The 115343-nt window shown below is 39.6% G+C and carries 111 protein-coding genes, 4 tRNA genes, 2 pseudogenes and 1 riboswitch (2 of these 118 cut by a window edge); of the genes and pseudogenes, 61 read left to right on the top strand and 56 right to left on the bottom strand.

Annotation, left to right across the window (positions count from 1 at the left end; genetic code table 11):
* Positions 1-327, bottom strand: partial view of a chloride channel protein gene (locus tag AC559H_RS09590; protein WP_026789013.1) — the 5' end (the start) only. 1536 nt of this gene lie to the left of the window's left edge; 327 of the gene's 1863 nt are visible here — the first part of the coding sequence; it begins with the start codon at positions 325-327; the stop codon falls past the left edge of the window.
* Positions 328-671: 344 nt separating this feature from the next.
* Between AC559H_RS09590 and AC559H_RS09585 the strand changes: the two genes are divergently transcribed.
* From AC559H_RS09585 to AC559H_RS09575, 3 genes are all read left to right on the top strand, one after another.
* The gene (locus AC559H_RS09585; RefSeq protein WP_026789014.1) at positions 672-1106 is read left to right on the top strand and encodes an Hsp20/alpha crystallin family protein; all 435 of its coding nucleotides are present in this window, start codon (positions 672-674) and stop codon (positions 1104-1106) included.
* Positions 1107-1342: 236 nt separating this feature from the next.
* Positions 1343-2563 (top strand): HhoA/HhoB/HtrA family serine endopeptidase, encoded by a 1221-nt coding sequence (locus AC559H_RS09580; RefSeq protein ID WP_051319531.1) that lies wholly within the window; start codon positions 1343-1345, stop codon positions 2561-2563.
* A 295-nt stretch (positions 2564-2858) separates the two neighbouring features.
* Positions 2859-2947, top strand: a riboswitch (Glutamine riboswitch).
* A 37-nt stretch (positions 2948-2984) separates the two neighbouring features.
* Positions 2985-3164 carry a hypothetical protein gene (locus tag AC559H_RS09575; protein ID WP_026794419.1) on the top strand — a complete coding sequence of 60 codons (180 nt, stop codon included), beginning with the start codon at positions 2985-2987 and terminating at the stop codon, positions 3162-3164.
* 174 nt (positions 3165-3338) lie between these two features.
* Here AC559H_RS09575 and AC559H_RS09570 read toward each other — a convergent pair whose 3' ends face one another.
* The 4 genes from AC559H_RS09570 to AC559H_RS09555 form a co-directional block, all read right to left on the bottom strand.
* Positions 3339-4229 (bottom strand): alpha/beta hydrolase, encoded by an 891-nt coding sequence (locus AC559H_RS09570; RefSeq protein ID WP_330949268.1) that lies wholly within the window; start codon positions 4227-4229, stop codon positions 3339-3341.
* A gap of 297 nt (positions 4230-4526) precedes the next feature.
* A complete protein-coding gene (locus AC559H_RS09565; protein WP_026794417.1) occupies positions 4527-4763 on the bottom strand; it encodes a type II toxin-antitoxin system Phd/YefM family antitoxin in 237 nt (78 codons plus the stop codon).
* 302 nt (positions 4764-5065) lie between these two features.
* Positions 5066-7642 carry an AAA family ATPase gene (locus AC559H_RS09560; protein WP_026798488.1) on the bottom strand — a complete coding sequence of 859 codons (2577 nt, stop codon included), beginning with the start codon at positions 7640-7642 and terminating at the stop codon, positions 5066-5068.
* Positions 7639-8736: an AAA family ATPase gene (locus AC559H_RS09555; RefSeq protein ID WP_051319529.1), complete on the bottom strand. Its 1098-nt coding sequence runs from the start codon at positions 8734-8736 to the stop codon at positions 7639-7641. Before AC559H_RS09555 ends, AC559H_RS09560 begins: the two co-directional genes overlap by 4 nt.
* A gap of 293 nt (positions 8737-9029) precedes the next feature.
* Here AC559H_RS09555 and AC559H_RS09550 point away from each other — a divergent pair, with 293 nt between their 5' ends.
* The 4 genes from AC559H_RS09550 (at position 9030) to AC559H_RS09535 (ending at position 11033) form a co-directional block, all read left to right on the top strand.
* The gene (locus AC559H_RS09550; protein WP_026794416.1) at positions 9030-9485 is read left to right on the top strand and encodes a cupin domain-containing protein; all 456 of its coding nucleotides are present in this window, start codon (positions 9030-9032) and stop codon (positions 9483-9485) included.
* Positions 9486-9547: 62 nt separating this feature from the next.
* Positions 9548-9952 carry a hypothetical protein gene (locus AC559H_RS09545; RefSeq protein WP_026794415.1) on the top strand — a complete coding sequence of 135 codons (405 nt, stop codon included), beginning with the start codon at positions 9548-9550 and terminating at the stop codon, positions 9950-9952.
* 266 nt (positions 9953-10218) lie between these two features.
* On the top strand, positions 10219-10623 hold the full coding sequence (locus tag AC559H_RS09540; RefSeq protein ID WP_071782709.1) for a guanyl-specific ribonuclease: 405 nt from the start codon (positions 10219-10221) through the stop codon (positions 10621-10623).
* A complete protein-coding gene (locus AC559H_RS09535; protein WP_051319530.1) occupies positions 10620-11033 on the top strand; it encodes a barstar family protein in 414 nt (137 codons plus the stop codon). Before AC559H_RS09540 ends, AC559H_RS09535 begins: the two co-directional genes overlap by 4 nt.
* A gap of 230 nt (positions 11034-11263) precedes the next feature.
* Here AC559H_RS09535 and AC559H_RS09530 read toward each other — a convergent pair whose 3' ends face one another.
* Positions 11264-12100 carry an IS5 family transposase gene (locus tag AC559H_RS09530; RefSeq protein WP_036834550.1) on the bottom strand — a complete coding sequence of 279 codons (837 nt, stop codon included), beginning with the start codon at positions 12098-12100 and terminating at the stop codon, positions 11264-11266.
* A 134-nt stretch (positions 12101-12234) separates the two neighbouring features.
* Between AC559H_RS09530 and AC559H_RS09525 the strand changes: the two genes are divergently transcribed.
* Entirely contained in the window at positions 12235-12435 is a 201-nt protein-coding gene (locus AC559H_RS09525) for a type II toxin-antitoxin system HicB family antitoxin (protein ID WP_148292357.1), read from the top strand.
* A 257-nt stretch (positions 12436-12692) separates the two neighbouring features.
* Here AC559H_RS09525 and AC559H_RS09520 read toward each other — a convergent pair whose 3' ends face one another.
* Complete coding sequence (locus AC559H_RS09520) at positions 12693-13223, bottom strand: REP-associated tyrosine transposase (protein WP_026789026.1); 531 nt, start codon at positions 13221-13223, stop codon at positions 12693-12695.
* A gap of 346 nt (positions 13224-13569) precedes the next feature.
* Between AC559H_RS09520 and pruA the strand changes: the two genes are divergently transcribed.
* The 3 genes from pruA to AC559H_RS09505 all read left to right on the top strand — a co-directional run bounded on the left by pruA (position 13570) and on the right by AC559H_RS09505 (position 17328).
* On the top strand, positions 13570-16545 hold the full coding sequence (gene pruA / locus AC559H_RS09515; RefSeq protein ID WP_071782769.1) for an L-glutamate gamma-semialdehyde dehydrogenase: 2976 nt from the start codon (positions 13570-13572) through the stop codon (positions 16543-16545).
* A 149-nt stretch (positions 16546-16694) separates the two neighbouring features.
* Positions 16695-16994, top strand: coding sequence for a hypothetical protein (locus AC559H_RS09510; RefSeq protein WP_071782768.1), 300 nt, complete (start codon positions 16695-16697; stop codon positions 16992-16994).
* Positions 16987-17328: a type II toxin-antitoxin system PemK/MazF family toxin gene (locus AC559H_RS09505; RefSeq protein ID WP_026794412.1), complete on the top strand. Its 342-nt coding sequence runs from the start codon at positions 16987-16989 to the stop codon at positions 17326-17328. Before AC559H_RS09510 ends, AC559H_RS09505 begins: the two co-directional genes overlap by 8 nt.
* Before the next feature lie 150 nt (positions 17329-17478).
* Here AC559H_RS09505 and AC559H_RS09500 read toward each other — a convergent pair whose 3' ends face one another.
* Both AC559H_RS09500 and AC559H_RS09495 read right to left on the bottom strand, forming a co-directional pair.
* Entirely contained in the window at positions 17479-18048 is a 570-nt protein-coding gene (locus AC559H_RS09500; protein WP_026794411.1) for a PIN domain-containing protein, read from the bottom strand.
* Entirely contained in the window at positions 18048-18398 is a 351-nt protein-coding gene (locus AC559H_RS09495) for a helix-turn-helix domain-containing protein (protein WP_237745630.1), read from the bottom strand. Before AC559H_RS09495 ends, AC559H_RS09500 begins: the two co-directional genes overlap by 1 nt.
* Before the next feature lie 561 nt (positions 18399-18959).
* Between AC559H_RS09495 and AC559H_RS09490 the strand changes: the two genes are divergently transcribed.
* Positions 18960-19787, top strand: coding sequence for a DUF3054 domain-containing protein (locus tag AC559H_RS09490; RefSeq protein ID WP_026794409.1), 828 nt, complete (start codon positions 18960-18962; stop codon positions 19785-19787).
* A gap of 4 nt (positions 19788-19791) precedes the next feature.
* Entirely contained in the window at positions 19792-20748 is a 957-nt protein-coding gene (locus tag AC559H_RS09485) for a hypothetical protein (protein WP_026794408.1), read from the top strand.
* 219 nt (positions 20749-20967) lie between these two features.
* On the opposite strand, the gene AC559H_RS09480 is transcribed toward AC559H_RS09485, so the two are convergent.
* Positions 20968-22821, bottom strand: a complete 1854-nt coding sequence (locus AC559H_RS09480) for an APC family permease (RefSeq protein ID WP_026789033.1) — start codon at positions 22819-22821, stop codon at positions 20968-20970.
* A gap of 224 nt (positions 22822-23045) precedes the next feature.
* Here AC559H_RS09480 and AC559H_RS09475 point away from each other — a divergent pair, with 224 nt between their 5' ends.
* Positions 23046-23216, top strand: coding sequence for a helix-turn-helix domain-containing protein (locus AC559H_RS09475; RefSeq protein WP_081692358.1), 171 nt, complete (start codon positions 23046-23048; stop codon positions 23214-23216).
* Between the two features lie 24 nt (positions 23217-23240).
* On the opposite strand, the gene cutA is transcribed toward AC559H_RS09475, so the two are convergent.
* The 3 genes from cutA to glsA all read right to left on the bottom strand — a co-directional run bounded on the left by cutA (position 23241) and on the right by glsA (position 25596).
* Entirely contained in the window at positions 23241-23564 is a 324-nt protein-coding gene (gene cutA / locus AC559H_RS09470) for a divalent-cation tolerance protein CutA (RefSeq protein WP_026789034.1), read from the bottom strand.
* A gap of 27 nt (positions 23565-23591) precedes the next feature.
* The gene (locus tag AC559H_RS09465) at positions 23592-24500 is read right to left on the bottom strand and encodes a pentapeptide repeat-containing protein (protein ID WP_026794407.1); all 909 of its coding nucleotides are present in this window, start codon (positions 24498-24500) and stop codon (positions 23592-23594) included.
* A 175-nt stretch (positions 24501-24675) separates the two neighbouring features.
* Positions 24676-25596 carry a glutaminase A gene (gene glsA, locus AC559H_RS09460; RefSeq protein WP_026794406.1) on the bottom strand — a complete coding sequence of 307 codons (921 nt, stop codon included), beginning with the start codon at positions 25594-25596 and terminating at the stop codon, positions 24676-24678.
* 158 nt (positions 25597-25754) lie between these two features.
* On the opposite strand from glsA, the gene AC559H_RS09455 reads away from it, so the two are divergent.
* A tRNA-Asp gene (locus tag AC559H_RS09455) sits at positions 25755-25828 on the top strand.
* 54 nt (positions 25829-25882) lie between these two features.
* Here AC559H_RS09455 and AC559H_RS09450 read toward each other — a convergent pair.
* The 9 genes and pseudogenes from AC559H_RS09450 to lipA all read right to left on the bottom strand — a co-directional run bounded on the left by AC559H_RS09450 (position 25883) and on the right by lipA (position 31360).
* Positions 25883-26245 (bottom strand): hypothetical protein, encoded by a 363-nt coding sequence (locus tag AC559H_RS09450; protein WP_036833973.1) that lies wholly within the window; start codon positions 26243-26245, stop codon positions 25883-25885.
* Complete coding sequence (locus AC559H_RS09445) at positions 26232-26561, bottom strand: type II toxin-antitoxin system RelE/ParE family toxin (RefSeq protein ID WP_026794405.1); 330 nt, start codon at positions 26559-26561, stop codon at positions 26232-26234. The genes AC559H_RS09450 and AC559H_RS09445 overlap by 14 nt, the downstream gene beginning before the upstream one ends.
* 105 nt (positions 26562-26666) lie before the next feature.
* On the bottom strand, positions 26667-26888 hold the full coding sequence (locus AC559H_RS09440; protein WP_026789039.1) for a type II toxin-antitoxin system HicA family toxin: 222 nt from the start codon (positions 26886-26888) through the stop codon (positions 26667-26669).
* Positions 26885-27103, bottom strand: coding sequence for a type II toxin-antitoxin system HicB family antitoxin (locus tag AC559H_RS09435; RefSeq protein WP_199918700.1), 219 nt, complete (start codon positions 27101-27103; stop codon positions 26885-26887). Before AC559H_RS09435 ends, AC559H_RS09440 begins: the two co-directional genes overlap by 4 nt.
* Positions 27096-27278 (bottom strand): hypothetical protein, encoded by a 183-nt coding sequence (locus AC559H_RS09430; protein WP_081696192.1) that lies wholly within the window; start codon positions 27276-27278, stop codon positions 27096-27098. The genes AC559H_RS09435 and AC559H_RS09430 overlap by 8 nt, the downstream gene beginning before the upstream one ends.
* Before the next feature lie 46 nt (positions 27279-27324).
* Positions 27325-28989, bottom strand: coding sequence for a serine/threonine-protein kinase (locus AC559H_RS09425; RefSeq protein WP_026798487.1), 1665 nt, complete (start codon positions 28987-28989; stop codon positions 27325-27327).
* A gap of 192 nt (positions 28990-29181) precedes the next feature.
* A pseudogene (locus AC559H_RS09420) lies at positions 29182-29391 on the bottom strand (lipoyl synthase); the annotation flags it as partial.
* Between the two features lie 92 nt (positions 29392-29483).
* Entirely contained in the window at positions 29484-30329 is an 846-nt protein-coding gene (locus tag AC559H_RS09415) for a hypothetical protein (RefSeq protein ID WP_026794401.1), read from the bottom strand.
* Between the two features lie 161 nt (positions 30330-30490).
* A complete protein-coding gene (gene lipA / locus AC559H_RS09410; protein ID WP_026794400.1) occupies positions 30491-31360 on the bottom strand; it encodes a lipoyl synthase in 870 nt (289 codons plus the stop codon).
* An 87-nt stretch (positions 31361-31447) separates the two neighbouring features.
* Here lipA and AC559H_RS09405 point away from each other — a divergent pair.
* Positions 31448-31521 (top strand) — tRNA-Pro (locus AC559H_RS09405).
* Between the two features lie 66 nt (positions 31522-31587).
* Here AC559H_RS09405 and AC559H_RS09400 read toward each other — a convergent pair.
* Together AC559H_RS09400 and AC559H_RS09395 are read right to left on the bottom strand one after the other, a co-directional pair.
* Positions 31588-31788, bottom strand: coding sequence for a tetratricopeptide repeat protein (locus AC559H_RS09400; RefSeq protein ID WP_036834132.1), 201 nt, complete (start codon positions 31786-31788; stop codon positions 31588-31590).
* 23 nt (positions 31789-31811) lie between these two features.
* On the bottom strand, positions 31812-33404 hold the full coding sequence (locus tag AC559H_RS09395) for a tetratricopeptide repeat protein (protein WP_026794399.1): 1593 nt from the start codon (positions 33402-33404) through the stop codon (positions 31812-31814).
* Between the two features lie 329 nt (positions 33405-33733).
* On the opposite strand from AC559H_RS09395, the gene AC559H_RS09390 reads away from it, so the two are divergent.
* The 3 genes from AC559H_RS09390 to AC559H_RS09380 all read left to right on the top strand — a co-directional run bounded on the left by AC559H_RS09390 (position 33734) and on the right by AC559H_RS09380 (position 37680).
* Positions 33734-33895 carry a glycosyltransferase family 4 protein gene (locus tag AC559H_RS09390; RefSeq protein ID WP_141296287.1) on the top strand — a complete coding sequence of 54 codons (162 nt, stop codon included), beginning with the start codon at positions 33734-33736 and terminating at the stop codon, positions 33893-33895.
* A gap of 204 nt (positions 33896-34099) precedes the next feature.
* Complete coding sequence (locus AC559H_RS09385) at positions 34100-36343, top strand: sulfotransferase (protein ID WP_051319865.1); 2244 nt, start codon at positions 34100-34102, stop codon at positions 36341-36343.
* A 278-nt stretch (positions 36344-36621) separates the two neighbouring features.
* Complete coding sequence (locus AC559H_RS09380) at positions 36622-37680, top strand: glycosyltransferase family 4 protein (RefSeq protein WP_026789045.1); 1059 nt, start codon at positions 36622-36624, stop codon at positions 37678-37680.
* Between the two features lie 102 nt (positions 37681-37782).
* On the opposite strand, the gene AC559H_RS09375 is transcribed toward AC559H_RS09380, so the two are convergent.
* Positions 37783-39408, bottom strand: a complete 1626-nt coding sequence (locus AC559H_RS09375) for an adenylate/guanylate cyclase domain-containing protein (protein WP_026794398.1) — start codon at positions 39406-39408, stop codon at positions 37783-37785.
* A gap of 233 nt (positions 39409-39641) precedes the next feature.
* Between AC559H_RS09375 and recF the strand changes: the two genes are divergently transcribed.
* Entirely contained in the window at positions 39642-40799 is a 1158-nt protein-coding gene (gene recF / locus AC559H_RS09370) for a DNA replication/repair protein RecF (protein WP_026794397.1), read from the top strand.
* Positions 40800-40947: 148 nt separating this feature from the next.
* Here recF and AC559H_RS09365 read toward each other — a convergent pair whose 3' ends face one another.
* From AC559H_RS09365 to AC559H_RS09355, 3 genes are all read right to left on the bottom strand, one after another.
* The gene (locus AC559H_RS09365; RefSeq protein ID WP_026794396.1) at positions 40948-42324 is read right to left on the bottom strand and encodes a cation:proton antiporter; all 1377 of its coding nucleotides are present in this window, start codon (positions 42322-42324) and stop codon (positions 40948-40950) included.
* A 144-nt stretch (positions 42325-42468) separates the two neighbouring features.
* Positions 42469-43563 (bottom strand): sensor histidine kinase, encoded by a 1095-nt coding sequence (locus AC559H_RS09360; protein ID WP_026794395.1) that lies wholly within the window; start codon positions 43561-43563, stop codon positions 42469-42471.
* Positions 43564-43791: 228 nt separating this feature from the next.
* Positions 43792-45447, bottom strand: a complete 1656-nt coding sequence (locus AC559H_RS09355) for a DUF655 domain-containing protein (RefSeq protein ID WP_036834028.1) — start codon at positions 45445-45447, stop codon at positions 43792-43794.
* A 458-nt stretch (positions 45448-45905) separates the two neighbouring features.
* Here AC559H_RS09355 and AC559H_RS09350 point away from each other — a divergent pair, with 458 nt between their 5' ends.
* From AC559H_RS09350 to proX, 10 genes are all read left to right on the top strand, one after another.
* Complete coding sequence (locus AC559H_RS09350) at positions 45906-46307, top strand: DUF7682 family zinc-binding protein (RefSeq protein ID WP_026794393.1); 402 nt, start codon at positions 45906-45908, stop codon at positions 46305-46307.
* An 81-nt stretch (positions 46308-46388) separates the two neighbouring features.
* Positions 46389-47561, top strand: coding sequence for a cysteine desulfurase family protein (locus AC559H_RS09345; protein WP_026794392.1), 1173 nt, complete (start codon positions 46389-46391; stop codon positions 47559-47561).
* Between the two features lie 229 nt (positions 47562-47790).
* On the top strand, positions 47791-48534 hold the full coding sequence (locus tag AC559H_RS09340) for a DUF1995 family protein (RefSeq protein ID WP_026789053.1): 744 nt from the start codon (positions 47791-47793) through the stop codon (positions 48532-48534).
* A 45-nt stretch (positions 48535-48579) separates the two neighbouring features.
* Entirely contained in the window at positions 48580-49335 is a 756-nt protein-coding gene (locus tag AC559H_RS09335; protein ID WP_026789054.1) for a metallophosphoesterase family protein, read from the top strand.
* A 544-nt stretch (positions 49336-49879) separates the two neighbouring features.
* The gene (locus AC559H_RS09330; protein WP_141292963.1) at positions 49880-50041 is read left to right on the top strand and encodes a ribbon-helix-helix protein, CopG family; all 162 of its coding nucleotides are present in this window, start codon (positions 49880-49882) and stop codon (positions 50039-50041) included.
* A gap of 171 nt (positions 50042-50212) precedes the next feature.
* A complete protein-coding gene (locus AC559H_RS09325) occupies positions 50213-51337 on the top strand; it encodes a mechanosensitive ion channel family protein (RefSeq protein ID WP_026794391.1) in 1125 nt (374 codons plus the stop codon).
* A 45-nt stretch (positions 51338-51382) separates the two neighbouring features.
* Entirely contained in the window at positions 51383-52714 is a 1332-nt protein-coding gene (gene ovoA / locus AC559H_RS09320; protein WP_026794390.1) for a 5-histidylcysteine sulfoxide synthase, read from the top strand.
* 98 nt (positions 52715-52812) lie between these two features.
* A complete protein-coding gene (locus AC559H_RS09315) occupies positions 52813-54399 on the top strand; it encodes a mechanosensitive ion channel family protein (protein WP_026794389.1) in 1587 nt (528 codons plus the stop codon).
* Positions 54400-54635: 236 nt separating this feature from the next.
* The gene (locus AC559H_RS09310; protein ID WP_026794388.1) at positions 54636-55829 is read left to right on the top strand and encodes a quaternary amine ABC transporter ATP-binding protein; all 1194 of its coding nucleotides are present in this window, start codon (positions 54636-54638) and stop codon (positions 55827-55829) included.
* A 157-nt stretch (positions 55830-55986) separates the two neighbouring features.
* Positions 55987-57930: a glycine betaine/L-proline ABC transporter substrate-binding protein ProX gene (proX, locus tag AC559H_RS09305; RefSeq protein WP_081692355.1), complete on the top strand. Its 1944-nt coding sequence runs from the start codon at positions 55987-55989 to the stop codon at positions 57928-57930.
* Positions 57931-57950: 20 nt separating this feature from the next.
* Here the strand turns inward: proX and AC559H_RS09300 are convergent, their stop codons facing one another.
* Positions 57951-58742 carry an alpha/beta fold hydrolase gene (locus AC559H_RS09300; protein ID WP_026794387.1) on the bottom strand — a complete coding sequence of 264 codons (792 nt, stop codon included), beginning with the start codon at positions 58740-58742 and terminating at the stop codon, positions 57951-57953.
* A 298-nt stretch (positions 58743-59040) separates the two neighbouring features.
* Here AC559H_RS09300 and AC559H_RS09295 point away from each other — a divergent pair, with 298 nt between their 5' ends.
* The gene (locus tag AC559H_RS09295) at positions 59041-59166 is read left to right on the top strand and encodes a hypothetical protein (protein WP_269147405.1); all 126 of its coding nucleotides are present in this window, start codon (positions 59041-59043) and stop codon (positions 59164-59166) included.
* Here the strand turns inward: AC559H_RS09295 and fabD are convergent.
* From fabD to plsX, 3 genes are all read right to left on the bottom strand, one after another.
* Positions 59152-60009 (bottom strand): ACP S-malonyltransferase, encoded by an 858-nt coding sequence (gene fabD / locus AC559H_RS09290; RefSeq protein WP_026794386.1) that lies wholly within the window; start codon positions 60007-60009, stop codon positions 59152-59154. The two genes, AC559H_RS09295 and fabD, sit on opposite strands and share 15 nt — an antisense overlap.
* 73 nt (positions 60010-60082) lie before the next feature.
* Positions 60083-61075, bottom strand: a complete 993-nt coding sequence (locus AC559H_RS09285; RefSeq protein WP_026794385.1) for a beta-ketoacyl-ACP synthase III — start codon at positions 61073-61075, stop codon at positions 60083-60085.
* A gap of 61 nt (positions 61076-61136) precedes the next feature.
* The gene (plsX, locus tag AC559H_RS09280) at positions 61137-62180 is read right to left on the bottom strand and encodes a phosphate acyltransferase PlsX (RefSeq protein WP_026794384.1); all 1044 of its coding nucleotides are present in this window, start codon (positions 62178-62180) and stop codon (positions 61137-61139) included.
* Positions 62181-62418: 238 nt separating this feature from the next.
* Here plsX and AC559H_RS09275 point away from each other — a divergent pair, with 238 nt between their 5' ends.
* From AC559H_RS09275 to queG, 7 genes are all read left to right on the top strand, one after another.
* Complete coding sequence (locus AC559H_RS09275) at positions 62419-62907, top strand: hypothetical protein (protein ID WP_026794383.1); 489 nt, start codon at positions 62419-62421, stop codon at positions 62905-62907.
* 143 nt (positions 62908-63050) lie between these two features.
* A complete protein-coding gene (locus AC559H_RS09270) occupies positions 63051-63296 on the top strand; it encodes an HNH endonuclease (RefSeq protein WP_026794382.1) in 246 nt (81 codons plus the stop codon).
* A 75-nt stretch (positions 63297-63371) separates the two neighbouring features.
* Positions 63372-63638: a hypothetical protein gene (locus AC559H_RS09265; protein WP_042152946.1), complete on the top strand. Its 267-nt coding sequence runs from the start codon at positions 63372-63374 to the stop codon at positions 63636-63638.
* Positions 63639-63653: 15 nt separating this feature from the next.
* Positions 63654-63911: a hypothetical protein gene (locus tag AC559H_RS09260; protein ID WP_026789065.1), complete on the top strand. Its 258-nt coding sequence runs from the start codon at positions 63654-63656 to the stop codon at positions 63909-63911.
* Positions 63912-64002: 91 nt separating this feature from the next.
* Positions 64003-65694 (top strand): SpoIIE family protein phosphatase, encoded by a 1692-nt coding sequence (locus AC559H_RS09255; protein ID WP_026794381.1) that lies wholly within the window; start codon positions 64003-64005, stop codon positions 65692-65694.
* Positions 65684-66115, top strand: a complete 432-nt coding sequence (locus tag AC559H_RS09250; protein ID WP_026789067.1) for an ATP-binding protein — start codon at positions 65684-65686, stop codon at positions 66113-66115. Before AC559H_RS09255 ends, AC559H_RS09250 begins: the two co-directional genes overlap by 11 nt.
* A 614-nt stretch (positions 66116-66729) precedes the next feature.
* A complete protein-coding gene (gene queG, locus AC559H_RS09245; protein WP_026794380.1) occupies positions 66730-67659 on the top strand; it encodes a tRNA epoxyqueuosine(34) reductase QueG in 930 nt (309 codons plus the stop codon).
* Between the two features lie 106 nt (positions 67660-67765).
* Here queG and AC559H_RS09240 read toward each other — a convergent pair whose 3' ends face one another.
* Positions 67766-70036: a RelA/SpoT family protein gene (locus AC559H_RS09240; RefSeq protein WP_026794379.1), complete on the bottom strand. Its 2271-nt coding sequence runs from the start codon at positions 70034-70036 to the stop codon at positions 67766-67768.
* A gap of 334 nt (positions 70037-70370) precedes the next feature.
* Between AC559H_RS09240 and patD the strand changes: the two genes are divergently transcribed.
* A complete protein-coding gene (patD, locus tag AC559H_RS09235; RefSeq protein ID WP_026794378.1) occupies positions 70371-70748 on the top strand; it encodes a heterocyst frequency control protein PatD in 378 nt (125 codons plus the stop codon).
* A 4-nt stretch (positions 70749-70752) separates the two neighbouring features.
* Positions 70753-71235, top strand: coding sequence for a GNAT family N-acetyltransferase (locus AC559H_RS09230; protein WP_026789071.1), 483 nt, complete (start codon positions 70753-70755; stop codon positions 71233-71235).
* A gap of 23 nt (positions 71236-71258) precedes the next feature.
* Here the strand turns inward: AC559H_RS09230 and AC559H_RS09225 are convergent, their stop codons facing one another.
* Positions 71259-71684, bottom strand: a complete 426-nt coding sequence (locus AC559H_RS09225) for a Tery_1686 family protein (RefSeq protein WP_026794377.1) — start codon at positions 71682-71684, stop codon at positions 71259-71261.
* A 306-nt stretch (positions 71685-71990) separates the two neighbouring features.
* Between AC559H_RS09225 and AC559H_RS09220 the strand changes: the two genes are divergently transcribed.
* The 5 genes from AC559H_RS09220 to AC559H_RS09200 all read left to right on the top strand — a co-directional run bounded on the left by AC559H_RS09220 (position 71991) and on the right by AC559H_RS09200 (position 79680).
* Complete coding sequence (locus tag AC559H_RS09220; protein WP_081694778.1) at positions 71991-77579, top strand: PAS domain S-box protein; 5589 nt, start codon at positions 71991-71993, stop codon at positions 77577-77579.
* The gene (locus AC559H_RS09215; protein WP_026794376.1) at positions 77551-77931 is read left to right on the top strand and encodes a response regulator; all 381 of its coding nucleotides are present in this window, start codon (positions 77551-77553) and stop codon (positions 77929-77931) included. Before AC559H_RS09220 ends, AC559H_RS09215 begins: the two co-directional genes overlap by 29 nt.
* 277 nt (positions 77932-78208) lie before the next feature.
* Positions 78209-78655: a hypothetical protein gene (locus AC559H_RS09210; protein ID WP_237746355.1), complete on the top strand. Its 447-nt coding sequence runs from the start codon at positions 78209-78211 to the stop codon at positions 78653-78655.
* 101 nt (positions 78656-78756) lie between these two features.
* Positions 78757-79002, top strand: coding sequence for a hypothetical protein (locus tag AC559H_RS09205; protein ID WP_071782721.1), 246 nt, complete (start codon positions 78757-78759; stop codon positions 79000-79002).
* A 162-nt stretch (positions 79003-79164) separates the two neighbouring features.
* Positions 79165-79680, top strand: a complete 516-nt coding sequence (locus tag AC559H_RS09200; RefSeq protein WP_026789075.1) for a hypothetical protein — start codon at positions 79165-79167, stop codon at positions 79678-79680.
* A gap of 42 nt (positions 79681-79722) precedes the next feature.
* Here the strand turns inward: AC559H_RS09200 and AC559H_RS09195 are convergent, their stop codons facing one another.
* Together AC559H_RS09195 and AC559H_RS09190 are read right to left on the bottom strand one after the other, a co-directional pair.
* Positions 79723-80163: a type II toxin-antitoxin system VapC family toxin gene (locus AC559H_RS09195; RefSeq protein ID WP_026789076.1), complete on the bottom strand. Its 441-nt coding sequence runs from the start codon at positions 80161-80163 to the stop codon at positions 79723-79725.
* 17 nt (positions 80164-80180) lie between these two features.
* Entirely contained in the window at positions 80181-80393 is a 213-nt protein-coding gene (locus tag AC559H_RS09190; RefSeq protein WP_026789077.1) for a hypothetical protein, read from the bottom strand.
* A 379-nt stretch (positions 80394-80772) separates the two neighbouring features.
* On the opposite strand from AC559H_RS09190, the gene AC559H_RS09185 reads away from it, so the two are divergent.
* Genes AC559H_RS09185 through AC559H_RS09175 form a run of 3 tightly spaced genes read left to right on the top strand, consistent with a single transcriptional unit; the run spans position 80773 to position 81951 of the window.
* Positions 80773-80982: a hypothetical protein gene (locus tag AC559H_RS09185; protein ID WP_026789078.1), complete on the top strand. Its 210-nt coding sequence runs from the start codon at positions 80773-80775 to the stop codon at positions 80980-80982.
* Positions 80979-81377 (top strand): type II toxin-antitoxin system VapC family toxin, encoded by a 399-nt coding sequence (locus AC559H_RS09180; RefSeq protein ID WP_237157237.1) that lies wholly within the window; start codon positions 80979-80981, stop codon positions 81375-81377. Before AC559H_RS09185 ends, AC559H_RS09180 begins: the two co-directional genes overlap by 4 nt.
* Positions 81370-81951 carry a hypothetical protein gene (locus AC559H_RS09175; protein WP_026794374.1) on the top strand — a complete coding sequence of 194 codons (582 nt, stop codon included), beginning with the start codon at positions 81370-81372 and terminating at the stop codon, positions 81949-81951. Before AC559H_RS09180 ends, AC559H_RS09175 begins: the two co-directional genes overlap by 8 nt.
* Here the strand turns inward: AC559H_RS09175 and AC559H_RS09170 are convergent.
* A complete protein-coding gene (locus tag AC559H_RS09170; RefSeq protein WP_026789080.1) occupies positions 81921-83150 on the bottom strand; it encodes an RNA-guided endonuclease InsQ/TnpB family protein in 1230 nt (409 codons plus the stop codon). The genes AC559H_RS09175 and AC559H_RS09170 overlap by 31 nt on opposite strands.
* 348 nt (positions 83151-83498) lie before the next feature.
* On the opposite strand from AC559H_RS09170, the gene AC559H_RS09165 reads away from it, so the two are divergent.
* From AC559H_RS09165 to AC559H_RS09150, 4 genes are all read left to right on the top strand, one after another.
* Entirely contained in the window at positions 83499-84140 is a 642-nt protein-coding gene (locus tag AC559H_RS09165; RefSeq protein ID WP_051319585.1) for a hypothetical protein, read from the top strand.
* Positions 84140-85483 carry a hypothetical protein gene (locus tag AC559H_RS09160; protein ID WP_071782720.1) on the top strand — a complete coding sequence of 448 codons (1344 nt, stop codon included), beginning with the start codon at positions 84140-84142 and terminating at the stop codon, positions 85481-85483. Before AC559H_RS09165 ends, AC559H_RS09160 begins: the two co-directional genes overlap by 1 nt.
* A 74-nt stretch (positions 85484-85557) precedes the next feature.
* The gene (locus AC559H_RS09155) at positions 85558-85881 is read left to right on the top strand and encodes a nucleotidyltransferase domain-containing protein (protein ID WP_026794373.1); all 324 of its coding nucleotides are present in this window, start codon (positions 85558-85560) and stop codon (positions 85879-85881) included.
* Positions 85878-86255, top strand: a complete 378-nt coding sequence (locus AC559H_RS09150) for a HEPN domain-containing protein (RefSeq protein WP_026789083.1) — start codon at positions 85878-85880, stop codon at positions 86253-86255. The genes AC559H_RS09155 and AC559H_RS09150 overlap by 4 nt, the downstream gene beginning before the upstream one ends.
* A gap of 62 nt (positions 86256-86317) precedes the next feature.
* Here the strand turns inward: AC559H_RS09150 and AC559H_RS09145 are convergent, their stop codons facing one another.
* The 5 genes from AC559H_RS09145 to AC559H_RS09125 all read right to left on the bottom strand — a co-directional run bounded on the left by AC559H_RS09145 (position 86318) and on the right by AC559H_RS09125 (position 89348).
* Positions 86318-86791: a type IV pilin-like G/H family protein gene (locus AC559H_RS09145; RefSeq protein WP_026794371.1), complete on the bottom strand. Its 474-nt coding sequence runs from the start codon at positions 86789-86791 to the stop codon at positions 86318-86320.
* A gap of 94 nt (positions 86792-86885) precedes the next feature.
* Positions 86886-87374: a 6-carboxytetrahydropterin synthase gene (locus tag AC559H_RS09140; RefSeq protein WP_237745568.1), complete on the bottom strand. Its 489-nt coding sequence runs from the start codon at positions 87372-87374 to the stop codon at positions 86886-86888.
* Between the two features lie 111 nt (positions 87375-87485).
* Positions 87486-88100, bottom strand: coding sequence for a 7-carboxy-7-deazaguanine synthase QueE (locus tag AC559H_RS09135; protein ID WP_026794370.1), 615 nt, complete (start codon positions 88098-88100; stop codon positions 87486-87488).
* A gap of 15 nt (positions 88101-88115) precedes the next feature.
* Positions 88116-88493, bottom strand: a complete 378-nt coding sequence (locus AC559H_RS09130) for a translation initiation factor (RefSeq protein ID WP_026789087.1) — start codon at positions 88491-88493, stop codon at positions 88116-88118.
* Positions 88494-88616: 123 nt separating this feature from the next.
* The gene (locus AC559H_RS09125) at positions 88617-89348 is read right to left on the bottom strand and encodes a DUF3120 domain-containing protein (protein ID WP_036832284.1); all 732 of its coding nucleotides are present in this window, start codon (positions 89346-89348) and stop codon (positions 88617-88619) included.
* A 283-nt stretch (positions 89349-89631) separates the two neighbouring features.
* Between AC559H_RS09125 and AC559H_RS09120 the strand changes: the two genes are divergently transcribed.
* On the top strand, positions 89632-90384 hold the full coding sequence (locus tag AC559H_RS09120; RefSeq protein WP_026789089.1) for a phycobilisome rod-core linker polypeptide: 753 nt from the start codon (positions 89632-89634) through the stop codon (positions 90382-90384).
* A gap of 143 nt (positions 90385-90527) precedes the next feature.
* Here the strand turns inward: AC559H_RS09120 and AC559H_RS09115 are convergent, their stop codons facing one another.
* The 5 genes from AC559H_RS09115 to AC559H_RS09095 form a co-directional block, all read right to left on the bottom strand.
* Positions 90528-91124: a TerD family protein gene (locus AC559H_RS09115; protein WP_026794369.1), complete on the bottom strand. Its 597-nt coding sequence runs from the start codon at positions 91122-91124 to the stop codon at positions 90528-90530.
* 21 nt (positions 91125-91145) lie between these two features.
* Complete coding sequence (locus AC559H_RS09110) at positions 91146-91715, bottom strand: TerD family protein (RefSeq protein ID WP_026794368.1); 570 nt, start codon at positions 91713-91715, stop codon at positions 91146-91148.
* 61 nt (positions 91716-91776) lie between these two features.
* Complete coding sequence (locus AC559H_RS09105) at positions 91777-92346, bottom strand: TerD family protein (RefSeq protein WP_026794367.1); 570 nt, start codon at positions 92344-92346, stop codon at positions 91777-91779.
* A 118-nt stretch (positions 92347-92464) separates the two neighbouring features.
* On the bottom strand, positions 92465-93007 hold the full coding sequence (gene def / locus AC559H_RS09100; protein ID WP_026794366.1) for a peptide deformylase: 543 nt from the start codon (positions 93005-93007) through the stop codon (positions 92465-92467).
* A gap of 29 nt (positions 93008-93036) precedes the next feature.
* Positions 93037-94317: an HhoA/HhoB/HtrA family serine endopeptidase gene (locus AC559H_RS09095; RefSeq protein ID WP_026794365.1), complete on the bottom strand. Its 1281-nt coding sequence runs from the start codon at positions 94315-94317 to the stop codon at positions 93037-93039.
* 196 nt (positions 94318-94513) lie between these two features.
* Here AC559H_RS09095 and dnaN point away from each other — a divergent pair, with 196 nt between their 5' ends.
* Positions 94514-95689: a DNA polymerase III subunit beta gene (dnaN, locus tag AC559H_RS09090; RefSeq protein WP_026794364.1), complete on the top strand. Its 1176-nt coding sequence runs from the start codon at positions 94514-94516 to the stop codon at positions 95687-95689.
* Between the two features lie 47 nt (positions 95690-95736).
* Here dnaN and AC559H_RS09085 read toward each other — a convergent pair whose 3' ends face one another.
* Together AC559H_RS09085 and AC559H_RS09080 are read right to left on the bottom strand one after the other, a co-directional pair.
* Positions 95737-97080 carry an AAA-like domain-containing protein gene (locus tag AC559H_RS09085; protein ID WP_026798486.1) on the bottom strand — a complete coding sequence of 448 codons (1344 nt, stop codon included), beginning with the start codon at positions 97078-97080 and terminating at the stop codon, positions 95737-95739.
* A 190-nt stretch (positions 97081-97270) separates the two neighbouring features.
* Entirely contained in the window at positions 97271-97840 is a 570-nt protein-coding gene (locus tag AC559H_RS09080) for a hypothetical protein (RefSeq protein ID WP_026789097.1), read from the bottom strand.
* Between the two features lie 114 nt (positions 97841-97954).
* Here AC559H_RS09080 and AC559H_RS09075 point away from each other — a divergent pair, with 114 nt between their 5' ends.
* From AC559H_RS09075 to AC559H_RS09055, 5 genes are all read left to right on the top strand, one after another.
* Positions 97955-98545: a rhomboid family intramembrane serine protease gene (locus AC559H_RS09075; protein WP_026789098.1), complete on the top strand. Its 591-nt coding sequence runs from the start codon at positions 97955-97957 to the stop codon at positions 98543-98545.
* 120 nt (positions 98546-98665) lie between these two features.
* On the top strand, positions 98666-99430 hold the full coding sequence (locus AC559H_RS09070) for a DUF1350 family protein (protein WP_026794363.1): 765 nt from the start codon (positions 98666-98668) through the stop codon (positions 99428-99430).
* A gap of 710 nt (positions 99431-100140) precedes the next feature.
* Positions 100141-101157, top strand: a complete 1017-nt coding sequence (locus AC559H_RS09065) for a calcium-binding protein (RefSeq protein WP_051319583.1) — start codon at positions 100141-100143, stop codon at positions 101155-101157.
* A 37-nt stretch (positions 101158-101194) separates the two neighbouring features.
* Entirely contained in the window at positions 101195-104503 is a 3309-nt protein-coding gene (locus tag AC559H_RS09060) for a tetratricopeptide repeat protein (RefSeq protein WP_026794361.1), read from the top strand.
* The gene (locus AC559H_RS09055; RefSeq protein ID WP_026794360.1) at positions 104440-105375 is read left to right on the top strand and encodes a tetratricopeptide repeat protein; all 936 of its coding nucleotides are present in this window, start codon (positions 104440-104442) and stop codon (positions 105373-105375) included. Before AC559H_RS09060 ends, AC559H_RS09055 begins: the two co-directional genes overlap by 64 nt.
* Positions 105376-105689: 314 nt before the next feature.
* Here the strand turns inward: AC559H_RS09055 and AC559H_RS09050 are convergent.
* Positions 105690-105762: transfer RNA gene (locus tag AC559H_RS09050), tRNA-Arg, on the bottom strand.
* Positions 105763-105817: 55 nt separating this feature from the next.
* Here AC559H_RS09050 and folB point away from each other — a divergent pair.
* Positions 105818-106168, top strand: coding sequence for a dihydroneopterin aldolase (folB, locus tag AC559H_RS09045; protein WP_026794359.1), 351 nt, complete (start codon positions 105818-105820; stop codon positions 106166-106168).
* Positions 106169-106347: 179 nt separating this feature from the next.
* On the opposite strand, the pseudogene AC559H_RS09040 reads toward folB, so the two are convergent.
* From AC559H_RS09040 to AC559H_RS09030, 3 genes and pseudogenes are all read right to left on the bottom strand, one after another.
* A pseudogene (locus tag AC559H_RS09040) lies at positions 106348-108138 on the bottom strand (putative bifunctional diguanylate cyclase/phosphodiesterase).
* Entirely contained in the window at positions 108135-112694 is a 4560-nt protein-coding gene (locus tag AC559H_RS09035) for a response regulator (protein WP_026798485.1), read from the bottom strand. The pseudogene AC559H_RS09040 and the gene AC559H_RS09035 overlap by 4 nt, the downstream one beginning before the upstream one ends.
* A gap of 266 nt (positions 112695-112960) precedes the next feature.
* Positions 112961-113392, bottom strand: a complete 432-nt coding sequence (locus AC559H_RS09030) for a hypothetical protein (RefSeq protein ID WP_051319582.1) — start codon at positions 113390-113392, stop codon at positions 112961-112963.
* A gap of 339 nt (positions 113393-113731) precedes the next feature.
* On the opposite strand from AC559H_RS09030, the gene AC559H_RS09025 reads away from it, so the two are divergent.
* On the top strand, positions 113732-113998 hold the full coding sequence (locus AC559H_RS09025; RefSeq protein WP_026794358.1) for a hypothetical protein: 267 nt from the start codon (positions 113732-113734) through the stop codon (positions 113996-113998).
* Between the two features lie 6 nt (positions 113999-114004).
* On the opposite strand, the gene AC559H_RS09020 is transcribed toward AC559H_RS09025, so the two are convergent.
* From AC559H_RS09020 to lepB, 3 genes are all read right to left on the bottom strand, one after another.
* Complete coding sequence (locus AC559H_RS09020; RefSeq protein ID WP_026794357.1) at positions 114005-114784, bottom strand: TrmH family RNA methyltransferase; 780 nt, start codon at positions 114782-114784, stop codon at positions 114005-114007.
* A 57-nt stretch (positions 114785-114841) separates the two neighbouring features.
* Positions 114842-114925: transfer RNA gene (locus tag AC559H_RS09015), tRNA-Leu, on the bottom strand.
* 110 nt (positions 114926-115035) lie between these two features.
* Positions 115036-115343: the 3' portion of a signal peptidase I gene (lepB, locus tag AC559H_RS09010; protein ID WP_026794356.1), read on the bottom strand. The gene runs 295 nt beyond the window's last position; only the last 308 of its 603 coding nucleotides appear in the window; the start codon falls outside the window, past its right edge — the gene reads right to left on this strand; it ends in the stop codon at positions 115036-115038.

The following is a 115343-nucleotide window of genomic DNA, read 5'->3' as shown; positions in this document are numbered from 1 at the left end:
CTCACCAAAAAACTCTTGATAACGATAGCGAATTAACCCCACAATTAGACCCCCAATCGGTGGAATTAATGCCAATGTCCATAGACCAAATGGCATCATTAATCCCATGAAATCTTCCAGGGTTAACCGTTGTAATAGTTCCACTAATCCGTGAAACATTACCATTACTAATCCCGTCCCCCCGCCAATTACAAGGGCAAAGATTAAAATTAATATTTGTGGGGGCGGTTGTAAACGGTTTAATAAACTGGTTAGGCGGTCAGAAACTGAGGGGAGTTCAGGTTGCTGCGGCAGAATGCCCTGATTGTTGGGCAGAGTGGTTGTCATTAGGATTAATTCACGAATAATCTTTATAAAATTTAAAACAAGTTCTAACCTTGGGAAGCATTAAAACTTCAATAACGTACTCATTGATAAAGAACAGATACTTGAGGTTTATAGATTAAATTCCCAAGACTATACACAGAAAAAAATACACCACTGTATCCCGCCTGCTACTGATTACCCATCCTGGGTTTCTAATCTTTCTCTTAAGTACGGCTATTTCCCGTTTTTATTCGTTAAAACCGAATTGATTCCGGCGGCCGATTTACTATCCTTAGAATCATCAAGGCTGTGGTCAAGCCTATATAAATATTGTATCAAATAATTTGTCAATCGAGGTAACGATTATGCAGTTAGTAAGTTGGCAACCTTTCCAAGAAATTGATTCTCTACAACGAGAAATGAATCGTCTGTTTGATAGTTTGGCCTTTCCTTCGGAAAAACTGGCGATGTCCCTCTTTCCTCCGGCTGAACTCGAAGAAACCCCGGAAGCGATTATCCTGAAACTAGAAGTTCCTGGGATGAATCCAGAGGATTTGGATGTCCAAGTCAGTCTTGATGGTGTTGCGATTACTGGAGAACGTAAATCAACCAACCATACGGAAGAAAAAGGCGTCAGTCGCAGTGAATTCCGTTATGGAAAATTCCGCCGAGTGATTCCGCTTCCTAATCGGATTCAAAACACTCAAGTTCAGGCTGAATATAAAAACGGGATTTTCAGCTTAACCTTGCCCAAAGCGGAAGCAGAAAAAAATAAAGTCGTTAAAATAACCGTTGGTTAGGGATTAGCAATTGTATCAACCTTTGCTCAAGGTAGGCTAAACAAAAATAGTATTGATTATAGTCAAATTTTTAGGAAATTTCGACTATAATTAAAAAAGAGGAAGGCGGATTTATGACAATATTTCCGCTTTTCTTCTTATTGATTTTTATGTTAAAATTGAGGATAGTTGCTTTGAGTATTAACGAATCAGAATCTCAGCCTAATGATGAAAATGAGATAATTGAGGATGAATCTATGGAGAAAATACAGCCAAAAACCGTTGCTATTAATTCCATTATTAGTTATCTTTTAGTTGCAGTTTTGAGTGTAGTTTTAACCTTAATCAGTCTCCAGATTTTTCCGCATTTTTTGATAACTTCTGCCCAAGCTGAACCTATCCTAACCCAAACTCAACCTCCAACAGTTACCGCCATTTCTAACCCAAATTCCTTCGGAAATTTTGTTTCGGTTGCGGTGAATAAAGTCGGGCCAGCCGTAGTTAGAATTGACACAGAACGCACGGTTTCTGCTAATATTTCCGATCCTTTTTTTGATGACCCCTTTTTCCGCCGTTTCTTTGGGGAAGGAATGCCCCAAACTCCCCAAGAATATCAACAACGGGGACAAGGTTCGGGATTTATTGTTGATAGTAGTGGGATTATTTTAACTAATTCCCACGTTATTAAAGGAGTCGATAAAGTTACCGTTACCCTCAAAGATGGTCGTCAATTTCAAGGAGAAGTTAGAGGCAGTGATGACCCCTCAGATTTAGCCGTGATTAAAATTAATGGTAATAATTTACCCGTTGCTCCTTTAGGAAATTCTAGTGAAGTTCAAGTCGGAGATTGGGCGATTGCTGTAGGAAATCCTTTAGGATTAGATAATACCGTTACCCTGGGAATTGTTAGTACCTTAAATCGTCCCAGTTCTCAAGTTGGAATTCCTGATAAACGATTAGATTTTATTCAAACCGATGCCGCAATTAATCCAGGTAATTCTGGGGGGCCGTTATTAAATGCTCAGGGGGAAGTAATTGGAATTAATACCGCAATTCGGGCCGATGGTCAAGGGATTGGTTTTGCTATTCCTATTGATGCGGCTAAAACCGTTGAAGCCGCTTTAGTTAGAGGAGAAAAAATTGCCCATCCCTATATTGGCATTCGCATGGCAACCTTAACGGCGGATATGGCAAAACAACTGAATAATGATCCTAATTCCTTAATGTTAATTCCTGAATTTAATGGGGTATTAGTGGTACAAATTATTCCCAATAGTCCCTCTGCAAATGCGGGTTTACGCAGGGGTGATGTGATTACGGAAATTGATGGACAAGCAATTATTAGTGCTGACCAATTGCAGCGTTTAGTGGAAAAAAGCAAAATTGGTCAACCTCTAAAAATTACTGTCCATCGTGGACAAAAAACCGAACAAATTTCAGTGCGTCCGAGTCAACTGGATGAAGCCGCTTTGCGTTAAGCGTTGTGGTTTTTCTCTAACAAAAAAAATGCACTCTTTCTGAATGAAGTTGAAGGAAGGGTGCATTTATCAGGAGAAAACTTTAAAATATTTTTTAATCAGAAAATCCAGTGTCCCTATTATAATCAATTTAGGGAATATTTGGCAACAAAGATATCTCATCGGATAGATGTAAAAGCAAATATTGAGGTTATTAACAGAGACAAATCAAAAAATGTCTAATAATCATGTAAAATTAGCATAAGATAATTTGATATTAATTAGATTTAGCGCTACTCTTAAAAATAGTAGTGAAATCGTTCATCTCTTGGTAGTCTTTGATTCTCGCATACCAAAATGACTGCTAAAAGACGGAAGTAGGGACTTCTCCCGAAGGAACGCGCCTGTCTTCACTGCGAGTTGAAACAGGAGGCGAACAACCATGACTTTAAGTAAAGAAAGTGTCCGCGAAACTTCTTCTTCGGATATTCCGACTAGCGAAGCTTTCGATTTCGATTTGTGGGCGACAAAAGTGAAACGTCAGCTTGTGGCGGCATTAAATCACCAAGTAGCTCCCGAACTTTCTCAGAACGACGCTCAAACAACCCCCTCCGAATTATAAGGAAATTGGGTTTGAGGAAAACGGTTAATCTCAATTTATTGAGTTTTATACTATTTTCTATTCGATAATATTATTTGTGGGGGTGGCTAATTGGTCGCCCTTACCTGTTTTTATTCAGAAATTTGTTAGAAACCGGGTTTCTCAACACTACTGATTTTAGGCAAAAGATAACTGTTAGAAACCCGGTTTCTGAGATTCTAAAGTTAAAAATTGTTGTACTGTTTTCCAATATTCTTCGCCTCCAACCTGTCTAACATTATTATGACCTGCACCCGCAACAATTAAAAGCTGTTTCGGTTCTGTGGCGGCGTTAAATAGGTCTTCGCTCATGGTTTTAGGAATTAACTCATCTTCGGTTCCATGAGTCAATAATATTGGCATTTTCAAAGCAGGAATCTTAGCTATAGAATCGAATTTTTGAGTTAAAATTAAATTAATTGGAAACATCCAATATCTCTTTTTATAATCAATCATTTCTCGAATATTAGTAAAAGAACTTTCAATGATTAATCCAGCAATTTCAGGATGTTTGCAGGCTAAATCAATGGCGATCGCTCCTCCTAATGAATGTCCAAATATATAAATATTATTAGGATTAATTTGGCGTTCATTAACTAAATAATTCCAGGCATTTTCCACATCTTCATAGACTATTTTTTCCGAGGGAAAGCGATTTGTACTGCGTCCATAGCCCCGATATTCCACTAATAAAACCGATAAACCTATTTGATGAAATTGTTCAGCATAACCCACATTTGCTCCGATAGTATTGCGGTTTCCATGTAAATCAATAATCACTTTTTGATTAGGATGAGTTTCTGAAGGAATCCACCAACAATGTATCATTTCTATTTTTCCCGAAAGAGTAGGAATTTTCAACTCAATATCTTGATAGGATAAACCCACATCATCCGGGGTCATAGAAATTAAACGAGAGGGGAAAAAAATAAATCGAGTTTGTCTTAAAAACAGGAATAGACAAACACAGAAATAAGCGATCGCACCCACCACTAAAAGAGTTAGTCCCCCTTGAAACAGAATTATTAAAATTGAATGTAACATCATTTTAACCCCTCCCATTCTGAATAGAATCACCTTTTTTAATCTTTTTTTATCTCTTAAATAAGTTAAGTTAAAAAGAGAAAAAAGGGTCTTTGCACACAACCCTATTCTTTTCGGTGGAGATCAACCCATTTCCGCTTAATTTCGCAAGAATTTTGAACAACCCATTTCAACCTCGTCCGATGAAATTAGAGTGAGTCAATTATTAATAATCTAACGGTAAAATAGTTCCATAATAAAAAGTTAAGTGCGATCGCACTGATTACTACAATTAATCGCCGTAATGGGTCTTTGTTCTAATTATAATGTGAAAACTTTCCCCTGATGATATTCTTGACGAGAGGCTTCAATATCAGCAATTAAGGTTTTATCTTGAAGGAGTTCGGCGGTTTCTATCCAGCTTTCTAATTCTTCTTGACTGATGAGAATGAAACTTTTATTTTCCTGTACAATAACAACTCCTCCCGGTTCGGTACTGGCTTTTTCTAAAACTTCACTGAAGTTGTTTTTAGCATATTCTCCTGTAACATGATACATGGTTTAACCTCTTTGTTAAGTTCATAAATAACGGAAACCGATATTTAACAATATTATGACATACTTCAATTCTGTTGCATAAAACCCGCTTCTTCCAAAACAATGCTTAATGTTCCCATTATTTCGCATTCTTCAAAATTAGTTTAACACTATCTCCCTTATTTTTAGGAAAAACCTAGAAATCCTTAAAGGTTACTTTGCTACTAATAATAATAGAGGCGGAGCCTCAATAATAGCATTCCCAGGCTGGAGCCTGGGAACGAGAGATTCTTTCCCCCTTTTTTAAGGGGGGTTAGGGGGGATCAATTATTAATAACCCAACGGCGAAACAGTTCCACAATTATCCGCCAATGGTTATCGGTTTCTTGAATAACATCATGACGCGAAAGGGTATCAAGGGCATTTTGTAGCGAATTGGGATCTAAATTTGTAATAGTTTGTAGAGTATTAAAATCGAGTCCGGTGGGGTGAGGTGCGATCGCTTTTATAATCTGTTGTTGACCTGGAGAACCTTCGCCCGCTTGTTGCCAAACCCCGGTAAAATAATAGCGTCCATTCTGATAGAATTCCGGTTGATTAATAATCCCATCGACATCAGCAATAGTAAACATGGGATCTCGTTTATTTCCTAGTTCAAATACTTGATCATTATACCGACGAACTAATAGAAAACCGATCAGTTGCACTAAATAGGGTTGTCCGGCGGTTAAATCATAGATATAATCAAGAGCATCGGGTTTATAATCAAGGGGGAAATCTTCACCGGGGTTAGCGAGAAGATAGCGACAGGTTGCCCGTTCTAAAAAGCTAACCCGGATGGGAATAATACTGGCAAAAAACGGGTTAAAATAGTCTTCGGTCATTTCTTCCAGGGTGTGGAGTCCGGCTAAAGCAAAGGCTATTTTAGGACTCATTTGCACCATTCCCCGCAATACGCCCATAAAGTCTTTGGGAATACGATCTCTTTTTATTAATTCTTCAATTTGTTCAAATTCATCAAGGGCAATAATTAATCCAGTATCGCCTAATTGGGTTTCAATTTGTTTTAAATACCGTTCAAAAGTACGATAGGGAAGATTGATTAAGCTTTCATCATCGGGGGGTGGAATTTGCAGGGTATCTGAGAGGGAATCTGCGATCGCCATTAACACTTCACCGACTCCTTGAATACTATTACCAACCGTTAGTAAGTTAACATAAACGAGTTTAACTTTTTCATCTAAACGGGTTGAAATATTCCGCAAAATTGAAGTTTTTCCCATGCGTCGGTGTCCAAACAAAACTACTGATTGCAGTTGAGAGGTTGAAACCCATAATTCCTCTAATTGTTTAATAATATCTTCCCGTCCGATAAATTGTTTGCCGATAACCGGATCACCGATAATATAAGGATTTATTACTTTTTCAGTGATGGAAACTTTACCAACTTCTTCTGTAATGCCTAATAAAGCAGATTGCCAGTTTTTAGCAATATCAATAATTAAATCTCGTTCTGCTTCTGGTAAAGTTTCGGATTGATATAAAATCCCTTTAATTTCTCCTAATGCTCGATTCAATGCTAAGGAACGAGTAGAAAGAGACACACTATTTTTAATTAAATTAACATCTTCAACAACCTGATATAAAGTTGTTATAGCTGTCCAAGTTTGGGAGCGTAAATAGGGTTCTGGGGGAAGATAAGGTAATTCTAAAGTTGCAATATCATTGATAGTTATAGCCACATTAAAAATCGTTAAAATTTGGGCTAGAGTTAACATTTCCTGACCATACAACAGAGAAGACACAACAGAAAACGCTTCTGTTGCTTTTTCCGGTTCTTTTTCATGGAAATACCAAAAACCCGCAGCAGTAGCGTGAGCAGAAGTATCTAAACGAGATTTTTCTTTAAGTTTTAGATCATGCCACAAGAAAAAACCTTCAATTAATTGAAACTTAAATGCTTCGCCAAGAGAAGCGGAAGCAAACTTAACTAACTTCCAATCAAAGGGATGTTCTGCAAGCTGAGATACCTTAAAAATTAGATATTCTGGAGGCGTTTTTGCTAAAACCTGATTGACCGCATTGACTACAGGAATAAATTGATAGCTATACCTCAATAATTCATTAGCATTTTCCAGTCCCAATTGCCAATCTTGTGTTAACCAAGTTGTTAACCGAGAAGTCAAAAAAGGTAAGGGAATCGGTGTGATTCGAGGAAACAACCAACTCCTCTTTTGTAGTGAACCCAGATTAAATAGGGAACCTATCACCCAAACTTCAGGACGCCAAATCGCCACGCCGAACACCACGCCGGACACCACGCCCAACGCCACGCCCCAGCCCCACGCCACGCCCAACGCCACGCCGAACACCACGCCCAATCCCATGCCGAACACCACGCCCCACAACACCACGCCGAACACCACGCCGGACACCACGCCCAACACCACGCCCCACACCACGCCCAACGCCACGCCGAACACCACGCCTAACACCACGCCCAATGCCACGCCAGACAGCACGCCCAATGCCACGCCCAATGCCACGCCCCACACCACGCCGGACGCCACGCCGGACACCTCGCCCAATGCCGCGCCGAACACCACGCCGAACACCACGCCAGACAGCACGCCAGACAGCACGCCCCACCAATTAACTGAAAAACCAAATTCCTGTAGGATGAAACAGATTAAGAATGCAGTTAAGACAGCTAATAATAATCCTTGTATCCCTAATTTTTTTTTTTGCTTAAAGGTTTCCAGATACCACTCGATTGCTTGAGGAAAGAAAAACACCCAATATAATAACCGGAGATAATCTAAAGGATTGAATAGGGATAAGGGACGATTTAATTTTGGGGCTAAATCTAAACGGGGAATCGGTTTTTGTGTTGAACTCATGGCAATTGCTCCAAGTAACGGTTAAAGGTTTGATAAGATAACGCCATTAATTTTTGGGGATGTCCTTCACTGTTATTAATTAATTCGGTAATTTCATCTTCGGTAAAGATAATGGTTTGATATTCTGGTTTCAATAAAGGTGAATTGAGACGACTTTTAATAAAATCACAGATGGTTTGTTTATCCCATCGGTTTAACTTGTATTCAATACAAATTCCCGTAAAGGGAGAAGTCATCGCTCTATCTTGACTATCGGGAAAAAGTTGATCTAAAGATGTACAACCTGCAACAACTAACCGCAAAGGGGCGTTACTTCCTTCTGCTAACCCTCGCAATTGTCCCCGAATATTATTGGTAAAACCATCCCAGGTCATTTTTTCTACTTCATCAAGAATTAATAATAATCTATGATTTTGTATATTTCGGGTGAGGCGATAACCTTGACATAATTCTATTTCTGCATGATCACATAAAGCCTGATAAAAGTCCTGATCATTATGAATACTTTGTAAATTCAGATAAATCGGTTTACGGGGTTGGAATAATTGGGTTTGAGCTTGTCGGCGAATTTCCATTAATATGGAAGATTTGCCGATTTGTCTTTCTCCAATAATTGCCACACTGCTACCACTATTGAGGGTTTCAAATATTCTTTTAATTTCCTGTGTTCTTCCAAAAAATAGATGAGATTCATCAACAAATCCATTTAAAGGTTGAAAGGGATTATTAATAAACCCAGAAGTAGGTTGAATAACTGGCTCTAAGATTGCGGGTTTTATATTGATTTCAACAATAGGCAATTGTTCCTGATGTTCATTTATTTGATCAAATGTTTTTCCTAACAACAATTTACAAAAACCATCAATTAACCAGCGCTCACGCGGTTTATGTTTTTTTAAAAAATCATCTACGGTCTGGCGTTCAGGAGATGGAATATTTGGTATTTTTTCCACCCAATTGTCTAAAAATTGTTGAATATTACGCCTTGTGCCTGGTTTATACTTGTCGTCAAACGCTTGACGTAATTGTTGATACAGTTCAGGGGAGACTGTTATTGGGTGAGCATTTTTCCTCTTATCGTTGTCATAATTCATCGGGTGGGTACATACGAGGTAATCTTTTCTGTCTGTCCTAATATATAATAAAATTCAATAATTTGTCAAGATTGATCAACCCCATTTAGAGGGCATATTTTTACTTGGTTTATTTCTAATTGACTTCTAATTGACTTCTAATTGACTAGAGTTAAAATTGACTTCAAATTTACTTATAATATTGTTTCTAATTTACCAATCTCTACTTTGAAGATGTTAACTTAATTGTAGTAAACCTCTACCCAGTCTTGTAAACCGGGTAAAGGCATCTAGTTAAATAATCTATCTCTATTATGAACGAAACACTGACTCATCGCAATAAAGTTGCGATCGCGTTTGCTGGGTTGTCTAATTTCTTGAGTTCACTGATCACGATCTGGCGGTTATTAGTTCTCAATGATTATCGCCAGTTAGAAGGATTACGAAAACGGGGAAAATCCCATGAATTTGGATATATTTATACCCCGTTACTGGAAATTGGATTTTTAGAAATCTATGTGATGTTTTGGCCTGTTGGAAGCCGGAGTTTAGCCCATTACCATGGACGAGCTTGGGCATTTGTTCGGGTTCTTTTTAACTCGGTTTGTGAGAGTAAATTTGGTGTTTCCAGGGGTGAAATTCTGTTATTAACATCAACTATTGCACAAGCAAATTATTGGTTAGTAACAGCCCCATTTGAAGTGCATGAAATTGAAGCGACCGAGAAAGAAGGAATTACCTTTCACTGCTATTTAGGTAAACGAAACTAACGGAAGATCCCCCTAACCCCCCTTAAAAAAGGGGGAATTAGATAAAATTAGGAGATAAAATTATGCCAGAATGTAATGGGTTTAACTGTCGTTGGATTCAAGATCGCCATGATCAAGATCATTTAGTGTGTTTAACGTGTGGAAAAGAACATTTTTTCCGCAAAAATGATCCGGTTATAACGTTTATTGTTGGGGTTGCGATCGCTTTAAGTTTAACTTTAATTTTCGGTTTTCATTCCTCTAACCAAGAAGCTCCACCTCCTAGTTCAGAAACAACCACTAAACATCGGTTCATTCCTCAATCTACCGAAAATCTGGAAACGGTAATCAGTTTAGATCCAAAATTCCAAACTTCAACTCCCTCTAACTTCAATAATATTCCCCCAATTCCCAGTGATTTACTGATTTTTTGGTTCAGCTTCCTGTTTGTTCAGTTTTTAATGTTTTTCAACCAAAAAAGGAGATAAAAAATTTGTTTTGAGTGACAATACCGAAATATTGCTTAGTGGTATTGTTGATAATATCCCAATATAGCAATCCTATTTGAGTTGTCATATTTTTTCAAATTTAACCCTGACGGTAGGGGTAATTCATGAATTACCCCTACCGCGATTGATTTAGGATTGCTATATCTCGTAAGGGCGAGGTGCGCCTCGCCCCTACAGGGTTATGAGAGATGCCCAAAATCATGATATTATTAAAATAATATTCAGGAGGTATTGAATCAAAAATTATGTCTTTTTTAAGAAAAGGATTAATCTTTTTCCTGACTTTTTTAGTCTGTTTTACCGTTACAATTACCTATCATTTTAACTTTTCTCCGGTTTCCGCAACGGAAATAACCATCGTTGCTCAGGCTCCGACAGTTAATTTAAGTCAACTGCCACCGGAAGCCCGAAATACTTTAAAATTAATTGATCAGGGCGGCCCTTTTCCTTACCCAGAAAAAGATGGATTAACTTTCTTTAATCGAGAAAAATTATTACCCTATAAACCCAAGGGCTATTATCGGGAATATACCATACCAACTCCAGGGATAGGACATCGGGGAGCGAGGCGTTTTGTTGTCGGTATTCAGGGGGAAATTTATTACACCAGTGACCATTATCAAAGTTTTTTGAGGGTTTTAAGACAATGAATCAAATATTAGATATTATCCAGGGTAAAAGTCAGCCCAATATTTATCAGTTTCCCTTAGATATTTCGCCTAAAGACTTATCTCAACTTTGTCAAGAATATGACTGTCAGTTATTTTATTTTGACGGAACTGGAACCCCAATTAACAATAAATCTGATTTTCTGAAAACAGCCAGCACGGTAATCAATTTACCCGAATATTTTGGCTATAATTGGGATGCTTGGCAAGATTGTATTACCGATCTTAGTTGGTATAAAGCTTCATCCTATTTGCTCGTTTATGATCAATGGCAAAATTTCGCCCAGGATCATCCTAATGATTGGCAAATATTAAATGATGTTTTTTCAGAAGCGATCGCTTATTGGCTCAAGAGAAATAAACGGTTTTATGTATTATTAGTCAGTCCTTGATTCTCCTTGTTTCTAAACTAAGGTATAATCAAAATAGGACTGACACAAGTTGTTGTGCAATTGATTTTAATTCCAAATTAACCAGAATTAACCAAATTGGAATGCGTAAAACCATGACTTATCACTTATCTACTTTTCTGAGATTAACTCAGAAGTATCTTAGTTCAACAGGCATTTTACCAATGACCTCTTGCAAAAAAAATCTATGCTATAATAACAAATTTTCACTTTCAGACTAAGAGTGTCAACTCATAATTATAAATGGCCGACAACAAATTACAACGAAGACCATAACGGCGACGACGATTTCGATAACGACTCGATAAGATCCTGAAAATTTTGAGGCTCCGATTAACGTGTTCAATCACAATTCGTTGATGAGCCAAAGCTTGATTATAGTCTTTTTCTAAGACCGAAAGATTGCCATTTTTGGGTTTCTTTTTGGGTACATAGCTATTCAAGTGATAATCCTTAATCCCTTGATAGCCACTATCTTGTAAACTATCAGTTTGGGGGTGAAAATGAATTTTGCTTTTTTTGAATAAGCTAAAATCGTGGCAATGTCCTTCTCCAAAATCTGTACAAATAATCTGTTTAGTTTCTTGATTAATTACTAACTGAATTTTGAGTGTGTGATGTTTTTTCTTTCCTGAGTAATATTTTTTCTGTTTTTTTTTCGGTCTTTCAATAGCCGTTTCTGTGACATCCATCACTACGATTTCGGGGTAGCCAGAATCTTGAATTAATGCTTTTTTTCCCGGAATACGAAACTTTTCTGTTTTGATTAAAGTTGATTCAATATTAGCAACAATTCGGCAAATAGTTGATTCTGATACTCCCCAATTTGTCCCAATATGAAAATATGTTCTGTATTCTCGCCAATACTCCAAGGCTACTAAAACTTGCTCTTGGAGAGTCAGGTGGGTGTGACGTCCTCTCCTATCTTTAGGATGTTCTAACCTGAACTGCTCTATGGCATTAACCATTTCTTGAAAGGTTTGAATCTTGACACCAAATCTCCGTTTAAATTCATGAGGTTTCAAATTTAGATAAAATTGAGTGTTCATCGCAGAGTTATTGTCTAAATTCACTTTCAATTTTTACCATTTTATGGAGTTTTTAGCAAAAATTTGTGAAGAATGGTTAGTCTCTAGGATTTTATGAAATTGAGCAAAACTTACCATAATACCATAAAATTATTTTGCAAGAGTTCTTAATGGATTTTTATAGCGTTGTTCTTAAAAAAACTGCGGGCTATTGGGTCGCATTATGTTTAGAGAATGGGATTGTTGCTCAAGGGGACAATCCTGAACAATCCATGAGTAAACTTCAAGAAGCGATTGAATCTTTTTTTTCGTTCCCAGGTGGAACCAGGGAACCAGAGAAGTCCCCTCGTTGCTAGGTTCCACCTAGCAATGCTATCTTACAGGCTCCGCCTGCTATTTTAACTGGAGGCAGAGCCTCCTATTTTCGTTCCCAGGTGGAACCAGGGAACGAGGGTAAACGAGGGGGAAATCCTGTTTGCTAGGTTCCACCTAGCAATGCTATCTTACAGGCTCCGCCTGCTATTTTAACTGGAGGCAGAGCCTCCTATTTTCGTTCCCAGGTGGAACCAGGGAACGAGGGTAACGAGGGTAAACGAGGGGGAAATCCTGTTATTTATGAAATAATTTCTACAGGAATTAATCCTGGTAAATCTTGATAGTTTCGATAACTGGAATATCGCCAGTGTACGGGATCATCAATATAACCCCGTTTAACAGGATTGTTATGAATATAGTCTATTTTTTGAAATAACATTTCTTCGCTGAGGATGGCTTCAGGATGAAAGCCTTCTTGCCAAAGTTGATATTCTTGATCCGTTTTATGGGGGAGTTTAGCGAATTTAAGTTGAGTTAATAAATAATGACTTTGATTTAGTTTTAATTGATCAATAATAGAACGGGCAGTAAAGGATTTAAAAGTTCTGATTTCTTTGGATAAATTTTCGGCTGTTCCAATTAAATGAAGATGGTTTTCCATAATCACATAGCTATGTAAAGTTAAGCGGTGTTGATGGTGTAAAAAGTTTAAAGAATCCAGGATAATTTGAGCAAATTCAGGATGGCTAAAAATCGGAATCCAGTTGACAGTTGTACAGGTAATAAAATGGGGCTGGTTTCCTAAGACTCGATAGCGGCTACGTCCCATCTCAATTTAATATAGTTTTTGTTTTTAGGGTTAACTGAATCTAATTATCCCATAAATCTCACCCCTCGTACCCCTCGTTGCTAGGTTCCACATAGCAATGCTATCTTGCAGGCTCCGCCTGCTATTTTAATCGGAGGCAGAGCCTCCTATTTGTATTCCCAGGTGGAACCTGGGAACAAGGGTTAATAAAATAAAACCTCAACTTTAACCCCCTTTAATCTAGTCACCCCTTTAGACGTACAATAGAAGAAATGAACCGAAATACAATTGAGGGGAAATAATTGTTAGGATATCCTGACATTTCCCTTCTTTTGTCATGCTGTATCGTTATTGGAGACATTCAACAGTGGTTGCACAATACCCTGACACCTACGAAGCCAAAACCCTAGAAATTGCTAAACAATTACTAGCGGCGACCCAGGAGAAAAAACGCTCTTTGTTCGGTCAGTTACAAGACCAAATGCGTTTAGATGATAAACTCCTCGACTGGACAATGGCAAATCCAGGTTTACGGGTGCAGTTATTTCATTTTATTGACTGTTTACCTGCGTTGCGAAGTAAACCCGAAATAGCGGCACACTTACAGGAATATTTGACAACGGCAGAAGTTGAACTTCCCGATATGTTGAAAAAATTACTCAACTTTGCTAACCCCGACTCCGTAGCCGGACAACTGGCGGCGACCACCGTAGCCCCGGCGGTGGAAACCCTAGCTCAAAAATATATTGCTGGGGAAAATATTCCCAAAATAATTAGAACTTTAGAACAGTTACGCAAAGATAAAATGGCGTTTACTGTTGATTTATTAGGGGAAGCTGTTATTACGGAAACTGAGGCAGAATCCTATCTAAATAATTATTTAGAATTGATGGAAAAACTCAGTGAAGCGGCAAAAAAATGGTCAAATATTCCCCAAATTGATCAAGCCGATGGCAACCCGATTTCTAAAGTTCAAGTATCGGTTAAATTAACTGCTTTTTATTCCCAATTTGATCCTTTAGATGCTAAAGGAAGTGAAGAAAAAGTCGGTGAACGCATCCGTATTTTATTACGTCGGGCGCAGGAATTGGGGGCGGCTGTTCATTTTGATATGGAACAATACGCCTATAAAGATTTAACCTTCAGCATTTTAAAAAATCTGTTGATGGAATCAGAATTTCGTAGCCGGACGGATATTGGGATGACAGTACAAGCCTATTTACGGGAGTCTCAAAAGGATTTAGAAGGAATTATTGAATGGGTGAAATTGCGAGGATATCCGGTGAGTGTGCGACTGGTTAAAGGGGCTTATTGGGATCAAGAAACAATTAAATCCATGCAGAATGACTGGCCCCAACCTGTCTATAATGATAAAGCCGCAACGGATGCTAATTTTGAACGATTGACGCAATTGATGTTAGAAAATCATCAATATATTTATTCGGCTATTGGTAGCCATAATGTCCGTTCTCAAGCTAGGGCGATGGCGATTGCTGAAACCTTAAAAGTGCCTAGTCGTGCCTTTGAAATGCAGGTATTATATGGCATGGGCGACCAACTGGCTAAGGCGTTAGTTCAGAAAGGATATCGGGTAAGAATGTATTGCCCCTATGGGGATTTATTACCCGGAATGTCCTATTTAATTCGGCGGTTATTAGAGAATACGGCTAATAGTTCTTTTATCCGTCAAAGTTCGGAAAATCGCCCGGTTGACGAGTTATTATCTCCCCCCAAAGATAACCCGAATAGCAATATTTTTGATACCTGGAAACCCGTATTTCCTAATTCAGCCGATACCAATTTTTCTAATGCTGCCTTACGCGATAAAGGGGTGCGGGCTTTAGAAATTGTCTATAACCAATTGGGACAAACCTACAACCCATTAATTAATGGTCAATATGTTAATACCGCCCAAATGGTGGACTCAGTAAACCCTTCCAACCCCTCGGAAATTGTTGGAAAAGTCGGGTTAATTAGCATTGAACAGGCGGAAACAGCTATTCAAGCCGCCAAAACTGCGTTTCCAAAATGGCGGCATACTCCTGTGCGGGAACGGGCAGGTGTGCTACGGAAAGCAGCCGAACTGTTTGAACAACGACGGGCGGAGTTCAGTGCTTGGATGGTCTATGAAGTGGGCAAACCCCTGCATCAGTGTGATGCTGAGGTGTCAGAAGCGATTGATTTTTGTCGCTATTATGCCGACGAAATGGAACGGCTAGATCAGGGCTACCAGTATGATACTGCTGGCGAAACTAACCGTTATAACTATCAGCCGCGCGGCATTTCTCTGATTATTTCCCCCTGGAATTTCCCCCTGGCGATTCCCGTGGGCATGACGGTGGCATCTTTGGTAACGGGTAACTGCACGTTACTCAAGCCTGCGGAAGTGTCATCGGTGATCGGTGCTAAGATTACGGAAGTATTAGTCGATGCGGGTGTGCCACCTGGTGTGTTCCAATTTGTGCCAGGAAAAGGATCGACGGTGGGTTCCTATATGGTACAACACCCGGACGTTCACATGATTACCTTCACGGGTTCCCAGGAAGTCGGGTGCCGGATTTATGCTGAGGCGGCACTGCTGAAACCAGGACAGAAACACCTAAAACGGGTGGTTGCCGAAATGGGGGGCAAAAATGCCGTTATTGTCGATGAAAGTGCCGACCTCGACCAAGCGGTGGCGGGTGTGGTCTATTCTGCCTTTGGCTATACGGGGCAAAAATGTTCCGCCTGTTCTCGGGTGGTGGTGTTGGAACCCGTTTATCAGGCTTTTGTCAACCGTTTAACTGAGGCAGTACGGTCTTTAAATGTGGGAGATGCGGCGTTATTAAGTACGCAAGTCGGGCCAGTGATTGATGCCAATGCTCAACAGAAGATTAAGGAGTATATTGAGATGGGCAAACAAGAGGCCGAACTTGCCATCCAAGTGACTGCACCGGAAACGGGTTATTTTGTCGGGCCAACGGTTTTTATTAATGTTTTACCGACGGCAAAAATCGCCCAAGAGGAAATTTTTGGCCCGGTTTTAGCAGTGATTAAAGCTGATAATTTTGAGCAAGCTTTGGATATTGCTAATGGGACTAATTTCGCTTTAACCGGGGGTTTATATTCAAGAACTCCCTCCCATATTAGCAAGGCTAAAGCGGAATTTGAAGTGGGAAATTTGTATATTAACCGAGGAATTACGGGGGCAATTGTTTCCCGTCAACCCTTCGGTGGTTTCAAACTTTCCGGCGTCGGTTCTAAGGCGGGGGGCCCGGATTATTTATTACAATTCTTAGAACCCCGTCACATCACTGAAAATATTCAACGTCAGGGTTTTGCCCCGATTGAAGGGATGGAATAACCTCACCCTAACCCTCTCCCCTTATTAATGGGGGGAATAACCCCACCCTAACCCTCCCCTTATTAATGGGAGGGAAGAAGATGATCGCTCTTTTTAAAAGGGGCGATCGCGCTATAATTAATATACTATTATTCAGGAATTGAAAGAATATGAACCATAAACTCATTGATTCTTTAGTTCAAATCATTTCTTCATTAACACCGGAAGAAAGACAAAACCTAGAAAAAAAGTTAGCAATTCAGCAACTACCAATTCAACAGTCTTCTATTTCTATTAAAGATAATCTTTGCGTTGGAATGGGGAAAGATCGAGAAGATTTACAGAATTATAGTGAACCTAATCCTCAAGAATGGCTTCATGCAGTTGCTAACAATCCCGCCTTTGACTTTCTAAAAAACCCTGAAGAAGATATTTACACCATTACTGATGGAAAGCCGTTTTATGACTAAAGGTAAAGTTGTATTAGTGCCTTTTCCATTTGATGATTTATCTGCAACAAAAGTCCGTCCTGCGGTTTGTCTTACCAATCCAATTGGGCAGTATAATCATATTATTCTAGCATTAATTACCAGTACAATTCCAACTAATATAACAGAATCAGATGTTTTACTAAATACAGATCACCCTGATTTTAAAGCCTCTGGGTTACACAAACCTTCAACGATCAAGTTAGATTTTTTAGTCACACTTCGATCATCTATTATCTTGCGTGAACTCGGTAAATTATCCGAAGATACACAGGAACAAATTACCCTAAGACTGTGTAAGTTACTGTCTGAATAATACAGAATATATCTTGTAGATGCTTGTTGTTGCGCTTCAGCGCACTAACAATAACTTTTTTTAAAAGGGCGATCGCGCTATAATCATAAAAAAAAGGAGGAAACCCTAATGAGACAAGTGATCATTAAGTTTGGGAGAAAGGCGCGATCGCTAAATTCCATAAAACAACTCCCTTAACATACTCATGGACTGCGGAAGTCCTTGTTTTAGAAGCGTGTCCAGATATTCATCAGGTGTTTTAGGTGGATTTTTGAGTCTCATTCGTTGTATTTCGGCTGCGCTACAGACCATTGCTGGGTTCAAGTTGAGTAAGTGCAGAATAAACTCATCCGGGTGCTGCGCTTCAACACCATATTGTTGAAGTGCTTGGCTGGGAAAGTCATGAAGATTAAAAGTGACAATTACATCAGCATTACAGCGAATTGCAGCAGCAAGAACATGACGATCATCTGGATCAGGAAGTTGTAATCCTAATATTAGGTCTTCGTATCCTGTAACCAGGCAATCTCTAACATGAGAATTCATCAGAGTTTTAGTCCTGGTAAGCTGTTCAAGTGTAAGATCAGGACGATTCTTGAGAACATTTCTGATCCATTCATCGTGAATAGCATCTGTCCAACGTGCCTTAAATAAGTCAGTGATGGCAAGTTCCATTAAAAAATCACGAAGCGGTGCTGGATATAAAACACAAGCATCGTAGACAACGGAAAAATTAGCCACTACATGACTCCTTCGTATCCCATATTCAGTTCTTGAGCTTGAGTAGTAAGCTCATCAAGAGTTTTCCGTCGTGCTGCATCAACTCGATTTTTGTAGTCCATTAAATCTTGGTAACGCACCCTTCGGCGCGTACCCACTTTACGAAAAGGGATTTCTCCAGACTCCAGCAGTTGCACCAAATAGGGACGGGAAACATTCAAAATGTCAGCAGCTTCTTGGGTGGTAAGTTCTGCGTGAATTGGAAACAGCGTTACAGCATTTCCCTTCGCCATCTGTGCCAAAATCTCAAGCAGTAGACGAAAAGCTTCAGCAGGTATGACAACAACTTCATCTTGGCTGTCATCTTGCACAAGCTTGATGATACGGGTGCATCCCTCTTGGTTCTTCATGTATCGTGCCAAAGACGAGCTACTGGCTTGTGCAAGCGTAGTTTCTTCTTCCGTAGGTAGAACAGACCGCAAGTTTGGAGCCTCTGTAAGTGTCATTTATTCAGCCTCTCACTATCTAATATAAAGGTTGGCGTTTACTACAAAAGTGTCTCCAACTTCTGCAAACGAGAGTTCGGATAGAATTGATTATAACCTATGTTAGCAATTTTGCGAAACGAACGCAATCAACGAAATGAGCGAAATTAGTCTTGCTTTCGCTTTCGTCCCCATCCGTTTACCGCCAGTGGCGATATCTTAAATAAACTAGCTCTCCACCATTATAAATAGTTAAAATTACAGTTTTTCAAAAGGTTGCTTAGTTTGTAATACGGAAATTTTTATTCTGTTATCAATCCGTATAAATACATAGATTTGCTAATAAAGACTGTATTAAAAGTTAAATCTTAAATTTACTTGACGTTTAGATAGATTATAAATAAAATATAGATTGACCACCATTGATGATTAACCAGGGGTTTGATTATGAATGCTTTTATAAAATCTGATTTAGAGTCTCTAAAAGACGAACAACTAAAAAATATTTTTAACAACCTTAATCTGATCAATCTTAATATTTTTCCAACTGAGAGGCAGAAAATGATAGATACAATCTACAGTTTTCTGCAAAACCATACTAAGTCTGTAAAAGGTCTTAAAGAGATTGATGATAAAGATATTATTGATTGTTGGCAGGACTACATGATTCCTCTTTTCTGCAACATGAAAGTAAAAGATAATGATAATAATTTAAAACAACAAAAAAATCTGATTTTATCAGAAATTGCTAAAATTCATTCTGTAACCCAGGTAACTGAACAATTAGAAGCGATCGCACGTAATATTTTACTATTGGTCTTCCAATCTTTGGGAGAAAAGCAAAAAGATAAATTAATCAGAAAGATTAGACAAGAGACCGCACATAAATATCATTTTAAGTTAACAGATGAAATCCTAAATCAAGCTTTGATAGAAGCCATTTTAAATGGTGCTGCTCCAGTAGCTTTAGGTGCTGCACTACCGATAGTATCTGGTCTATTATTTAATTATTTATCAACGGGTTTTTTGGTTGGTTGGCTAATACCTGCATTGTTGGGTTGGTTCAGTATAAACGTAGCTGGGTTTAAAGGAATTTTAGCACTCATAGCAGGCCCGATTGGATGGGCAGTTACTGGTATGATAAGTATAATAATTATGTCATTAACAGGTTCTAAGTTTTTTAAGCAGAGAGATCAAATATTATTGATGATAACGATACTTTCTATTTATACTTGCACCTATCAAAACGGAATGCCCACATTACCAGGAAATTAATAATATGAATAATATGTATGACGAGCTTTTAAAACAATTGACTCAACTGAATCATTTAGGAGAGGTAACGATTAATTTTGCTAGTGGTATTGCTAGGAATACTGCTACTAAGGAAATTATTGCTCATGTTGAGCAAATCTTAGCTTGTAGTGATGTGGCGACCTATGCGGAAATTGTACTATCGTCTGCTGGGACTGTAATTGTTAATTCCATTGATATCAAAAAAACCTTGACTCTTGTTAAACAAATTCATAGTTTATCTGGGATTAATATTGCTCTATCAGGAATGAATTTAGGCGTTAATTTAGTCGGTTATTATCTGATTAGCTCCAAGTTAGAAAACCTTGATAAGCAATTATTTATTGTTCAAAATAAAATAGAAATCTTAATCAAACATGAACAGCGTCAACTTTTATCCGAGAGTAAATTCTTAATTAAACATTCATTAAGCTTAATTCAGCTTTTAGAAGATTATGGGCTGAGTGAAAATACAGCTATAGATATAGAAAAATTATTAAATAAACAGGAAACTCATCTAAGAGACTTAATTAGCCGTCACAATAATCGAGAGCAAATCAGCTTATCCTTAGATCGGATTTATATTATCTACTCAGCTTATATAAATTTATTCAAAGCTTATCTGACAGCGATTTACTTAAAACAGCAAAATCTAACTAGACAGAAAAATCGGATTCAAGAAGCTCGTGAAATTAATAATCTTTTATTGTCTAAAGCCATTTTATATTTTATTTATCAAGAATGTTTATTTAATCCTCGAAAGATTTTAACTGAATCAGAGATACAAGAGGTTATTACTTTGTATCAATTATATTGCCAGAGTTATACTGATAATCTCAAAAATCATTATGATTTTTTAATAAAAACTCCTTTAGATAAGTATCAAGATTTTCAGCAAAAGACCAATAATGCTTATCAGCCTATGATTTGGATTAAGCATTGAGTTATTGCACAAACACAATGATTTACCCAACCACCAAAAACATCGACCCAAAAATCTGTCTAAGAATGACAGAGAGATTCATAACTAAAAAAGTAATAGCAATTGCCGTTTCGGAAGTATGAGCTAGTTTATTCATACAGCAACCGGAAGATTAGGGGCGACCAGTTCCCCCGTTTTCAAGCAGGTTAGGGGGGATAAATTCCCCCATTTTTAACGGGGTTAGGGGGGATCAGTTATTGAAACATAGTATCGAACAGTTGTCACAATTCGACATTGATTACTCCGTAAAGCTTGGCGAATAAATAAAGCGGTTTGGTTGTGTAATAGTTCTTCCCACCAATAGCGGGTAACAATTACGGGAATAATAATCGTTGAAAAACTACTAGGACGTTCAGCTTCAAATTTTTTAACAAAATCCAGAATTGGTTGAACAACTGAACGGTAAGGAGAATCCAAAATCACCAGGGGAACATGAATTTCTAACTCATCCCATCGTCGTCGTAAAGCTTGATGATCCGTTGTTCCAATATCAACATGAATCGCTACAATTTCTTGAGCTACTAAACGAGCATAATCTAAGGCTTCTAAGGTGCCTCGATTTAACTGTCCGACTAAAACAACAGCAGAATGTTTAATCGCTGTGCCTGGCGGTGGTAAAGGACAACGATAGGGGGAAAGTTCCTGAGAGCGAAAATATTTAGCAATATTTTTATAGTGACTATGAATCTTTAAAAAAAACATCACTAATAAAGGAATTGCTAACACCACTAACCAGGCTCCCAATAAAAATTTAGTGGTGACAATTACCCCTAAAACAACAGCGGTTGTTAAAGCTCCTAAACCATTCATAACTGCACTTTGTCGCCAACCAGAGGTTTTTTCCTTAAACCAATGGATGACCATGCCCAATTGAGACAACGTAAAGGAGGTAAAAACTCCAACGGCATAAAGGGGAATTAAAGCGTTAACTTGCCCTTTAAAAATAATGATTAAAATGGCAGCACATAGACTTAATAAACGAATTCCATTAGAATAGACTAAGCGATCGCCTAATAAGGATAACTGACGAGGTAAAAATCCATCCCGTGCAACTAAATAAGACAGTCGCGGGAAATCTGCATAACTGGTATTAGCAGCTAACAATAAGATAAATAAGGTGGCAATTTGCAGAAAATAGTAGAAAAAACCATCCCCAAAAATTTGTCGTGCTAATAAAGAAATCGTTGTTTGTCCTGCTTCGGGAATAATATGATAAACCTGAGTTAAGTAGGTAATCCCAATAAACATTACCCCTAAAATTGTCCCCATCCACAATAATGTGGTGCGAGCATTTTTCCATTCCGGGGGTTTAAACACTAAAACCCCATCCGAAATCGCCTCAACTCCCGTTAAAGCGGTACATCCAGCCGAAAATGCGCGTAAAATCAAGAACAGACTTAAGGGTTGGGCTATCGGAAGTATGGGGACAGTAGCTACTACCTGACCCGTTGCATATTTATAGAAACCCAAACCCATTAAGATAAAGACACTAATCACAAAACTATAGGTCGGGAGCATAAAAATCCGCCCCGCTTCCCTTAACCCGCGTAAGTTCGCCACCATTAACAGTACAATCGCAGTTAAACACAGTTCAATAGTGTAGGAGTTAAGGGCAGGAATAGCAGAAGTCAGGGCAGCAATTCCGGCGGAAATACTGACGGTAACGGTCAGGACATAATCAATTAATAAAGAAGCCGCCGCCACCAACCCAGCGTGCAGTCCGAGGTTTTCCTTCGCTACTAAATAGGCACTTCCACCTTGAGGGTAAGCGCGAATCGTTTGACGATAGGATAAGGTAATTACAAACAACAGTAAAATGATTCCCCCGGCAATGGGCAGAGACAGTCCTAAAGCACTACTTCCGGCGGCCACTAAAACCAAGAGAATTTCTTCCGTTGCGTAGGCCACAGAAGACAACGCATCAGAGGCTAAAATTGCTAAGGCGGCAAAGTTTGTTAGTCTTTCCTGGGCGTAGGCACTGGTTGGTAAGGGTTTCCCCAGTAGAAAACGATTAATTTGAGATAGGGTTGGCATAAAGACCTAAAGGGATAAAAACTTAACTAACAGCAGGGAAGTCCCTCGGTGTATTTAGAGGGGATGTCTCGGAGCGCTGGCGCGGAGTACCCCGATTAAATCACCGCTCCCGATGAAATGCTCGTCGGACTCCGTACCTCCGTCCGACAATTATACTTCGGGTAACATATCATCTAAGTGTTGAAATAATCTATACTAGAAACAGGTCGAAAAGGAAGTTTTCAATGCAACTAACGTACAAATACCGCCTTAAACCCACAAAAGCCCAAGTTGTAACGATCACTGCTCACCTAGAACTCTGCCGGAGGCAGTACAACTACCGCTTAGGTGAAAGATTTAGATGGTGGGAATCCACAAGGACACCTATCAATGCTTGTCCTTATAAAAGTAAATAAAATTATTAAGAGAAAACAAATTTTTTAAAGGGTCTGAGTTTGTGCAGCAATCCAGTCTAAATAACCTACTAAACCATTAACAATAGGTAAAGCGATAACTTCAGGTACTTCATAGGAGTGAAGTTGTTTAACCCTTATGGTTAAAGGCTCAAATTTTCTGAGATCCGTTTTAATAATTAATTGCCATTCATCTGCTCGGCATAATTTTGATTCCCAGGTATAAATAGAATGAATTGGCATTAAACTTACGCAGGCTGCTAGTTTTTCTTCCACTAACACTTGAGCAATTTTTTCCGCTTCCAAACGAGAACTTGCCGTAACAAAAACCACAGTATAATCTGTTTCCATGAATGCGCCGTTAAATCTGAATTTTAATTATCCTAACTCAAGTTCACACTTCTGAGTATGAGCTTGATATAAATTAGAGCAGGTCATCGCTAAATCCAGATAAAGTTTTAAAGATTGCGGTAATTGCGCTCCTTGGAATTGAGTATTTTCAAGGTTAGCTCCCAATAATGACGCATCTCTTAAATCCGCATCTCTCAAGTCTGTTTGTGATAAATTTGCCCAGTTTAAATTTGCCCACATTAGACTAGCCTGTTCTAAATTAGCTCCGGTTAAATCAGCTTTAGTTAACCTAATACCTCGCATTTGAGCTTGACTTAGATTAGCATTTATCAGGTTTGCCTCCTCTAAATCAGCCCCATTCATTCTAGCTTCATGCAGATTAACACCCTCAAGATTAACGCAACTTAATTTAATCCCATTTAAGTAGGCTCTTTGTAAATTAACTCCCGTTAATTCCGCCCCAAATAAATTAGCCCCACTGAGTTTTGCCGCCACTAAATTTGCCCATTTTAAATTAACTCCGGTTAAGTTTGTTTCTCTTAAATTCGAGAATGGCAAGTTAGCCGAGCATAAATTAGCATTCGGTAAGCTGGCGCGTCTTAAATTAGCTCCGGCTAAAGTTGCACCGCTTAAATTAGCATTGGGAAGTTTAGCTTTAACCAAAAAAGCCCCCGTCAAATTGGCTTTAGTTAAGTTTGCATCCCCCCCTTGTGCCTCATTCATTTTGGCATAACTCAAATTCACTCGATGCAAACACGCCCCATTGAATTTAACCCGACTCAGGAAGGCTCGACTCAAGTTGGCTCCCGTTAGGTTAGCTCCCGAAAGGTTAACCCCAATCAAAATTACCCCGGATAGGTCTGCTCCTTCGAGGTCTACCCCTGTAAACTCTCTTTCCCCTTCTTCGTATTCCCTCAACAGTTGACTGACTTCCATGGGTGTCTCACTCCAGTTACTTCTGCTGCTATTTTCAATATAACCATAAAATCTTAATAAAGTTTTTATATTTTTGTGTTTAACATTTTTTAATAATTTAATTTTGGCAATCGGGTTCCATTATTTTTGATTTAGTTTAATAGGCTGTTAATCTTCTAAATAGGGTATAGAGAAACTAAGTGAACAGACTTAAATTTAGGGTTTTAACTATTTTTTCCAGAAAAAATAAACCTCCGATAGAATTTCCTTGGGGATCAAGGGGGGGACTGTAACAAGCGATCGCTCCCTGTCGGGGAATAATTGATAATACCGCCCCACTCACCCCCGATTTAGTTGGGATTCCCAGCTTCATCGCAAAGTGTCCCGATGTTTCGTATAACCCACAGGTGAGCATTAAGGTTTTGACGATGCGAATGGCGCTTTCCCATTCCGGGTTAGTGGGTTGTAGCAATAACCAACCCAATTTGGCTAAATCTGAAATTGTGGCCGATAAACAACAAATTTGGTTATAGGTATCTAAGGTGATATCGGGATGCTCCAGATAACCCGAAGCCGCCAGGGTGGAAACCAGGGCCAGGTTTTTGGGGTTGGGGGATGAACGCACGGACTCCAGAATATCCTGGTCTAAAACTAACTGACAATCGGCCAATTGATTTAACCAGGAGCAGAGATACTGACAGCGAGAATTAGCATCCTTTCCAGGTAGCAATCCAGCTAGGGCGATCGCCCCACTATTAATCATTGGATTACGCGGCCATCCGCCATCGGATTCTAGCTGTTCGAGGGAATTAAACGGTTGATCGGAAGGCTGATCCCCCACTTGCTGGAAGACCCGCTCCTCTCCCAATTCCAGCAGTCGATTTAATAATAGAAAGCACTTGATCACACTCATCACGGGAAATCGGAGGGTTTGATTCCCCGCCTGATAACATTGGCCTTGGAGCGTCAGGATTTTGACCCCGAATTCCTGGGGGTTCACCTGGGCTAACTGGGGAATATAGCTGGGTAACTGGCCGAATTGACTCCGTTGTTGTCCTTCCTGAACCCAAGTATTGACTTGCTCCTGAGTTAACTGGTCTAATGGCTTAAACTCCATATTCACTGAGAATCCCTCCGAATTTGTCTTTTTCAGTCTAGCTTTGCGGGGAAGACTCCGCCAAAAGCCCTGTCAAAAAAAAATTTTCCAGAAATGCTTGACAAATTAGAAAAAAGCAGTAATAATAAAAATTGTCGCAAAAAAAAGAACGACAGCAAGGGACTGTAGTTCAATTGGTTAGAGCACCGCCCTGTCACGGCGGAAGTTGCGGGTTCGAGCCCCGTCAGTCCCGTTCTAAAGTTAATAATCAAGAAACCGGGTTTCTAATTAAGTTAATTGCTACAAATCAAGATATCTTGAGAAACCCGGTTTCTGATTCCTCAACTTCTGTAATATATTCTTTAACATGAATTGAAATCTCAAATCCCAAACTATTCAATAACTCAATAAAACCATAAATTTCAGCACAACCTGATTTTGTTAACAGGTGATTAAGTTTTTCATAACATAATTTGGCTTCGTTTGATAAATCTTGATTTTGATATTTTGCTTCAATTACCTGGGCGATCGCATTTTTCAATAATTCAGGTTCGGGGTTTTCTTCCTCTAATATTGCGGTCAAAAAACCCGCAGCGTGTTCAGAATTTTTCAGCTTTTCAATGATAAAATCATGATAGGGTTTAGAAGTTGGTATTTTAATGTTTGTCATAATCTTTCCAATACTCCTGAGCTTGACGAATATCTTGTTTTTGGGTGCTTTTATCTCCCCCAAACAGCAATAACACAATTTTTAATCCGATTTGTCCAAAGTAAAGGCGATAACCAGGGCCATAATTAATTCTGAACTCATAAACCCCTGCTCCTACAAAACGGTAATCTCCTAAATTACCTAACGCAATTCGTTCTAACCTTGCATCTATTTTATATTGAGTTTTAGCGTCGCTTAGGGATTCGTACCACTGATCAAAGGGAATTTTACCATCTGGTGTCACATAACGTTGAATCTCCCTGGGTTGACTTTCCATAATATTATTTATAGCGATCGCACTTTCTCATATTATCAAATCCCCCAATGCGATCGCAAATTGCCAAAAGACCTGATAACTAGGGTTTATTGCCTTTAATATAGATTACAGTAATTGTAAAAAATCATCGACACTTAAGCCAGCACCTCTAATAATTGATCTTAAAGTTCCTTTATCCAGTTCGGAATGATTTGGAACAACCACTTGTGTTAAAGGTTCATTACGTCTGAGAATCAGATGGCTACCTTGTTGTCGTCTCAGATAAAAACCCACTTTCTCTAAAGCTTTAACACATTCCTTACCTGAAATTCTCGGCAATTTACTCATACCACTAACAGTAAATTTTCTAAAGTCTCAACATTTTCGAGGGGTACAGGTAAACCATCTTCTTCTAAAGCTAAAATATAGCCTTGAATTGCTTCTTTAATATTGATTAATGCTTCTTCTTGGGTTTTCCCCTGACTCACACAACCGGGTAAACTCGGACATTCAACCACCCAGTAACCATCCTCACCGGAATAAATTGTTACTCGTCTAATCATAATCACAGCAATTAATAATATTGTTTCCTGGTTTTAGAATAACAGAAATTTTTCTATATCGTAAGGGCGGGTTCGAGACAATCTCGATTAAATCACCCCCGAATGCTAAACCCGCCCCAAATGCGATCGCAAATACCGAAAGAAACCGGGTTTCTAATTCAGTTAATTGCAACAAATCAAGATATCTTGAGAAACCCGGTTTCTGCTACTCGAACCCACCCCTACGGTGCTCGCCACAATTTAATCCTGTTGTCATAACTCCCACTGGCTAACGTCCGACCATCGGGACTGAAAGCTACAGACAAGACATACCATGAATGTCCGGTGAGAGTGGCAATTTCCCGTTGGCTCTGCACATCCCACAATTTAATCTTCTTGTCATCACTCCCACTGGCTAACGTTCGACCATCGACACTGAAGGCTACAGACGTGACATCACTTGAATGTCCGGTGAGAGTGGCAATTTCCCGTTGGCTGTGCACATCCCACAATTTAATCGTGTTGTCATCACTCCCACTGGCTAACGTCCGACCATCGGGACTGAAGGCTACAGACATGACCCAATTTGAATGTCCGGTGAGCGTGGCAATTTCCCGTTGGCTCTGTACATCCCACAATTTGATCGTGGTGTCATAACTTCCACTAGCTAACGTCCGACCATCGGGACTGAAGGCTACAGACCAGACAACACCTAAATGTCCGGTCAGAGTGGCAATTTCCCGTTGGCTGTGCACATCCCACAATTTGATCGTGGTGTCAGAACCCCCACTCGCTAACGTCCAACCATCGGGACTGAAGGCTACAGAGATGACATCAGTTGAATGTCCGGTGAGAGTGGCAATTTCCCGTTGGCTCTGCACATCCCACAATTTAATCATCTTGTCCCAACTCCCACTGGCTAACATCCGACCATCGGGACTGAAGGCTACAGACTTGACATCAGTTGAATGTCCGGTGAGAGTGGCAATACAGATAGGGTTTTGCCAGGGCAGTTGGGGTGAGAGACTTTGTAAGTCCTGCAACACTTGATCAGCAGAGGAGTAACGATCTCCAATATCTTTTTTTAATAGCTGATCAAGAACTTGTTTGAATTGTGGACTCAGAGTTTGCTCCAAATATTGTTGCCAATTTTTCGTCCAACTGTACCCTTCATCTAACCATAATTCCAGAGGTGAAATTTCAGTTAATAGATAAAAACAAGTCACCCCTAAACTATATAAATCAATGGCGGCGTAGGCTTCTCCCCCTTGCATTTGTTCCCGACTTGCATATCCATCAGAACCAACACGGGTTCCGACTTGGGTATAGACTAGCGTTGCGGATAAATCTTTCGCTACCCCAAAATTAATTAACACATATTCCCCATTCCGACGACGCATAATATTATCGGGTTTGAGGTTACGGTGAATGACCTTTTGCTTGTGAATAAATTTGAGAACAGGTAACAAACTGATTAATAATTCCTTAACTTGCTGTTCTGTCCAAACCCCTTGTTTTTGTAAAATTTTATCTAAAGTTTCCCCTTCAATATATTGCTGAACTAAATAGAGTTGATTATTTTCGGAAAAATAAATCGATAATGCCGGAATTTGGGGATTTTGTCCCAGTTGTGCCAGTTGTCTCGCTTCCCGTTCAAATAATTGTAAAGCTTTTTCTAGCCCTGCCGTTCCTTGCCTCATGGGAACAAACTGTTTCACGACGCATTTTTCATACAGTCCATCATCTTCCGCTAAATAGGTGCGACCAAACCCCCCTTGACCTAATACTTTGATCAGGCGAAACCGTCCTCGCAATACGTCGGGTATTTGGACACCGCAAGCTCGACAGCAAACTGTACCATTTGGGTTGTTTGGGTTGGGACATTGGGGGTTGATGCAGCAAGTCATCGTTCTCAAGGGTTAGAATATCCTCTCTATTTTGTCTCAATTTTGGGAAACTGGAGTATCAACGCGGATATCGTTGTATTAAGGCTCGAACCTTGAGAGGGAGTCCTAAAGGACTCACTACGGTATTAACGCGGATATCGTTGCATTAAGGCTCGAACCTTGAGAGGGAGTCCTAAAGGACTCACTACGGTATTAACGCGGATATTGGTGCATTAAGGCTCGTACCTGTTCGGCGTGGTAGGAACTGCGGGTTAGGGGAGAAGCCACCACTTGTAAGAAACCGATAGACTCACCAAAATCCCGCCAAGTATCAAATTGTTCGGGTGTGATAAATCCCTCAACGGCTAAATGTTTAGGTGTGGGTTGTAGGTATTGACCCAAGGTTAAAATATCACAATCAACATAGCCGTTATTATCGTCGTGAGGCACACTGACTTCCTTGAAAGTGTACCTCACTTGATAGGGAACTGCTCTATCCCGCTTTTGTCACATTATTAATTAGCGCTCCAAATTGACCATTTAACGGTTTGAGTCCCACTGTTGTCGCCGTACACATTGGGTTGGTCGTTATTAATAAAAGATACGATTTCTCCCGGTTTCAGTTCCACCAGTTGTTCTTTTCCACTCGCCACCGCTTGGTCATTTTTGACGGCTACTAATGCTGCTGGTGCAATATTGGGAAAACGCACATAAGGCTCCCGTCCACTATTTTCAGAATTACCATTAGCATCTACTTTCTTAGCAAATATCTCGGTGTCGCCGTAATCCCACAACCCCTCAGCTTGCAATTTTAATGTAATGGTTTTATCCGATTCATTCGTCAATTGGGGAAGGTTTTGTTCTTCATTGGCAAAAACGGTAATTTCACCACTGGGAAGTGTGATCTCTGTATTTTTGTCGTTAGAAACACTGTTATTTGTTGTATCAGAACCGTCACTACTAATAGCAGCAATAGACCATTTCAGGGTGAGACTACCACTATTATCACCGTACACACCGGGCTGGTCGTTGTTAATGAAAGTTACAGATTCGGAGGGACGGAGTTCGACCGTTTGTTCTTTCCCACTAGCCACAGGTTGACCATTTTTTACCGCCACTAATGCTGATGGCGTGATGTCTGGAAAACGCATATATGGATTTCGTCCCGTCTGCGTGGTGTTACCATCACCACCTACCTGATTTGCAAAGGCATCTTTACCTCCGTAAGACCACTGACCCTCTGCTTCAAGTTTCAATTTTACTGTTTTGTTTGTGGTGTTAGTTAAGCTGGGAAGGTTGTTTTCTTCATTGGCAAAAACGGTAATTTCACCACTGGGTAGTTTGATACTGGATAGAGTCATAGTTTTTTGGCTTGTTTGCTGATAGGAGCAATTATACAATGATCCAATTTAACACCTATTAAATTTTATATAAATTTTGGGATTAAAAACCTAAGCTTCGACAAACTTAGGCTTTGACTCAAGACCTGATTTCTGGCTTTAGCGAATCATTGCAACTCCAACTAACGCGGATATTCTTCCATTAATCCTCGAACTTGTTCGGCGTGGTAGGAACTCCGAGTTAAGGGAGACGCAACAACTTGCAAAAACCCAATAGACTCGCCAAATTCTCGCCAAGTGTTAAATTGTTCTGGGGAAATAAACGCCACCAGGGGTAAATGTTTAGGACTGGGTTGCAGGTATTGACCCAAGGTTAAAATATCACAATCAACGGCCCGTAAGTCCTGCATGGCTTCCCGAACTTCGGCATCGGTTTCACCCAGTCCCACCATCAACCCAGATTTAGTATAAACTTCGGGTCTGAGTTGGCGCGATCGCTTTAATAACTCCAAACTGCGCTGATAGTCGCCTTGGGGACGAACCCGACGATACAGACGTTGGATGGTTTCGGTATTGTGGTTGAGAACTTCCGGTTTAGCCTGCAAAATTATTTCTAGGGCGTCCCAATTCCCACACAAATCGGGAATTAAGACCTCAATAGTGGTTTGGGGAGAGAGCGATCGCACCCCGTCAATACACCGAACAAACTGGGACGCACCGCCATCGGGTAGGTCATCCCTATTCACAGAAGTGATCACAACATGATTCAAGTTCAGGCGTCGTACCGCTTCCGCTAATCTTTCCGGTTCGGTTGGGTCTAGGGGTTGGGGTTTTTTCTCAAAATCAATATCACAGTAGGGACAAGCCCGGGTACAAGCTGGCCCCATAATTAAAAATGTAGCGGTTCCGGCGTTGAAGCACTCGCCAATATTGGGACAGGAGGCTTCCTCACAGACAGTATTTAGGCTTAAATCCCGTAAAATTCCTTTAACGTTGCCAACGCGCTCCCATTGAGGCGCTTTAACTCGTAACCAGTCCGGCTTGACTACCACGCTGACCTTTTCCTAATAAATTCACATCTTTTTGATCCTAACTGATCTTTTATGTGTTATACTGACAAAGATGTCTAATTTAGGCATCGGGATGTAGCGCAGCTTGGTAGCGCACCTCGTTCGGGACGAGGGGGTCGTAGGTTCAAATCCTATCATCCCGATTTTGACGGTTGTCGAGTGTCAAATTATTTGGAGGAAGAAGAAAGAAATTGTCCCAGAGTCCCCCTTCACTGATGACTGATAACTGATGACTGATAACTGATTAACGCTTCTCCCAAATTCCGATAAAACCATAAATGAATCGGTTCTCCTTGTAATTCTATCCCTTTTTGATAACAATTAATTGCTTCTTTTAAATAGCCTTGACGATGTAATTGTTGTCCTAGATCCTGATAAGTTTCAGGATCTGTAGGACGGTTTTTCTGCATTTCCCGATGGCGGGAAAGGGGATCTAAGTTAACTCCCTTTTTTTTGAAATCACACGACCCATGGCTTCATAAGCTAAATCAAAATCCGGTTTTAGGTTAATTGCTTTCTGCAAATAAGCCAGAGCCTCTTGATAGTTTTCTTTCTGTTCTAAGGCTTCTCCCCAATGTAAATGAATATCGGGAGAATGGGGATAAATCTCACAAGCCCGGCGATAACAACTAATGGCTTCATCCCACTTTTGTAAGATGGCAAAGGTATGACCTAAAAGGTGATAAGCTACTGGAGATCCGGGGTTGAGAACACAGGCGCGACGGAAAGCCACAATAGCATTTTCAATATTGCCTTGTTGTCGGAGAGTTTGTCCTAAATTTTGATAGGATTCAAAGGAATTAGGATTAAACTCTTGGGTACGACGATAGATGGCGATCGCTTCTTCAAATTGACGCTGTTTCTCTAAAATTTGTTGTAGGCGGGCTTGAATTTCACCCTGATTTTCAGGATTCAATTCTAAGGCTTGGCGATAGGTGGCGATCGCTTCTTCAAATTGATAAAACTGTGCTAAAGTTTGCCCTAATTGATCATATAACTCAGCCGAAGAAGATTCTAAATAACAAGTTTGACGATAAACTTTAATCGCTTCTTCCCAGTTATAAATTTGAACTAAGGCTTTGGCTAAACTCCATTGATATTCAACAGAATCAGGATTAAGTTGAACACAACGGCGATAAACTGTTACGGCTTCTTCCCACTCATTTTGTTGAGATAAAGCCTGTCCTAACTGTTGATAAGCCTCTACAAAATCAGGATTAAGTTCACAAGCTCGACGCAAAGCAATGATACCTTCTTCCGATTCCTGTTGGTGAATTAATCCTGTTCCTAAATCATAATAGGCTTCGGCGGAGTTAGAATTCACCTGACAACAACGACGGGAGAGTTTAATGAGTTCTTCCCATTGTTCCTGCTGTTCTAAGATAGTTCGCAAACTCTGGTAGGCTTCTATTAAATTAGGATTCAGTTGACAAGCTCGACGATAATTCTTAATAGCTTCATCGGTCTGACCTAAGTTATCTTGAATCTTGGCTAATTCTAAATAACATTCCGACCAATAGGGATTAATTTCTAAGGCTTGATGGTAAGCTGCGATCGCCTCTTGCTTTTGGTTTTGTTGTGTGAAAGCCTGTGCGAGATAGTAATAGGTTTCCCCATCCTTGGGTTTTAGGGCTAATGCCTTTTGGAAGGAAGAAATAGCTTCTGAAATATTACCTTGTTGAGTCAGCGCGATACCCAAATTCCTGTAGAATTCATAGAAACTGTCATCGAGATCAATAGCTTTTTGGAAGCAATCTATGGCTTGACTTAAATCTCCGGCTTCTAGTTCTACACTCCCTAATCGGTCATAAAACCAGGGGGAATTAGGATTGAGATCCACCGCTTTTTGGTAAGCTGCGATCGCTTCTTTAATACTTCCGGTATTGACCAGGGCTTCCCCTAAATTGTAGTAAGACCAAGCCGATTTTGGGTTTTCTTCAATCGCTTTTTGGTAGCTTTCAATGGCATTGTCAAACTGACTTTTTCTTAACAGTTGATTGGCGGTCTCAAAATAGCTAACACTCATACCAAAAATCTCAATAAGTTTTATGATTTAATTAAAGGTAGATTCTACCGGAGGACGAAAACTTTAGCCAAACACTTAGGAATTGAGAAGTTAATCACGACCTGATTGTTCCAACCGAATTTCCGCCCCATTGTACCTATTCTGAATTTTACACCGAATTGATGTCATTTTCTGTTTCCCAATTAAAAAAGATTGCAGCATTAAAAGAACCAGAAGTAGGACAGGAGTTAAAGCAGAAATTAGAAACAATCGGTCAAAAAGTAGAACTCTGAACCACTCAACTTTCGAGAAAAGACTATTTAGAGCAGCTAAATCGTGCTACAATAACAGTGTTTCTCCCCAACCAAAAAGAAGGAGAGGGTTTTTATCTTCCGGCTTTAGAGGGAATGGCAGTTGGAACACTGGTCATTTTTCCAGATTGTATTGGTAATCGTTCCTTTTGTCTGTCGGGGTATAATTGTTTCCGTCCCGACTATACCACAGAAAGTTGATTCCGAACGAGCTAACAAGCCTTACAATATTCTCAGACTCAAGTTCAGGAAATGTTAACCCATGGGAAACAAACCGCCAATGAACATAATCTACTAAAAGAGCGTCAGGCTTTTTGAGAGATTCTCGATAATATCCGAGAAATTTGGTAGGACAGGCAACCCATTTATACTAAAATTATTTAATTGACATAGTATTCAAAAATTATGCAAAAATCCCACAGCGAACAAACCGTTTTCATTATCACCGGAATGCACCGTTCAGGAACCTCCTTAACTGCATCAATTCTGCAAAGTGCAGGGGTTCATATTGGTCGTCGTTTGATGGAAGCGACCGAATTTAATGCCAAGGGATATTTTGAAAACCCAGATTTTTTTGAATTTCATTTGGATGCCTTTCGTGCCCTAGGGGTTAATATTGATGGATGGACACTTGAGGAAAATCTACAGATTAATGCACCCCTAATTGACCGAGCTAAATATATAGTAGAACAAAATGGGTTAAGTTCTGTTTGGGGATGGCAAGAACCTCGAACTACCTTATTTTTAGACTTTTGGGCAAAACTGTTACCCGAAGCCAGATTTTTATTAATATATCGTTCTCCTTGGGAAGTGGCTGACTCCTTGTATCGACGGGGGGATGAAATGTTTCAATCTCAACCCGAATTAGCGATCAAATATTGGCAGCATTATAATCAAAAAATTCTCAATTTTTATAATCGGGAGCAACATCGTTGTTTGTTAACTAATCTAAAAACAATTGTTCAATATCAAAACGCCTATATTGATACAATTAATCATAAGTTTAACGTTGATTTAAGTCATCCCGCCCCCACTGCTTATGATCCTTCGTTGTTGAGAACAGAAATTTCATCTAATAGTCAGCGACCCACATTAATTGACCATTACTTTCCCGAAGCCATTGAACTCTATCAAGAACTAGAAGGGAGAGGATGGCATCCTGAACAAACACCTGATTTTTCTTGGCAAGAATTATTAAAACCTTCCCTATACAAAACTTGGGCTTTTCAAGAATGGGTTAATTTACGTCAATTAGAAATAGAGAATAAATCCCTAAAATCTCAATTGCAGGAGGAACAAGTTGAATTAGAAGAAGCCAAAGTCATTCAAGCTGAATCAGAGCAAACAAAAACCCAACTAAAAACGGCGGAATCTCTATTAGACGAATCTCAATCTCAGTTACAAGAAGCCGAATCTGTTTTACAACAATTTCAAACTCAGTTAAGTAAAACCGAGTCTGTTTTACAACAATCTCATAATCAACTCCATCAAACTCGTACTGAATTAGAAACAGTTAAAACCCAATTAAGTCAAGCTCAATTTGATGTGATGCGGTATCAATCGCAATTACATCAAACTCAAGAAGAATTAGAAGACTATGAAATTAAGTATCCTCAAATTCAAGAGGATTTAAAACGCTCTCAATCTCAACTAGATGAAGCGGAAGCTCAACGGAATGAAGTTGAATCAATTTTAAGTCAATTAACAATACAGTTACAACAGGCGCAAAAACGGGAAGAACGTTTTCAAATTCAACTGCATCAAAGTTTAGAAGAATTAGAGAAAACTCAAATTAAACTCCAACAGGATCAAGATAAATTACAAGAAACGAGCAATCAAGTTAAACAACTCAAACGAGATTTAAAACGTTCCAATTCCCAACTATATCAAGTTGAAAGTGAGTTTGATCTGTCCCATTCTCAATTACAACAGTCCGAATCTCAACGGTCACAAGCTCAAACCGAATTAACAGAAATTAAATCTCAATTCCAGGAAACCAAACAGGAGTTAGAACAACAACAGACCTATATCAAAGAATTAGAAACATCAGTTTCTCAACTCCAACAAGCTGAAACCGAATTAACCGAAATTAAATCTCAATTTGAGCAAACCAAGCGAGAATTAAAACAAAAACAAGCCCAAGTTAATCAACTACAAACCGAATTAAAACGATCGCAATCTCAAATGTATCAACTTCAAATTGAATTAGCCCAATCTCAATTGCAAACCCAACAAATCCAAGAGCGCCAACAACTAGAACAAACCCTCAGCAATGATCCCAAAAAACACAATGAGATGGACTATAACCTCTTAATTTGGGATGCTTGGAACGCCTATCGTAACGGTAAACTGCCGCAAATGAAAGCCCACCTGCAAAAAGCCTTAAAGTTAACCACAGCTTCCCCTAGCGAAATCATTTTAACCTGGTTAGAAAGTTTCTCTAAATTGTCCTTAGCCCAGGGCATGGAACTAGATTCCGAAAGTTTAACAAATTCCGAGGAATGGCAACAGTTAGTCCGACAAATGACACTAAAAAAAGGTGTTACCCTGACCGAAAAATCTCATGACCCAAGCAAGACCCAAAAGGTTGAAGTTGAAGAAGCGGTTGAAACCGCAGCTACACAAGCAAAACCCGCCGATGCGGGTTGAAGATTTGGATGCTGTGGACGTTATTTGTCCGCGCAGGCGGACATCGTTTGTTTAGCTACGGTTTTTAATTACCCGGCGGTTGAAACCGCAGCTACACAAGCAAAACCCGCCGATGCGGGTTGAAGATTTGGATGCTGTGGACGTTATTTGTCCGCGCAGGCGGACATCGTTTGTTTAGCAGCGATTTCAATCGCCGAGATTTCTTTTTGTCAGAAAGGTTCCTAAATGTAGTAAACTCTGGCTGACACCCAAAGAACTTCTTGCACCTGTAACCTCAGATGCCCCACCATCTGTACCACCTACTCGCTTTTGTAATTTCGGCTCTAGTTGTGATCTGGAGTACGCCGATTGTTAAAAAAATCGCCATCCGTTCAGGACGGGTTGATTTACCCAATGATCGAAAAGTTCATCAACAACCGATGGTGCGCTTAGGTGGCGTTTCCATCTTTGCTGGCGCCTTAATTGCTCTGTTATTTGTTTGGGGGTCAGGTGGCTTTATTGATGCCACCGGGAAACCCCTAAGCCCCCAGGATGAATATGAAATTTGGGGCGTGACCCTTGGGGGTATTGCCTTTTTTCTGATTGGTCTGGCGGATGATTTATTTAACCTATCCCCTGTGACTCGCCTAATCCTACAAACCGGGGTCGCGAGTCTGGCTTGGTGGGTAGGTGTCCGAATTGACTTTTTAACGATTCCGAATTTGGGTCTAGTTCACATTGGATGGTTGAGTTTACCTATTACGGTTATTTGGTTAGTGGGGATGACCAATGCGATTAACTGGATTGATGGTTTAGACGGACTGGCGGCGGGGGTTTGTGGTATTGCCGCAGTGGTCATGTTGATTGTCAGTTTATTTATGAATCAACCCGCCGCGGCTTTAATTGCAGCAGCTTTAGCCGGAAGTGCCCTAGGATTTCTCAGGTATAACTTTAATCCCGCCCAGATTTTTATGGGGGATGGGGGTTCCTATTTCATGGGATTTACCCTAGCTGGGGTTGGGGTGATTGGTTTAGTCAAAGTAACGGTTGTAACCTCGGTGATTCTCCCCTATATGATTCTAGCGGTTCCGATTTTAGATATGTCGGCGGTCATTTTAGATCGAATTCGCCATGGTAAATCCCCCTTTACTGCGGATAAACGCCACCTGCATCATCGACTTTTAGACGCGGGTTTATCCCAACGGAGAACGGTATTATTTATCTATTCTTTAACCCTTTGGGTGGGAAGTTTAGCCCTGGCTTTTTCGGGAATACCCAGTGGTTTAGCCTATGCTATGGGTGCAACTGGATTATTAGGATACACCAGTTGGCAAGCCTTAAAACGAGCTAGATTATAACAACCGTAGTCACCCCTGAAGGGGTTTCTTAATTATTTATTTAATTATTGAATTCAAAAAGATAAAGTAGTAACCCCTTCAGGGGTTTCTTAATTATTTAATTCAAAAAGAAAGAGCAGTTGATTGAACTTCTTGCCAATGTAAACGATAAAGTTGCAGGGGTTCGGTTTTCCCTTTAACAATAACAGGAGGTATTGTTTCTAAAGGCAAACTCCGATCTTTTAACTGATCAAAAGTTGATTGAGAAATTAAAATTTCATTTTTATTAGCTGCTGAACAAATCCTACTAGCTACATTCATGGTATCACCAGTATGGGTATATTGAATCAGTTTTTCTGAACCAATATTTCCCGCAGCTACCTGTCCGGTATTCAGTCCAATATGAATATAAATTGGTTCTCCATAACGCTGTTTCCATTTTTGATTCATTCTATCTACCGTCCACTGCATTTCAATGGCGGCTCGCACCGCTCGATCCACATCATCATGGCGGGAATAGGGAGATCCCCAAACCGCAACTAAAGCATCCCCAATGTATTTTTCTAAGGTTCCTTCAAAGGGAAAAACAATTTCCTCCACCATCAGTTTAAAATATTCATTTAACATAGAAATAACTTGACGAGGCTGCATTCGAGAAGACATTTCTGTAAATCTAGTAATATCAGAAAATAGGGCGGTAACTTCACTTTCTACAATGGCATCAAATTTTCCTTCTTCCCGAAGTTTTCGACTCACTGCTGGAGGAAAAAACCGTTCTAATTTATTTCTAATTACGGCTTCTTCCTGCATTTTTTTATAGAGTTCGGCATTGTCAATCGCGATCGCGGCTTGATTGGCTAAGGCGGCTAAAAATTCTACATCTTCGGGAGAATAAAGATTAGATAAAGATAAATTATCCACATACAAAACCCCAATCACAATATCCCGTAACTTTAAGGGCGCACACATCGAGGCATGAATGGCTTGACACAGAATCGACTCAGACCCCTCAAATCGCTCATCGGCTTGAGCATTATCTATTAATACGGCATTTCCTGTTTCTCTAACAATATTGGTAATTTTTTTACTATAAAAATGTTCATCGGCGAGGGGTTCCTCCCGAAATTTAACGGCTTTATTTTCTAAGTTATTGGTTTTAGGATTAACTAACAAAATCGCCGCCCGATCCAGATTCATTATTTGAAATAATAGATCTAAAATTTTATCTAAGAGTTTATTGGGTTCATTCGGAGAAGATAACTCTTTACTAACTTCTAATAAAATTTTTAACTTATCAACAATTCTTAAATTAGCATCTTGTTGTCGAATATTTAAAACTGAATTTATGGCTTGAGAAGTTCCTAATAAATCTTGAATAATGGTATAACTATTATCGGTAGCAAATTCCTGAATAACCGAGGTTTGATGATTTTCAGCCTCCGATTTTAAAGAGGGTGTGAGGGAAACATTCATAAATTTAAACACTACACGACCACAACGAATTAAATCTCCAGATTTGAGATTCGCGTGTTCAATTATCACCTCATTCACAAAGGTATGATTACTACTCTGCATATCGGTAATCGTGTTTTTTCCCTCGCTGACATCAATGCGAGCGTGATGACGAGAAAGACTCACATCTGCTAAACAAATTGTGTTATCCCGCCCCCGTCCGATGGTATTTACACCGAACTGTAGGTTAAAGGTCATAGCCCCGGTTGTATCGGGATTATAAATTAAATATGGCACTGTCCTCTTATCAGTAATTAGTTATCAGTAGGGACGTGCGATGGCGCGTCCGTATCGGTGATTTCTACGGTTTCCATCCCTTCCCCCTTCCAGTGTAACCCCAATTCACCGATTTATCTAGTTTATAGCATCGTAGCACCGAATTAGCATTGGGTAACAACTCAAAACTTCATTAGATACTATGGTAAAGTAATTCGTAATTTGTAATTCGTAATTACCTATTCCCTCTTGCCATGTATTTGAAATTATTATATCTACGACAGTTTCGCAATTATGCCGATCAAAAAGTTATATTTGAAGCTCCTAAAACAATTTTATTAGGAAATAATGCCCAAGGGAAATCTAATTTATTAGAAGCAGTTGAATTACTTTCTACCCTCAAAAGTCATCGAGTTAGTCGAGATCGAGATTTGATTTTTGATACCCAACCTACCGCACAAATTACAGCTACTTTAAAACGGGATTTAGGGACGTTAGATTTAGGGATTACTTTGCGTTCCCAAGGAGGAAGAACGGTTTGTTTAAATGGGGAATCATTACGCCGACAGTTAGATTTTTTGAGTGTATTAAATGTGGTGCAGTTTTCTAGTTTAGATTTAGAATTAGTCCGGGGTAGTCCCGAATATCGGCGCAATTGGTTGGATCGTTTATTAGTGCAGTTAGAACCAATTTATGCTTATATTTTACAACAATATAATCAAGTTTTACGCCAAAGAAATGCTCTTTTAAAACAAATTAAACAAAATCCAGAAACATCAGAAATTCACCATAAACAAGAGGAATTAGAACTCTGGAATGTTCAATTAGCTGTAGCTGGAACTAGGGTTATCCGCCGTCGCGATCGCGTTTTAGAACGTTTAGTCCCTCTGGCTAAAATTTGGCATGAATCTATTAGTGGAAATACGGAATTATTGGATATTACCTATCAACCTAATGTTAATTTAGATTTACCAAATTACAGTTTATCAATAACTCCACCAGAAAAAATTCAACAGGCTTTTTTTGATAAAATTATCACCAGGGCGATCGCGGAAAAACAACAAGGAATTTCCTTAGTGGGGCCCCATCGAGATGATGTGATTTTTAGTATCAATCAAACTCCAGCCCGAAGTTATGGCTCATCAGGTCAACAACGGACTTTAGTTTTAGCCCTAAAATTAGCGGAATTACAACTAATTGAAGACGTAGTTAGGGAACCGCCTTTACTGCTTTTAGATGATGTTTTAGCTGAATTAGATCTAAACCGACAAAATCAACTATTAGATGCGATTCAAGACCGATTTCAAACTTTAATTACAACTACTCATTTAGGTGCTTTTGATGCTCAATGGTTAAAACATACTCAAATTTTAAATGTTAAAGCTGGGGAGATTAGTCCGTTTATATATTAGGGAATGATGAATTTATCCTGCTAATTATCCCAATTGTAGGGGCGGGTTTTTGTAGATTGTTTGTGGGTATCAAAGGTGAACTCGAACCCGCCCCTACGCGGTCAAATCTTTAATTCTTGACTACGGCATAAAACCATCTTTAATTACCTTAAGTTGTTTCGGATAATGGCGGCGGAGTGTCGGTTTTAAACACAATTCGCAGTAAAGGAGGCGCTAAGAAAGTTGTGATAATTACCATCAGAATAATTGCCACATCCAACGCGGGAGATAATGCACCACTAGCCGAACCAACAGCCGCGAATACTAATCCCACTTCTCCTCGCGGAATCATCCCGACGCCAATTCCAAGACGGTTGGGATTATCCAAACCAAATACCCCCCAACCAGCGGCAATTTTGCCCACAATAGCCACCACAATCAAAAAGGTAGCAATAATTAACCCTTCCCGATTTTCAGGGACTGCTGGGTTCAAAACCCCTAAATTTGTTTTTGCCCCCACCGCCACAAAAAATACCGGAACAATTACATCTGCAATGGGTTTAATTAGTTCTTCTAACTCCCTACCGGGTTCAGTTTCATCTAACACTAACCCGGCTGCAAATGCCCCTAAAATTGCTTCCAGGTGAATCGCGCCGCCAATATAGGCTAGAGTAAACGCTAAAATTAACGCCGGAACTACAACCCGACCCCTGGTTTTAAATTGTGAGGCCAGAGCCACAAAAGTCCCGTTAAAAAACTTACCTAAAACAATTGCACCGACAATAAAAACGGTGGCACTAATAATCAAATAGATAATATTAGCAACATCGACTTCACCTGTTTTTGCGAGACTGGCAACAACAGCTAAAATTAGAATTCCTAAGACATCATCAATTACCGCCGCACCCAAGATAATTTGACCTTCTTGGGTAGACAAACAACCAATTTCTGATAGCACCCTAGAGGTAATTCCGATACTGGTAGCGGTCAATGCTGCACCCGCGAAAACCGCCGGAATTACAGGAACATGGAAAACAATCATTAATCCTGCTGTTCCCGCCACAAAGGGAATCACAACCCCCAAAGAAGCGACAACAAAGGCTTGAATTCCGACAGCCAGCAGTTGTTGAATATTGGATTCCAGACCAATTTCAAACAATAGAATAATGACACCAAGTTCCGATAAAATCTCTAAAACTTCGCTTTGAGCTTTAAAAGTTGCTTCTGCCGTATCGGGAGTTAACCCGGCTGTTTTTTCCAGAATACTGATAATTACAGAGTGAGAACTATCAATACCGCCTTCTGGAAAAACCACTAAATTCAGGGCAGAAATCCCAATAATTACGCCTCCAAGCAGTTCTCCCAAAACTGGCGGAAATCCCAACCAGTTGGCCAACTCTCCCCCCGCTTTACTGGCTACAAAAATAGCGATTAAACTAAGTAAAACCCCCAGTAGTACCATCGCTGATTCTGCTTCAACGGGAGGATGGGCTTCCGTTGCTGTCCCCAAAATCGGCAAGAAATTTAATCCCCAGCTTGAAAACATAGAGTCTAGCGAGAAAAATCCTGTAACTAGATCCACAGTTAGCTCCAGATAACTCAACCCAATCACTTTACCGAAAATAGGGATATTAAGAAAGGGGGAGGGGAAAAATCAATATATACCCGTTTAAACTCTAAATATTAAGGATTATTTAGCCAAAGGAAGTGAAAATCTAAAAATACTACCTTGTCCTAAATGACTGGAAACCGTAATTTTTCCCCCTTGTAATTCCACTAACCGACGGGTGATAGCTAATCCAATTCCGGTTCCCCCGGAATGTCGAGAACGGGAACGGTCAGCCCGCCAAAACCGTTCAAAAACATGGGGTAAATCTTCGGGAGAAATGCCAATTCCGGTATCAATAACCCCAATCCACAAAAAGTTTAAGTCATAACCTATTTTAACAGTAATGGTTCCGGTTTCTGTATAACAAATTGCATTTCCTAATAAATTAACTAAAATCTGTTCGGTTCGATCTAAATCGGCTAAAACTAAAGGTAAATCCGGTGAGGATTCTAACTGAATAATCGGCCCATCTTCTAAGATTTGATCGGAAAACTTTTGTACTAATGATACTAATAAAGGATATAAATTAACGGGTTTTTGATGGATGGGTAAATAACCGGATTCGACTTTCGAGAGTTCCTGTAAGTTATTCACTAACCTTTCTAAACGTTTTGTTTCTTTAGCTAATTGGTGATAAATTTCTGGGGAAGGGGCAATATTTCCGTCGGCTATTTCTTCTAAATATCCTCTAACAATAGTTAAAGGAGTTCTTAATTCGTGGGTTAAATCACCAATCAATTCCCGTCTACCTTTTTCAACATTTTGTAAACTAGCCGCCATTTGATTGAAACTCATAGCTAATTGATTTAATTCGGGAATATCACTAGAAGACATTCGTTCTGACCATTCCCCTGAAGCAAATTTCTGGGTAATTTCTTCCATTTCCGTTAAGGGTTTAGTAATACGTTTAGTTAACCAATAACTGAGTCCGACGGCGGCGGTTGTTCCGGCTAAAACTGACCAAAAGGTGCTACGGTTCCAGGCTATTTCAAAACCTTTAACCAGACGAGTTCTAATATATTGTAACCGAAATCCTGGGCCTTCGAGTTGTTCTAAATTACTGACGAAAAACCTAGGAGAATATATTTTTCCAATAATTACTAAGGATGTTACCCCAATTAACATTACTAACAAATGGGATAAAAATAAACGCCCTCGCAAACCGATTTTATTCATATCAGTAGTAAGCCCTTCAGGGCTTTATTAAATATTTGTTAATCACCTCAATCACAAATAAACCCAGCTAGGGAACAGCCCCCAAACCCCCCGTGCACGGGGGGCTAGGGGGGGAGGGAACAGGGAACAAGCAAACAGTAGGTTATCCCTTTTTACAAGGTTTAGTATTGTCAAACATCTTAATTGGTAGCTGTACAGTAATAACTGTTGACTATTGCCCATTCTAGTTTACCAAATAACGCGATCGCTAATTTTTTCTAATAATTTTGGCCCAAAACCAGATACCTGATCTAAATCTTCTAGGGAAGTAAAGGGTTTTTTCTGTCTAGCTGCTATAATATTTTTAGCTAACTTTTCCCCGACTCCGGGTAAGGTTTGTAACTCCTCTTGAGTAGCAGTATTTAGATTAATTTTAGTAGTTAGATTTGCTTTTGCAGAAGGGGTTTGAGAGACAACAGAATCGCCACAGGCTTTTAAATCTTTTTCGATTTTTGTTAATAGCCAATTGGGAATCCCTAGGGCGGAATTTTGATATAAACGTTCAAATTCTCGCTGAAAATGAGACGCAACTGTTGGATTTTCTACTACAATTAGAGTTTCATCATTTTGGGTATTAGCGGCTTCTGTCCAATTATGGGAACCTGTAATTACAATTTTACCATCAATAATTCCAAATTTATGATGTAGGCGATCGCCCTCTGGTAAATTAGGAATTCCTACGGTTGAAATCGGCTGTTTCCAAGGATTATTTCCCGATTCATAACGACACTTATTAACTAAAGAAATTCCCATCATATCCAAACCTTCACTATAGAAACGATAGGCAAAACTCGGATCAATTAATCCCCGAATTGAGACGTTATTTTGATGTTTTCTTTCTAAAGTATTAACAATATCTTGGGCGGAAAAAACAAATAAAGCGAAATCAAAGGATTGATTAATTCTCAGTAATTTTTGATTAATTAAACCATTAGTGCTATTTTGCCAAGGTTGTTTTTGAGAAGTAGGAGAAAATTGAACTTTTACCGGAGTATTACCAACTGAAATATTCTGCACCCCGCGAAAAGTTTTTTCAATCCCAAATAGACTATCCTTTTTTTTGCCAACTCCATCCCCCCACATTAAGTTAAATTCTTCGGAAAATAATTTTGCTAATTTTGAACTTTCAATTTTTAATAAATTATTGGCATTTCCTAGACTTTCTATGGTCTGAAAATCTCCATGAACATCGCTGGTTGTCCAGTTAGCAGAAGTGACAATTAAAGTTTTTTTGTCTACTACCATAAATTTATGGTGCATTAACCCCGTACCTTTAGAACCATTTTCAGTATCATCAATAATCGGAATCCCAGCCTTTTCTAAGATAATTAAAGCATCCCGTTGTTGACTTTCCTCCGGGCTAATTTTTCCATCCTGGTTTAAATCAGCTAGTAAGATAAATTCTTGATATCGATTCTGTTCTTGTTCAGGTAACTGCTGAATTTCAGTAAGTGTAAATTGACCCCAGGGACGGCGATAATTATTTTCTAAAATCACTCGTACCTGCACCCCAGCTTGATGACGTTCAACTAATGCTTGAGCAATATTCGGTAGACGAAACTCTTGAACCGCGACATCAATTGTTGATGTAGATTGATTAATACTATCAATAATAATTTGTTCTAAATTATCTCCAAATCGAGATATATTCCGATAGGGTTCCGTATAAACTGATGCTTCAGAATGATTAAAATAAACCGCAATTAAAGGATCTTGAGGAAGGGGTTCTAAACGAGGTTTTAAGACCGATTGAGATGACGTTTTAACACAAGCATCCAGACCCAAAGTTAATAATAGAGTTAAACTGATCCGCAAAGATATCTTGACAAGTTGACGCACGACCATAAAAAAATCGGGGCTTTTCTGTTATATTAACTAATGATTGTAATAAGTACCTAAACAAAATTAATTACACATCCTCCACCCTGTTCTCTCCCCCCTAGCCCCCCGTGCACGGCAGGTTTGGGGGGCTGTTCCGGTGTTCCCTCTCTCAACTAGGTAATTTATTTTGTGTAACTACTTATCAGAATAGACCTTAAACTCAATTCGGGGACATTGATTTTTAACCGAGATTTTAGATAACAATCAAAAAATCAATAACTATTGTCCATTGCCCATTTTTCTAAAACCCATTACCTATTGCCCATTGCCTAGCTTCATGATTCAGGTAATCTATTAATAGGACGAGATTAACTTAATTTCTGCCAAGCCACCGACGGAAAAAGATGTAACAGTCTGTCAGCGCCGTAAGCACTTGCTCAGAGCTTGTAGGCGCGGGTAATCACCCTCACTGCTGTGCTGCTATGCCAAAACGAAAGAGGACATTTCCCTGTGGCCATAAAGGATATGGGAAAATCTGTCATCGTTGTAATCAACAAGAGGTGACAAAGGATTCCCATAGTCAGGCCATTGAGGACAAACGAACCAAAAAACTAGAATGGGAAGCCTCTTTTACTCAGGATATCATTGATCTCAGAGGCTTACCCGATTATGTCGTGATTAAAGCCAGAACTATTCTGGCGGGCTTAAGTGACCAAAAAAGTTATCGGGACTTTGGAGGCAAGCGACTGCGCCATAATCGTTTTATTATCAGTATTCCCGTAACGCGAAATTATCGAATGCTTTGTCAAGATAGCGGTAATTTACTCGTTCCGCAAAAAGTTCTTTCTCATGAAGATTATAACGTTTGTAAACCAGGAGATTAATTCATTTAAACACCTTCAATTTTAACAATTTTTAATTGTGCTTGCGGAAAACAAAACTCAACTTTTGATTGATAAAAATCTATGCAAATTTACCTCGATCATAGCGCAACCACTCCCCCCCGTGCAGAAGTGATCACCCTAATGCAAACGGTGATGACTGAAAATTGGGGAAATCCTTCTAGTATTCATGAGTGGGGTAACAGAGCCGCGATGATTTTAGAACGATCGAGAATACAGGTGGCCCATCTGATTAACGCTCCACCGGAATCAATTATTTTTACCTCCGGGGGAACCGAATCCGATAATCTAGCCATTATGGGGGTCGCTCGTCAATATTCCCAACCCCAACATCTGATTATTTCTGCGGTGGAACATTCGGCTATTTCTGAACCTGCGAAACTCCTAGAACAGTCGGGATGGCAAATTACTCGCTTACCCGTCGATAGTTACGGACGGATTCACCCCCTGGACTTACAGGCGGCGATTCAACCAAATACGGTGTTAGTCTCGATTATTTATGGCCAGAGTGAAGTGGGAACCCTGCAACCGATTGAAACCCTAGGCAAAATTGCCCAGGCTCACGGGGCTTTATTTCATACCGATGCGGTACAGGTCGCAGGACGTTTACCCCTGGATATGCAGCAGTTACCCGTTGATTTATTATCCCTGTCCAGTCATAAATTGTATGGCCCCCAAGGAGCCGGAGCCTTATATGTGCGGGAAGGGGTACGGTTAACTCCGTTGTTAGCCGGAGGGGGGCAGGAATTTCAACTGCGTTCAGGGACACAGGCTGTTCCCATCCTGGCTGGATTTGGGTTAGCTTGCCAATTAGCAGCCCAGGATATTGTGACAGAAACCTCTCGGTTAATTAGATTACGCGATCGCCTATTTGACTTATTAGCCGATGTGCCGTATTTATTACCCATAGGCGATCCTTTAAATCGTTTACCCCATCATGTTAGTTTTTGTCTTACCCCAAAACACATCAACCCCACCACCTTGACGGGAAAAACCCTAGTCCGTCAACTGAATTTAGCCGGAATTGGCATTAGTGCAGGTTCGGCTTGTAGTAGTGGTAAACTCAGTCCCAGTCCGATTTTATTGGCAATGGGATATGACGAAATCACCGCGTTAGGTGGGATTCGTTTTACCCTGGGACGGGATACCACCGAAGCTGATATTGATTGGACAGCAATGGTTGTGAAACAAGTCCTCAAGCGTTTGATTCCCTGTGTAGCATTAGCAAGATGTTAGGGAACTTCTATATAGCCAGGAGATCCCCCCTAACCCCATTGAGAAGGGGGAAATAGACTTCAAAGTCCCCCTTGTTAAGGGGGATTTAGGGGGATCAAAACCAGGATAAACATAGGGGTTTAGACTGAAAAGCGGGGAAATAGACTTAAAAGTCCTCTTTTTTCTGAGGATTTAGGGGGATAATCAACCTATTTTTCAACAACAGTTAATCATTAATAAATTTAAAATTATGCCAGAATTGCCCAACAATTTAGCAGCAGCCATTGAACAAGCCAAACAAGCAACTAAAGCCGCTTTAGATGATGGTTATAAATTAATTCAAATTGAATTAGTTTTTCCTGAAATTGAACTCGAAGCCCAATCTATAGCCCTAGAATTTATTCCCGTTATTCAAAAACCCGATAATCAATTAGTCGTCTTATTTCCCGATACCGGAGCCGCCGCTTTAGCCCGTCGGGACTGGGGAGAAACCTCTTTTCGAGTCACGGATTTAGGGACTTCTCGTTCTCCGGTAGAAACTCGTTTACAACCCGAAGATCAGCAATTTTTAGTGGTATCTCCTTCTGCGATAGAAGTGGCACAGATGGAAAAATTGTCTCAATTAGCCGGAGATCGCCCAGTAATTTTACTTAATCCAAAACTAGAAGATATTGCTATTATAGGAATAGGATATGCTGCTCGTCAGTTGCGAGAACGGTTTATCAAGACCATTGAATCTTGCTATTACCTTAAGTCCCTAGAAGGTGCAGCACTCAGGCGTTGTTATCCTTCAATGTGGGAAGTTTGGTTAGAAGTGGATGGACAGTACCAGTTAATTACTGAACAACCGACAAAACCCGTCGGCGATGAGTTGGATCTGATTTTGGCACAGGCGACCCCCGGAGGTGACTCGTCAGTGACACAATCTGTACAACGGCCCAAAAAAGGTGTTTTATCTGGACTTCAGAGTTTTATTCGCGCCTTAAGTCGATAATTTCCAGTTTGAAGAACACCTTATGTGTGTGCAATTAAATAAAAAATGCTGACTCGACGCATTGTTATTGGTGATGTACATGGCCATTATGATGGGTTAATGACCCTATTAGATCGTATTGCTCCTAATGCAAATGATCAGGTCTATTTTTTAGGGGATTTAATTGATCGTGGCCCTAAAAGTGCCCAAGTGGTTAATTTTGTCAAAAATAGTCCCTATCAATGTTTACGGGGCAACCATGAACAACTGATGTTAAATGCGTTGCCCGATGAAGGGAAAAATCCTCAAGCTTGGCAGGCTTGGTTATATAGCGGCGGTTTAACGACCATTACCAGTTATCAGGATTTAGGAATTATTCCCAGGGATGACGTGCATTGGATGGCTTCTTTACCTCTATATTTAGATTTAGGGGATGTTTGGCTAGTTCATGCGGGGGTGCATCCCAAAATGTCAATTAAAGAACAAAATGAGGAAGAATTTTGTTGGATACGGCGAGAATTTCATAATATCCCCAAACCATATTTTGCTGATAAATTAATTATTATTGGTCATACCATTACCTTTACTTTTGATGGCATTGAACCGGGACAGTTAGTTCAAGGTCAGGGATGGTTAGGAATTGATACGGGAGTTTATCACGCAAAAAGTGGTTGGTTAACGGGATTAGATATTACGAATAAAAAGGTGTATCAAGTGAATGTGATGCACCATAATCAAATTCGGATTTTACCTTTAAATCGGGCTGTTACCCATTTAAAACCGCCCTCTTTCTTGGCCCGATTGGGTTATGTTAGACCATAAAGATGTGGCAAGAAGTTTTTAGAAAAAGAATCCGTATGTTAAAAAGCTGCAACCACGAGCTATAGCAATCTTAAATGATTTGCGATCAGAATATAGAACCCCACCCTAGCCCTCCCCTTACTAAGGGGAGGGTTGGGAGAGGTCGAGATAGATGGAAATATTACAACTGATTTAGGATTGCTATAGTGATGTTGCAGAATTGACACTCCCACGGGTGAACCGCGTGGGATTCTCCTGTCTAGCCCCGATTGCTCGGTATTCATGGAGTTGCCCCCTACTGTTTCCAGAATTGCTTCACAGCAATATTAGAGGAGAGTACGAGACTCTGAGGAATGCCAAGTACCTCGTCCCAATTGACGGCTACGACTATTACAGTCTTTGGCTCTGCCAAGATTTTTCGGAGCTTTCTGTAGTCAATAGGGATAATCACAGTGGTTGCCTTTTTCTCGCCATTGACAACTTGTTTTTAAGGAGGTCAGAACATCTGACCAGATAAGCGAGGAACATCCTTGCTATACTCTGATAATAGAGTCTTAAATAGAGTATGTCAAGGGAAAAGAAAATTCAGTTTAATGTTAACGAGAAAGAATATGAACGTCTCAAAAGTCATGCTGAATCAGAAGGATTATCAATGGCTGAAGTTCTTAGGGATTACATTAAAACCCTCACACCCCCTAAAGGGGGTCGCACTACATCCCACGACTGAAGTGCGTGGGCTTTGTGCGAGGTTGTTGTAAAGTATTGTTGATTTTTTATGTTATCAGCTAATCTTTTCTCTAAATCATGGTAAGTTTTCCGACAAGGGAAGCACTAGGGTGATTGCCTCCAGAATATTGGGCAATCACCTGTCAACAGTATATCGGGAAGCAAACTAATTATGGAACAATTTTTAAACACCCTAAAAAACATCAATATTGATGTTTCAGGTGTCCCCGTGGGCAAAATTCTTCTAGTCATTCTGATCCTGACAATAACACAGGTATTCAGACGATTTTTGATCGAAGCAATTATTAAACGCATTGAGTATTTAACCCGAAAAACCGAGAGTACACTCGATGATGAATTAATTGCGATTCTCAAACCCGCCTTAAGTTGGCTGATTCTGATTGGTGGATTTTGGCTCGTCAAGGAGATTCTGGCGACAAATATTGGGCCACAATTGAGCGAAGCAATTACTAAAGTTCTCAACTTAATTGTTTTTTTCATCGTTGCTTATGTGATTTATCGCAGTGCTTCGATCTTCGGGCAGCTAATTGCTAACGTCGTGCTGCGGACTGAAACCGAACTCGATGAGTTACTCAGACCATTGATGCCCAAGATTTTTCAATCGACAGCAATTATCGTCATCACAATTAAAGTCAGTGAGATATTTTTAGGACAATCAGCAGCGGCACTCGTGGGTCTATTAGGGGGTGCTGGGATTACTTTGGGTTTGCTGTTGAAAGATATTGTTTATGACTGGTTTTGTACAGTTATTATCTATTCTGATGGTCTCTATCGAGAAGGAGATTGGGTTTCAGTCTCAGGATTACAGGGTTTTGTGCAGATCATGAGTATTGGATTTAGAACTACAACTCTCCATGTCTATCAATGGGGTTCAATTGTGAAAATGCCCAACTCCAGGATGATTACTGGAATCGTAGAAAATTGGTCACAAAATCCGGGTGATGAGTTAAAGTGGGGTATTAGTTTAACCCTCAAAATTGATGGTATTTCAGCCAAGCAAACCGCCAGAATCTGCGATGCTATTCGAGAAATGCCTCCATCTATTCCGGGGTTATCTAAAGAGATGATTGTTCGGTTTAGCAAGATTGAAAATAATGCCCGTGTGATTAACATTGTTGCCTTTGTTAATGATGATAATCTCTACTTTGATGCCGAGAAAAATTTGAACCTAGCTATATTAGAAATGCTAGAACAAGAGGGTATCGATTTCTTGTATGTGGATCTCCGAACCGATCCCGAAAACTATAAACAAAGTCAGAAAGCTGCGAACAATTAAATCTAGCAATTCTATTCAGTCTAACCAACTTTATTCCCATTAACTATGAACACTGTCGTATCTAATTGTCCTCCTCAACTTAATTGTTGCGATCGCCAAACCCTGATTAATTATTTTCAGGAGGCTTGGCAACTCGAAGATATGCTCCTAAAAAGTTTAGTCGGGGAAGACACATTTTATCTGAATCCCGACCCTTTGAGAAATCCGTTAATTTTTTATCTGGGACATTCGCCATCTTTCTATATCAATAAATTAGTTCAGGTGGGATTATTAGAAAAATGTCTGAATCAGGACTACGAAATTCTGTTTGGAGTTGGCGTCGATCCCGAAATACCAGAGGAGTTAAATCAAGCGATCGCCCACATGGAATGGCCAGAAGTTTCCTCAGCTTGGGAATATCGAGAACAAGCCTATAAAATCCTATCAGAATTAATTCAAAAAACGCCGATTACTCTGCCGATTCTTCCCGATTCTCCCCTGTGGGCCTTAATCATGGGAATTGAACACCAGCGCATTCATGTCGAGACATCTTCGATGTTATTTCGCCAGCTTCCCCTAGAGCGAGTCAAACGCCCCTCAAACTGGAAATATGCACCTTCTAAAAGTTATATTCCAGAGAATGAAATGCTCAAAGTTGCCGGGGGAATTGCCCAACTTGGCAAAGATTTTGATGATTCCACCTATGGTTGGGATATTGATTATGGGTCACGCACCGTTGAAGTTGCACCTTTTTTAGCTAGTAAATATCTAATTACCAATAGCGAATTTCTGGATTTTGTTAAGGCGGGTGGCTATGGAAATCAAGAGTATTGGGATGAAAAATCTTGGCAATGGAAAACTGAAAATAATATCCAACATCCAAAATTTTGGATCTCACAAAATGGGAGTTATAAATATCGCGCCCAGTTTGATGAAATTGATTTACCTTTAGATTGGCCTGTGGAAGTCAATTATTATGAAGCAATGGCTTATTGTCGTTGGCAAGGTAAAGATACTCGTTTAATGAGTGAAGCTGAGTACAATCTAGCAACTTATGGTAATGGTTTAGTAGAAGATGTAGACCATTATAATCTCAATTTAAAATTCGGTTCACCGAGTCCCGTCGGAATGTTAGAAACTGCCAAAAGTCCCTCTGGACTTTATGATTTGCGGGGGAATGTTTGGGAATGGTTGAGTGATAATTTAAACCCCCTTTCAGGATATGAACCCCATTTTTTGTATGAAGATAATTCTGCTATCTTTTTTGATACCCAACATCAAATGATGTTAGGGGGATGTTGGATAACAAATGGCACGGAATCTTTAAAATATTACCGCAATTGGTTTCGTCCCAATTTCTATCAACACGCTGGTTTTCGGATCGTTCAAGATATTTAATTAATACAGTCATCAGTGTAGAGACGTGCCATGGCGCGTCTTTACCCGTTAGCAGTTATCAGTAAATAGTCTATTAAACTCTTGACTCTGAAAACGAAATGAGCGACATATTAATTATCTTGGCTGAAGTCAGCCTAGTGATCATTATTTTCCTAGTCTTGATTGCGTTAGTTAGAAATTCATCCCAACTATTAGTTAAATTTTCAATATTTAAAAGTGACGATTCTCGACTTAAAAACCTGCGTCGAAACATCACCCGATTGTTTGTATTGATTGGCTTAGTGTTGTGTATTGTAATTGTCGGTGCGAATAGTTTTTTGCTATATCAAGGTAAAAATATTCAACAATATACACTCAATTTAATTAGCCGTATTCCCCCAGGATTTTGGATTACCTTTGGCATTGGTATTGCTGAAAGTATTGGTGCGGTTATTGTAGCCATAATTGCCCTTAAACTGCTGAAATATTGGCTAAAAATAGCCAGCACTCGCGCCAAAAACATTGAAAGAAGCACCGCCGACGATGAAAGTATAGATGCTTTCTTTACCGCCCTTTATCAAAGAGTTCGAGGCGGAATATGGCTGTGGGTAATAATTTCCTGTACTCAATTTCTCAAATTACCTGCAATCATTTCTGAATATCTCTATATCGCACTGCGAATCTATCTAATTATTGCAGTCGGATTACTGATCCTAAAAGCCGTCGCCGCCATTGTCGATACCCTCGATATTCTCACTCTCAAATACTCCAACTCGGATAACCTGTTGCGATTTTATGCTCGTCTCCAACACCTGATTCCATTATTAAAACGGTGTCTGGAATTTGTTATCTATGTCTGCATTGCCACATTAGTAACACAACAAATCCAATTAATCGCCCAACTCTCTACTTTTGGTCTACGAATTATTAAGATTATTGCCATAGTTTTCTTGAGTCAGGTGTTATCTGAAGTCATCCACTTACTGGTAGAAGAAGTTGTATTTAAAGAGCAGAATTTGACGGAAATTCAAAGAAGTAGACGCTTAACTCTAATTCCCTTATTTAAGAGTTTATTGCAATACTTAGTGTATTTTACCGTTGGAATTTTCATTCTTTATACCCTTGATATTAATCCCACTCCCATATTAGCAGGTGCGGGTATCGTTGGTATCGCTGTGGGTTTAGGAGCCCAGACCCTAATTAATGATATCGTCAGTGGCTTTTTTATTCTGTTTGAAAATTACTATTTAGTCGGTGATTATATTGAAGCGGGGAAAGCCGAAGAAAAAGTAGTAGAGGGTACGGTGGAGGCGATAGAATTGAGAACAACCCGCATCCGACATCCTAATGGTCAATTACAAATTATTCGCAATGGTGATATGGGTTCAATTACCAATTATTCCAAACAATATATTTTTGCAGTAGTAGATGTTAGCGTCCCTTATGATTCTAATTTGGCTCATGTTTATCAAGTTATTGAGGAGGTAGGACAACAGTTAAAAGCCAATTCTACAGATATACTCGAACTCACACAAATTGATGGCGTAGAAAGTCTGAGCGAGTCTAATTTATTGTTACGGACATTAACCAAAGTCAAGCCCGGAAAACATCTTCAGATTCAGCGTATTTTGCGAAAGAATTTTATGGATACCTTGTTACAAGAACGGATTCTACTTCCGGCTAACCCTAAAAGTAGTGAAGATTAATTGGGTATTATTGGGGATGTTATAAATCTTAAAATGTAGCGATCAATTTTGTAGTATGATCGTTTACAGAAACCATAATCACTAATCTAGTCTTGCATAAAGATCACAAAGATTGGCGTTAGCTAACCCAAAACAGCATCCAAACTCGGTAATTTTATCCTAAATTTATCAGGAATAAAAAATTAATAATTTGCACAATTAAACCCAGAACCCTTTATTTTTTTGACCAAAAAAGTATGAGTGATCCTAAACCCAAAATCCGCATCGAACATCTGATCAAGATCTATGGAGAGAATTGCTCTGCCGCCCTGAAGCTGTTTTCACAGGGAGCCAACCGAGAAGCTATCTTACAAGCCACAGGTCAGGTTCTCGGCATTGCCGATGTATCTTTTACCATTAACCCAGGGGAAATTTTTGTGGTGATGGGTTTGTCCGGTTCGGGTAAATCGACTCTTATTCGTTGTATTAATCGTTTGATTACACCAACCCGGGGACACATTTATATTGATGATGAGGATATTGCTTATATAGATGAAAAACGAATTCGTCAAATTCGTCTTACTAAAGTATCAATGGTATTTCAGCATTTTGGGTTATTTCCCCATCGAACCGTCGCGGATAACGTAGAATACGGACTAAAGTTACTTGGGATGAGCAAAACCCAACGCCGGAACAAAGCCTTGGAAGCCTTGGAAGTCGTGGGGTTAGCTCAATGGGCAGACTATCGACCCTCTGCTTTGAGTGGGGGAATGCAGCAAAGGGTTGGGCTGGCTCGTGCTTTGGCAACGGATGCCGAGATTTTGCTGATGGATGAACCGTTTAGTGCCCTCGATCCCTTAACTCGCAGGGAGATGCAGAATGAATTATTACGACTTCAGAAAGAGTTGAATAAAACCATAGTTTTTATTACTCACGATACTCAAGAAGCCCTAAAATTAGGCGATCGAATTGCGGTGATGAAAGAGGGGGTGATTGTTCAACTTGGGACACCAAAAGAACTGTTAAATCAACCGACTAATGACTATATCCGTGATTTTATTCAAGATGTTAATCGCGGGCAAATACTCAAAGCAGGAACCATTGCCCGTCCAACTATTTGTTTAATTATTGGTGAAGATTTGGAGCCAGGAACACTCAAACAGATACAGAAGCAAAACCTCCAGCGCATCTATATACTCAATTCTGATCAAGAACCTATTGGTTTTATTAATCCAGAACAGCTTGATCTAGCAATTCAGCAAGACCTTAAAAATATTACCAATAAATTGATACAAACCAACTTTTCCCAGGTTAAATCCACAGTGCCTTTAGAAGATATTTTTCACCTTTACCGCAACGAACAAAGCCTAGTTGTGGTTGATGAAACCGGAAAATTTAAGGGAGTTTTAGAATCGGCAGATGTCCTTGCTAGTATTAGTAAGTTCACCTAAATAGATTGTAATAATTTACAATTGAAGGGAACAGGCAATAGGCAATAGGCAATAGGCAATAGGCAATAGAAAGAGTTTACCTGCCTCCCCTGCTCCCGCTACCTTGGGGACTGCTATATTATCCCCATTCGTAATTCGTAATTCGTAATTCATAAAGATGATCAAACAACGCCTAAAAAAATCAGTTTTGTTAGTTCTGACAACTATATTTCTGATCGGTTTAATCAGTTTTTCCTCCGGCGCACAAACGACTACAAATTCTGCTCTACCCGGAAATGCTATTACTATTCGTTCAGGGACAAGTGATTGGATTGAGGATTTGTTTCAAACTGAGATTGTTAATATTGGGTTGGGGAGACTCGGCTACAAAACAGCCCCACTGGTGGCGGTAGCCTATCCAGCCCTGTATACCGCCGTCGCTAATGGTGATTTAGATATTGCTCCTGTCTTTGGAGACCCCGGACATAACGAATTTTATAAAAATGCTGGCGGTGAAAAAAAGTTAGAGAAAGTCGGTCTACTTTTTCCTCTCACACAGGGCTATCAAATTGATAAAAAGACTGCCGATAAATATGGGATTACTAACTTACAACAATTTCAAGATCCAAAAATTGCCCAACTATTTGATAGTGATGGAGATGGCAAAGCCGATCTGGTTGGTTGCGATCCCGGTTGGAGTTGTGAGTTAGAAATGAAGCATCATTTGGATGCTTACAAATTGCAGGATACTGTGAAAATCAATCAGGGAAATTATACCGCCTTACTTGCCGATGCCTTAACTCGTTACAAACAAGGAAAACCGTTTTTTTCCTATGCTTATAGTCCTTTCTGGCTGGGTCAGGTGCTAAAAGTCGGTCAAGATGTTATTTGGTTAGAAGTTCCTTTTACTGCCTCTAATATTGAAAATCTTACCGCCAAAGATACATCTGTAAATGGGAAAAATCTGGGGATGGTTCAAGGTAAATATCGAGTGATTGCCAATAGGGAATTTTTGGCAAAAAATCCATCGGTAAAACATTTTTTGGAACTGGTTAAAATTCCTTATGAAGATATGATTCAGGAAAGCTATCGGATTAAAAACGGTGAAAATAAACCCCAAGATATTCGTCGTCATGCCGAAGAATGGGTTAAGCAAAATCAAGACCTTTTTGATGGCTGGTTAGCTCAAATAAATCAGAGCAGTAATAATTTAGTAGAAAATTCCTCAAATATAGGAAATAATACTAACAGCAAAAATCCACAAGGACTGAATATATTACTAAATCCCTTCCAACTTTACACCATTCCTTTAGATAAATGGATTACAGGCGGCATTAATTTCCTGGTAGATAACTTTCGTCCCTTTTTCCAGACTATTCGTATTCCTATCAGTTGGGTATTAACACAAATTCGCGGTTTATTGCTGGCAATTCCCCCTCTGATTTCTTTACTTTTAATTAGCCTGATGACCTGGAAAATTGCCGGACAAGCTGTAGGCATTTATAGCCTGCTTGCCCTAAGCTTAATTGGTTTTGTTGGGTTATGGGAATCCGCGATGATTACCCTTGCCCTAGTGGTTACGGCGGTTATATTCTGCATCATAGTCGGCATTCCCTTGGGTGTGGCCTGTGCCCGGAGCGATCGCTTTGAGCAAGCATTTAGACCCCTGCTCGATGCCATGCAAACCCTACCAACTTTTGTCTATCTAGTTCCCGTGGTGATGCTATTTGGGATTGGAGAAGTTCCGGGGGTAATTGCCACGATTATCTATGCCCTTCCCCCCTTAATTCGGTTTACTAATTTGGGTATTAGACAAGTCTCGGCAGATGTTGTGGAGGCGGCCTATGCTTTTGGTTCAACCCCTGGACAAATCCTGTGGGAAGTGCAAATTCCCCTAGCCATACCAACAATTTTGGCAGGAGTGAATCAAACAGTATTATTTGCTTTGGGAATGTCGGTAATTGCTTCCATGATTGCAGTACCCGGACTTGGTTTAACTGTATTACAAGGAATGGGGCGTTTGGATGTGGGGATGGCCGCAGTGGGGGGATTAGGAATTGTTTTGTTAGCAATTCTGCTTGACCGGATTACTCAAGCCATGGGAAAATCAAATAACTCTTGAGATCTCTATTTTGTAGAGGATTAGCTCTGATATTGAACCCGGCGATCGCTTTCTTCAGCAACAGAATAAGCCTGAATTATTGTGTATAAATCAGTATCTCTTTCTAATAAACAGGCATGACCGCTATCGGGTAAAACCACCATTTGAGCATTAGGTAAAGTTTGGGTTAAAAATCTTGCTTCTAACACAGAAGGTAATAATCTATCAGCACCACTGGCAATTACTAAAACCGGAATATTAACCCGATTCAGATCGGATTCACTGGGTTTAAATAAGCGCAATAATTCTAATCGCCAAACTGAAGTTCCTTGGGGAACGGACTTCATAGCTGTTAATAGGGCTTGACGTTCTGAAGATTCAATCCGTCCTAAAGCTCCTAAAAAGGGCAATAAACCAACAATAGAACTGGGATAAAACCAATCGGGAAGCCATTGGGTTAAATAGGAACCCCATTGTAACCAAGGCTGTTGTTTAATAGATGAAGCGGGATTAACTAAAATTAAACGACTAAACCAATGGGGGGCAAAAATTGTGACTAATAACGCCAAACATCCCCCAAAGGATTCTCCACATAAATAAATCTCCCGTTTGGGGTTAGTTTTACGTTCTATTTCAATTAAATCTATAGTTTTTTTAACTAAGGTTTCCCAGTCGGATTGATCGGTTTGGGGAATAGTTAAACAACGAATTTCAAACGCATCCATTAACCGAGGAATTTGAACTGTGAATAGTTGACCTGTTCCATCCATTCCTGGAAAAAAGAGGAATAGGGGTAAATCGGGTCTGGGATCAGTGGGTTTAAGAAAATTCAAAGTATTTTAGGTGATTCTAATTAATATTCCCCGTTGTTGCGCTTCAGCGCAATCTTAGAGGCTCTAAAGTGCAACAACGAACCTTAGTATATTTTCTTTCGTTGTCGTTGTTAAGGCTCTTAAGGTTGCGCTGAAGCGCAACAACGGTTGTTAGATTGCGCTGAAGCGCAACAACGGTTGTTAGATTGCGCTGAAGCGCAACAACGGTTGTTAGATTGCGCTGAAGCGCAACAACGGTTGTTAGATTGCGCTGAAGCGCAACAACGGTTGTCAGATTGCGCTGAAGGCGCAACAACGGTTGTTAGATTGCGCTGAAGCGCAACAACGGTTGTTAGATTGCGCTGAAGCGCAACAACGGTTGTTAGATTGCGCTGAAGCGCAACAACGGCAACAACGGCAACAACGGTTGTTAGATGTTTTTTAACAGAATTTCGGGACAAGTCCGTTTCATTAAGCCTGTAAGGACGTTTCCAGGGCCAATTTCTACAACTTGTGTCACCCCTAATATTGATAATTGTAAACAAATTTCTCGCCATCGCACAGAACCCGTCATTTGTTGGGTGAGACGTTGTTTTAACAGAGTAGCATCAGTTGTGGGTGTGGGATCAACATTGGAGAGAACTGGAATTTTGGCATTATTAAAGGCAATTCCGTCTAAAACCTGTTGAAATTGTGTGGCGCTTCGGTGCATTAAGGGGGAATGAAAAGCGCCGGAAACGTTTAATTTTACTGCCCGTTTGACTTTAATATTTGCTAAGACATGATCAACCGCTTCTGGGGTTCCAGAAATTACCACCTGGGCGGCACTATTATCATTAGCCAGAACAATATTTGGGGTTTGTTGAATTTGTTGATCCAGTTGTTCTCGATCAAAACCAATTAACGCCGCCATTTGTCCCCCGACCGAACTATTCATTAATTCAGCCCGACATTGAACTAATTTCAAACCCGTTTCAAAATCAAACACCCCCGCAACATATAACGCCACATATTCCCCTAAGCTATGACCTGCAACATAATCGGGGGATTGTCCTTGTTTTTTTAACTGATCAACTAATAGGCTTTCAACCACATATAAACTAGGTTGAGTATATAAAGTTTGAGATATTTTATCTTCAGGATGTTGACAAATTTCAGGAACAGACCAACCTAGAATTTTTTCAGCTAATTTTAATCGTTCTTGATGTTCAGACTGTTGAAATAAATCAGCACCCATGCCAATTTTTTGCGAACCCTGACCCGGAAAAATCCATGCTGTTGTTGTCATTTTTATTAGTTAATTGTTAATGGTTAATTGTTAATTGTTAATAGTCAATTGTTAATTAGCGGGGACGCTCCCCCTACCTCCCCCATTCAAACAAAGCCGCCCCCCAGGTTAATCCCGCGCCAAAACCAGATGTCATAATTCGATCGCCCGGTTTAATTTTTCCCTCTCGCACCGCTTCATCGAGGGCTAAGGGAATGGAAGCCGCAGAAGTATTACCATATTTTGCTAAATTACTAATCACTTTTTCTGGGGGAATATTTAATCGTTCTGCGACCGCATTTAAAATACGTTGATTGGCTTGATGCAGAATTAACCAATCAATTTGATCGACGGTTAAATTGGCTCTAAATAATGCTTTTTCGATAACTTCTGGAACCTTTTTAACCGCAAATTTATAGATTTCTTGACCATTCATTGTAATCGGATGATAGGTTCCTTGACCAATCGTAATTCCAGGTAATATTTCCTGTGTTTCGGGTTGATAGGATAAATTTAAAGACTGATTTTGTCTGCCATCACTTCTAATTTCAAATCCTAATAAGCGATCGCGTTCATCCGCTTGTAAAACCACCGCCCCAGCCCCATCTCCGAATAAAATACAGGTTCTGCGATCTGACCAATCAACCCAACGGGAGAGAATATCCGCCCCAATTAAAAGAACATTTTGATAGACTCCAGTGCGAATAAATTGGGAGGCGGTGACTAACCCAAATACAAACCCCGAACAGGCTGCGGTCATATCAAAAGCCACCGCTTTAGTTGCACCTAATTGATATTGAATAAAACTAGCACTGCCAAATAGATCATCGGCCGTGGATGTAGCTAAGATAATCAAATCAATATCCGCCGGGTCAATTGCTGCCATGGCGATCGCATTTTGAGCCGCCGCTATTGCTAATTGACTCAACGACGTATCAGGATCAGCTAAACGTCGCTGAGTAATTCCGGTGCGAGAAGTAATCCATTCATCGGAGGTTTCGACCCGTTCAGAGAGTCCATGATTATCCAGTAAAACCGAGGGTGTAGCCGATCCGCAACCCGTAATTGAAATGCCTGTTGTTATCATTGTTTCTGTTCCGGTGTTCCCTGTTCCCTATTCCCTATTCCGGTGTTCCCTGAAATAGCGATTAACCACTAATAACCTTTTCATCCGGTTGAGGGTGTTTTTGATATTGGGATTGAATCCTTTCTAGGACTTGGTTATCGATCGCTTCTTTGGCCAAACGAACCGCATTCGCAATCGTTGCCGCTTTAGAAGATCCATGACTAATAATGCAAACCCCCGCCACCCCAAGGAGTAAGGCGCCCCCATGTTCAACATGATCCACCCGTTGTTTAAACCGCATTAAACTAGGTTTGAGCAGAGTAGTCCCTAATTTAGCCTGTAATCCAGAGGTTAATTCCTCCTTGAGCATTTGTAAAACCGCTTCTCCCACTCCTTCAGCAAATTTCAAAAGCACATTCCCCACGAAACCATCGCAGACAATCACATCAAATTTCCCCGTCAGGACATCCCGCCCTTCGGCGTTTCCATTAAAGGCAATTTCAGGATGATTTTCTAGGAGTTGATAGGTACGAATGGCCAGATCATTGCCCTTACAGGATTCTTCACCAATATTGAGTAACCCCACTTTGGGTTCAGAAGTTCCCAGAACATAACGACTGTAAATCGAGCCCATTACAGCAAACTGTTCTAAAAATTTGGGCCGACAATCGACATTCGCCCCCACATCTAACACCAAAACCGGGGAATCAGGCTTCATGGTGGGTAAAACGGCCCCGATCGCTGGGCGATCAATCCCCGGTAGGCGTCCTAAACGCAACAGAGCCGAGGCCATGGCTGCACCGGAATGACCCGCCGAGACGACAGCATCGGCTTTTTTTTGCCTAACTAGATTCATAGCCACGTTAATCGAAGCTTTGGGTTTGCGTTTTAACGCACTCAAGGCTTCTTCGTGCATTTCGATCGTGCCTTCAGCCGGAATAATTTGAGACAGAGGGAGCTTGCTATGGTGGTATTTGAGGGCTGCTTCAATTTGATCGGGGTCGCCAACCAACAAGACTTCTACATCCCATTTTTCCTGTGCCATTAGCGCTCCAGCAACGATGTCGGCAGGAGCATGATCTCCGCCCATAGCGTCAATTGCAATTCGTGCGCGAGTTGAACTCATTGACCAACTTTTGAGAAACCTTCAGGATTTTACCAAAAAAACGGCTCTAAAGCCCTGTCTTTTCCTCGCGGATGCGGGAGATGGCTTTTTAATTGGGGTGATAGAGTCAATCTTGATCTGGTGCTGGCACGATCAACGGCATAATAAATGAATCAGGACTTACGCTATTACGCTATATGTAGCGCATAGAAAAATTGATATTTTATGATGTAATTTTCCCCTACTTTCAACAATAGCCATGAACAATATAGAAAAAATTTACACTTTATATTTTACAATTGATGATCTAACAAATATAATTTGCAGTATTATTAATAATCGAGATAATTCAAAAAAAGTTAATAGTGATGAACTGTTTAATAAATTCTGGACTAAAGCCAAAAATCAATATTCTGATTTACACTATGATCTTGTTTGTGAAATTGGGGCAGCTAACTTTAAGGCAGAACAGGAGTTTGGGAGAATTGCATCGGCCATAAACAATTCTTTAGGAAAATTAGAAAGTGATAGCAATGTACAATTGATTTATTACCTATGGTTTACTTTGAATTTGGTATTGGTTGAATATGCTTTTACCTCTCCCGCAGCTAATAGCCATAACCTGTATTCTGAGATGGAAAATAGGTTAAAATTGGGTTCTGAAAAATATTTGTCATTGTCCCAATCTAGTCTTGAAGATTGGCAGAATCTTGATTTGAGCATTAAGTCAAAATTGGGCGAGTTTTAAAGGGGTGTTAGGAAACAAGTTGTGGTAGGGGCAATTCATGAATTGCCCCTACCACGAGGATTAAATTTCAAAAAATATGACAATTTGCATATAATTGCTATATAATTAAGGGCATGGAAAAATTGTTGGATGATGGTAAAACCATGAATAAAACCCCCAGAATTTTCATTCCTCCAGAAGTCAGAAAATATGTATTTGGACGGGACAATTATCAGTGTAAGAGTTGTGGTAAAATGGAAAATGAAGCCCAACTAACGGTTGATCATATTATTCCCTTAGCCAAGGGAGGATCTAACGATATTAGTAATTTACAAACCTTATGTTTTCAATGTAATCAGAAAAAGAAAGCCGATCTTGATCCCCGTTTCAAGCGAAACTTCACAAATTGAAAATTCATGCCATAATCCCAAAAATGATAAAATAGTAGATGCAGACTACCCAATTCTTGATTTGAACTGGTAAAGATGATAAATCCGCTTAGAAAAAAACTGCACTACTTAGTGGATCAGATCTCCGAAGAAGACTTAGGAAAAGCATGGAAATCCTTACAAATCCTAATTTATGATACCTATATGCTCAAAGCCATTCAAGAAGCTAAGGAAAATCTCAGACCCGGGGATTCCTTAACCTATGATGAAGCCTTACAAATGCTAAATTTTGAGTATAATCGATCTACAACTACCCATCCAGAACATCCTACCTATCGTCCCATGCCAAAAGTGAATGAGTAAATAAATAACCCTGTCGTGACTCTCGATGTTCGCTATGGTCGTTTTTTTGTCCATGACCTGATGAACTTAGAAGCATCAGCTTATTCTAGGGTCTATCATTTTGTGTTTGTCGAATTTAAAGAGGTTAACAACATCAAAGATTTACCGGAACTTAAATCTTTAGGTTCCAGTGCTATTTTTTATAGATTTACTTTAGAAAATCATTTAATCGGAATTGAAGTGACAGGTCAAATTGTTAAATTTGTCCGTATTTTGCCCAAACCCCATCTATGAGAGTAGGGGGATTCTTGATTCAAGGGTATGCACCCATTTCTTTGATAAGATGGGTAGCACCTGATCTGTTCATCTGGGAGTAGAGAATCGCATGAGTCGGGGAGATGGTCGAAAGCTGAAACTCATGGTCGTCGATGACGAACCAGACAACTTAGATTTGTTGTTTCGGACATTTCGCCGGGACTTCCAAGTGTTCAAGGCCGACAGCGCCCTCAAAGCTCTGCAAATTCTCGACGACGAGGGTGAAATGGCTGTGATTATTTCTGATCAACGAATGCCAGAAATGAACGGAACCGAATTTCTCGGTAAAACCGTTGAACGTTTCCCAGACACCATTCGGATTCTGTTAACCGGATATACGGATGTCGAAGACCTTGTGGAAGCGATTAACTCTGGCCAAGTTTTCAAATATATCACCAAACCTTGGAATCCCGAAGAACTCAAGTCTGTAATTCAACAATCTTCGGAAACATACAAATTCTTCAAACAACGGACAAACACCCTGCGCCGGGCCCTGCGTCGGGAATCTCTATATAACGATGTCGTCAGCGCCCTACGAGAGTCCCTAGACTACTCCAGTATGCTCCAGACGATTGTTCGTACCCTGGGAGAAACCTTTAATGCCACGGGCTGCTGTATTCGCTCTGCCGAAGCGGGGAAACTTTCTGCTCAAACTTTTTCTTATGGGGGAGAAACAGAGAATGTTCAAACTTGGTTATCTCAACTCGAAACCCCCATGCAAGGGGTCTTAGAAAGTCGAGATACTCAAATTCAAATCGAGGAAAACCCCAACCCAGTCAGTCAAATCATTTTACCCCTGACCTATCAACATGATTTACTGGCAGTATTAGCCATTTATCAAGAAAACAGTCCCTCGCCTTGGTCAGAGGATGATATTCAACTGTTAGAAGTAGTTTCCGAACAAGCCTCCTTAGCACTGTCCCAAGCCAAACTCTATCAACGCACGCTAGAATTAGCCGAACAGATGCAAAATGAACTCAAGGTCGCCAGCCAAATTCAAAATAATCTCCTGCGTCAAAGTTGGCCAGAGTTTGAGACCCTGCGAGTACAAGCCTGTTGTCATCCGGCTAGGGAAGTCGGGGGAGATTTCTTTGAAGTCTTTACCCATCCCCAAGGAGATATTTGGGTAGGTTTGGGAGATGTATCGGGTAAAGGAGTTCCGGCGGCCTTATTTATGGCCAGTGCGATTTCCGTCATGCGTCGGGAACTTTCCGTGGAAACTTCCCCAGAACCCGATCAAGTCATGCAAAATCTGAATAGCATTTTGTCGGATGATTTAGTCAGTAATAATCACTTTATTACGATGGTTGTGGCTCGTTACACCCCGTCTACGGGACATTTAGCCTATGCCAATGCCGGACATATTTATCCATTGGTTTGGTCAAGGCTGAATAGTAACCTGGGGGAAAATCACCCAAATCCATCTGTTCCCGTCGAACCTTTGTTTCTCAAGACCCGTGGGATTCCTTTAGGAATTCTTCCCGTCTGGAGAGGCAAAGGAGACAGTCTCACCCTGAATCCAGGTGATATATTTTTAGTCACCAGTGATGGGATTACTGAAGCTACAGTGGTGCAAGAAACAAGCGATGGCAGTCCCGCCATTCGTTCAATGTTGCAACAGGAGGGACTTTGGAAGTTACTCCAACAGCAGGAAAAACTAAATTTAGATGGCTTATTAGCCGCTATCCGAGAACATAATCCCGTTCAGGAAGATGATCAGACTATACTCTCTCTGGAGGTTTTGTTGACCGATGAAAACTGAGCTTCAAGTGCCAAGCGATATTAGATTTTTAACCATAGTTGAAAACTGGTTATTGAGCAGTTTGGAAGTCGAACTAGGAGATCATGTGGATTGGCCCCGGCAGTCAAATCGGTTTCGCCTTGTCCTTGCAGAAGCTTACTCCAACGTCATCCGTCATGCTCACCGCGATCAACCCCATCTTCCTGTGATGGTTCGTTTAGAATTACAAGAACGAGATATTTCCTTAGAAATTTGGGATCACGGTACTGGTTATGAAGTCGATAATTATAATCCACCCAAACCAGAAGATAAACAAGAAAATGGTTATGGTTGGTTAATTATGAATCGATTAATGGATCGGGTGGATTATTCTTTACGAATTGAAGGTGGCAATTGTTTAAAATTACAGGCAAGTTTACCCGATAAAACCCCCAAAGCATAGGCGATTATCGAAGATTTGGGTTTAAAACCCCGTCGTTCTACGACGGCTTTGTGTTAGAATGTTAGTGGTCTAAACAACCCGCCCAACTTTGCAGTCGATATACCATCTACGGAGATGTGAAACCGAGCCTGAAGGAGATCTGGGAAAGCGGAAGTAAGGCAATGGTGTAAAAATAAGTCCAACCTTGAACGCAAATCAAAACATAACAAGCATTTGTTTGTGTTTAGTCGCGGGAGGGCATTCCGAGACTTAAAACGGACGTGGAGACAGTGTAAGACTACTGCTAAGGTAGCAACAGTCCGCGAAGCGTCAACCCCATTTAGCGACCATCCTAAAAAGATGGCGTGGTGATGAATCCCAGTCCGTTTACGGCGGAGTGGATGTCAATCAATACAAACAGGAGACAGAAGGAATGTTAAATTTTCTCCTTCTGTATCCCAATTAGTTTTTTTAAAAATAGCACTACGCGCTAGGGAACAGGGAACACCGGATCTGGGAACAGGGTTTAGAAGTGTCCTAACTGTAATGAGTAGCGCTATAAATATTAATCACCCCATCAAAACCCCCTTTCCTTTCTTTGTGTCTTCCTGTCTTTGTGGTTCCTGCTTGTCTTTATGAATTCACTAATTAACACCAATCTAGTTAAACAAAAAGCCCTAGATTTGGGATTTCATCAAGTTGGGATTGCGGCAATTACTGAAACCGAACAAAACCGTCAACACCTACAATCTTGGTTAGATCAAGGATATGCGGCGGATATGGCTTGGATGAATAGCCCCAAACGCCAAAATATTCGTGAATTAATGCCAGAAGTTGCATCGGTTATTTGTGTAGCACTTAACTATTATACCCCCGATCAAGTACCCGATAATCCCGAATTGGGTAAAATTTCTCGTTATGCCCGGGGACGAGATTATCATAAGGTTTTACATAAAAAATTAAAGACTTTTTCCGAATGGTTACAACAACAAGCAACAGGAATTCAAGCTAGATATTATGCCGATACTGGGCCAATTCAAGATAAAGTTTGGGCGGAAAAAGCCGGAATTGGATGGATTTCTAAAAATAGTAATCTGATTACCACAAAATACGGATCTTGGGTATTTTTAGGGGAAATTTTAACTAATTTAATTCTAACTCCCGATCCTCCCCATACTCAACATTGTGGGACTTGTACCCGATGTTTAGAAGCCTGTCCCACGGGGGCAATTACTCAACCATTTGTGGTAGATGCTAACCGTTGTATTGCCTATCATACCATCGAAAATCGGGCAGAAACCTTACCAGAAAATATTAGCAAAAATTTAAACGGTTGGGTCGCCGGATGTGATATTTGTCAAGAAGTTTGTCCTTGGAATCAACGTTTTGCCCAGGAAACTGATGTTCCAGAATTTCAGCCCTATCCTGAAAATATTGCCCCTAAATTAACCGAATTAGCCGAACTTTCTGAAACCGAATGGGATCAACGATTTCGCGCTTCTGCTTTACGACGAATTAAACCGCAAATGTGGCGTCGGAATGCGCGAGCAAATTTGGATTATTAATACAAAAAAAATCGGAGGAAATTGGGGACTCGAATTGAGTCCCCAATTTTGTTTGTAGGGGGATTTAGGGGGATCGACCAAACGTCTGTAATCACCAGTTTTCGACTTATTTACTATTAATTCGACGCAAAGTTAATACATCGCTGATATTTTTGATTTGGGTACAAGTGCGTTCAAACTGTTCGCGATCGCAAATTTCAATTCCCAATTCAATTAACGCCGGAGCATCGGGAAAAGTCTTAACTTGGGCACTACAAACATTAATATTATTATCTTTCAAACGGGATAAAATATCATTCAAAACCCCCACTCGATCCAATACTTCAATACAAATATTTACCCCATAAGTTTGAGGACGTCCGCCCTGTTGATAGTTAGGATTCCAACTCAAAGGAACGAATCTTTCTCCCTCCACGGTTAAGGTATTAGAACACCCTTGTTGATGAATGGAAATCCCTTTTGTGCGGGTGACAACCCCAATAATTGGTTCCCCTGGAATCGGATTACAACATCCTGCAATATGATAAAGTAATCCTTCAACTCCCGTAATCGGAGAATTACTGGGGGAAGAAGACGGAAGTTGAGAATAGGAAGGTAGGTGAGGAACCTGTAAGGAAGTGGTAGTCAGTTCTTGAGAAACCGTTTGAATTTGATTCTGGGATTTCAACACATCCCGCAAACGATTCACCACTAAATTTAAAGTGATTTCACCATAACCTAATGCGGCTAATAAATCATCAACATTATGATAGTTAAAGCGCTTAGACACCGATACCATACGTTCAGATTTGAGCAGGGATTCAAAGCCATTTTTTCCCATTTCTTTCTCTAATAATTCCCGTCCCCGGTCGATATTTTCATCTCGGTGCGATCGCTTATACCACTGACGAATCCGGTTTTTAGCAGTATTGGTTTTAACAAAATTCAACCAATCTAAACTAGGGCGAATATTTTTCTGGGTTAATATTTCCACAATATCGCCATTTTTCAGGGGAGTATCTAAAGTCACAATTCGCTCATTAACTTTTGCTCCTTTACAATGATTCCCAACTTCACTATGAATCCGATAGGCAAAATCCACCGGAGTCGCCCCGTGAGTTAAAGCAATTACATCTCCCTCTGGGGTAAAGACATAAACATCATCAAACTCTAAATTACTTTTAACACTTTCCAGATATTCTGTAGCATCTTTTAAATCACTTTGCCACTCTAATAATTGCCGTAACCAAGTGAATTTATCATCCATTCCGGTGACTTCACCCATATTAGAATTGCCCTTTTCTTTATACTTCCAATGGGCGGCAATCCCATATTCAGCAATATGGTGCATTTCTACGGTACGAATTTGGACTTCAACGGATCTTCCCGTATTGCCAATTACCCCCGTATGTAAGGACTGATAGCGATTAGGTTTAGGCAATCCAATATAATCTTTAAAACGACCCGGAATTGGACGGAAAGCATCATGAACAATTGCCAAAGTCCGATAACATTCTTCATTAGTTTCAACAATCACCCGTAAAGCGGCAATATCATAAATTTCATGGAACTGTTTCTGTCTTTGGTTCATTTTTTTATAAATGCCATACAGATGTTTAGGTCGTCCACTAACTTCATAACATTTAATTCCCGCTTTCTCTAGTCTTTCTCGTAAAACTTGAGCAAGTTGGGCTAATTTTTCTTCTCGAAATGCTCGGCGATCAAAAACTAATTCCTTAATATTTTTGTACGCTTCCGGTTCTAAATATTTGAAGGATAGATCTTCTAATTCCCATTTTAACCGACCGATGCCTAAACGGTTAGCTAGGGGGGCAAAAATTTCGCGGGTTTCTAAGGCAATGCTACGCTGTTTATGTTCGGGTAAAAAGTCCAAAGTTCGCATATTATGGAGTCGGTCAGCGAGTTTAACTACAATCACCCGAATATCTTTCGCCATGGCTAAAAACATCCGGCGGAAGTTCTCCGCTTGACGTTCTGTGGTATTAGAAAAATTAAATTTAGATAGTTTGGTGACGCCTTCGACTAAATGACGAACTTCCGCCCCAAAATGCTGTTCTAGTTCTTCCGGGGTGACTTCGGTATCTTCAATAATGTCATGGAGAAAACCGGCCGCCACCATCGCCGAATCCCCTCCTAAATAGCGCAATAAACCCGCTACGGCAATGGGATGATTAATATAGGGTTCTCCTGATTTGCGATACTGTCCCCGATGCAATTGATAGGCAAATTGAAACGCCCGCACAATTAAATCGCCGTTTTTTGAAACAGATGTATCAGATTTGACTAGATCTCCAGATATCTCCATACACTGTTGCAACCAATCGGGGATGCTACAATCATAGGAAAAGTCTTTTTTGGCAAGGGTTTTAATATTCATGATAGTTACACCTAAAGGGTAATAATACTGATAAAACGATCAGATAACTAAAAGTTATGTGCTTTTTTATACTTGTGTAAAGGATAAAATCCCCAACGAGTGAAAGGGTTAAGTTTCACGGAATTGAATTGCACTTTATAGAAGAATAACACCTCTTAAGGTAAGCTTAATCTGCCTCTTAATCCATTTTTACAGCAGAGGCTTAACCGCGAATCTCCCTGAATATCAGGATTTGGTCTATGGGGTAGCGGATCGGATTTAGCTAAAAACGGGCAAAAACCCGATCACAATACTTATTTATTATTTAATAATTGTAGACAAGTTTCTTAATAATATGTTGTCAAAATCTGCCTGTGAAGCGATCGCCCAGTTCCAAAATAGCTTAAAACAGTTTGATCGTAAGCTAATTTTAGTTCCGGTTGATCCCATCGGTTTAAAACAAAGTTTTCAGCAGCTAAAAGCCACCTTTGAAACCGAAATTATGGGGATCAGCGATGGTGATTTTGATCCCCCTGTTGAGTCTCCAATTCAATCCTATTTAACCGAAACCCATAAACAGATGCGACTGCTAGAAATGGATTTCAAATTTCTGCAAGCCGCCCGTCAAAGTGCCACCTTTAACAATCGTCTGATCCCAATTCAAAACCGCCTTAATACTTTATTAAGTTATTCTGAGAATATTTTGAAGTTAGGGGAAATCAAAGGTCTGTAATAGCATGAACACTCAATATCACAATTTTTTCATTCGAGATTGGCAACCGCAGGATCGTCAGGAAGCGGTGGATTTAATTGATTCTGTTTTAACTGAATATGGCTTAGGTTGTGAACCTGATGGCGCGGATGTGGACGTTTATAAAGTGGAGAAATATTATCAACAGACTGGGGGAGAATTTTGGGTTATAGAACAGAATCAAAGATTAATCGGAACGGCTGGATTTTACCCGATTAAACGGGGAAATCTGGCGGTAGAAATTAGAAAAATGTATTTATTATCCGAAGCTAGAGGAAAGGGATTAGGAAAGTTTCTGTTATTACAATTAGAACAAACCATTAAACAAAAAGGGTTTAAGGAAATTTGGATCGAAACCGCATCGGTTTTAAACGAAGCGGTACAACTCTATGAACATTCTGGTTATGAACCTACAACGGGAGTCGAAACCAAACGTTGTGATTTGGTTTATAGAAAGATGGTTATATAAAAGATTGAGTCCTGAAGGACTCACTACGGGTTAGGATTAAATAGTTGGAAAATTTGCCGACAAAAGAGTTTTAATTTTTTCGCCGATTCGGGTTCGGGTTCAGTTTTGCCGACAAAATTCCAATTTTCAATGGTGGAGAGTTTCCACTGTTGTCCTTGATGGTCATATCCGGCGGCTTCAACACCAATGACCCGACGGGTTTGATCAATCGGATCGTGATAAAATCGAATTTCAATTAAAATGCAGCGACTTTGCAATAACCGACTCCGACCCGGGAAGTGGAAACCAATATCAATAGAATCAGGATCAACCAGTTCTCGCGTCTCTGGGTCATTTGTCCAGGGTTTGAGATCGACCCGGGCGTCGGGAAATTGAGTTTTAAATAAAGTCACAACCGATGCAATTTTGCTGGCAACCACCACGTTATTCGCCTGTTCAGCAGCATTCACGAACCTACTCTCCTTAAAAACAACTGTCTGAGTACCTGGAATTAACTTAGATTAACTATAGGTTATGGGTAATGGGGATCACGGATTTAAGAAGATTTCACGGATTTCACGGATTTTAATCTGTGTTAATCTGCGTAATCCGCTTAAATCCGTGATCGGGAATGGGGAATGGTTAAGATCAAGAGTTCAGTTTGAGTATCAGTTTATCGAAAATTTGGGTTTAAAATCCCATGGAATTTGATATAATTAGTAAAATAGATTATTCTAAAAGTCTCTATAAAATTTAATATTAATTTAATTTTTACTATGACGACTTCAGAAATTTGTTCTCATTTTCCGAATAGGGGATACCAAGTGTTACAGTCCCCAACCTGGGATGCACGATGGCAGATGAATCAATTTTTGGGAGTGATTCATGATCTGATCGTGATTATTGATTGTGAACAGCAACAAATTCATGTTTTACCCACGAAAGCGTCTCCTAATTTATCTTCGGAATCGAACCCATTTTCTTGGGTTTTACAAGAGTTAAAAAATTGCCAGGAATCCTCTGAGTTTCCCCATCTAATTCAACAGGTGATCGAGACTCAAATAGCCCAAAATATTATTTATAAATGTGATCAGGATCGGTCAGATTATCAGATTTTAGTTGAGATTTATCCCCTATCAACAACAGAAGTTATAGCCGTAATTAAAGATCTAAGTCAATGTTCAACGGTGAAAGCAGTTCTGCAAAAAGTATCTGAAAAAACCCATTCCCCAACTCCAACTCCCACCCCCGTACTTCAAACAACTCAAGAATCCTTAAAAAGACAAATTGAAGAACGACAACGGATTGAAACTCAACTTCAAGCTCGCAAAACCGAACTAGAAACATTAATGGATAATGCGGGGGATTCTATTGTTCGCCTGGATAAAAAATTACGCTATGTTTTTGTTAACCGTCGCACCGCTGTACTGATTCAAATTGCTCAAGAAAAATTTATTGGAAAAACGAATTGGGAATTAGGAATTTCCGATCCGGTCGCTCAAGAATGGGATCAAAATTGTCAACAGGTATTAGATACAGGACAGCCTCAACAATTTGAGTTTGACTTAGAAACTTCCGAAGGACTGCGATCCTTTCAGACTTTAATTGTGCCGGAAATTCAACAGGGGGGAGAGGTTAAAACCCTCTTAGCAACTACACGGGATATTACCCAACAAAAACGCACCTTTGCGGAAACTCAGAAACAAAATCAATTTTTAAACCTATTAACCGAAATTACTTCAAAAATTAGGCAATCTTTAGAAATTAATTTAATTTTAAAAACCACTGTTGAGGAAGTACAGAAAGTTTTAAATGTTGATCGAGTGATCATGTTAAAATTAGATTCCCAGAGAGGAGGAACCGTAGTTCAAGAAGCGGTTATACCCCAATGGTTATCCCTATTATCCCATAGAATTTATACCACGGAATTAATCCCCTACCTGTCCGATGCTGCCGTACCGGATCGAGTGCTTATTTTTAGCGATTTGAGTCAAGAAAATTTAGATGCTTGCTATTTAGAATTAATGGAATTTTTCCAAGTTAAGGCGAGTTTAATTGTTCCGATTTGGTTAGAAAAAAAAGAAATTGATTCGATGATCACCCCACCCAAAAATCCAGAATCAACGAATGATTCCTCCGACCCTAAACCGAAATTATGGGGATTTATGATGGCCTATCAATGTGCAGAACCTCGCCAATGGGCAACCCTAGAAACTAACTTTTTAAAACAACTGGCTGATCAAGTCGGAATTGCCTTAAAACAGGCTCAATTAATTGCCGAATTAAAACAGGCTCATCAATGTTTATCCTGTCATTTTGATAATTCTCCCTTGGTGGTGATTGAATGGGATCAGCAACTCAAAATTAAACGCTGGTCATCCCAAGCTGAAAGGATTTTTGGTTGGACATCGGCGGAAGTTTTAGGTCAACAATGGTCTACCTTTCAAGAAGTTTTTGCCACAAATATCTTGCAAGTGAATCAAGAAATGATTCAACTGATTGATGGCACCAATAATCACCAAATTATTGAAGCTCAAAATCGCACTAAAGACGGCAGAGTGATTGATTGTGAGTGGTATAATTCCGTGGTTCGAGATGAAGGCGGGAATTTAGTTTCCCTCTTGTCCTTGGCGCAAAATGTTAGCGATCGCAAACAATCCGAACAAAAATTACTCAAAAGCGAAGAACGATTCCGAACCATTTTTGAACAAGCCGCCGTCGGATTTGCGGTTGTTGATTTATCGGGAGAACTTCTGCGAGTCAATCAACGCTATTGTGAGATTATAGGCTATTCCGAAAAAGACTTAATCGGTCAAACTATTCATAATTTTATTCATTATCCCAATTCCGCAGGAATGGAGTGGTTAGAACAAATTCAAGATCAAGATTTATCCGAAACATTTTCCATCGAAAAACAGTATATTCGCCCCAATGGTCAACGTAATTGGGTGCAAATTTTTGTGTCTACCCTAGATCAATTATGGCAAGGAAAAAAATATATCTTATTAGCCTTAGAAGATATTCAAGAACGTAAACAAACCGAAGAAGCTCTGCGAAAAAGTGAAGAACGCTGGCAACTGGCTTTAAGAGGAAATAACGACGGAATTTGGGATTGGAATATTCAAACGGAGGAGGTATTTTTCTCGCCCAGATGGAAAGAAATGTTGGGCTATCACGAACAGGAAGTCTGTGACCATTTAACCCAATGGAATCAACGAGTCCATCCCGATGATTTACCTTGGGTGATGAAAGTCATTCGAGAACATTTAGATCAAAAAATACCTTTTTATATTACAGAGCATCGAGTTCAATGCAAAGATGGCAGTTATAAATGGATTTTAGATCGAGGTCAAGCCCTATGGGATGATCAGGAAAATTTAGTGCGGATGGTGGGGTCTTATACTGATATTAGCGATCGCAAACGAGCCGAAGAAGAATTACATCGAGTTAATCGAGCTTTAAGAACCATTAGCGACTGTAATCAAGTCTTAGTCAGAGCTACCACAGAAACCGAATTACTCCATGATGTTTGTCAGATTTTAATTAATATTGGAGGCTACCATTTTGCTTGGGTTGGTTATACCCAATATACCTCAGACAAACAAATTATTCCGATTGCTAAAGCCGGATTTGAAGCGGGCTATTTAGATAATTTAACCGTAACTTGGGATGACAGTGAATGGGGTCAGGGGCCTTCGGGAACCGCCGTTAGAACCGGGCAAACCTGTGTTTTTCAAAACTTTGAAACCAATGGCGATTATGCCCCCTGGAAACAACAGGCCCAAGAACGGGGTTATACCTCCTCCATTGCCCTGCCTTTAATCATGGCGACCGACTCTCACAACCAACATTTACAACCAAAATTGAACGGAGAGATTTCATCAATTCCCTTTGGCGTACTGAATTTATATTCCACTCAAACTAATGCCTTTGATCCAGCCGAAGTTGAATTACTCAAAGAATTAGTGGATGATATTGTCTATGGAATTATAGCATTAAGAATTAGAGCCTCCCATGCCGAAACCGAGAAAAAATTTCGCCAACTTGCTGAAAATATTGATGATGTTTTTTGGATTACCAATGCTTTAGGTAATCAGTTTATCTATGTGAGTCCTGCATATCAACAAATTTGGAATCGAAATGTTAACGCCCTCTATCAGAATTTCCCAGCCTTTATTAATACCATTCATCCCCAGGATCAAAATCGGGTTTTACGCGCCCGGCAAAATCCCGATGGTCGGGGATTTGATTTAGAATATCGCATTCTGCGTCCCGATGGCTCCTATCGTTGGATTTGGGATCGGGGATTTCCAATTTTGAATGAAACCGGAGAATTAGAGCGTCGGGGGGGAATTGCCAAAGATATTACCCATCGCAAAGAAACCGAACAATTATTGCAAAAAAATAATGAAGAATTAGAATTACGAGTCACTCAACGCACAACCGAATTAGAAACCGCCAATGAGCGCTTACAATTTGAATTGATGCAGCGCCATCGGACGGAATTTAAACTGCGAAAAAGTGATGAACAATATCGCACCTTAGTTAAGAATTTTCCCGATGGAGCGGTGTTTTTAGTCGATCTGGATTTTCGTTATACCATTGCCGATGGTATGGGCTTAGTCCTCAAGGGATTATCTCGAAAAATATTAGAAGGAAAAACCATTTGGCAAGTTTTACCGACCGCCCTATTAGAGATTGTTGAACCCCTGTATCGTTCTGCTTTAGCTGGAGAAATAACAATTTCTGAAGTAGAATATGAGGGACGAATTTATTATCATCAAGCCTTACCCGTTCGCAACGAACAGGAAGAAATTTTTGCCGGAATGGTGGTGATGCAAGATATTACCCAACGCAAACAAGCCGAAGCCGAACGAGATAAATTGATTGCTATTATCGAAGCGACTCCCGACTTTATTTCCTCGGCAAAACCCGAGGGAGAAGTGGTTTATTATAACCAGTCGGCTCGACGAATTTTGGGATTAGATAGACAGGGAAAAATTAGCGATCAACATATTCCTCAAAATCATCCCCAATGGGCGGTTGAAGTTATTAAAAATCACGGAGTTCCGGCGGCAATTCGAGACGGATCTTGGATCGGTGAAACCGCATTGACCAGCTATGATGGGCGAGAAATTCCCCTATCTCAATTGATTATTGCCCATAAAAATCAGGAAGGACAGGTGTATCTTTTATCCACGATGGCTCGGGATATTACCGAACAAAAACGAAGTCAAGCGAATTTGCGTGAAGCCGAAAGACGGTGGCGGAGTTTATTAGAAAATGTCCGGTTATTAGTGGTCGGATTAGATCGGAATGGGAAAGTTGAATATGTCAATCCCTTTTTATTGGAAGTTATGGGCTATACCCAAACGGAAGTTTTAGGAAAAAATTGGTTAGGGGATTTTCAAACAAATCCGGCTCATGAGCTTAATTCCGTAGCCTTTGCAGAACTATTAGACTATAATTTTAAACCTTATAGTCAACAGTTAATTGTGACAAAATTGGGAGAGGAAAAAATTATTAGTTGGAATAATACCCTGTTAAAAGATTTACAAGGAAATGCGATCAGGATGATGAGTATTGGGGAGGATATTACCGAAAGATACGCTATTGAACGAATGAAAGATGAATTTATTTCCGTGGTTAGCCATGAATTGAGAACTCCCTTAACTTCCATTCATGGCGGGTTAAATCTGTTATCGACAGGATTAATTAATCCCCAGTCCGAACGGGGAGTCCACGTTATGAAAATTGCCGCCGAAAGTGCCGAACGTTTAGTTAGATTAGTCAATGATATTTTAGAATTAGAACGGTTAGAATCGGGAAAAATTTGTCTGAATAAACAAGTTGTGAATGCGGCAGATTTACTTTTGCAGGCTACGGAACAAATGCAGGTTATGGCTAATCGAAGCGGGATTAATTTGGAGGTTAGTAGCAAAAGTTTACAATTCTATGCCGATCCTGATCGAGTATTACAAGTTTTAACTAATTTATTAAGTAACGCGATCAAATTTTCCGAGTCCCGGGGGGGTAATATTAAGTTGAGTGTGGAGACGGAACTTCCAGAAAATCTCGAAGAAATACCCAAGATTTTATTTAAAATTCAAGATCAAGGTCGGGGTATTCCTTCTGATAAAATTGAAAGAATATTTGAGCGTTTTCATCAAGTCGATGCCTCAGACTCTCGGAAAAAAGGTGGCACCGGGTTGGGTTTGGCCATTTGTCGTTCGATTGTTGAACAACATGGTGGGCAGATCTGGGTACGCAGTAAAGTAGATCAGGGTAGTTGTTTTTACTTCACCCTACCGATGGCAATATTAACAGAAGTGGATCATGACAACAAAACGAATTCTGATTATTGATGACGATGATGGGGTGCGGGAGATTATCCAAATGTGCCTGGAAGTTGCCGGGGGTTGGGAAGTCATAACCGCTTGCTGTGGGAGTGATGGATTGGATTTAGCTCAGAAAGCGCAACCGGATGCTATTCTCTTAGATGTGATGATGCCCGATATGGATGGAGCCACCACCTTTAAGTATTTACAAGCTAATCCCGAAACCCAGCATATTCCCACGATTTTGTTAACTTCTAAGGCAAAAATGAGTGAAAAACAGCAATTTATTCAGTTAGGAGTAACGGGAGTGATTACTAAACCCTTTGAAGCCATGGATTTAGTGAATCAAATTCGTACCCTTCTGCAATGGACGGAGTGAACTGTAACAAATTATTGCAAAATCAGCATGGGAATTTTTTCTTCACAAAATCTTCAAATTTATTAGTTACAGTTCAACCATAGGCAATTGCTTTTTTTAGGTTCAACTGTGTTCCATGTATTTAAACTCTAAAAGTCTAACTTCGGTTGACAACACCCCGACTTCGATTGATCCCCTTCCTGAATTCGTCAAAAGTAAGTGTTCCATTGTTAGCTTTTCCACCTGTTCATCTTTAAATCAACCTTTTCACAGCCTTAGTCATTCGGGACAGGAAAATATGATTAACTCATCGGATCAAGAAAGGGAAAATCAGGGTGAGATGGATCATTCCTATGTAGAATTGACCATTGATGTTCTCCGTGCTCAAAACCGGGAATATATCCAAGCATTAAAGGATTTTTTAACGGTTTTACCCAATCCTGGCTGGATTGAATTGGTTTTAATCAAGGCGATTTATCAACTTGCCGAAATTGATAGGGACGCTTGCAGTTGGGTTTTGGATCATTCTTCCTATTTGATGCCGGAGTTGGATGTCAACAATTATGCGGTGCAATCGGTTTGTTTTAAACTCCAATCCCAGGGATTTATTTTCAATCAGGATTTTTGGTTTGCAGCCCCTTTGCAACTCGAACTCACGAAAAATGCTGAACTGGAATTATGGCAGGATGTTTCTATCGGCGATCGCTTAATTATAGAAGAAATTTTGAAAATTCATGACTCCTAAATTGTATTTTTTATCAGGGTTTAAATCCAGTTCTAATCTTGAATTTCTTGAATTTTTTTTAATTGTTATTATTTCCAATCCTGACTTTGAGGAAGTTAATTATGTCTAACGTGATTTGTCCCTGCTGTTCATCTACACTCCTGCGCCATATTCGCCACACAGGAGTTTATTGGTATTGTAGTCGTTGCCATGAAGAAATGCCTGATTTGTCCCTGAATCCTATAGAAAAAGAGAAAGATAAGGAAATTGTTCCATTATCTTCGGTGAAAGAATTGCCAAATTTTAAGTTTAATTATATTTGTTGGATCAATCGAAAGAATTTGTTAAAAGTTGCTAGTTCAGCCTGATTTAATGTTACAACCTATTTAGGGTTGCCATAATCTTCAACTGATCTTTCCCTTCTCCATCGAAAGTTCCATGACAGATAGAGCAAAATTTGTTAAAATTCCCATGTTAATGGAATCAATTCCAAAACACAAAAGTTGATTAAATTTTAATTAGGAGAAAAAATGGCTGATAACAGACTTCGTAACTTTTTAATTGGTGCCGGAATTGCCACTGCGGGTGCTATTGGAACTAAAGTCGCCGTTGATTATTTTCGGAACAAGGGCAAAGAAGAAGTAGTAGATGCAAGTCAAGGAGATGCGATCGCCGCTTCTCCAGAACAAGTGAGTTATGCTGTAGTTCAACCCAGTGAAGTCCAGACCTTTTTAGATACCAGTTTTGGCGAACCCGGTCGTTATGTTCCCCTTCGAGAACCCAAAGTTTTTGATTATCAAGATCAACAATATATGGTAATTTGGGCCGAAGATAATAAAAACAAAAAAAATCAAATGATGGCCTTCCAATATACGGACTCCGGCCGGAAAATGATTGCCAGTGTCGGCTATACTTCTGCAAAAACCGATTATAACCTTCCTGGCCTGGATAGTACCCCCTTTGCGGTGGAAGTCAATGGTCAAAAATTAACCTCTGGTAAAGGAGAAACAGGCGGCAGTAACGACGTCGATTTTGTTCTAGCTTAATTATTCCTTTGTAGAGACGTGCCACGGCGCGTCTCTCTATCTTTAAGGCGATCTACCTAACTCAGTTGACCAATTTTCTGTTGACAATTCTATAATTTGTCCAAAGTCTGACTGATTACAGGTGAGTAAAATAGCTTGATGTGTCAAACTAATAGCAGCAATTCTCAGATCCATAGTCCCTAAACGAGGGTAAGATTTTCGGAGTTGTTGATATGCGATCGCTGCGGTTCCATTAAACGGAAGAATTGGAATTGAACAGTAGTCTGTTGCCAATTGTTGTAGTCCTTGATAGGCTAAAACTTGTTCATCTATATTTTTAGCTCGTCCTAAAAAACTAAGTCGCCCTCTGGTTTGTTCTTCATAAGTAATAATCGTGACAGCAACTTCAACTTTTTCCAGGTTTTCCAGTCTTTCTAAAATGCGTTTTCCCTGTTCTCCGTTGCGCTGAATTAAGCTCAGATGGTCGGTGTCTAGGATGTACATAAACAAATCTGATTAACCTACTTCACAGAGTTACGCCACTCTTTCCCTAATTCTAGGACAGCATCAAAGGTAGGGTCATTTTCGCAACTACCCGCGACTTTTTGCCACCAAGGATTTTTCTGCTCAATGAAGCTAGATAAAATCTGTTTCATCTCTGCGAGTTCCGTTTCTAAAATGGCAACTCGTGCTTCAATTTTTGGGGGCTTTTCTTCAGTCTGTTGAGATATCATAATTTAGGAGAAGTTTATTTAAGATTTTGTATTGATTAAAGTATAGCTCAGGGGAAGCATCGCGTAACCTAATATTGACTCAATCTCTAGTTTTTGTTCGGAATCAACTATTTGCCACTCCCTAGCCATATTTTAATCCTTATTAAAATGAATGGTATAAAATAGCAACAATATTTCCACCCTGCCCAGTGCCATGAACGAACAACGCCTACTCGCCTATCTGTCCCTAATTCAAGCACTCCTCGACTGTCCCAGTGGGGAAGAAAACCAAATCCTCAACCAACATCTCGATTCCTTCACCAACATTTAACAAAGAAACCGGGTTTCTGAGGTTTGGGAATGGGGTAAAATAAAGGGGCTATCCTAAAAATGTGGCGTCATGCTCACCACCGAAACCGAAATACTAGCTATCCTTCGCAACCTACCCCAACCCGCCCTGGAAGAAGCCAAAATATTCTTAGACTTTCTAGCTTGGCGGTATCAAAACCACTCGCCTCAAGGAGCAAATTTAATCGCCAGTCTGCGGGGAAAAGCCACCGGGGAGATGACCACTGATGAGATTCTCAACTTAACGCGGGGTGAAGAATGACGGATTTCCTCGTGGATAGCAATGTGATTCTGGATGTGTTAACGGAAGATCCCCATTGGTTTGATTGGTCATCAGCGCAACTGGCTGATTGTGCCCAAACCGGAACACTGCATATCAACCCTATTATTTATGCAGAAGTATCCATTGGGTTTAAAGATGTAACGGAAGTCGAATTGGTATTATCTTCTAGCTTTTTTCAGAGAGACGCATTACCTTATGAGGCGGCATTTTTAGCGGGTCAAGCCTTTTTACAATATCGTCGCCGGAAAAGAAACCGGGTTTCTAGCAGCATCTCGATTCCTTCACCAAGATTTAACAAAGAAACCCGGTTTCTGAGGGTTGGGAATGGGGTAAAATTGGGGTCTATCCCCTACCTGATGCGCCACGATGGATGAACAACGCCTACGGGCCTATCTGTCCCTAATTCAAGAACTCCTCGACTGTCCCAGTGGGGAAGAAAACCAAATCTTCAGCCAACACCCGGAACTGATTGATGGGACATTTGTGCAGGTGTGCGAACAAATGGCAGAACAATTGCAGAGTGACGGACAAGAGAATAACGCGGGTTTTCTGCGAAATCTGGCACAAGAGGTGGGGGAATATCTCAACAGTCAAGCCCACCCTACATCAAATCAATACTTGCCAATTTGGTTAGAAATCCTCAAAGCTGAAATAGAAAGTGACAGTGACCCCAACGTTGTCTATCCCATCCTGGAAAAACACCAAAATCAACTCGACCTCAATTTTGCTGAAACCCTGACACAATGGTTTCAAGCGGAACTAGACCCCAATAATTCCCAGAGAAATCAAGCTCTAGCATCGTTACTAAACAATTTTGCCATTGATATTGGACAATTTCCATTAGGCAGTCGAGCCGATAATCTGGAAATCGCTATAGCATCCTACCAAGCTGCCTTAGAAGTTTATAGTTACTGGTTTTATGGACAAATATCCAAACAACCAGCTTGATAAGGTTTTACCCTTACAGGGCTAACTACAAGCCTCTCTATTAGTTTTCCATCAAAGACAGAATCACCAACTACTTTTCTTAATATATTCAAACTGCCATTGAGATCGGCATTGTACTTTTTCCCATTAGAAGCTTTAAACAAGCCCCTCTTAACCCTTTTGCCCAGATATTCAACCTGTTTTTGGATCGGCTCAAAATCAAGAAAACTACATTTTGATGTGTAACTTTCTTCGGTGACAGTAACCTTGATTCCTACTAATTGAGCCTTGTAATCTAATTGTTGAATAAATCTGGCATGAGGAATAGAAGTAAAAGATTGGTTGTTTTGCTTACCTAGATTGAGATTTTGTTTCCAGTTATCGTTTTTACCGATAATAAGATGTTTCACATCTTGCTTCACCAGTTGATCAATAATGAATCGACTAGAGGTATGGAGGTAATAATCCATTTTGGCATTACGTTTGTTAGTCAATGCTTCAATTTTGTGGGAATAAAATCTATCAGTAGGTAGTTGAGACTGGCTCTTGGCTTTGACTTTATTGTATTGCTGATTGCAAGATTTTAAAGCCTTGCCACAAACAATAAAAGGCTGAAAATCCGGGCAATTACTGCCAACTGTAGCTAGGTTATTTAACCCTATATCTACAGCAGCAATCCTGTTATTGATTTCCACTTTTGGCGCTTCTTGCTCATAGACAATTTCTGCAACATAGAAACGACCTTTGGGAATTAGTCTAACTTCTTGCAAAGCAGAAATCTGGGTTTTGAGTTTCAGATGCAATCCTGATGGGACAGCAAAACCTTTACTCAACCATGTTTTTGATACAGCCTGATAATTAAAGGTCAAGATATTTCGTCCTGACTTCTTATCTTTATATCTAGGAAGTTTTGGTTTGCCTAGAAACTTGGTTGAATCTGCTTTATAGGCTGTCAAAGACTTGATATATGAATTAAAGCTATTGCTAACCTGTTTAATCACAAGTTGAGAAACCTTGCTAGGCAAAGCTTTGTAATCAATTCCAGTTTTTAATTGATGATAAAGGTTATTGAAAGATGGGATTTTTTGTTCATTAAGAAATGCTTGACGACAAATATACAAAGCACTATTAAACAAGTTTTTGGAAAGAAACGACATCTTGTCAATTTCTTTAAAATGCCTGTTTGATGCTTTGATAATATGCTTTTCGACTAAGAGCATTCGGAATCCCCCTCCCAACATTTAATCAAACACTCAGTCTTTCTTTTTCTGCTTCTGGTTAGCCTATCTTTATACTCTACCACGATGAGATGATAATTTCATGCCATTTATGATATAGCAATCCTATTTGAGTTGTGTTCAAAATTCTTGGGTAAAAGGGAACACCGGATCTGGGAACACCGGATCTGGGGTAATACTTCTGGCTGTTTCATGTCAGTATTAAAGTGTTACAACCTATTTAGGATTGCTATATAGCAATCCTATTTGATTTGTAGGGATAAATAAGCCCGAAATCTAGGCACAGCAAGGAAGCAATATTACAACCTATTTAGGATTGCTATAGTATAAATGGCTATACTAGAAACCCTCCAAAACCACCCCGGACAACTCGCCATCGCCCTCAAAACCGCTCAAATCTGGCTCCGGGATACCACCGTTAAGGGGTTTCAAGACTGGGTGCGAGAATGCCAGCTATTAGTAGGAGGAGATTGGCAAAAACATTTAGCCGAATTTTTCCAAAATATGGGGCAAAATGAAAAGGGGGTTAATGACCGCCCCTATCAGTCTCCCTATCACTGGGCGGCATTCTGTGTAGTTGGACAAGGAGAACAAAAAATGGCAAGCGATAGCGATAAAATTCAAGCCTTTACTGATTTATTGAGCAATGATCTTTTAGCTGACTATTTGCCAGATTTAGAAGAATTAAAACCCCAACTGGGTGATGATGATGAAAAAAATGTAGAAGCGATCGAACAATGGTTAAATAATGATCAGCGTAAATCAATCTTAACATCTTATCAGGAACAATTAAAATCTATCACCTCTATTAATCCCCTCCCGGGCGAAACCGAAACGGGTGAAAAAGGATTCGGTGGCAGTAAACCTAATCCTAAACCTCCCAGTCCATCCCTACAAGAACTGATTGACAACAGCATAAAAGATAATACAAATTTGTCTAAAAATTCAAAAGAAAACCCCCCACAGTCTTGATGAAAAATATCACCTTTAGCTGCTTCGCTTTCCACTTGCAACAACGCCTTGACGATCCCCCCGATGTCCCTAATCCACAGGCGGAGAGTCTCTGGAAAAGTTTAACATTTCTCCCCTTTCCTGAACTCAAAAATATTAAGTCTCAACCCGATAGCGAAGTTCAGTTAACGGCAATTCCGACTGATTTCGGGTTTAAGTTGGAGGGAAATTTGCAACCGTTTCTCCTGAATGATACCTATTGTGTGGATATTACCCTAAAGCCGGAAGGAGAAAATGTAGAAGTTGAAGTTGAACAACTTTCGGCTTTTCAACCCCTGGTTTTCCTGAATCAAATTACAGCAGATTTAGGCAAAGTTTTAACTATACATGGGGAACAAGATCCTTGGATAACACCAAAACTTGAAGATGCGAAAGAATGGGCAAATGCTTTATCTGAGGAGAAGGAGGATAAGTCATTTAATCCACAATTTATTGATCAGTTGGAATTGTTTAATTGTCCCTGTTTTCTGTTTGAAGCCGGGGATTTAACGATTATTATTTCTTTAGCAAAACCCAAACAGTTAGATTTAGAAAAAGCTAATGATAACTATGAGTCGTTGAGGGATTTATTTTGGTGTCAAAAAAAGATTGTGGCGACCTACTCAAAGGCAAAACAGTCTTATCAAACAGCGAGGGAACTCTATAGTAAATTAGAGAAGAACGTGCCAAAATTCTATACAATTTCTAACGAAACTCCAGAACAAAGGCTAAATAGCTTAGATACAATGGTTCAGGAAATTCCCCAAGATTTGTTATATTATAATTGTTGTTTGCGGGATTTAAAAACTCATTATACCACAATTAAAACCAATTCTGATAATTTTAAAACCTGTTTGAGTTCTTTACTAGAGGCGGGAAATAAGCTGGAGGTGTGGTCACGTTTAGCTGAAAAAACCTATCCTCTTTATCTGCGCCAAATCGAGACTTATTTGGAGTATTTGGAACCGGGGAAAGATTTATTTAGCGATTTGATTAATACAATTAGGGCGAGGACGGAAATTGAACAGGTGAAAAGCAACCAATATTTGCAAGACCATATTCAATCTATTGGTGTGGGAATTGCAGCCGGGGCCATCATATCTTCCCTATCGGGTTTGATGATGGAACCCTGGAGTCCTCCCACACGCGATAACTGGATTAAACCCCTTTCCATTCACCCTTTTATTATCGTCCTGGCTGTCAGTACATTCTGTTCCTGGGGTGCATGGAGATTAATGGAATTGCGAATTGAGAGTCGAAGAAAGCGATCGCTAAAAACTACCTCACAAAAACCCGCTCTTAAAAAAGAGGGAAATTCTACCTAGCCGGACTCGAACCCGGAGGACATTGGATAACAGTACCATTAAGGAAATCTTGCATACCCTATTTATTTAATAAAATGAAACATCAAAAATTACCGGAGATTATAGAATTTATTAAAAATTGGTTTAAAACCAATTATTCTGAACAGGTTGTTCAAATTATTTTATATGGTTCTCAAGCTAGGGGGGAAGCTAAACCTGATTCAGATATTGACTTGCTGATTGTGATGAAATCCGCGTTTAATTACTCTGATGAAATCAAAAAAACCAGTGAGTTTATTCAAGAATTATCCTTAAAATATGATACGGTTATCTCCCGTGCTTTTGTCTCTGAGCAGCGTTTTAATCAAGAAAAAAGTCCATTTATTTTGAATGTTCATCGGGAAGGAATTGTTCTATGAGTGATGAACAAAAATTACTACTAGAAAAAGCTAAACGGAGTCTAATGGGTGCAGATTTATTGGTGGAAAATAATCTAGCCGAACTGGCAACGTCCCGTGCTTATTATGCAATGTTTTATATTGCTTCTGCCTTTTTGTTGGCAAAAAACTTAAGTTTTTCTAGCCATTCTGCTGTGATTAGTGCTTTCGGTCGAGAATTTGCCAAGGACAATCAAAAATTTCGAGAATTTCACAGAGCTTTAATTGATGCACAGGATATGCGAAACCGGAGTGATTATGATTTAGATGTTAATATTACCACATCTGAAGCAAAACAACAAATTGATATTGCTAAACAATTTATGAATTTTTGGGAAACTTATCAGGGGAATTAAATAGATCAAGCCAAACAACAACGCGCCGATGGACAAGCTACTTTAAGTTATACAGAGTAATCCTACCTGACTGGACTCGAACCCGCAGGACATTTTAACCCTTCTCCCGGTGTCGGAGTTGAGGACAAAGCCGGGGGTTCGGTGGAGGGTTGATCAGTTTTGCAAATATTGGCTAAGGCCATTACACCGCCTGCTGTGTGGCTGACAGTCACGACTCCAGCATAACTAGGGAGTCTGTCTTGTTTGGCCGCCGCCGTCATCAACACGGTTTCCGCATATTGACCTTCAGTATTAACACTATAGCGATATTCTCCGGTGTCTAAATTAGCATTCAAAGATAACCCTTGAATAGAGTTCGCAAACTTACCATTGGCTTGATAATAAGCCTGTTGTCCCGTGGTCATCGTTTGCATGACAAATTGTGCTTTATCGCTTTCATTCACTTCGGGTAAGGACAAATTCAGAGAACAACTCGTTAACAGGACAGGAGCAACGAGGAGAACTCCCGAAAGCCATTTTCTTAAAGACTTATCCATATTTACCTTAACCTGTAATCACCGGGTGTAACGTTTGTTATTCCCATCTACAGGGTTAAACTAGAGGATTCCTGAATTCCCTATTCCCTATTCCCTATTCCCTATTCCCTATTCCCTGTTCCCTGTTCCCTGCTATATAAACTTCTAAAGTGGTAACTCGGTTAGGTGTTTCTGACACACTCACCCGCATAATTTGGATATGATTATCAATGGGAATGCGTGAAAAATATAAACACATTTCCTCGGTAGTTCCATGGGGACATAGGGGATGATCATTAACAATTTCAGGTAACTGTTTGGCCCAAACTTGTAATTGATTTTCCATTTCTACCATATCCAACCCATACAAATCTTCTGGATGTCTAACTGCTTGCAATTCTAAGCTAATTTCAAAATTATGAAAATGGCAATCTTTCCAAATCGGCGGATTAAAATGTTGACGGTGTAAAGTGGTTTTAATAGTATAATTAAAGGTTAAGGATTCTCGATAAACTTGTTCATTCACCCCGACAATATTGCGATAGGGAATCGTTTGTTTTTCTAGCCATTCTGCGGGATAGTGGGAACGGAATTCTGGTTTCATAGTTAAATAGGATCAAAATTAAATTGATTAAATAGGACTTACGCAGAAACCGGGTTTCCGAACGATAAATCACCGATTTCATCCGCAAAATCAGTGCCAGAAACCCGGTTTCTAAGGAACTTGTAACCATTTATGAATTTGGACTGATAACCGATAGTGGGGAAATTTTTTTAATAATTCTAAAACTAAAGGTAAAGTGCGATCGCGTTGAGTCCATTCTGGTTGTAGAAACACGGGAATTTGATCATTATGCTCTAAATATTCAGCATAAAACTCTAATTCCGTTCCGGTGTCAATTACCATTTTAATCTCGTTTGCTCGTTTCCAGATTAAAGGAATAACAGGATATTTCGGACTAACATGATGTTTTGGACTTAAAGTTACCCAAACAGAATTGGGAATATCTTGCCAAAAAGAACCCGATGTTTCAATAGCAACAGTTCTGACCGTCGCTTCAATAGTTTGAATTAACTGGGGAAGTTGAGCATATATCAACGGTTCTCCTCCTGATATTACCACCCTTGGCGATCGCAATTCTGCAATTAACGAATCAAAAGATCTAACTTTACGCGGTAAATTCATTCCCCCATCTTCATAACCCGTATCACACCAAGGACAACGAACCGGACAACCTGCTAACCGAATAAAATCTACAGGAGTTCCGACCCAATATCCTTCTCCTTGAATCGTCGATTGAAAAGTTTCATGAACTGGAATTTCAAACATCAATATTTTAACAATTTATCCCCCACTAATTTTAGCTTTATATCCTAATTTTATCAAGGTTTCCATCACTTTAGGACGATGATCACCTTGAATTTCAATCGTATTTTCTTTAACCGTTCCCCCCGCCCCACATTGGTTTTTTAACTGTTTAACTAACAATTCCAAAGTTTCCGGTTTAACTTGAAATCCACTAATTACCGTTACAGTTTTTCCCCTGCGTCCTGAACGAGTTGCTTGGACTTTCAGATTGTGTTGATTGGGGGGAAGTTCAGGAACAAAACCTTGAGAACGTTCTAAAGCCGCTGAATTTGTTCCCGTCCCAAACTCCGAATAAACCACACGGTTTCCCCCAGAGTTAACCTTATCCTCAGAATCCCGTTTTGATGTAGCCATAAGCCAGAGCAAGAATTATATTTAAGGGTAAAAAAACAATCTTTACAAAGATAAAAATTTCCTGATCATCGCACATTGACAACAGATTTGTATTCTTTGCGTCTTTGTGTCTTTGTGGTTAAATTAGGCTAAACAAGCCGCAACCAAAAATAAACTATCAACCAAAATTGTACTCAATACCGCTCCCCCAAAAGCCCACCAATGTTGTTCTTTTGATTGTAACGGAAAAACACCAACTCCAAATAAAAATAGGGCAAATCCGACGGCCCAACTAATCCCCCATGGGGTAGTCACTATTTGCAGGGCGTTTTGAAATATTGGTAAGGCTAAGGCGGGTTCAACGTGCATCAGTTGGCGCCAACTGGGAATTAATCCGGCGATATAAAAATATCCGTCCGTGACCGCCGTACCAAATAGGGAACCCAAATAAAACCAGTTTCCCACCTTTCCCCAACCTCGATATAAACACCAGATGGCAAAGGGGACGCCGATAGCTTCTACGGGTAAATGTAAGAGGGGTTCCCAGCGTAACCAACCCCAATAGATTGCACCCGTAAACCAACTCCAACTAAAGCCGAATAATAAGTCTCCCCAAACCCAAGTGGCGGGTTGTCTGATTAATCTCCAACTAATTCCTAGCCATCCCAATGTCAAAATCACGCTAAATTCTGGCCATTGTCGGACTAGGGGGGCTTGGAAAAACACCGGGACAGTCACGAGAAATACCGACGCGAAAAATACCAGCCAAGTCTGGGAGATCCTAACTTTGGCCAGAACTCTCTGAAGGAATCCAGAGGTGGGTTGAATCGGTTGAGTGGTAGTCAAAATAGAACCTAGTAGGATGTTGAGCAATATCTTTAAGATTTATTAAGTAGGTTATCATAATTTAATATATCTTGACAATTATCCCCCCCTAGGGGATTTAATCTTTAATTTAGCATAATGGGGATCGGGTATCTGGTGTCAAAAAATGTTACATATTGTTGCATGGGTTCAGAAAAACGCCAGATGAGTTGCCGAAATCCCCTAATCTGTACTATAGCCAAGCCTGTCGCTCTAAAGCCCTGAGCGATCGGGGCAACACCCGACCACAAGATAAAAAATAAAGTTGACCTTCAAAATTAAGGAGATATTTAAGGTGGCGCTTCCTTTATTAAGTTATGGCCCGACCAGCCGCAATGTTCGCGTGGCTGGCTTTGAAGTAGCGGGTGATGAACAACCCAGAGTATTTACGACGGAAAATCTGCCTTCGGCTTCTGAGTGGAATGAGATCATTTGGGCTGCTTATCGCCAGATTTTCAGTGAACATCAAATGCTCAAAAGCAACGTTCAAACTTGCTTAGAGTCTCAGCTTAAGTTTGGTCAAATTAACGTGCGGGATTTTATTCGGGGTTTAGCGACTTCCGATCCTTTCCTGCGTCGCAATTACCAAACCAATAGCAACTACCGTTTTGTCGAGATGTGTGTCCAACGCATCCTCGGACGGGACGTTTACAGCGAACGTGAAAAGATCGCATGGTCTATCGTCGTTGCTAACAAAGGCCCTAAAGGGTTTATTGATGAGTTACTCGATAGCGATGAATACCTAGATAACTTCGGGTATGATACGGTTCCCTACCAACGTCGTCGGGTACTACTTCAACGCAATCAAGGTGAAGTTCCCTTTAACCTGAAAACCCCTCGCTATAACGAGTACCACCGGAACCAACTGGGCTTCCCCCAACTGGTTTGGCAAAATGCGGTTCGTCGTTTTATTCCCCAAGAAAAACAAATCAAAGCTGGCGATCCCGCACAGTTCCTGGGTTTAGTTACTCCTACCGTTATCCCTGTGACTCGCATTGCTTTAGGTGATATCAATATTGAAACCATGGTTCCCTACCGCAAACGCTAAGGTAAACCGATTTTCAACACAAATATTATTAAAATATTGTTGAAAATTGATCAATTCTAGGGGCGGAGAATTTGGATCTAAAGTGATGAGAACACCATCATTTAATATCTGAATCCTTCGCCCCTAATTTTTGAGAATATTGATTACACAAAGGAACGAATAACCCCGTTTAAATTACTTTTTAAGGGTGTTCCTAATGCTTTGAATTTCCATTGCCCGTTTTCTTGAGAGAGTTCCCCCAGTAACATAGAAGTTTGTCCTGAGTAAGCAGGTTCACCCGAAAGACTATAACGAGCAATTTCTTTACCCTTAGCATCTATGGCTCGGACAAAGGCATTTTTAACCATCTCGAAGTTTTGTTGGCGGTCTTCGGCGTGGTATATGTTCACTCCTAAAATAATTTGATGATAGGTTTTAGGAAGGGTTTTAAAATCAATAATAATTCGTTCATCATCTCCCGATCCTTCCCCGGTGAGGTTGTCTCCTGAATGAACTACGGTATTATTTTTGGTGGCTAAATGTCCGAAATAAATCACATCTTCTTGCTGATTTCTTAATTTTCCTCGCTCATCTAATAATAGGGCAAATCCATCTAAATCGAAATCAGCAGATCCGCTAAATATTCCGCCAAACATTCCTTTTTTAGAGACATCCCACCCTAAGCCCATGACCATTTTTGATAGGTCATATTCGCTTTTATCAAGAACAATGCTTTGACCTTTTTTTAAATTAATCGCCATTGTTAGAATCCTCAAAATAAATTAAACGTATTTGTCTACAAAACTTTGTAAACCCGCATTATATCCCTGTCCGACGGCTTGAAATCTCCATTCACCATTTTTGAGATATAATCTGCCAAATTCCACGGCGGTTTCCCTGGAAAAGTCTTCTTCTAAATCATATTTTGTGACTTCGGTTTGAGTGTCGCCATCATAAATTCTGATATAGGAATTTTTCACCTGTCCGAAGTTTTGACGCCGTTGGTCAGCATCGTGAATAGTCACCACAAAAATTAATTCTTGAATCTCAGGATTGATTTTTGCTAAATCAACAACAAGAGTTTCATCATCCCCGCTTCCTTCTCCTGTCCGACTATCTCCTAAATGTTTAACGGATTGATCAGGAGAGTTTAAGTTATTATAAAATACGAAATATTCATCAATGGGAATTTTACCATCTCCTGCCAACATAAACACAGAAGCATCTAAATCAAAGGCTGTTCCGGTATCACTGGCGTTGACATCCCATCCTAAACCAATGGAGGCTCGTTTTAACCCTGGAGCTTCTTTCGATAAACTGATTCTTTCGCCTTTTTTAATATTAATTGACATGGTTAATCAATTCCTGAAATTGTGAACAAAAAACCGGGTTAACGGTTAACCCTAAAACTAATTAAGTATACTGTTGAACAAAGGTTTCTAAACCTGAATTATAACCTTGTCCAACGGCTTGAAATCTCCATTCACCGTCTTTGCGATAGAGGCGACCGATTTCGATGGAGGTTTCTCTGGAAAAGTCCTCCTCTAAATCATAGCGAGTGATCTCGGTATCGGTTTCATTGTTATAAATTCGGATATAGGAATTACGAACTTGTCCAAAATTTTGTCTTCTGTTTTCGGCTTCGTAAATAGTGACAACAAAGACAATTTCTTGAATATTAGGATCAACAGTATTTAACTCAACAAAAACTGTTTCATCATCTCCGCCTCCTTCTCCGGTGCGATCGTCTCCTAAAGATTCTACTGAACCATCGGGAGATTTTAGGTTATTATAAAATACGAAATATTGTTCGTTGGGAATTTTACCATTACTCCCGATCATAAATACCGATACATCTAAGTCAAAAGCAGCCCCAGTATCAGAAGCGTTAGTATCCCATCCTAATCCCACTCCGGCTTTTTTGAGACCGGGTGCTTCTTTAGATAGACTAACTCGTTCACCTTTACTTAAATTAATGGTCATGGCGTTAATTATTTTCCTTAAAATTGACTTACAAACATTCTACAATAATCAATGGAACTATTCCGCAAAATCAAGATCGCTGATTTAGATGGATTTCACACAAATCTAATCTGTGAAATCAGCGAAATCCGTGAAAATCAGCGATCCGTTTTTGATATTCGGCTTCGGTAACTAAATCTTGGTTACTTTCAACCCGATCTACAAATACAATTCCATTCAAATGATCTAGTTCATGTTGAAAAATTCTAGCGACAAAATCTGTTAATTGTTGATAGCATAATTCTCCTTCTCGGTTGGTATATTCAATTTCTATAGCCTGATACCGAGGAACTAATCCCCTAATTCTAGGGACACTTAAACAGCCTTCCCAGTCTTTAATTGTTTTGTGAGAATGGTTAAGAATTTTAGGGTTAATCATGGCTGTGGGTTCCATCAAGGGTGCGTTAGGATAGCGCAATGTGGGACGGGAGGCAATAATAAATAAGCGATTGCTAATTCCCACTTGAGGCGCGGCAATCCCCACTCCATTAGCTTGAGATGCGGTGATAATTAAATTATCAATTAAGGTTTGAATTCGCTCCTCCCTAACATTATTAATCGGATCAGCATAATGTCGTAAAACTTGGTTGCCCAATTCAAAAATGCCTAAAATTTCACTCATAAATCTCTTTCCATTCAACAATAAACAGCTTAGTTAATCCCCTGCTCCTGCGGCATATTGCCAGTTTTAACTTCTAAGATTAGGGAATTTCCTTGACGGTTTAGCTCTACTTTCATCGGTATTCCGACATTTTTATTTTGAACTAATTCTTGAACATTATCGGATTTTGTCATAGGTTTTTCATCAATTTTTACAATAATATCTCCTGGTTTTAATCCAGATTTCATCGCCGGTGAACCTGGAATTACCTTCATAATTAACACACCATTATCTTGAGTAATGGGGAAATCTAAATCATGATTTTCTTTTAATTCTTGCAGTAATTCCGGGCTGAGTGTGACCATTTCAATACCTAAATAGGCGTGTTCCGCCCGTCCAGTTGTAGCTAATTGTTGGGCAATTTGTTGAGCTTTATTAATCGGAATGGCAAAGCCTAAACCTTGAGCACCACTAATAATAGCGGTATTCATTCCGATCACTTCTCCCTTGGCATTTAATAGTGGCCCCCCAGAATTTCCGGGGTTAATGGCGGCATCGGTTTGAATAAAACCAATCCGTTTATCAGGAACACCAATATCACTACTCGACCGTCCGGTGGCGCTAATAATTCCCACCGTCACCGAATTATCTAATCCTAATGGGTTGCCAATGGCGATCGCCCATTCCCCAGGGGATAGGGCCTCAGAATTGCCAATTTTTACGCTAGGCAAATTATCAGCATCAATTTTGATTACGGCCACATCCGTCACCGCATCCGATCCTAATACCTTGCCATCGAAGCGACGACCATCTTTTAAAACCACTTGCACCCGCTCAGTCCCCTCCACAACGTGGGAGTTAGTCATAATCACGCCATCGGCTGAGAGAATAAACCCGGAACCCGTCCCCTGTTCAATCGGGCCATCGGAGCGGCGTTTGGGGGGAGTCGCCCCAAAAAATTCTTCGGGAAAGCCATTTCCAAACTGCTCCAATCCTCGGCGCTTGGCTTGACGAGAGGCATTAATCCGAACCACAGCCGGCCCAATCTCGTTAACAGCATCGACAATAAAGTTAGAATCTACGGGCTTTGCAGCCACTTTTTGAGCTAACCAGCTAGTCGGACTGGAGGCAGAATTAGCCTGACCGTTGAAATTAGCAGCAGGGGCGGGGGCAGTTTTGACAGGAGTTTCAGCGATTGAGGGCGGAACAGTTGAAGCGGTACGGGTGGCTAACCAGCGATCGCCCATCAAGGCTAACCCACCTCCAATTATCAACAGAAACAGGCTCCAGAGAGGGCTTTTACGATTTTCTTTGTCAGATGTAATTTTCATGTATTGATAACATCAGTAGTTTTGAGGTATTTCCTCGGCTTGCTGGGTTTTTCCAAGCCTCCGGTTTACGGTATTAACTGTAATCAAAAAAGATATCGAGAGGTTTTTAGGTTATAATCAGGGGTTTGGTTCTCTCGTGAACATCAGAAATTGTCGGCATTATTATTATGCTAACACATACTAATGGAGGTTAACTATGAAATTTATTGTTGAGCAGGACAAATTAAGTTCTAATTTATCTTGGGTATCGAGGGCAATTCCATCCCGTCCGAATCATCCAATTTTATCGAATATTTTAATTGATGCTGATGCAGAAAATCAACGATTAAATTTAACTGCATTTGATTTAAGTTTGGGGATTCGGGCGAGTATGTCGGCGACGGTCACGGAGGGAGGAACCTTAACTGTCCCGGCTAAATTATTTAATGATATTGTCTCCCGTTTACCTGGGGGAGAAATTACCATTGATGATGAAGTTGGGGAAGCAATTGTTAATTTAACTTCCAGTTCAGGAAAGTATCAAGTTCGAGGGATGGCGGCGGAAGAATATCCCGAATTACCTTCTATTGAAACGGGGGATTCTATTCATTTGGCGGCGGAATCTTTAATTTCGGGATTGAAGGGAACGTTATTTGCTACGAGTTCCGATGAAACTAAACAGGTGTTAACGGGAGTACATTTAAAAGTTCAAAATAATACGATTGAATTTGCATCAACGGATGGTCACAGATTAGCAGTTGTGCAAACGGAAAATTTAAGTGAAACCGATCCCGATGAGGAATTAGAGGAATTTGAGGTAACAGTTCCAGCTAGGGCTTTAAGGGAAGTAGAACGCATGGTGGCGATGCGAACTGTTGACAATCACGGCGGGTCTAAAGATGATTCTCCCGTGGTGATTACCTTGCGATTTGATGAGAGTCAAGTGATTTTTGAACTGGGGGAACAACGGTTAAATACTCGTAAATTAGAAGGGGCTTATCCGGCTTACCAACAATTAATTCCCCATCAATTTTTAAATCAAATTAATTTAGATCGGCGGGGATTTGTCGGCGCGTTAGAACGAATTGCGGTTTTAGCTTCCCAAAAGAATGATATTGTTAAATGCAGTATTGATCATGTTAATCAACTGATTGCTTTATCCGTAGAAGCTGCCGATGTGGGAAATGCTTTGGAATCTCTCCCGGCTCAAATTTCTGGGGATGAACCCAAGGAATTAGCGTTTAATGTTAAATACTTATTGGAGGGTTTAAAAGTATTTAATACTTCGGAGGTTTCCCTACAATTGAATGCCGCCACAACCCCAGTTATTGTTAATCCTTTGGGGGGGATTAAAATGACTTATTTAGTTATGCCTGTACAATTAAGAAATTAATCCCCAAGAAACCGGGTTTCTGGGAGAAACCCGGTTTCTGTATTCTATCAAACTTCCCTAAAACACTCTTGAAAATATTGACGATATAACTCACAACTGGGAGTAACTAAATTTCCATCAATATGAACCAGTCCCATACTTTTTAGTTTAAATGCTTTCACTTGTTCAATTTTAATAGGTTGATTTGTACTAATAACTTGTTGATAAGCAGTAACTAAATCAGGATCTTGCTCTAGTAACCATAACTGTTCGTGCAGATGATCTGCATAAATTCCTGTATCACTGGGAGCTTTTTCTATTAACTCTTGTAGGGAAAAATTATGGCGGACACTATAATCAAGGGCTGATCTAACTAAATAAGGAAATCCTCCTACAAATTCTGTAAATTGTGTTAACTCTTGATCTGTTAAGTTTAATCCATATCGTTGAGCTAAAGTTTTAATTTGACTAATATTAAACGGAAGCAAATCAATTCCTAAACCTACATTAAACGGAGATTTATTCGTATCTAAAGGAATATAAATATCCGTTGAATAGACAATTACAAACCTTAATTTTTTCCAATTACTAATATCTCTAGTTTCTTCATGCCAAGATCGTAATAAAGCTAAGACATCCCGAGCTAAGGACGGATACTCAAATAATTGATTCACTTCATCAATAGCTAAAATAATTGGTTCTTGAATTGATTCTAATAAATACCCTTGAAAATATAGGGAACTACTGACTAATGTTCCCACATCTTCATCCCAAAAATCATCTATTTTAGACTCTAATTTCAACTGTTGAGTCACATTTGCACACAGCCAACGGAGGAATTTTTCCGTTGAAGTAAAGACTACACCACTAGCCAGATGGAGACTTAAACGAACGGGATAATAACCTTGTTGTTGAGCATAATCTAAAATTCGGGCCATTAAGGAGGTTTTACCCATCTTTCTAGGGGCTTTAATTCGCAGTAATGCTCCTTGATTTTGAATCTCTTGATAACAAGTTGATTCAATGGGCGATCGCTCAATATAAAATATAGAATTAAGCGGAACTTGACCCTGTGGGGATTCTAAAATATTATGTTCGTTAAAATTGATTTTTGGAAATATTTCATGGCTATTTTTCTCGCTTAATTCTCTTTCTAATAAACAGCGACAATTGGTTTTACCGACTTTTTCCCCCACTATATCCGATAAAAGTTGCCAAAGGTGCGGAGCAACTCCATTTTTTAAGTAATTGGGGGAATAGCCATTTTCTTCAGCAATTTGATCATAGGTTTTTTTATTTTCTAATAGGGCTTGTTTTAAAATAATTTTCTGGATATAACTCAGAGAGTTTTTCCCTTTAGCAATAATCAACGCTTCTATTAATTCTAAAATTTCCTCAACACTTTTGACCATGTTAACCCCAATATTTTTATATCAATAAATTAGACTAATCAATCTGAGTATTTTAAGACTGCTTTAACTAATATACTTATATTCTTATATTATATACAAAAATTGTATCTTTGTATAGAGCTACCCATTAAGCTTAGGACAATACTAAACTTTGTGGTAGGGGCAATTAATGAATTTCCCCTACCAAAACCTATTTAGGATTGCTATATTTAATCCAAAGTTCAATTCCTTTTTGAGTGGGTTTTCCCGTGGGAGTAAATGCCCAAATGCTTCGTTTATGTTGGGGGCCATAACTAATATGAATCGGTCGATTTTTGCCATAAAAATATAGAGAATCAAAAGGAAGTTGTTGTTTTAAAATCCAATCCACTAATTGATCACTATCTAAATCTAAAATTAGGAAATCACAAGCCGCCCCTAACCTTTTACAGTAATATTCTCCATTTTTTTTAACTTCATGGCCAATATGTTGATCCAATTTAGGAGCTACGCGACCATTTTTTATTCCGGTAATCGGATCTTTTTTGTCTAAATAAATTCTTAATTTATGGGAACAAAAACCATAGGTTAGTTTAAATTTAGCTAAACCAAAATAATCAATAACCGGATCAACAATATAATAATTTAGGTTTTTTAATGCTTGAATTGATTCTTCTGAAGTAGGATAGGGATTAATTTTATCAGAATATTTTTGATAAGTATTTGTACAGGTACAAAAATCATTTAAGCTGAGGTATTTTCCTAATTTAACATTTTTCATGGACAATTGACTAGATTTTTGACTATCATATAATTAATCTTAGCCGAATCAGAAACGACGGGATCTAGTTTTGTAGTTAACTAAAATCACGTTATCTTCCAAACCCAAACGATTATGTCTAACCGAACTGAAACATCACTGACTCAGGAACTCAAAAGCCATATCCTAATTTTAGGGGGAATTGTTGCCTTCCTGTGGATAATTGAAATTATTGATTTTTTTGTATTTAGAGGCGCGTTAAATGGTTTAGGAATTCGTCCCCATCATATTCAAGGGTTACAAGGTATTTTCTTTGCTCCTTTTTTACACGGAAATTTCAACCATTTAGCCGCCAATACCTTACCCTTGATCATACTGGGTTGGTTTGTGATGCTGCGGGATGTTAAAGACTTTTTTGTTGTCACATTCATAACCATGATTATCAGTGGTTTGGGAGTGTGGTTATTCGGTTCACCTAATACAATTCATATTGGGGCGAGTGGAGTTATTTTTGGATACTTAGGATTTCTACTGTTAAGAGGATTTTTTGAACGCAGTTTTGCTTCTATTGCCCTATCCTTAGTTGTTGGTTGGCTTTATGGAGGCTTAATTTGGGGGGTTTTACCCTCACAATATGGGATTTCTTGGCAGGGACATTTATTCGGATTTATCGGCGGTGTCTTCGCGGCACAAATACTGACTAAATTCCATCGGACTAAAGCCTAATTGGATTTTCCAAAAATTCATAAATTAAGGTAAAATAAATATAAAGCCCTCTATAATAGAGTTAAAATTCTTACTATAGAGGGTGTTAGTGTGACATCAAAATAATAATCTAAAAATCTAATGGACTGGCTTTCTATTTCAGGAAATTGGGTGTTAATTCCCCCGCGCCCTCAAGCAATACTGCATTTTTTGGGGGGTGCTTTTGTAGCAACTTTACCCCATTTAACCTATCGTTGTTTACTCGAAGAACTCGCCCATCAAGGTTATGCAATTGTGGCGACTCCTTTTATCAATAACCTAGATCATACAGCGATAGCTCAAGAAGTTTTCGAGATATTTGAAGATGGATTATATGATTTATATGATTTGCAATTATTAAAACGGCGCGGTTTACCCATTTATGGATTAGGACATAGTATGGGGTGTAAAATTCATTTGTTAATTGGTTCTTTATTTCCTGTCGAACGTTCAGGAAATATTTTAATGTCCTTTAATAATTATGCCGCCAGTCAATCTATTCCTTTAGTTGAACAAATTTCACAATTCATGGATGTAGAGTTTACACCTTCTCCCGAAGAAACGAACCTTTTAGTTAGCGATCGCTATCAAATTAGAAGAAACCTTTTAATTAAATTCTCTAAAGATACCCTCGATCAAACCTCTAATTTACATCATATTTTAGATCAAAAGTTCCCAGGGTTAACTACTTTACAAAAATTAAATGGCGATCATCAAACTCCCCTGGGCCAAAATATCAACTGGTCAGTGGGAGAAACCTTTACCCCTTTAGATGCTATTGGCCAATGGATTAAACAAGCAGTTTATCAAGATTTAAACCAACTGAAAAAACAAATTTTGTATTGGTTAAATCCTTTATTAAAGTAACCACAAAGGCACTAAGACACTAAGTTAAGATGATTGGGGAACTAATTGGGATTAATTCAGTCTGGTGCTGAGGATTATTTGGGTTAAGGTTGATTTATGGTGTCAATATTTTTACAGCTAAGTTAAGAGAAAATTAATCTTTTTTTTATCTTCAATCCGGTTCATAAGTCCTTGAAACTTAATTGCTATTATCCATTCAGATTGGGAAGATTTTCTAAAAATAGATATAAAAATAGAAGACCTGATCATAGCAGATTTCTAGGAAATGATGCTTAATTTATTAACAATTTTTGTATTTTTCATAACAAATTTTGTGACGGATTGACGTTAATTCCTACTGAGCAATAACTTCCTGGGATTTATCAGCATTTATTCAGATAAATTCTTTCTGCGTAAATCCTGATCATTGATCAAATACTTGTATGTAGGGGTAGCAGTTTTCAGACAACTCCAACCTGAGATCGGATACCAAACACTTATGGTGTTTCAAAGATGATCAAGAGTTACTGAACAACTGGAACATCTTGAAAAAACCCGAATCAATCATGATCCTCATAATTTGTCCTCGAAAAAATTACAAGTTTATATACTTGTCTCTGATTTTTCGACCGTCTCTATCTAAAAGGCTTGGGGTTGAAAGTTTAAATGGTCGAGATTTCAACTTCAATAACCTGTTGCTTTATTGCCCCATTACAAGCTAGGTTATTACTATGTCTATACCAATTTTAAACCCAACAGAACCCGTCCTTAGAGAATCGAATCCTGACTCTAAAGATGGAGGGTTCATTATAGAAGGCTTTATTGATCAGCCTAACAGTCTAATTGGTTCTGATGGCGGTGATAACATCGGTCTGGGTAATCAGAATGATGTTGCTTATGGCGGTGGCGGAGATGATCAAATCCTCGGTTTCCAGGGTAATGATCAACTATATGGAGGAGATGGAAATGATGCCATCAATGCTGGAAAAGGAAACGACATTATTGATGGAGGTGGAGGGGATGATTTCATCTTTGGAGATGAAGGAAATGACCAGATTTTAGGTGCAGAAGGCAGTGATATCTTATTAGGAAATCAGGGCAATGATAATATTATCGCAGGCTCCGGTAATGATGACGTCTATGGAGGTAAAGGTAACGATACCGTAGATGGCGGTGAAGGCGATGACTTGTTATTTGGAGACCTCGGTGACGATGTTGTTTCCGGTGGAGTCGGAAATGATTTCATCTACGGAGGTTTAGGTCAGGATAGTCTCATCGGTGGAGAAGGCGATGACAGTTTCTATGGTGGTAAAGGTCAAGATACTATCATCGGTGGAAATGGAAATGACTTCTTAAGTGGAGATAAAGGTAATGATAGTTTGATTGGCGGTTTAGGGGATGATACATTCAGTTTTGTCTTCGTAGGTCAACCAACATCCAATAACATTACAGAATTATTTGGGTTAGATACTCTCACCGACTTTACCGTTGCAGAAGACAAAATTTTCCTAGATGCAGATTTATTTAATGCTATCAATACCCAAATTGATGGTTCTCTTAATTCTGGAGAACTTACTTTAATTGCGAATTTTGATCCCAACAATTCTTTAGTTGCTGGTAGTGCCAACCTAGTCTATGACAATGTAACTGGAACATTGTATTACCTCGATAAACAAGGACAAGCAACTCCTATGATTCAAATGGGTGCAAACTTGAACCTCAATGATAATAACTTCCGCTTAATTTAAGCAAGAATCAACCCCTTTGCGTTAATCCGATCCCCCCATGAATAATCGTTCTGTTAACACCCCCAAATTATCAGACAACCCGACCGTATTGCTATCTTTTGATGCCAAGCAAATACACCCATCTGAGGGAAGTCAAAGTTCATCCTTAGCCCTGTCAACAATAGGGATTTCAAATCACCAATTACGGAGAGAAATTGAACACTATCAACAGGAAGTGATTCAAGATCCTGATTCCGATTTAGCCTATTATAATCTAGCGGTTGCGCTACAAAAACAGGACTTACTTGATGCAGCCCAGGAAAGCTATCAAATCGCAATTCGGCTGAATCCTGAAGCTGTTAATGCCTATATTAATTTGGGATTAATTTGGGTTCAGAAAGAGAATTGGGAAGCCGCGATTCAAACTTTTAAACAGGGGTTGATTCATTGTCCACAGTCTGCTAAACTCTATCATAACCTTGCCCATACTTATTTTAAACAAGGCAGTTTTGATCAGGCGATCGCTGGTTATTTGCAAGCTATTCAACTGCAACCTGATTTAAAAGAATCTTACTTAAATTTAGGTAAGGCTTTTCAGAAACAAGGGTTACATGAAGTTGCTATTCAATATTTTAAACAACTAATTAAGGTTGAACCCGAATCAATTGCTGCCCATAGTGAATGTGTAAACTCACTTTTACAACAGGATCAACTGGCAGCATCCCTATTTCATTTACAAATAATTATTGAGTTAGAGCAACCTTTTATTACTGCTTACTGTCAGAATGTTAAACAGTTAAAAGGAGATGACGAACTCGATCAAGCCAGAATTACCTGTGGAAAATTAATTGAGGGTTTACAACAGAATCCCCAATCTCCAGAGGTTTATCACGATTTTGCCAAGGTGCATTTTCATCTGGGAAATACTTTAGCAGAATATCGCAATTATCCCCACGCAGAATATTATTATCAACAGTCTATTAAAGCTGATCCGAATTGGATTGATCCCTATTTAAAATTAGCAGAATCTTTTGTCCAGCAACAACAATTTGTTTCTGCGGCAATTTATTATCATCAAGCATTAGGAATTAATCCAGAACAACCGGAAATCTATCAACGGTTAACGTGGGTATTAGAACAGCAGAAATCAGACCACAAAAAGCCAAAATTAGCGGGTTTGAAAGTTAAACTAAATGCTAATTTTGATCCCACCGATTCTAACCATCCCCAATGTCAGGGTTTAGACTGTCCAATTTGTTTAAATCGAGTGTTTAAACTTTTACATCCAACTCGTTTAGCAGAAGGAATTTATGACTGTTCTCAACCTCAAGATATTCCTGGGGATATACCACCCCAATCTATCACTATTATCCCTAATGGAAAAGTTTGGATTGCACCTCAAAAAAGTTGGTGGAATGTTTGTAATGCGATCGCTATTCTCAACTCCAAAAATGAACTTTTAACCGATTTATCCCGATTTTATCCCACTCCCTTACCCGGATCAGATCCGATTGATTGGAAACAACATCAAATCTTTTTTTTAGAGGAATTTCCGCCTTTAGAAAAAATTTCCGGTTCCGTCGCTGTGTTATCGGGATTATCAGGAAATGTGTATTTTCATTGGATGGTTGATATTTTACCCCGCTTTGCTATTTTACAACAGGAGAAACCCGATTGGCAAGAGATTGATTGGTTTTTAGTTAATAGTATTAAAGCTCCCTTTCAGCGAGAAACCTTACAAAAATTAGGGATTCCCGCATCTAAAATTATAGAAAGCGATCGCCATCCTTATATCCAAGCAAAACAATTAATTATTCCTACCTTTACCGGGTCAGTGGGATGGGTAACACCTGAAACTATCAATTTTCATCGGCAGTTATTTTCCGAGGCGATTACACCCTCTAATAATCCCTATCCAGAGCGGATTTTTATTCGTCGAAACCAAGCCAAATATCGGCAAGTTTTGAATGAAAATGATGTGATTACTTATTTGAGTGAATGGGGAGTTATTCCTGTTGAATTAGAAACCCTATCTGTTGCAGAACAAGCAAGTTTATTTGCCCATGCTAAGGTTATTATTGCCCCCCATGGTGCGGGATTAACAAATTTGATGTTTTGTCGTCCTGAAACTATTGTTATTGAACTGGTTTCTCCCCATTATATTCGTCATTATTACTGGATAATTAGTCAACAATTAGGACTAAAACATTATTATATCACAGGGGAAGTTTTTCGATGTTATACCCTGCGAAATTTAATGTATCAATCACCATTAATTGAGGATATTTATGTCAAAATCAATAATTTAGAAAAAATTCTCAAAATCTTAGATTCTGATCTCCAGAATCAAACCCCAATTTACTTTGCTTCTACCCTTGTTAAAGCCAGAGATAAACCAAAAATAGACTTAATTGAAAATACCAATATTTCGTCAAATTTACAACAAATTCAAACCCAAAGTTATCAAAGGAGTTCGATTAACATGGTCACTACTTATTCTAATAAAAACGGACATAACCATTATCAGGGAGAATTAACAGTAATTGAAACTAAAAATTCAGGTAATTCTTTGACTTCTTTAGAGTTATTTCGTCTCTCCAAACAAGATAATACAAACGTTAAGGAATCTAATTTAATTGAAATAGAAAATAGTATTAAAACGGCTGAAACTTACTTTGAACAGAAAGACTATCAACGGGTTGTTCAGGTATGTCAAAAAGTGATTCAACTTGACCCGAATACCGTTGAGGCTTATCACTTGTTAGGAAAATCTTTACAGGGTTTAGGTAAACCAGAAGCAGCCTTAAAATGGTATCAATATATTATTAATCTTAAACCCAATGAAGCTATTGTTCATGCAAATTTAGGGAATTTATATGCCCAACTCAAACAGTGGAAACTCGCTATTTATTCCTATCAAAAAGCGATAAAATTACAACCTAATTTAGCCCTAGCTCACCGAAATTTAGGAAAAGTTTGGAGTAAAATTGGTAAACCCGAACTAGCGGCTTATTGTTGGTATCAAGCCTTCAGTTTAGAACCTCAAAATATTAAACCAGAAGAACATCTTTCCCTGGGTAATATTCTATTCCGTCAAGGCAAAATTGATCAAGCCGAAATTAGTTATCGTCGCGCCCTGGAGGGAAATTCTAACCCCATTGAAATCTATCATAATTTGGGAGAACTCTTTGCAGCCCAAGGAAAATTAGTAGAAGCGGAAAGTTTTTACAAACAAGCAATTCATTACCTATTTCTCTGCAACAAGCGCAGATTTATTATCAGCAACAACAATATGAATCCTGTTTGCGTTTATGTCAGCAACTTTTACAACAAACTCCTAAAGATGTTGCTATTTATCAACTGTTAGCCAAGGTATTTGTTGAACAAAAAAAATGGGAAAAAGCCAAGATTTGTTATCAAAAATCAATTTCTCAACAGCCTAAAAACGAAAAATTGTATTTAGAATTAGGGGATATTTTTGCTCAACAACAACAATGGCAACAAGCGATCGCTTGTTATCAACAAGCCATTTTAATTCAACCCCAACCCCAAGACTACCATCAATTATCCCACCTGTGGCAAATATTAGGACGTTCAGAAAATGCCGAAGATTGTTTATATGAAGCCCTACAATTAGCCCCAGAAAAAGCCACCTTAGAGGATTATTTTAGTTTAGGAAATGCACTTTGGAAACGGGGACAAATTAGTCAGGCGATGATCTGTTATCGGCGGGTATTAGATCGTGATCCCCAGCACGTTATTGCCCATCAACGGTTAGCCCAGGGGTTACAACAGCAAAATGAATTAGAAGATGCGATCGCCCATTATAAACAAGCCTATCAAGTGGCTATTCAACAACTCAATCCCACCCATCTATCATCGGGAAATACTGATTTTTCAGCCTCGAATGAAACGGGTTGGTTAGCCGAAACTCAAGCCCTATTAGGAGATATTTATTCACAGCAGCAACAATGGCAGGAAGCGATTATTTGTTATCAAGAAGCGGTGAAATTAAATCCTAAATTAGTTTCAATTCAAGAAGCATTAGGGGATATTTGGTTTGAATCTCAGGACTGGGAATCAGCAACTAATTGTTATCGTCAAATTATCGAATTAGAACCGAATGCTTGGCAAGTTTACCATAAATTAGGTGATGCTTTACGAGAACATGGTCATCTCAAAGAATCAATTAAAGCCTATCGTCAAGCAACGGAATTAGCTAAGAAATTAGTTAGTTAAAAGTCTCCCAATTAACTTTCAAAATAGAATCATGAAAAAGCATACGCCCTATAAGTTAAACAAAGCGTGTGCTTTTTTATTAAGTACCTAAACAAAATTAATTACACATCCTCCACCCTGTTCCCTCCCCCCCTAGCCCCCGTGCACGGGGGGTTTGGGGGGGCTGTTCCCTCTCTCAACTAGGTAATTTATTTTGTGTAACTACTTAGAAATATATTGGAAATGCAGTTTTAGGATTACCCCAATAGAAAAATTCCTAAAACGACAGGGAAAAGATGACCTGTAACTTTTAAACAGTAAGCTTTTAACCTTAACGAGTATGGAGGGACTCGAACCCCCGACCCTCAGGACCGGAACCTGATGCTCTATCCACTGAGCTACATACCCAAACTTTTGTTAATATAGCATATTCTTGAGAAAATATCATTTTATTTTTAGAATTATGGACTCAATCCACATTTCAGGGATTCGCAGCTACGGTTATACCGGATATTTACCCGAAGAACAGGTTTTGGGACAATGGTTTGAAGCCGATATCACCCTGTGGTTAGATCTAAGACCCGTGGGTAGTAGTGATGCGATCGCCGATACCCTCGACTATCGCCAGACCATCAAAACCGTTGAGAACGTGATTAAAACCAGCAAATTCGCCCTATTAGAACGATTAGCCACGGAAATTACCGACACCCTATTACAACAACCCCGAGTAGAAAAAGTCCGGGTACAGCTAACCAAACCCGCCCCCCCCATTCCCGATTTTAGTGGAAAAATCCAAATTGATATCACCCGTTAAGTCATCAGTCATCAGTCATCAGTTATCAGTCATCAGTTATCAGTCATCAGTTATCAGTCATCAGTCATCAGTCATCAGTTATCAGTCATCAGTTATCAGTGTGAGATTTGATTTGTGATCAGTTAATCATAATCAGTGATCAATGAACTGATTACTGATTACTGATTACTAATAACTGATTACCATTGGGGCGGTGATAGGAGTAGTTTAAAGGCTTGTTCGGGGTTGAGTGGGGCGCAGAAGAAATACCCCTGGCCAAAATCACAATTTAACTGTCTTAATTTTTTTAATTGTTGGGCGGTTTCTATGCCTTCTGCAATCACATTCATCCCCATTTTTTGAGCAATATTAATAATCACGGGAACTAGGCTAAATTGTTGAGGATCTTCGTCTAATTCCTGAATAAAAGAGCGGTCAATTTTTAAGGTATCAACGGGAAATGAATGCAGATAACTTAAAGAAGAATATCCCGTACCAAAATCATCTAAACTGAGTTGAATTTTTCGCTCTCGTAACTGATTTAATATAATCTGTGCGCCTTTGACATTATTCATAATTGCACTTTCTTTAATTTCTAATTTTAAACAATTATAATTGAGATGGGTTTGCTATACAATTTCATCCAATTGAGCAATTAAATTATTTTGAGTAAATTGTCGAGGGGTAAGATTAATACTAATAGTTAAGGGAATTTCCGAAAATTGTTGTTGCCAACAATAGATTTGTTCTCCCGCTTGTCGCAAAACTAAATTGCCGATTTCTGTAATTAAACCCGTTTCTTCGGCTACAGGAATAAACTCATTAGGAGAGATTAAACCTCGTTGGGGATGTTCCCAACAAACTAAGGCTTCAAATCCCACAATTTTTCCGGTTTTTAATGCAACAATAGGCTGATAATTCACTCCGAGTTGTTTTTCTTTAATTGCCGTGCGTAAATCCACATCAAGCTGTAAAAAAGATAGGGCATTTTTATACATACTGGAATCAAAAACTTGATAATAGGAAATGCCTCGGGATTTTGCCCGATACATCGCCGTATCCACATCGCGTAAAATTTGTTCCGGTTGGGTATAGTCCGGTTGACTATAAGCAACTCCAATACTGGCATTAATATAAATGGGATAGGAGAGAATAGAAAACGGTTCAGCCAAAACTTCAATAATTTTCTCGGCCGTTTGAATCGCAATTTCCGGTTCAGTTAAATCCCTTAATAAAATCGCAAATTCATCTCCCCCAAATCGAGATAAAATATCAATATTAGATACGATAGATTGTAACCGTTGGGCAATAGCAACTAATAATTGATCCCCAACGGAATGTCCTAAAGAATCATTAATCACTTTAAACCGATCGCAATCCAAAAACAACACCGCAAAGAGATAATTGGGACAATCTTGTAATTGTTTAATAGTCAATTCTAAATGTCGAATAAATAAGACTCGATTGGGAAGGGCAGTCAACTCATCATAAAGGGCTTTTTTCAGTAATTGAGCATGAACATCTTCCAGTTCTTGGGTACGTTCTTTAACTCGTTGTTCCAATTCCATATTCAATTTTACAATTTTTTGTCGAGCAAATTGTAACGACAATTGATTTTGAACCCGGACTAAAACTTCATCAAATTGAAACGGTTTAGTAATATAATCAGCCCCCCCAGATGCAAAGCCTTTAATTTTATTCTGAACTTCGTCTAAAGCACTTAAAAAAATCACTGGAATATCGGCGGTTTCAGGATTATTTTTAATCTGTTTACATACCTCATAGCCATCTATCTGAGGCATCATAATATCCAATAAAACGATATCGGGTCGTTGAATTTCAATTGCTCTCAAGGCAATCATTCCATTCAACGCTTGACGCACTTCATAGCCTCGGCGGATCAACATTATAGATAGTAGACGCAAATTTTCAGGATTATCGTCGATAATCAAAATATTGCCTTTAGAAATCTCGGATTGGTTTTCAATCATTGTATGTTTTTCCCAGAATCTTCAGGTTGTTTCGCCCATTCCATTACTTGATCAAAGTGGAAATTATCCACTAAATGGTTTAAATATTGAGCCGTTGCTTCATATTCAGAAGGAATTTGATTAATCAACTGGAGTAATAAGTGATCGCTGCACTGGGCCGCTGCGTGATAGAGTTGTTCCACCCATTCGGGTGGCATCACCAAGGCTGTAGCAGTAACCAGAGGTTGAGCCATAGTATTAGTATCAGACTGGGTAAGGAATCCCGATGATTGAGATAAAAATGGGGGCGCATATTGATACTGCACCTTTAAATATTCACCTATTTTACTCAAAAGTTTATCCTCTGGAAAAGGGGTATCCAAAAAGTCATCACAACCCACCGATAAAGCCAAAAGTCTATCCGTCTCTGACCCCGATGGAATCATTGCTAGAATAATTGTTTGATGAGGGCTGACACCCTCGAATTCGGCTTCAGAATTGATCAACCCCTGAACAGGATTTTCCATGGAAAATTCTTCCTGACGAATTTTTTGAATCGCCTCATAACCATTCAAAATCGGCATCCACATTTTCATCAGAATTAAGTGAGGTTTCCAGGTTCGCCAAAGGATTACAGCCTGATCACCATTTTCTGCTTCTCTAATAGTAAACCCCATCTGTTCCAGAAATTCAGTTAGATAGGAATCTGTGGAAATTTGATCCTCAACCACCAACAGACGATAGTTGAGTTGATTCGGGGATAGACCTATAATTTTTCCCAAGGAAAATACCGAAGATTGCGGTGAAATTTCGGGGAGTTGGACAGGAATTACCAACTTTAATTTTATCCCCTGATTTGAGGAATGTTCCATCATAATTGTTCCTTCCATGAGGTGCAGAAATTGTTGACTAATGGGTAAACTTAAATGTTTAGTATTGTCCAAGGTGAGACTGCGTTGAATTGATGTAAAAGGCTTAAACAAATCTTGAATTTCCAAGGATTGTCTATTTGATCCGGTGGTTTCAATTTCAAATTCCAGTTGAATATTTTGGGTAGAAAAATTAGACTCCAAACCCGAAGATTCTAAAGGAGAAAATAAAGGTTTAACTCGAAATTTAAGCGTCCCCGATTCTGTCCAACTCATTAAATGTCCCAAACAATTTAGCAGAATTTGTCTGAGTTTATTTTCATCGGTAATAATCCATTGGGGCAGATTTTCAGCCAGTTCTAATTCAAATTCTAATCCCCTGATTTTAATTTTCGTTTTGAGTAAATCTCGAATATAATCTAAACCTTGAAATAAATCAAAGCGAGTCGGATTTAAGCTAATCCGGTCGGCTTCTAGCTTAGACATCTCCAGAATGTCATTAATTAAGGCTAATAAATGTTTGCCACTCCGATGAATAATCCTAATCTGTTCTTGTTGTTCTGAACTTAGGCTAAAATCTTGATTCATCAATTGTGTAAAGCCCAAAATTGCATTCAGAGGAGTGCGTAATTCATGACTCATATTCGCTAAAAATTCACTTTTAGCCCGGTTCGCAGCATCGGCAGTTTCCTTAGCTTGAGAAAGTTCTTCCGATTGTTGTTGAGTATGGGTTAATAACGCCACTTGTTGCAATGCTACTCCTAATTGGGCGCCAATTTGTACCACTAAATTAATTTCTGATTCTTCCCAATGACGGGGACTTGAATGTTGATAGACCACCAACAATCCCCATAATTTTAACTTAGCTGGAACTGAGATAGAACTTTCGAGTGTAACGTCCACCGTAGGTGACACTATTTGACAAAAAATCGGCACAATTAAATAGGCTTTAACCTGCATCCGTTCTAATAACTGTAAATAACAATCGGGAAATCCAGCTTGGTAAATATCAGAAATACACAAATAACTTAAACCATCTCGATGTACTCCTTCCTGAATATCTCGGAGATAGGTGTCTTGAATTTCATCTTCCTGATTTAAACTCGATAAAACACAATTTTCTGGTTCAAAACTGCTCGGATCAAAGTGTAAGTCTTGAATTGATTGATAGATTAAGGGTTCACAACCCGATACCAAAGATTCCGCCACAAATTGACCTTGACCATCGGAATTAAACTGATAAATTCCTACCCGATCACTATTTAATTCAGAACGCAATTCTTGAGTCGCCGTGGAAAAAATCGTCTCCGCATCCAGGGTTTGACGCATTCGACCAATAATTCGCGCTTGGGTTTGTTGACGCCGGGCTGTTTCGCGTAATAGGGTTTCTGCCTGTTTAGTTTGGGTAATATCAATAATTAAACCATCCCATAAAATGCTTCTATCTGGTTGAGATTCAGGACGGGCATTTCCTTGCAACCATTTAATTTGACCTTCGTTATTAATAATGCGCCAGGTATGACTCCAAGGCATTAAACTTTCAGCCGAATTAGAGATAGAATTGAGCACTCCTTGAAAATCTTCAGGACAGACTTTTTCAAATAATTGATGCACATTGATCATCGCCTGGGCGGGAGATAAACCATATAAATCCCAACAGCCTGAACTGGCATAGGGTAAACTCATAGAACCGTCGGGATGTAAGACAAATTGATAAATCATCCCAGGTATATTATCGGCTAAATTTTGATAGCGGGTTTTACTCTGTTCTAAAGCCTGTTGAATTTCTTCCGTGGTTTGACGAATGGCAATTAATTCGCCCACCAGTTTCAGCCAACTCTGGATTTCTAATGTCCATTCAGTACACCGATGTAAGTTCATAATCCCCATAAATCCCTTAGCTTTTCCGCCTTTAATTAAAGGAATAAAAATCAGAGATTGACAATTGAGACGCCGTAGGGTTCTGCGATCCTGGGGGAGTAAATCGGGAAACCGATCTGGATCGGAAATTGCTAGAATTTCAGTTTTTTTCAGTTGTAATTTTTGATGAATAGATGGGATAGTTTGATTTGATAAAATTGGACAATAATTCTGTTCGATTTGTTGTTCCATCTGCCACCATTGATCCGTAATTTTCCAAGATATAAGTTCAGAATTACAGTTAAAAATAAATGCCCAATCACAATCAAGGAAATGACAGACTTCTTGCAGAGTATAACGAATAGCATTTTCTATAGTATCATTAATAAATAGCCGAGAAATATGGGTCAGCAGGTTATCCATCTGGGATCGATATTGTAGCAATTCCTCGGCTAATTGCCTCTCTAGTTCCGCACCTGCTCGATTGGCAAAGATTTTTAAAATAGATTCTTGACTCAGATTCAGTTGTTTATCTTCAGTATCTATTATTACTAATATCCCAATCACGTCTCGATTAGAATCAAATAAAGGGATTCCCCAATAACTTTGAGCTTGCAATTCAGCTAACTCTGGAGCATTCGGAAATAAAATCTGTACATTTTCACTAAAATGACAGGGTTGAGCCATTTTAATCACCTGATCACAAGGGGTTCCCAATAATTCATAAACCCCAGGATCTTGCCAGTTTTTTCCATCCCAAAACGCTAACGTAGTTAATTTGGACGAGGGAAATTTTAAAAGTTTAAAAATCCCAGCATAACGCACTTGCAAGACTTCAGTTAAATAGTAAACACAGGAACAAAAAAAATCTTGACCTGTTTTTGCAGCCGTTCCTTCTACAATTAGTTGTAAAGCTAGTTCCGTTGTTTTGTATTCCGTAATATCGGATGCTGTTAAATGGGTAATGGGTAATGAACTGTTCCCTATTTCCTCCCCCCCGTTCCCTGTTCCCCGTTCCCTTTTTTTCTTGTCTTTTTGCGATATTTTCTTTTCGTTGATATCATTAAAAATTGATAAAATATAAGTTTTTTTTTCTAAAAAAATTACTTCTTCTGATAATAATAATTGTTTAATTTCTCCGGTTTTGGTTCGATACCCGACTACCTGATTATGAATGGTTGTTCCCGGTTTATTTTTTTGGATTAACTCCTGTTCATCTTGAGGATTAACCCACAAATTTAAGTCTATCGCTCGTTTACCAATCACTTCAGATTCTTGATAGCCAAATGTCTTGAGAAAACTAGGGTTAACATCTACAAAATATCCCTCTTTCTCTGTTCTCAAGGTAATTGGATTCGGACTATTTAAAAAAACTTTAGAAAATTTTTCTGACCGTTGTTGACGGGTTTCTATTTCAGCTTCCAGTTGAAGATTTTTAATTTTGAATTGATAATGTAAACCTTGAATCGTCAGTTGATGGTGAATTCGAGCTAGAACTTCATCTTTTTGTAATGGTTTGGTTATATAGTCCGCCGCCCCCCGTTGAAACGCTTTTACTTTTTCCGATACTTCTTCAATTACACTCACAAAAATAATGGGAATATGCTGAGTTGTAATATCCGCTTTCAACCGTTGACAGACCTCATACCCATCCATAACTGGCATCATAATATCTAATATGATCAAATTGGGCAAAGTCTCTAAAGCCATCTTTAAGCCCAATTCCCCAGAATTCGCCAATTGAACTTGATATCCCTGCAATGTGAGAAGTTTCCCCAAATATTTAAGGTTAATTGGGGAATCGTCAACAATTAAGATATTCAGCGCTTGATATTCAGTAGCATCCATAATCAGTGATCAGTCATCAGTTATCAGTCATCAGTTGTTAGTCAACAGTCATCAGTTGTTAGTTAACAGTCAACAGTCATCAGTTGTAGGGGCGGTGATTAGCAAATATATAAAAGAACCCGCCTGTACCAGTTAACTGTGTTTAGCCCATAAATATTAACAATGAACTCTTTACTGTCAACTAATGACTGATACCTCTTACACTGTCAACTAATGACTGATAACTCTTACACTGTTAACTGATAACTGATAACTGATAACTGATTCTAGGCTTTTTTTAAGAGTTCTGTCCGAATTGATCCGCCTTTCCATGACCAGTTCTCCCGTTCTTCGGTGGGGACAAAACAGGCCCACAGACTGCCCGGAGATACTTCGTAGAAATTTTGAATTTCTGCGATCGCCACATCTCCCCAGGGCGCTCTCACCTCAATTAGATCCCCCAAATGAAACACTTCACCCCCTTGATTTTGGGCTTCTTCGAGTTCAATCCAAGGTTTAGGCGGGGTCACATCGGGGCGACGGGGTTTACTAAACGAAGGTTTATCCCGATCAAACGAAGATTTATCCCGATCAAACGAAGATTTATCCCGATCAGATGGCGAATCGGTGGGACGGACTGACTTTTCACTTCCAGCAGGTGTGAGTCGAATCTCCAGCGCTGGTTTCGGTCTAATAATTGCTGGGGTTTTCTCATCCATGAATAAACGGCTCCATCAAAATTGAATATCACAAATCCAGGTTCAGGTTCAGATTAATATTCTAATCCAACACACGGAATGAAAAAGCCCAATTGTTAAGAAATCGAGGATTTTTCCCTCCACCGATGCCCCCCAATTGTATATCAGGTCTATTTGAATCGACACCAAAACAAATTTGCCCTGATAAACGTGCTAGGTTAGTTTTAGGCAATAAGCTTGTTTATACCTTTTTTCCTCGCCTTGCTGTTCCCCGACCGTTCTATCTTTCGGAATCTGAGTTAATCGGGTTGTTTTTTGTAGCAAGCAGCAAAGATTCACCGTTTCAGGAGTCACCCCGTCATGAATCAAAAACCCCAGGATCTTCGTCGTAGTGCCGCCGAAAAATTTATTGAGTCTTTTGATCAAGAATTATTGCGTGCATTTCAAGAGTCGGAGGCAGTGACTCCTAACCCTCGGCCCGCACCGCCAGAACAAACTGTCTCTGTTCCCTCTCCCCCCAAAGTCCGCGAAGCCATTAGCCTATCGGATTTGGAGGCTGCGATCTCTGATATTGAACAATATCTACACGATCAAAACATTTCAACTTCAGACAACCCCCAAGAATAACTTTCCCTAAATAGCTTGGCGTTGGCGTTGGGCTTCATAGAGCATAAGGGCGACGGAAATCCCCACATTCAGAGATTCTACCCCTCGCTGTAATGGAATTTGAACCTGATGGTCTGCTAGGGCTTGAATATCGGGAGAAAGTCCAGCCCCTTCATTCCCAAATACCAGCAGGGTCGGCCGGGTCAGATCTAATTGCCAATAGGATATCGAAGCCTGGGGGACGGTCGCCACAATTTGTAATCCCTGTTGCTGACAATGGCTGATATCCCTGGCTAAGTTAGGGCTAACGGTTTTATTTAAACCAAACCAAGCCCCCGCAGAAGCCCTTAATACTTTCGGGTGGTCTAAATCTACACTATCGGCACTCAACCATAACCCCTCTACCCCCGTGGCTGCTGCTGTCCGAATAATAGTTCCTAAGTTACCCGGGTCTTGCAGGGTTTCTAAAGCAATCCCTAAACCCTCAAGGGTCTGGGGTTTAGAAGGAATTCGAGGTGCGAGGGCGATCACGCCATCGGGATGAACAGTTGTGGCCATCGCCTCCAATACTTCGGGACTCACCCATTCACATCGGGGGGTATCTTGGCTTAAACGTTCAAGGAGCGGTTGATGACGCCCTTGCCAGAAGGAGGTATAACACACCGTGGTGAGGGGATAGCCTACCTCACAGGCGGCTTCTACTAAGTGGGTTCCTTCGAGTAAAAATAACTGGTGTTCTTTGCGTCCCTTGGCTTGATGCAGCTTGCGAATTTGCTTCACCAATGGATTTTGCAGACTCGTTAACATAAGACCTGATGGCTAAACAACAACAGGGGCGCGAAAATCACACCCCTAACCGTTCAATGCGGAACCCGGGACTTGAACCCGGAAGTCTTTGCAAACACTAGAACCTGAATCTAGCGCGTCTACCAATTCCGCCAGTTCCGCTTTTTTATTTAATTGCACATTTATTAATCCTGTCATAGTTTTTGAAATTTGTCAATCCCCCAGAATCGACAAATTTCAGGCAACACTGGGGAAAAAGCCAAAAATTGTGCCTATTGCCGTTCATTTAGGGGATAATCAGGATCACCGAGTCCACCCACCCGGTCAGGGGGCCAAAACCGCACCGTTGCCCGACCAATAATATTTTCCCGGGGGACAAAACCCCAATAGTGGCTATCGTAACTATTATTGCGGTTATCTCCCAAAACTAAATACTGTCCTTCGGGAACAGTCCCCGGCCCCCAGTTATATTCGGGTCGTTCGGCAATATACTTTTCTGGGAGAGGTTGACCATTAATAAATACAGAGCCGTTTTTTACCTCCACCGTTTCACCAGGTAAACCAATAATTCGTTTGATGA

This window comes from Planktothrix prolifica NIVA-CYA 540, from assembly GCF_963864145.1.
Lineage (GTDB): Bacteria > Cyanobacteriota > Cyanobacteriia > Cyanobacteriales > Microcoleaceae > Planktothrix > Planktothrix agardhii.
The sequence above is the reverse complement of the archived record's forward strand: the minus strand, read 5'-3'. Positions and strand labels throughout refer to the sequence as shown.

What these genes read in the sequence shown, in the direction of transcription:
- AC559H_RS09585 (WP_026789014.1), top strand. Translation starts at nt 672, where the DNA reads ATGCAGTTAGTAAGTTGGCAACCTTTCCAAGAAATTGATTCTCTACAA.
- AC559H_RS09580 (WP_051319531.1), top strand. Translation starts at nt 1,343, where the DNA reads ATGGAGAAAATACAGCCAAAAACCGTTGCTATTAATTCCATTATTAGT.
- AC559H_RS09575 (WP_026794419.1), top strand. Translation starts at nt 2,985, where the DNA reads ATGACTTTAAGTAAAGAAAGTGTCCGCGAAACTTCTTCTTCGGATATT.
- AC559H_RS09570 (WP_330949268.1), bottom strand. Translation starts at nt 4,229, where the DNA reads ATGATGTTACATTCAATTTTAATAATTCTGTTTCAAGGGGGACTAACT.
- AC559H_RS09565 (WP_026794417.1), bottom strand. Translation starts at nt 4,763, where the DNA reads ATGTATCATGTTACAGGAGAATATGCTAAAAACAACTTCAGTGAAGTT.
- AC559H_RS09560 (WP_026798488.1), bottom strand. Translation starts at nt 7,642, where the DNA reads ATGAGTTCAACACAAAAACCGATTCCCCGTTTAGATTTAGCCCCAAAA.
- AC559H_RS09555 (WP_051319529.1), bottom strand. Translation starts at nt 8,736, where the DNA reads ATGAATTATGACAACGATAAGAGGAAAAATGCTCACCCAATAACAGTC.
- AC559H_RS09550 (WP_026794416.1), top strand. Translation starts at nt 9,030, where the DNA reads ATGAACGAAACACTGACTCATCGCAATAAAGTTGCGATCGCGTTTGCT.
- AC559H_RS09545 (WP_026794415.1), top strand. Translation starts at nt 9,548, where the DNA reads ATGCCAGAATGTAATGGGTTTAACTGTCGTTGGATTCAAGATCGCCAT.
- AC559H_RS09540 (WP_071782709.1), top strand. Translation starts at nt 10,219, where the DNA reads ATGTCTTTTTTAAGAAAAGGATTAATCTTTTTCCTGACTTTTTTAGTC.
- AC559H_RS09535 (WP_051319530.1), top strand. Translation starts at nt 10,620, where the DNA reads ATGAATCAAATATTAGATATTATCCAGGGTAAAAGTCAGCCCAATATT.
- AC559H_RS09530 (WP_036834550.1), bottom strand. Translation starts at nt 12,100, where the DNA reads ATGAACACTCAATTTTATCTAAATTTGAAACCTCATGAATTTAAACGG.
- AC559H_RS09520 (WP_026789026.1), bottom strand. Translation starts at nt 13,223, where the DNA reads ATGGGACGTAGCCGCTATCGAGTCTTAGGAAACCAGCCCCATTTTATT.
- AC559H_RS09510 (WP_071782768.1), top strand. Translation starts at nt 16,695, where the DNA reads ATGAACCATAAACTCATTGATTCTTTAGTTCAAATCATTTCTTCATTA.
- AC559H_RS09505 (WP_026794412.1), top strand. Translation starts at nt 16,987, where the DNA reads ATGACTAAAGGTAAAGTTGTATTAGTGCCTTTTCCATTTGATGATTTA.
- AC559H_RS09490 (WP_026794409.1), top strand. Translation starts at nt 18,960, where the DNA reads ATGAATGCTTTTATAAAATCTGATTTAGAGTCTCTAAAAGACGAACAA.
- AC559H_RS09485 (WP_026794408.1), top strand. Translation starts at nt 19,792, where the DNA reads ATGAATAATATGTATGACGAGCTTTTAAAACAATTGACTCAACTGAAT.
- AC559H_RS09480 (WP_026789033.1), bottom strand. Translation starts at nt 22,821, where the DNA reads ATGCCAACCCTATCTCAAATTAATCGTTTTCTACTGGGGAAACCCTTA.
- AC559H_RS09475 (WP_081692358.1), top strand. Translation starts at nt 23,046, where the DNA reads ATGCAACTAACGTACAAATACCGCCTTAAACCCACAAAAGCCCAAGTT.
- cutA (WP_026789034.1), bottom strand. Translation starts at nt 23,564, where the DNA reads ATGGAAACAGATTATACTGTGGTTTTTGTTACGGCAAGTTCTCGTTTG.
- AC559H_RS09465 (WP_026794407.1), bottom strand. Translation starts at nt 24,500, where the DNA reads ATGGAAGTCAGTCAACTGTTGAGGGAATACGAAGAAGGGGAAAGAGAG.
- glsA (WP_026794406.1), bottom strand. Translation starts at nt 25,596, where the DNA reads ATGGAGTTTAAGCCATTAGACCAGTTAACTCAGGAGCAAGTCAATACT.
- AC559H_RS09450 (WP_036833973.1), bottom strand. Translation starts at nt 26,245, where the DNA reads ATGACAAACATTAAAATACCAACTTCTAAACCCTATCATGATTTTATC.
- AC559H_RS09445 (WP_026794405.1), bottom strand. Translation starts at nt 26,561, where the DNA reads ATGGAAAGTCAACCCAGGGAGATTCAACGTTATGTGACACCAGATGGT.
- AC559H_RS09440 (WP_026789039.1), bottom strand. Translation starts at nt 26,888, where the DNA reads ATGAGTAAATTGCCGAGAATTTCAGGTAAGGAATGTGTTAAAGCTTTA.
- AC559H_RS09435 (WP_199918700.1), bottom strand. Translation starts at nt 27,103, where the DNA reads ATGATTAGACGAGTAACAATTTATTCCGGTGAGGATGGTTACTGGGTG.
- AC559H_RS09425 (WP_026798487.1), bottom strand. Translation starts at nt 28,989, where the DNA reads ATGACTTGCTGCATCAACCCCCAATGTCCCAACCCAAACAACCCAAAT.
- AC559H_RS09415 (WP_026794401.1), bottom strand. Translation starts at nt 30,329, where the DNA reads ATGACTCTATCCAGTATCAAACTACCCAGTGGTGAAATTACCGTTTTT.
- AC559H_RS09400 (WP_036834132.1), bottom strand. Translation starts at nt 31,788, where the DNA reads ATGCAGAAAAACCGTCCTACAGATCCTGAAACTTATCAGGATCTAGGA.
- AC559H_RS09395 (WP_026794399.1), bottom strand. Translation starts at nt 33,404, where the DNA reads ATGAGTGTTAGCTATTTTGAGACCGCCAATCAACTGTTAAGAAAAAGT.
- AC559H_RS09385 (WP_051319865.1), top strand. Translation starts at nt 34,100, where the DNA reads ATGCAAAAATCCCACAGCGAACAAACCGTTTTCATTATCACCGGAATG.
- AC559H_RS09380 (WP_026789045.1), top strand. Translation starts at nt 36,622, where the DNA reads ATGCCCCACCATCTGTACCACCTACTCGCTTTTGTAATTTCGGCTCTA.
- recF (WP_026794397.1), top strand. Translation starts at nt 39,642, where the DNA reads ATGTATTTGAAATTATTATATCTACGACAGTTTCGCAATTATGCCGAT.
- AC559H_RS09365 (WP_026794396.1), bottom strand. Translation starts at nt 42,324, where the DNA reads ATGTTTTCAAGCTGGGGATTAAATTTCTTGCCGATTTTGGGGACAGCA.
- AC559H_RS09360 (WP_026794395.1), bottom strand. Translation starts at nt 43,563, where the DNA reads ATGAATAAAATCGGTTTGCGAGGGCGTTTATTTTTATCCCATTTGTTA.
- AC559H_RS09355 (WP_036834028.1), bottom strand. Translation starts at nt 45,447, where the DNA reads ATGGTCGTGCGTCAACTTGTCAAGATATCTTTGCGGATCAGTTTAACT.
- AC559H_RS09350 (WP_026794393.1), top strand. Translation starts at nt 45,906, where the DNA reads ATGCCAAAACGAAAGAGGACATTTCCCTGTGGCCATAAAGGATATGGG.
- AC559H_RS09345 (WP_026794392.1), top strand. Translation starts at nt 46,389, where the DNA reads ATGCAAATTTACCTCGATCATAGCGCAACCACTCCCCCCCGTGCAGAA.
- AC559H_RS09340 (WP_026789053.1), top strand. Translation starts at nt 47,791, where the DNA reads ATGCCAGAATTGCCCAACAATTTAGCAGCAGCCATTGAACAAGCCAAA.
- AC559H_RS09335 (WP_026789054.1), top strand. Translation starts at nt 48,580, where the DNA reads ATGCTGACTCGACGCATTGTTATTGGTGATGTACATGGCCATTATGAT.
- AC559H_RS09330 (WP_141292963.1), top strand. Translation starts at nt 49,880, where the DNA reads ATGTCAAGGGAAAAGAAAATTCAGTTTAATGTTAACGAGAAAGAATAT.
- AC559H_RS09325 (WP_026794391.1), top strand. Translation starts at nt 50,213, where the DNA reads ATGGAACAATTTTTAAACACCCTAAAAAACATCAATATTGATGTTTCA.
- ovoA (WP_026794390.1), top strand. Translation starts at nt 51,383, where the DNA reads ATGAACACTGTCGTATCTAATTGTCCTCCTCAACTTAATTGTTGCGAT.
- AC559H_RS09315 (WP_026794389.1), top strand. Translation starts at nt 52,813, where the DNA reads ATGAGCGACATATTAATTATCTTGGCTGAAGTCAGCCTAGTGATCATT.
- AC559H_RS09310 (WP_026794388.1), top strand. Translation starts at nt 54,636, where the DNA reads ATGAGTGATCCTAAACCCAAAATCCGCATCGAACATCTGATCAAGATC.
- proX (WP_081692355.1), top strand. Translation starts at nt 55,987, where the DNA reads ATGATCAAACAACGCCTAAAAAAATCAGTTTTGTTAGTTCTGACAACT.
- fabD (WP_026794386.1), bottom strand. Translation starts at nt 60,009, where the DNA reads ATGACAACAACAGCATGGATTTTTCCGGGTCAGGGTTCGCAAAAAATT.
- AC559H_RS09285 (WP_026794385.1), bottom strand. Translation starts at nt 61,075, where the DNA reads ATGATAACAACAGGCATTTCAATTACGGGTTGCGGATCGGCTACACCC.
- plsX (WP_026794384.1), bottom strand. Translation starts at nt 62,180, where the DNA reads ATGAGTTCAACTCGCGCACGAATTGCAATTGACGCTATGGGCGGAGAT.
- AC559H_RS09275 (WP_026794383.1), top strand. Translation starts at nt 62,419, where the DNA reads ATGAACAATATAGAAAAAATTTACACTTTATATTTTACAATTGATGAT.
- AC559H_RS09270 (WP_026794382.1), top strand. Translation starts at nt 63,051, where the DNA reads ATGAATAAAACCCCCAGAATTTTCATTCCTCCAGAAGTCAGAAAATAT.
- AC559H_RS09265 (WP_042152946.1), top strand. Translation starts at nt 63,372, where the DNA reads ATGATAAATCCGCTTAGAAAAAAACTGCACTACTTAGTGGATCAGATC.
- AC559H_RS09255 (WP_026794381.1), top strand. Translation starts at nt 64,003, where the DNA reads ATGAGTCGGGGAGATGGTCGAAAGCTGAAACTCATGGTCGTCGATGAC.
- AC559H_RS09250 (WP_026789067.1), top strand. Translation starts at nt 65,684, where the DNA reads ATGAAAACTGAGCTTCAAGTGCCAAGCGATATTAGATTTTTAACCATA.
- queG (WP_026794380.1), top strand. Translation starts at nt 66,730, where the DNA reads ATGAATTCACTAATTAACACCAATCTAGTTAAACAAAAAGCCCTAGAT.
- AC559H_RS09240 (WP_026794379.1), bottom strand. Translation starts at nt 70,036, where the DNA reads ATGAATATTAAAACCCTTGCCAAAAAAGACTTTTCCTATGATTGTAGC.
- patD (WP_026794378.1), top strand. Translation starts at nt 70,371, where the DNA reads ATGTTGTCAAAATCTGCCTGTGAAGCGATCGCCCAGTTCCAAAATAGC.
- AC559H_RS09230 (WP_026789071.1), top strand. Translation starts at nt 70,753, where the DNA reads ATGAACACTCAATATCACAATTTTTTCATTCGAGATTGGCAACCGCAG.
- AC559H_RS09220 (WP_081694778.1), top strand. Translation starts at nt 71,991, where the DNA reads ATGACGACTTCAGAAATTTGTTCTCATTTTCCGAATAGGGGATACCAA.
- AC559H_RS09215 (WP_026794376.1), top strand. Translation starts at nt 77,551, where the DNA reads ATGACAACAAAACGAATTCTGATTATTGATGACGATGATGGGGTGCGG.
- AC559H_RS09210 (WP_237746355.1), top strand. Translation starts at nt 78,209, where the DNA reads ATGATTAACTCATCGGATCAAGAAAGGGAAAATCAGGGTGAGATGGAT.
- AC559H_RS09205 (WP_071782721.1), top strand. Translation starts at nt 78,757, where the DNA reads ATGTCTAACGTGATTTGTCCCTGCTGTTCATCTACACTCCTGCGCCAT.
- AC559H_RS09200 (WP_026789075.1), top strand. Translation starts at nt 79,165, where the DNA reads ATGGCTGATAACAGACTTCGTAACTTTTTAATTGGTGCCGGAATTGCC.
- AC559H_RS09195 (WP_026789076.1), bottom strand. Translation starts at nt 80,163, where the DNA reads ATGTACATCCTAGACACCGACCATCTGAGCTTAATTCAGCGCAACGGA.
- AC559H_RS09190 (WP_026789077.1), bottom strand. Translation starts at nt 80,393, where the DNA reads ATGATATCTCAACAGACTGAAGAAAAGCCCCCAAAAATTGAAGCACGA.
- AC559H_RS09185 (WP_026789078.1), top strand. Translation starts at nt 80,773, where the DNA reads ATGCTCACCACCGAAACCGAAATACTAGCTATCCTTCGCAACCTACCC.
- AC559H_RS09180 (WP_237157237.1), top strand. Translation starts at nt 80,979, where the DNA reads ATGACGGATTTCCTCGTGGATAGCAATGTGATTCTGGATGTGTTAACG.
- AC559H_RS09175 (WP_026794374.1), top strand. Translation starts at nt 81,370, where the DNA reads ATGGATGAACAACGCCTACGGGCCTATCTGTCCCTAATTCAAGAACTC.
- AC559H_RS09170 (WP_026789080.1), bottom strand. Translation starts at nt 83,150, where the DNA reads ATGCTCTTAGTCGAAAAGCATATTATCAAAGCATCAAACAGGCATTTT.
- AC559H_RS09165 (WP_051319585.1), top strand. Translation starts at nt 83,499, where the DNA reads ATGGCTATACTAGAAACCCTCCAAAACCACCCCGGACAACTCGCCATC.
- AC559H_RS09160 (WP_071782720.1), top strand. Translation starts at nt 84,140, where the DNA reads ATGAAAAATATCACCTTTAGCTGCTTCGCTTTCCACTTGCAACAACGC.
- AC559H_RS09155 (WP_026794373.1), top strand. Translation starts at nt 85,558, where the DNA reads ATGAAACATCAAAAATTACCGGAGATTATAGAATTTATTAAAAATTGG.
- AC559H_RS09150 (WP_026789083.1), top strand. Translation starts at nt 85,878, where the DNA reads ATGAGTGATGAACAAAAATTACTACTAGAAAAAGCTAAACGGAGTCTA.
- AC559H_RS09145 (WP_026794371.1), bottom strand. Translation starts at nt 86,791, where the DNA reads ATGGATAAGTCTTTAAGAAAATGGCTTTCGGGAGTTCTCCTCGTTGCT.
- AC559H_RS09140 (WP_237745568.1), bottom strand. Translation starts at nt 87,374, where the DNA reads ATGAAACCAGAATTCCGTTCCCACTATCCCGCAGAATGGCTAGAAAAA.
- AC559H_RS09135 (WP_026794370.1), bottom strand. Translation starts at nt 88,100, where the DNA reads ATGTTTGAAATTCCAGTTCATGAAACTTTTCAATCGACGATTCAAGGA.
- AC559H_RS09130 (WP_026789087.1), bottom strand. Translation starts at nt 88,493, where the DNA reads ATGGCTACATCAAAACGGGATTCTGAGGATAAGGTTAACTCTGGGGGA.
- AC559H_RS09115 (WP_026794369.1), bottom strand. Translation starts at nt 91,124, where the DNA reads ATGGCGATTAATTTAAAAAAAGGTCAAAGCATTGTTCTTGATAAAAGC.
- AC559H_RS09110 (WP_026794368.1), bottom strand. Translation starts at nt 91,715, where the DNA reads ATGTCAATTAATATTAAAAAAGGCGAAAGAATCAGTTTATCGAAAGAA.
- AC559H_RS09105 (WP_026794367.1), bottom strand. Translation starts at nt 92,346, where the DNA reads ATGACCATTAATTTAAGTAAAGGTGAACGAGTTAGTCTATCTAAAGAA.
- def (WP_026794366.1), bottom strand. Translation starts at nt 93,007, where the DNA reads ATGAGTGAAATTTTAGGCATTTTTGAATTGGGCAACCAAGTTTTACGA.
- AC559H_RS09095 (WP_026794365.1), bottom strand. Translation starts at nt 94,317, where the DNA reads ATGAAAATTACATCTGACAAAGAAAATCGTAAAAGCCCTCTCTGGAGC.
- dnaN (WP_026794364.1), top strand. Translation starts at nt 94,514, where the DNA reads ATGAAATTTATTGTTGAGCAGGACAAATTAAGTTCTAATTTATCTTGG.
- AC559H_RS09085 (WP_026798486.1), bottom strand. Translation starts at nt 97,080, where the DNA reads ATGGTCAAAAGTGTTGAGGAAATTTTAGAATTAATAGAAGCGTTGATT.
- AC559H_RS09080 (WP_026789097.1), bottom strand. Translation starts at nt 97,840, where the DNA reads ATGAAAAATGTTAAATTAGGAAAATACCTCAGCTTAAATGATTTTTGT.
- AC559H_RS09075 (WP_026789098.1), top strand. Translation starts at nt 97,955, where the DNA reads ATGTCTAACCGAACTGAAACATCACTGACTCAGGAACTCAAAAGCCAT.
- AC559H_RS09070 (WP_026794363.1), top strand. Translation starts at nt 98,666, where the DNA reads ATGGACTGGCTTTCTATTTCAGGAAATTGGGTGTTAATTCCCCCGCGC.
- AC559H_RS09065 (WP_051319583.1), top strand. Translation starts at nt 100,141, where the DNA reads ATGTCTATACCAATTTTAAACCCAACAGAACCCGTCCTTAGAGAATCG.
- AC559H_RS09060 (WP_026794361.1), top strand. Translation starts at nt 101,195, where the DNA reads ATGAATAATCGTTCTGTTAACACCCCCAAATTATCAGACAACCCGACC.
- folB (WP_026794359.1), top strand. Translation starts at nt 105,818, where the DNA reads ATGGACTCAATCCACATTTCAGGGATTCGCAGCTACGGTTATACCGGA.
- AC559H_RS09035 (WP_026798485.1), bottom strand. Translation starts at nt 112,694, where the DNA reads ATGGATGCTACTGAATATCAAGCGCTGAATATCTTAATTGTTGACGAT.
- AC559H_RS09030 (WP_051319582.1), bottom strand. Translation starts at nt 113,392, where the DNA reads ATGGATGAGAAAACCCCAGCAATTATTAGACCGAAACCAGCGCTGGAG.
- AC559H_RS09025 (WP_026794358.1), top strand. Translation starts at nt 113,732, where the DNA reads ATGAATCAAAAACCCCAGGATCTTCGTCGTAGTGCCGCCGAAAAATTT.
- AC559H_RS09020 (WP_026794357.1), bottom strand. Translation starts at nt 114,784, where the DNA reads ATGTTAACGAGTCTGCAAAATCCATTGGTGAAGCAAATTCGCAAGCTG.